This is a genomic window from Bacillus sp. FSL K6-4563 (assembly GCF_038630405.1).
Taxonomy (GTDB): domain Bacteria; phylum Bacillota; class Bacilli; order Bacillales; family Bacillaceae; genus Bacillus; species Bacillus pumilus.
In genome coordinates, this window is sequence record NZ_CP152030.1 from 1153009 (window position 1) to 1267271 (window position 114263).

The 114263-nt window shown below is 40.1% G+C and carries 126 protein-coding genes, 1 tRNA gene, 2 pseudogenes, 2 riboswitches and 1 other annotated feature (2 of these 132 only partly in view); of the genes and pseudogenes, 89 read left to right on the forward strand and 40 right to left on the reverse strand.

Annotation, left to right across the window (positions count from 1 at the left end):
* The 3 genes from argF to MHH54_RS05590 form a co-directional block, all read left to right on the forward strand.
* A protein-coding gene (argF, locus tag MHH54_RS05580; RefSeq protein WP_003211887.1) for an ornithine carbamoyltransferase crosses the window boundary here: on the forward strand, positions 1 to 638 show its 3' portion. The gene continues 313 nt to the left of window position 1, outside the view; 638 of the gene's 951 nt are visible here — the last part of the coding sequence; the start codon falls outside the window, past its left edge; the stop codon is at positions 636 to 638.
* Positions 639 to 740: 102 nt separating this feature from the next.
* On the forward strand, positions 741 to 920 hold the full coding sequence (locus MHH54_RS05585; RefSeq protein ID WP_003211282.1) for a YjzC family protein: 180 nt from the start codon (positions 741 to 743) through the stop codon (positions 918 to 920).
* A 170-nt stretch (positions 921 to 1090) separates the two neighbouring features.
* Positions 1091 to 2356 carry an MFS transporter gene (locus MHH54_RS05590; protein ID WP_003212461.1) on the forward strand — a complete coding sequence of 422 codons (1266 nt, stop codon included), beginning with the start codon at positions 1091 to 1093 and terminating at the stop codon, positions 2354 to 2356.
* A gap of 116 nt (positions 2357 to 2472) precedes the next feature.
* Here the strand turns inward: MHH54_RS05590 and MHH54_RS05595 are convergent, their stop codons facing one another.
* Positions 2473 to 2667: a YjzD family protein gene (locus MHH54_RS05595; protein WP_044139919.1), complete on the reverse strand. Its 195-nt coding sequence runs from the start codon at positions 2665 to 2667 to the stop codon at positions 2473 to 2475.
* A gap of 211 nt (positions 2668 to 2878) precedes the next feature.
* Here MHH54_RS05595 and MHH54_RS05600 point away from each other — a divergent pair, with 211 nt between their 5' ends.
* From MHH54_RS05600 to MHH54_RS05615, 4 genes are all read left to right on the forward strand, one after another.
* A complete protein-coding gene (locus MHH54_RS05600) occupies positions 2879 to 3619 on the forward strand; it encodes a hypothetical protein (protein ID WP_003211061.1) in 741 nt (246 codons plus the stop codon).
* A 75-nt stretch (positions 3620 to 3694) separates the two neighbouring features.
* Complete coding sequence (locus MHH54_RS05605) at positions 3695 to 4270, forward strand: nad binding enzyme (RefSeq protein WP_137054791.1); 576 nt, start codon at positions 3695 to 3697, stop codon at positions 4268 to 4270.
* 90 nt (positions 4271 to 4360) lie between these two features.
* Complete coding sequence (locus tag MHH54_RS05610) at positions 4361 to 5323, forward strand: BMP family ABC transporter substrate-binding protein (protein WP_268493153.1); 963 nt, start codon at positions 4361 to 4363, stop codon at positions 5321 to 5323.
* A 10-nt stretch (positions 5324 to 5333) separates the two neighbouring features.
* Entirely contained in the window at positions 5334 to 5531 is a 198-nt protein-coding gene (locus tag MHH54_RS05615) for a ComZ family protein (protein WP_106029967.1), read from the forward strand.
* Between the two features lie 10 nt (positions 5532 to 5541).
* Here MHH54_RS05615 and MHH54_RS05620 read toward each other — a convergent pair whose 3' ends face one another.
* Positions 5542 to 5775: a hypothetical protein gene (locus MHH54_RS05620; RefSeq protein ID WP_342500777.1), complete on the reverse strand. Its 234-nt coding sequence runs from the start codon at positions 5773 to 5775 to the stop codon at positions 5542 to 5544.
* A 169-nt stretch (positions 5776 to 5944) separates the two neighbouring features.
* Here MHH54_RS05620 and MHH54_RS05625 point away from each other — a divergent pair, with 169 nt between their 5' ends.
* The 9 genes from MHH54_RS05625 (at position 5945) to MHH54_RS05665 (ending at position 15850) form a co-directional block, all read left to right on the forward strand.
* Positions 5945 to 6883, forward strand: coding sequence for a beta-ketoacyl-ACP synthase III (locus MHH54_RS05625; RefSeq protein ID WP_003212296.1), 939 nt, complete (start codon positions 5945 to 5947; stop codon positions 6881 to 6883).
* Positions 6884 to 6904: 21 nt separating this feature from the next.
* A complete protein-coding gene (gene fabF, locus MHH54_RS05630; protein ID WP_003211631.1) occupies positions 6905 to 8146 on the forward strand; it encodes a beta-ketoacyl-ACP synthase II in 1242 nt (413 codons plus the stop codon).
* Between the two features lie 77 nt (positions 8147 to 8223).
* Positions 8224 to 9018: a DUF2268 domain-containing protein gene (locus MHH54_RS05635; RefSeq protein WP_268493149.1), complete on the forward strand. Its 795-nt coding sequence runs from the start codon at positions 8224 to 8226 to the stop codon at positions 9016 to 9018.
* Positions 9019 to 9188: 170 nt separating this feature from the next.
* The gene (locus MHH54_RS05640) at positions 9189 to 10169 is read left to right on the forward strand and encodes an ABC transporter ATP-binding protein (protein WP_044139925.1); all 981 of its coding nucleotides are present in this window, start codon (positions 9189 to 9191) and stop codon (positions 10167 to 10169) included.
* Complete coding sequence (locus MHH54_RS05645) at positions 10166 to 11188, forward strand: dipeptide ABC transporter ATP-binding protein (RefSeq protein WP_342500778.1); 1023 nt, start codon at positions 10166 to 10168, stop codon at positions 11186 to 11188. The genes MHH54_RS05640 and MHH54_RS05645 overlap by 4 nt, the downstream gene beginning before the upstream one ends.
* A gap of 83 nt (positions 11189 to 11271) precedes the next feature.
* Positions 11272 to 12906 (forward strand): peptide-binding protein, encoded by a 1635-nt coding sequence (locus MHH54_RS05650; RefSeq protein ID WP_342500779.1) that lies wholly within the window; start codon positions 11272 to 11274, stop codon positions 12904 to 12906.
* A 133-nt stretch (positions 12907 to 13039) separates the two neighbouring features.
* Positions 13040 to 13990 (forward strand): ABC transporter permease, encoded by a 951-nt coding sequence (locus MHH54_RS05655; protein ID WP_050945293.1) that lies wholly within the window; start codon positions 13040 to 13042, stop codon positions 13988 to 13990.
* A 33-nt stretch (positions 13991 to 14023) separates the two neighbouring features.
* Positions 14024 to 14923 (forward strand): oligopeptide ABC transporter permease, encoded by a 900-nt coding sequence (gene opp4C / locus MHH54_RS05660; RefSeq protein ID WP_003212337.1) that lies wholly within the window; start codon positions 14024 to 14026, stop codon positions 14921 to 14923.
* Positions 14924 to 15097: 174 nt separating this feature from the next.
* Positions 15098 to 15850, forward strand: a complete 753-nt coding sequence (locus MHH54_RS05665; RefSeq protein ID WP_050945290.1) for a YjbA family protein — start codon at positions 15098 to 15100, stop codon at positions 15848 to 15850.
* Between the two features lie 35 nt (positions 15851 to 15885).
* On the opposite strand, the gene trpS is transcribed toward MHH54_RS05665, so the two are convergent.
* Positions 15886 to 16881, reverse strand: coding sequence for a tryptophan--tRNA ligase (gene trpS, locus MHH54_RS05670; protein ID WP_106029962.1), 996 nt, complete (start codon positions 16879 to 16881; stop codon positions 15886 to 15888).
* Between the two features lie 53 nt (positions 16882 to 16934).
* Positions 16935 to 17153: a binding site (T-box leader), on the reverse strand.
* Positions 17154 to 17634: 481 nt separating this feature from the next.
* Between trpS and MHH54_RS05675 the strand changes: the two genes are divergently transcribed.
* The 8 genes from MHH54_RS05675 to spxA all read left to right on the forward strand — a co-directional run bounded on the left by MHH54_RS05675 (position 17635) and on the right by spxA (position 24966).
* Positions 17635 to 19272 carry a peptide ABC transporter substrate-binding protein gene (locus MHH54_RS05675; protein WP_050945285.1) on the forward strand — a complete coding sequence of 546 codons (1638 nt, stop codon included), beginning with the start codon at positions 17635 to 17637 and terminating at the stop codon, positions 19270 to 19272.
* A gap of 115 nt (positions 19273 to 19387) precedes the next feature.
* Positions 19388 to 20332 carry an ABC transporter permease gene (locus MHH54_RS05680; RefSeq protein WP_050945284.1) on the forward strand — a complete coding sequence of 315 codons (945 nt, stop codon included), beginning with the start codon at positions 19388 to 19390 and terminating at the stop codon, positions 20330 to 20332.
* Positions 20333 to 20335: 3 nt separating this feature from the next.
* A complete protein-coding gene (locus MHH54_RS05685) occupies positions 20336 to 21253 on the forward strand; it encodes an ABC transporter permease (protein ID WP_050945283.1) in 918 nt (305 codons plus the stop codon).
* 3 nt (positions 21254 to 21256) lie between these two features.
* Positions 21257 to 22345 carry an ABC transporter ATP-binding protein gene (locus MHH54_RS05690; protein ID WP_095117782.1) on the forward strand — a complete coding sequence of 363 codons (1089 nt, stop codon included), beginning with the start codon at positions 21257 to 21259 and terminating at the stop codon, positions 22343 to 22345.
* Position 22346: 1 nt separating this feature from the next.
* Positions 22347 to 23267, forward strand: coding sequence for an ATP-binding cassette domain-containing protein (locus MHH54_RS05695; RefSeq protein WP_106029964.1), 921 nt, complete (start codon positions 22347 to 22349; stop codon positions 23265 to 23267).
* Between the two features lie 106 nt (positions 23268 to 23373).
* Positions 23374 to 23661 (forward strand): hypothetical protein, encoded by a 288-nt coding sequence (locus tag MHH54_RS05700; protein WP_050945281.1) that lies wholly within the window; start codon positions 23374 to 23376, stop codon positions 23659 to 23661.
* A 137-nt stretch (positions 23662 to 23798) separates the two neighbouring features.
* A complete protein-coding gene (locus MHH54_RS05705; RefSeq protein WP_058014295.1) occupies positions 23799 to 24377 on the forward strand; it encodes a GNAT family N-acetyltransferase in 579 nt (192 codons plus the stop codon).
* Between the two features lie 193 nt (positions 24378 to 24570).
* Positions 24571 to 24966: a transcriptional regulator SpxA gene (spxA, locus tag MHH54_RS05710; protein WP_003211421.1), complete on the forward strand. Its 396-nt coding sequence runs from the start codon at positions 24571 to 24573 to the stop codon at positions 24964 to 24966.
* Between the two features lie 39 nt (positions 24967 to 25005).
* On the opposite strand, the gene MHH54_RS05715 is transcribed toward spxA, so the two are convergent.
* Positions 25006 to 25671, reverse strand: coding sequence for a TerC family protein (locus tag MHH54_RS05715; protein ID WP_106032344.1), 666 nt, complete (start codon positions 25669 to 25671; stop codon positions 25006 to 25008).
* A gap of 262 nt (positions 25672 to 25933) precedes the next feature.
* Between MHH54_RS05715 and mecA the strand changes: the two genes are divergently transcribed.
* From mecA to pepF, 4 genes are all read left to right on the forward strand, one after another.
* Positions 25934 to 26599 (forward strand): adaptor protein MecA, encoded by a 666-nt coding sequence (mecA, locus tag MHH54_RS05720; protein ID WP_050945278.1) that lies wholly within the window; start codon positions 25934 to 25936, stop codon positions 26597 to 26599.
* Between the two features lie 85 nt (positions 26600 to 26684).
* Entirely contained in the window at positions 26685 to 28205 is a 1521-nt protein-coding gene (gene cls, locus MHH54_RS05725) for a cardiolipin synthase (protein WP_106032345.1), read from the forward strand.
* 161 nt (positions 28206 to 28366) lie between these two features.
* Complete coding sequence (locus MHH54_RS05730) at positions 28367 to 29527, forward strand: competence protein CoiA family protein (protein WP_106032346.1); 1161 nt, start codon at positions 28367 to 28369, stop codon at positions 29525 to 29527.
* Positions 29528 to 29741: 214 nt separating this feature from the next.
* Positions 29742 to 31568, forward strand: coding sequence for an oligoendopeptidase F (gene pepF, locus MHH54_RS05735; protein ID WP_284906233.1), 1827 nt, complete (start codon positions 29742 to 29744; stop codon positions 31566 to 31568).
* Between the two features lie 100 nt (positions 31569 to 31668).
* Here pepF and MHH54_RS05740 read toward each other — a convergent pair whose 3' ends face one another.
* From MHH54_RS05740 to MHH54_RS05760, 5 genes are all read right to left on the reverse strand, one after another.
* Positions 31669 to 31842 carry a hypothetical protein gene (locus tag MHH54_RS05740; RefSeq protein WP_003211988.1) on the reverse strand — a complete coding sequence of 58 codons (174 nt, stop codon included), beginning with the start codon at positions 31840 to 31842 and terminating at the stop codon, positions 31669 to 31671.
* Positions 31843 to 32137: 295 nt separating this feature from the next.
* Entirely contained in the window at positions 32138 to 33049 is a 912-nt protein-coding gene (locus MHH54_RS05745; RefSeq protein ID WP_268493137.1) for a ClpXP adapter SpxH family protein, read from the reverse strand.
* Complete coding sequence (locus MHH54_RS05750) at positions 33046 to 33444, reverse strand: thiol management oxidoreductase (RefSeq protein ID WP_008355333.1); 399 nt, start codon at positions 33442 to 33444, stop codon at positions 33046 to 33048. Before MHH54_RS05750 ends, MHH54_RS05745 begins: the two co-directional genes overlap by 4 nt.
* Positions 33445 to 33718: 274 nt before the next feature.
* Positions 33719 to 34486 carry a lytic transglycosylase domain-containing protein gene (locus MHH54_RS05755; protein WP_003212377.1) on the reverse strand — a complete coding sequence of 256 codons (768 nt, stop codon included), beginning with the start codon at positions 34484 to 34486 and terminating at the stop codon, positions 33719 to 33721.
* A 21-nt stretch (positions 34487 to 34507) separates the two neighbouring features.
* Positions 34508 to 35086: a CYTH domain-containing protein gene (locus tag MHH54_RS05760; RefSeq protein ID WP_003212158.1), complete on the reverse strand. Its 579-nt coding sequence runs from the start codon at positions 35084 to 35086 to the stop codon at positions 34508 to 34510.
* A gap of 236 nt (positions 35087 to 35322) precedes the next feature.
* On the opposite strand from MHH54_RS05760, the gene MHH54_RS05765 reads away from it, so the two are divergent.
* The 4 genes from MHH54_RS05765 (at position 35323) to MHH54_RS05780 (ending at position 38128) form a co-directional block, all read left to right on the forward strand.
* Positions 35323 to 35688 (forward strand): hypothetical protein, encoded by a 366-nt coding sequence (locus tag MHH54_RS05765; RefSeq protein ID WP_003210805.1) that lies wholly within the window; start codon positions 35323 to 35325, stop codon positions 35686 to 35688.
* Between the two features lie 33 nt (positions 35689 to 35721).
* On the forward strand, positions 35722 to 36351 hold the full coding sequence (locus MHH54_RS05770) for a GTP pyrophosphokinase family protein (RefSeq protein WP_003211990.1): 630 nt from the start codon (positions 35722 to 35724) through the stop codon (positions 36349 to 36351).
* 65 nt (positions 36352 to 36416) lie between these two features.
* Entirely contained in the window at positions 36417 to 37217 is an 801-nt protein-coding gene (locus MHH54_RS05775; protein WP_003211364.1) for an NAD kinase, read from the forward strand.
* Positions 37218 to 37261: 44 nt separating this feature from the next.
* Positions 37262 to 38128 carry an RluA family pseudouridine synthase gene (locus MHH54_RS05780; RefSeq protein WP_342500780.1) on the forward strand — a complete coding sequence of 289 codons (867 nt, stop codon included), beginning with the start codon at positions 37262 to 37264 and terminating at the stop codon, positions 38126 to 38128.
* A gap of 42 nt (positions 38129 to 38170) precedes the next feature.
* Here the strand turns inward: MHH54_RS05780 and prpE are convergent, their stop codons facing one another.
* A complete protein-coding gene (gene prpE / locus MHH54_RS05785) occupies positions 38171 to 38914 on the reverse strand; it encodes a bis(5'-nucleosyl)-tetraphosphatase PrpE (RefSeq protein ID WP_003211819.1) in 744 nt (247 codons plus the stop codon).
* A gap of 162 nt (positions 38915 to 39076) precedes the next feature.
* On the opposite strand from prpE, the gene MHH54_RS05790 reads away from it, so the two are divergent.
* From MHH54_RS05790 to MHH54_RS05835, 10 genes are all read left to right on the forward strand, one after another.
* Complete coding sequence (locus MHH54_RS05790) at positions 39077 to 40918, forward strand: monovalent cation:proton antiporter family protein (protein ID WP_106030383.1); 1842 nt, start codon at positions 39077 to 39079, stop codon at positions 40916 to 40918.
* Positions 40919 to 40977: 59 nt separating this feature from the next.
* Positions 40978 to 41087, forward strand: a riboswitch (TPP riboswitch).
* Positions 41088 to 41165: 78 nt separating this feature from the next.
* Positions 41166 to 41876, forward strand: coding sequence for a thiaminase II (tenA, locus tag MHH54_RS05795; RefSeq protein ID WP_003211004.1), 711 nt, complete (start codon positions 41166 to 41168; stop codon positions 41874 to 41876).
* Positions 41851 to 42468: a thiazole tautomerase TenI gene (gene tenI / locus MHH54_RS05800; RefSeq protein ID WP_003211366.1), complete on the forward strand. Its 618-nt coding sequence runs from the start codon at positions 41851 to 41853 to the stop codon at positions 42466 to 42468. Before tenA ends, tenI begins: the two co-directional genes overlap by 26 nt.
* Positions 42452 to 43564 carry a glycine oxidase ThiO gene (thiO, locus tag MHH54_RS05805; RefSeq protein ID WP_106030382.1) on the forward strand — a complete coding sequence of 371 codons (1113 nt, stop codon included), beginning with the start codon at positions 42452 to 42454 and terminating at the stop codon, positions 43562 to 43564. The genes tenI and thiO overlap by 17 nt, the downstream gene beginning before the upstream one ends.
* Positions 43561 to 43764, forward strand: a complete 204-nt coding sequence (thiS, locus tag MHH54_RS05810; protein ID WP_106030381.1) for a sulfur carrier protein ThiS — start codon at positions 43561 to 43563, stop codon at positions 43762 to 43764. The genes thiO and thiS overlap by 4 nt, the downstream gene beginning before the upstream one ends.
* A gap of 4 nt (positions 43765 to 43768) precedes the next feature.
* Positions 43769 to 44536 carry a thiazole synthase gene (locus tag MHH54_RS05815; RefSeq protein ID WP_106035863.1) on the forward strand — a complete coding sequence of 256 codons (768 nt, stop codon included), beginning with the start codon at positions 43769 to 43771 and terminating at the stop codon, positions 44534 to 44536.
* Positions 44533 to 45546, forward strand: coding sequence for a thiazole biosynthesis adenylyltransferase ThiF (locus MHH54_RS05820; RefSeq protein ID WP_106030379.1), 1014 nt, complete (start codon positions 44533 to 44535; stop codon positions 45544 to 45546). Before MHH54_RS05815 ends, MHH54_RS05820 begins: the two co-directional genes overlap by 4 nt.
* 16 nt (positions 45547 to 45562) lie before the next feature.
* Positions 45563 to 46369: a bifunctional hydroxymethylpyrimidine kinase/phosphomethylpyrimidine kinase gene (gene thiD, locus MHH54_RS05825; RefSeq protein ID WP_342500781.1), complete on the forward strand. Its 807-nt coding sequence runs from the start codon at positions 45563 to 45565 to the stop codon at positions 46367 to 46369.
* Between the two features lie 150 nt (positions 46370 to 46519).
* The gene (fabI, locus tag MHH54_RS05830) at positions 46520 to 47296 is read left to right on the forward strand and encodes an enoyl-ACP reductase FabI (RefSeq protein ID WP_003211867.1); all 777 of its coding nucleotides are present in this window, start codon (positions 46520 to 46522) and stop codon (positions 47294 to 47296) included.
* A gap of 114 nt (positions 47297 to 47410) precedes the next feature.
* The gene (locus MHH54_RS05835; protein ID WP_003211290.1) at positions 47411 to 48061 is read left to right on the forward strand and encodes a CotO family spore coat protein; all 651 of its coding nucleotides are present in this window, start codon (positions 47411 to 47413) and stop codon (positions 48059 to 48061) included.
* Between the two features lie 35 nt (positions 48062 to 48096).
* Here MHH54_RS05835 and MHH54_RS05840 read toward each other — a convergent pair whose 3' ends face one another.
* The 5 genes from MHH54_RS05840 to MHH54_RS05860 form a co-directional block, all read right to left on the reverse strand.
* Positions 48097 to 48540, reverse strand: a complete 444-nt coding sequence (locus MHH54_RS05840; RefSeq protein ID WP_003212499.1) for a CotY/CotZ family spore coat protein — start codon at positions 48538 to 48540, stop codon at positions 48097 to 48099.
* Positions 48541 to 48742: 202 nt separating this feature from the next.
* Complete coding sequence (locus tag MHH54_RS05845; protein WP_003211658.1) at positions 48743 to 49234, reverse strand: CotY/CotZ family spore coat protein; 492 nt, start codon at positions 49232 to 49234, stop codon at positions 48743 to 48745.
* A 146-nt stretch (positions 49235 to 49380) separates the two neighbouring features.
* Positions 49381 to 49863 carry a spore coat protein gene (locus tag MHH54_RS05850; RefSeq protein WP_003212213.1) on the reverse strand — a complete coding sequence of 161 codons (483 nt, stop codon included), beginning with the start codon at positions 49861 to 49863 and terminating at the stop codon, positions 49381 to 49383.
* A gap of 100 nt (positions 49864 to 49963) precedes the next feature.
* Positions 49964 to 50293 (reverse strand): hypothetical protein, encoded by a 330-nt coding sequence (locus MHH54_RS05855; protein ID WP_034619991.1) that lies wholly within the window; start codon positions 50291 to 50293, stop codon positions 49964 to 49966.
* A gap of 43 nt (positions 50294 to 50336) precedes the next feature.
* Complete coding sequence (locus tag MHH54_RS05860) at positions 50337 to 50732, reverse strand: spore coat protein (protein WP_226805033.1); 396 nt, start codon at positions 50730 to 50732, stop codon at positions 50337 to 50339.
* A 168-nt stretch (positions 50733 to 50900) separates the two neighbouring features.
* On the opposite strand from MHH54_RS05860, the gene MHH54_RS05865 reads away from it, so the two are divergent.
* The 5 genes from MHH54_RS05865 (at position 50901) to MHH54_RS05885 (ending at position 52376) form a co-directional block, all read left to right on the forward strand.
* Positions 50901 to 51251, forward strand: coding sequence for a DUF1360 domain-containing protein (locus MHH54_RS05865; RefSeq protein ID WP_034620057.1), 351 nt, complete (start codon positions 50901 to 50903; stop codon positions 51249 to 51251).
* A gap of 71 nt (positions 51252 to 51322) precedes the next feature.
* Positions 51323 to 51451 (forward strand): hypothetical protein, encoded by a 129-nt coding sequence (locus MHH54_RS05870; RefSeq protein ID WP_003211271.1) that lies wholly within the window; start codon positions 51323 to 51325, stop codon positions 51449 to 51451.
* Between the two features lie 85 nt (positions 51452 to 51536).
* Positions 51537 to 51758 carry a hypothetical protein gene (locus MHH54_RS05875; protein WP_003211789.1) on the forward strand — a complete coding sequence of 74 codons (222 nt, stop codon included), beginning with the start codon at positions 51537 to 51539 and terminating at the stop codon, positions 51756 to 51758.
* A gap of 84 nt (positions 51759 to 51842) precedes the next feature.
* Positions 51843 to 51980 carry a YjcZ family sporulation protein gene (locus MHH54_RS05880; protein WP_003212017.1) on the forward strand — a complete coding sequence of 46 codons (138 nt, stop codon included), beginning with the start codon at positions 51843 to 51845 and terminating at the stop codon, positions 51978 to 51980.
* 138 nt (positions 51981 to 52118) lie between these two features.
* Positions 52119 to 52376, forward strand: coding sequence for a stage VI sporulation protein F (locus MHH54_RS05885; RefSeq protein WP_003212292.1), 258 nt, complete (start codon positions 52119 to 52121; stop codon positions 52374 to 52376).
* A 16-nt stretch (positions 52377 to 52392) separates the two neighbouring features.
* Here the strand turns inward: MHH54_RS05885 and MHH54_RS05890 are convergent, their stop codons facing one another.
* Positions 52393 to 54705 carry an ATP-dependent helicase gene (locus tag MHH54_RS05890; RefSeq protein WP_226805035.1) on the reverse strand — a complete coding sequence of 771 codons (2313 nt, stop codon included), beginning with the start codon at positions 54703 to 54705 and terminating at the stop codon, positions 52393 to 52395.
* 126 nt (positions 54706 to 54831) lie between these two features.
* Between MHH54_RS05890 and MHH54_RS05895 the strand changes: the two genes are divergently transcribed.
* The gene (locus MHH54_RS05895; RefSeq protein ID WP_003210759.1) at positions 54832 to 55089 is read left to right on the forward strand and encodes a hypothetical protein; all 258 of its coding nucleotides are present in this window, start codon (positions 54832 to 54834) and stop codon (positions 55087 to 55089) included.
* A gap of 83 nt (positions 55090 to 55172) precedes the next feature.
* On the opposite strand, the gene MHH54_RS05900 is transcribed toward MHH54_RS05895, so the two are convergent.
* Genes MHH54_RS05900 through MHH54_RS05910 form a run of 3 tightly spaced genes read right to left on the reverse strand, consistent with a single transcriptional unit; the run spans position 55173 to position 56922 of the window.
* The gene (locus MHH54_RS05900; protein WP_003211517.1) at positions 55173 to 55607 is read right to left on the reverse strand and encodes a GNAT family N-acetyltransferase; all 435 of its coding nucleotides are present in this window, start codon (positions 55605 to 55607) and stop codon (positions 55173 to 55175) included.
* Positions 55608 to 55613: 6 nt separating this feature from the next.
* A complete protein-coding gene (locus tag MHH54_RS05905) occupies positions 55614 to 56129 on the reverse strand; it encodes a YjcG family protein (protein ID WP_003210845.1) in 516 nt (171 codons plus the stop codon).
* A 52-nt stretch (positions 56130 to 56181) separates the two neighbouring features.
* Positions 56182 to 56922 (reverse strand): esterase family protein, encoded by a 741-nt coding sequence (locus tag MHH54_RS05910; RefSeq protein ID WP_003211044.1) that lies wholly within the window; start codon positions 56920 to 56922, stop codon positions 56182 to 56184.
* Positions 56923 to 57143: 221 nt separating this feature from the next.
* Positions 57144 to 57265: riboswitch (SAM riboswitch) on the forward strand.
* Between the two features lie 79 nt (positions 57266 to 57344).
* On the opposite strand from MHH54_RS05910, the gene MHH54_RS05915 reads away from it, so the two are divergent.
* The 3 genes from MHH54_RS05915 (at position 57345) to MHH54_RS05925 (ending at position 59840) form a co-directional block, all read left to right on the forward strand.
* Positions 57345 to 58463 (forward strand): methionine biosynthesis PLP-dependent protein, encoded by a 1119-nt coding sequence (locus MHH54_RS05915; protein ID WP_034619989.1) that lies wholly within the window; start codon positions 57345 to 57347, stop codon positions 58461 to 58463.
* The gene (gene metC / locus MHH54_RS05920; protein ID WP_003212455.1) at positions 58460 to 59638 is read left to right on the forward strand and encodes a cystathionine beta-lyase; all 1179 of its coding nucleotides are present in this window, start codon (positions 58460 to 58462) and stop codon (positions 59636 to 59638) included. The genes MHH54_RS05915 and metC overlap by 4 nt, the downstream gene beginning before the upstream one ends.
* 129 nt (positions 59639 to 59767) lie before the next feature.
* Positions 59768 to 59840 (forward strand) — tRNA-Val (locus MHH54_RS05925).
* Positions 59841 to 60412: 572 nt separating this feature from the next.
* Here the strand turns inward: MHH54_RS05925 and MHH54_RS05930 are convergent.
* From MHH54_RS05930 to MHH54_RS05945, 4 genes are all read right to left on the reverse strand, one after another.
* Positions 60413 to 60757, reverse strand: coding sequence for a hypothetical protein (locus tag MHH54_RS05930; RefSeq protein ID WP_155114457.1), 345 nt, complete (start codon positions 60755 to 60757; stop codon positions 60413 to 60415).
* A gap of 33 nt (positions 60758 to 60790) precedes the next feature.
* Positions 60791 to 61783 carry a collagen-like protein gene (locus MHH54_RS05935; RefSeq protein ID WP_342500782.1) on the reverse strand — a complete coding sequence of 331 codons (993 nt, stop codon included), beginning with the start codon at positions 61781 to 61783 and terminating at the stop codon, positions 60791 to 60793.
* A 633-nt stretch (positions 61784 to 62416) separates the two neighbouring features.
* On the reverse strand, positions 62417 to 62566 hold the full coding sequence (locus tag MHH54_RS05940; protein ID WP_155114456.1) for a hypothetical protein: 150 nt from the start codon (positions 62564 to 62566) through the stop codon (positions 62417 to 62419).
* A gap of 325 nt (positions 62567 to 62891) precedes the next feature.
* Positions 62892 to 63878, reverse strand: a complete 987-nt coding sequence (locus MHH54_RS05945; RefSeq protein ID WP_003211609.1) for a YhdH/YhfP family quinone oxidoreductase — start codon at positions 63876 to 63878, stop codon at positions 62892 to 62894.
* 112 nt (positions 63879 to 63990) lie between these two features.
* Between MHH54_RS05945 and MHH54_RS05950 the strand changes: the two genes are divergently transcribed.
* The gene (locus tag MHH54_RS05950) at positions 63991 to 64410 is read left to right on the forward strand and encodes a MarR family transcriptional regulator (protein WP_003212015.1); all 420 of its coding nucleotides are present in this window, start codon (positions 63991 to 63993) and stop codon (positions 64408 to 64410) included.
* Positions 64411 to 64855: 445 nt separating this feature from the next.
* On the forward strand, positions 64856 to 65851 hold the full coding sequence (hemB, locus tag MHH54_RS05955; protein WP_003212301.1) for a porphobilinogen synthase: 996 nt from the start codon (positions 64856 to 64858) through the stop codon (positions 65849 to 65851).
* 205 nt (positions 65852 to 66056) lie between these two features.
* On the opposite strand, the gene MHH54_RS05960 is transcribed toward hemB, so the two are convergent.
* A complete protein-coding gene (locus MHH54_RS05960) occupies positions 66057 to 67001 on the reverse strand; it encodes an acetyl-CoA carboxylase carboxyltransferase subunit alpha (protein WP_003211522.1) in 945 nt (314 codons plus the stop codon).
* A 32-nt stretch (positions 67002 to 67033) separates the two neighbouring features.
* The gene (locus MHH54_RS05965) at positions 67034 to 67480 is read right to left on the reverse strand and encodes a MarR family transcriptional regulator (protein WP_226805037.1); all 447 of its coding nucleotides are present in this window, start codon (positions 67478 to 67480) and stop codon (positions 67034 to 67036) included.
* Positions 67481 to 67827: 347 nt separating this feature from the next.
* Here MHH54_RS05965 and MHH54_RS05970 point away from each other — a divergent pair, with 347 nt between their 5' ends.
* Complete coding sequence (locus MHH54_RS05970) at positions 67828 to 68001, forward strand: hypothetical protein (protein ID WP_226805038.1); 174 nt, start codon at positions 67828 to 67830, stop codon at positions 67999 to 68001.
* Between the two features lie 361 nt (positions 68002 to 68362).
* Here MHH54_RS05970 and MHH54_RS05975 read toward each other — a convergent pair whose 3' ends face one another.
* Positions 68363 to 68983, reverse strand: a complete 621-nt coding sequence (locus MHH54_RS05975; protein ID WP_106032362.1) for a LysE family translocator — start codon at positions 68981 to 68983, stop codon at positions 68363 to 68365.
* A 212-nt stretch (positions 68984 to 69195) separates the two neighbouring features.
* Between MHH54_RS05975 and MHH54_RS05980 the strand changes: the two genes are divergently transcribed.
* The gene (locus MHH54_RS05980; RefSeq protein ID WP_165840223.1) at positions 69196 to 69357 is read left to right on the forward strand and encodes a hypothetical protein; all 162 of its coding nucleotides are present in this window, start codon (positions 69196 to 69198) and stop codon (positions 69355 to 69357) included.
* Between the two features lie 184 nt (positions 69358 to 69541).
* Here the strand turns inward: MHH54_RS05980 and MHH54_RS05985 are convergent, their stop codons facing one another.
* Positions 69542 to 69961, reverse strand: a complete 420-nt coding sequence (locus tag MHH54_RS05985; protein ID WP_342500783.1) for a stress protein — start codon at positions 69959 to 69961, stop codon at positions 69542 to 69544.
* 205 nt (positions 69962 to 70166) lie between these two features.
* Between MHH54_RS05985 and MHH54_RS05990 the strand changes: the two are divergent.
* From MHH54_RS05990 to MHH54_RS06005, 4 genes and pseudogenes are all read left to right on the forward strand, one after another.
* Positions 70167 to 70980 (forward strand): annotated as a pseudogene (locus MHH54_RS05990) (sialate O-acetylesterase).
* A 126-nt stretch (positions 70981 to 71106) separates the two neighbouring features.
* Positions 71107 to 71769 (forward strand): type A chloramphenicol O-acetyltransferase, encoded by a 663-nt coding sequence (catA, locus tag MHH54_RS05995; protein ID WP_111912340.1) that lies wholly within the window; start codon positions 71107 to 71109, stop codon positions 71767 to 71769.
* Between the two features lie 206 nt (positions 71770 to 71975).
* Entirely contained in the window at positions 71976 to 73094 is a 1119-nt protein-coding gene (locus MHH54_RS06000) for a tetratricopeptide repeat protein (protein WP_342500784.1), read from the forward strand.
* Entirely contained in the window at positions 73084 to 73257 is a 174-nt protein-coding gene (locus tag MHH54_RS06005; RefSeq protein WP_003212043.1) for a hypothetical protein, read from the forward strand. Before MHH54_RS06000 ends, MHH54_RS06005 begins: the two co-directional genes overlap by 11 nt.
* Before the next feature lie 440 nt (positions 73258 to 73697).
* Here the strand turns inward: MHH54_RS06005 and MHH54_RS06010 are convergent, their stop codons facing one another.
* The 4 genes from MHH54_RS06010 to MHH54_RS06025 all read right to left on the reverse strand — a co-directional run bounded on the left by MHH54_RS06010 (position 73698) and on the right by MHH54_RS06025 (position 76869).
* The gene (locus MHH54_RS06010; RefSeq protein ID WP_342498146.1) at positions 73698 to 74573 is read right to left on the reverse strand and encodes a LysR family transcriptional regulator; all 876 of its coding nucleotides are present in this window, start codon (positions 74571 to 74573) and stop codon (positions 73698 to 73700) included.
* A gap of 14 nt (positions 74574 to 74587) precedes the next feature.
* Positions 74588 to 75295, reverse strand: coding sequence for an amino acid racemase (locus MHH54_RS06015; protein WP_342500785.1), 708 nt, complete (start codon positions 75293 to 75295; stop codon positions 74588 to 74590).
* 103 nt (positions 75296 to 75398) lie between these two features.
* Positions 75399 to 75962, reverse strand: coding sequence for a GNAT family protein (locus MHH54_RS06020; protein ID WP_003211367.1), 564 nt, complete (start codon positions 75960 to 75962; stop codon positions 75399 to 75401).
* Between the two features lie 16 nt (positions 75963 to 75978).
* Positions 75979 to 76869, reverse strand: a complete 891-nt coding sequence (locus MHH54_RS06025) for a LysR family transcriptional regulator (protein WP_003212527.1) — start codon at positions 76867 to 76869, stop codon at positions 75979 to 75981.
* Between the two features lie 127 nt (positions 76870 to 76996).
* Between MHH54_RS06025 and MHH54_RS06030 the strand changes: the two genes are divergently transcribed.
* The gene (locus tag MHH54_RS06030) at positions 76997 to 78151 is read left to right on the forward strand and encodes an MFS transporter (protein ID WP_003212229.1); all 1155 of its coding nucleotides are present in this window, start codon (positions 76997 to 76999) and stop codon (positions 78149 to 78151) included.
* Between the two features lie 120 nt (positions 78152 to 78271).
* Here the strand turns inward: MHH54_RS06030 and lpdA (MHH54_RS06035) are convergent, their stop codons facing one another.
* Positions 78272 to 79666 (reverse strand): dihydrolipoyl dehydrogenase, encoded by a 1395-nt coding sequence (gene lpdA / locus MHH54_RS06035; protein WP_342500786.1) that lies wholly within the window; start codon positions 79664 to 79666, stop codon positions 78272 to 78274.
* A gap of 186 nt (positions 79667 to 79852) precedes the next feature.
* Here lpdA (MHH54_RS06035) and MHH54_RS06040 point away from each other — a divergent pair, with 186 nt between their 5' ends.
* From MHH54_RS06040 to hag (MHH54_RS06105), 14 genes and pseudogenes are all read left to right on the forward strand, one after another.
* The gene (locus tag MHH54_RS06040; RefSeq protein WP_342500787.1) at positions 79853 to 80419 is read left to right on the forward strand and encodes a TetR/AcrR family transcriptional regulator; all 567 of its coding nucleotides are present in this window, start codon (positions 79853 to 79855) and stop codon (positions 80417 to 80419) included.
* An 11-nt stretch (positions 80420 to 80430) separates the two neighbouring features.
* Complete coding sequence (locus tag MHH54_RS06045) at positions 80431 to 80856, forward strand: GNAT family N-acetyltransferase (RefSeq protein ID WP_003212002.1); 426 nt, start codon at positions 80431 to 80433, stop codon at positions 80854 to 80856.
* Positions 80857 to 81063: 207 nt separating this feature from the next.
* Positions 81064 to 81585 carry a ClbS/DfsB family four-helix bundle protein gene (locus MHH54_RS06050; protein WP_003211335.1) on the forward strand — a complete coding sequence of 174 codons (522 nt, stop codon included), beginning with the start codon at positions 81064 to 81066 and terminating at the stop codon, positions 81583 to 81585.
* A gap of 244 nt (positions 81586 to 81829) precedes the next feature.
* Positions 81830 to 82964 (forward strand): annotated as a pseudogene (locus tag MHH54_RS06055) (Rap family tetratricopeptide repeat protein).
* Positions 82965 to 83233: 269 nt separating this feature from the next.
* Positions 83234 to 83617, forward strand: coding sequence for a hypothetical protein (locus tag MHH54_RS06060; RefSeq protein WP_034619986.1), 384 nt, complete (start codon positions 83234 to 83236; stop codon positions 83615 to 83617).
* A 60-nt stretch (positions 83618 to 83677) separates the two neighbouring features.
* Positions 83678 to 84547, forward strand: a complete 870-nt coding sequence (locus MHH54_RS06065; protein ID WP_003212047.1) for an ABC transporter permease — start codon at positions 83678 to 83680, stop codon at positions 84545 to 84547.
* Between the two features lie 712 nt (positions 84548 to 85259).
* Complete coding sequence (locus MHH54_RS06070; protein ID WP_003212437.1) at positions 85260 to 85952, forward strand: hypothetical protein; 693 nt, start codon at positions 85260 to 85262, stop codon at positions 85950 to 85952.
* A 13-nt stretch (positions 85953 to 85965) separates the two neighbouring features.
* Positions 85966 to 86604 carry an ABC transporter ATP-binding protein gene (locus MHH54_RS06075; protein WP_003212193.1) on the forward strand — a complete coding sequence of 213 codons (639 nt, stop codon included), beginning with the start codon at positions 85966 to 85968 and terminating at the stop codon, positions 86602 to 86604.
* Between the two features lie 580 nt (positions 86605 to 87184).
* Positions 87185 to 87634: a GyrI-like domain-containing protein gene (locus MHH54_RS06080; protein ID WP_003211184.1), complete on the forward strand. Its 450-nt coding sequence runs from the start codon at positions 87185 to 87187 to the stop codon at positions 87632 to 87634.
* Positions 87635 to 87777: 143 nt separating this feature from the next.
* Positions 87778 to 88410, forward strand: coding sequence for a hypothetical protein (locus MHH54_RS06085; protein ID WP_003210965.1), 633 nt, complete (start codon positions 87778 to 87780; stop codon positions 88408 to 88410).
* Between the two features lie 165 nt (positions 88411 to 88575).
* Positions 88576 to 89757: an alanine racemase gene (gene alr, locus MHH54_RS06090; RefSeq protein WP_003211809.1), complete on the forward strand. Its 1182-nt coding sequence runs from the start codon at positions 88576 to 88578 to the stop codon at positions 89755 to 89757.
* A 101-nt stretch (positions 89758 to 89858) separates the two neighbouring features.
* Positions 89859 to 91286, forward strand: coding sequence for a kelch repeat-containing protein (locus MHH54_RS06095; protein WP_342500788.1), 1428 nt, complete (start codon positions 89859 to 89861; stop codon positions 91284 to 91286).
* Between the two features lie 232 nt (positions 91287 to 91518).
* Positions 91519 to 92433: a flagellin Hag gene (gene hag, locus MHH54_RS06100; RefSeq protein ID WP_003211799.1), complete on the forward strand. Its 915-nt coding sequence runs from the start codon at positions 91519 to 91521 to the stop codon at positions 92431 to 92433.
* A gap of 286 nt (positions 92434 to 92719) precedes the next feature.
* Positions 92720 to 93619 carry a flagellin Hag gene (gene hag, locus MHH54_RS06105; protein ID WP_003211802.1) on the forward strand — a complete coding sequence of 300 codons (900 nt, stop codon included), beginning with the start codon at positions 92720 to 92722 and terminating at the stop codon, positions 93617 to 93619.
* Positions 93620 to 93651: 32 nt separating this feature from the next.
* On the opposite strand, the gene MHH54_RS06110 is transcribed toward hag (MHH54_RS06105), so the two are convergent.
* Positions 93652 to 95124, reverse strand: coding sequence for an FAD-dependent monooxygenase (locus MHH54_RS06110; protein WP_342500789.1), 1473 nt, complete (start codon positions 95122 to 95124; stop codon positions 93652 to 93654).
* A 217-nt stretch (positions 95125 to 95341) separates the two neighbouring features.
* Here MHH54_RS06110 and MHH54_RS06115 point away from each other — a divergent pair, with 217 nt between their 5' ends.
* Entirely contained in the window at positions 95342 to 96166 is an 825-nt protein-coding gene (locus MHH54_RS06115) for a methyl-accepting chemotaxis protein (protein ID WP_342500790.1), read from the forward strand.
* Positions 96167 to 96202: 36 nt separating this feature from the next.
* Here MHH54_RS06115 and MHH54_RS06120 read toward each other — a convergent pair whose 3' ends face one another.
* The gene (locus MHH54_RS06120; RefSeq protein ID WP_044138938.1) at positions 96203 to 96574 is read right to left on the reverse strand and encodes a DUF5412 domain-containing protein; all 372 of its coding nucleotides are present in this window, start codon (positions 96572 to 96574) and stop codon (positions 96203 to 96205) included.
* 244 nt (positions 96575 to 96818) lie between these two features.
* On the opposite strand from MHH54_RS06120, the gene MHH54_RS06125 reads away from it, so the two are divergent.
* On the forward strand, positions 96819 to 97442 hold the full coding sequence (locus tag MHH54_RS06125; protein ID WP_106029854.1) for a poly-gamma-glutamate hydrolase family protein: 624 nt from the start codon (positions 96819 to 96821) through the stop codon (positions 97440 to 97442).
* A 16-nt stretch (positions 97443 to 97458) separates the two neighbouring features.
* Here MHH54_RS06125 and MHH54_RS06130 read toward each other — a convergent pair whose 3' ends face one another.
* Positions 97459 to 98007 (reverse strand): ImmA/IrrE family metallo-endopeptidase, encoded by a 549-nt coding sequence (locus MHH54_RS06130; protein WP_050945223.1) that lies wholly within the window; start codon positions 98005 to 98007, stop codon positions 97459 to 97461.
* A gap of 310 nt (positions 98008 to 98317) precedes the next feature.
* Here MHH54_RS06130 and MHH54_RS06135 point away from each other — a divergent pair, with 310 nt between their 5' ends.
* On the forward strand, positions 98318 to 99217 hold the full coding sequence (locus MHH54_RS06135; protein ID WP_050945222.1) for an N-acetylmuramoyl-L-alanine amidase: 900 nt from the start codon (positions 98318 to 98320) through the stop codon (positions 99215 to 99217).
* Between the two features lie 220 nt (positions 99218 to 99437).
* Here the strand turns inward: MHH54_RS06135 and MHH54_RS06140 are convergent, their stop codons facing one another.
* The 5 genes from MHH54_RS06140 to MHH54_RS06160 form a co-directional block, all read right to left on the reverse strand.
* On the reverse strand, positions 99438 to 99614 hold the full coding sequence (locus MHH54_RS06140; RefSeq protein WP_080984789.1) for a type II toxin-antitoxin system SpoIISB family antitoxin: 177 nt from the start codon (positions 99612 to 99614) through the stop codon (positions 99438 to 99440).
* Positions 99583 to 100353: a type II toxin-antitoxin system SpoIISA family toxin gene (locus MHH54_RS06145; protein ID WP_003211137.1), complete on the reverse strand. Its 771-nt coding sequence runs from the start codon at positions 100351 to 100353 to the stop codon at positions 99583 to 99585. The genes MHH54_RS06140 and MHH54_RS06145 overlap by 32 nt, the downstream gene beginning before the upstream one ends.
* Positions 100354 to 100489: 136 nt before the next feature.
* Entirely contained in the window at positions 100490 to 101488 is a 999-nt protein-coding gene (locus MHH54_RS06150; RefSeq protein WP_003210927.1) for an inorganic phosphate transporter, read from the reverse strand.
* Between the two features lie 15 nt (positions 101489 to 101503).
* Positions 101504 to 102121 (reverse strand): DUF47 domain-containing protein, encoded by a 618-nt coding sequence (locus MHH54_RS06155; RefSeq protein WP_003212390.1) that lies wholly within the window; start codon positions 102119 to 102121, stop codon positions 101504 to 101506.
* Between the two features lie 206 nt (positions 102122 to 102327).
* Entirely contained in the window at positions 102328 to 102786 is a 459-nt protein-coding gene (locus MHH54_RS06160) for an ASCH domain-containing protein (RefSeq protein WP_034619982.1), read from the reverse strand.
* A gap of 227 nt (positions 102787 to 103013) precedes the next feature.
* Here MHH54_RS06160 and ggt point away from each other — a divergent pair, with 227 nt between their 5' ends.
* The 12 genes from ggt to MHH54_RS06220 form a co-directional block, all read left to right on the forward strand.
* Positions 103014 to 104765 carry a gamma-glutamyltransferase gene (gene ggt / locus MHH54_RS06165; protein ID WP_106032373.1) on the forward strand — a complete coding sequence of 584 codons (1752 nt, stop codon included), beginning with the start codon at positions 103014 to 103016 and terminating at the stop codon, positions 104763 to 104765.
* Between the two features lie 249 nt (positions 104766 to 105014).
* Positions 105015 to 105182, forward strand: coding sequence for a hypothetical protein (locus MHH54_RS06170; RefSeq protein ID WP_342500791.1), 168 nt, complete (start codon positions 105015 to 105017; stop codon positions 105180 to 105182).
* A 247-nt stretch (positions 105183 to 105429) separates the two neighbouring features.
* A complete protein-coding gene (locus MHH54_RS06175) occupies positions 105430 to 105897 on the forward strand; it encodes a PTS sugar transporter subunit IIA (RefSeq protein ID WP_342500792.1) in 468 nt (155 codons plus the stop codon).
* A 53-nt stretch (positions 105898 to 105950) separates the two neighbouring features.
* Positions 105951 to 107324 (forward strand): PTS transporter subunit IIC, encoded by a 1374-nt coding sequence (locus MHH54_RS06180; protein ID WP_003210771.1) that lies wholly within the window; start codon positions 105951 to 105953, stop codon positions 107322 to 107324.
* Between the two features lie 19 nt (positions 107325 to 107343).
* On the forward strand, positions 107344 to 107622 hold the full coding sequence (locus MHH54_RS06185; protein ID WP_003212259.1) for a PTS sugar transporter subunit IIB: 279 nt from the start codon (positions 107344 to 107346) through the stop codon (positions 107620 to 107622).
* A gap of 66 nt (positions 107623 to 107688) precedes the next feature.
* Complete coding sequence (locus MHH54_RS06190; protein ID WP_003211419.1) at positions 107689 to 108135, forward strand: hypothetical protein; 447 nt, start codon at positions 107689 to 107691, stop codon at positions 108133 to 108135.
* Complete coding sequence (locus tag MHH54_RS06195) at positions 108132 to 109163, forward strand: alcohol dehydrogenase catalytic domain-containing protein (RefSeq protein ID WP_342500793.1); 1032 nt, start codon at positions 108132 to 108134, stop codon at positions 109161 to 109163. The genes MHH54_RS06190 and MHH54_RS06195 overlap by 4 nt, the downstream gene beginning before the upstream one ends.
* A gap of 182 nt (positions 109164 to 109345) precedes the next feature.
* Positions 109346 to 110329, forward strand: coding sequence for a pyruvate dehydrogenase (acetyl-transferring) E1 component subunit alpha (gene pdhA / locus MHH54_RS06200; RefSeq protein WP_106032376.1), 984 nt, complete (start codon positions 109346 to 109348; stop codon positions 110327 to 110329).
* A gap of 31 nt (positions 110330 to 110360) precedes the next feature.
* Complete coding sequence (locus MHH54_RS06205; RefSeq protein WP_342500909.1) at positions 110361 to 111341, forward strand: alpha-ketoacid dehydrogenase subunit beta; 981 nt, start codon at positions 110361 to 110363, stop codon at positions 111339 to 111341.
* Positions 111342 to 111358: 17 nt separating this feature from the next.
* Positions 111359 to 112681, forward strand: coding sequence for a dihydrolipoamide acetyltransferase family protein (locus MHH54_RS06210; protein ID WP_106032377.1), 1323 nt, complete (start codon positions 111359 to 111361; stop codon positions 112679 to 112681).
* Between the two features lie 12 nt (positions 112682 to 112693).
* Positions 112694 to 114076 carry a dihydrolipoyl dehydrogenase gene (gene lpdA / locus MHH54_RS06215; protein ID WP_226805073.1) on the forward strand — a complete coding sequence of 461 codons (1383 nt, stop codon included), beginning with the start codon at positions 112694 to 112696 and terminating at the stop codon, positions 114074 to 114076.
* A 25-nt stretch (positions 114077 to 114101) separates the two neighbouring features.
* Positions 114102 to 114263, forward strand: the beginning of a protein-coding gene (locus tag MHH54_RS06220; protein WP_213019662.1) for an SDR family NAD(P)-dependent oxidoreductase. It continues 540 nt past the right edge of the window; 162 of the gene's 702 nt are visible here — the first part of the coding sequence; the start codon lies at positions 114102 to 114104; its stop codon lies off the right edge, out of view.

Below are 114263 nucleotides of genomic sequence, written 5' to 3' on the forward strand. Positions count from 1 at the left end.
GCATTATGATTCGAACCTTTGAACATGAGAAGGTCGAGGAGCTGGCACAATACGCGTCCATTCCTGTCATCAATGGACTGACTGACTACTCCCATCCATGCCAGGCACTTGCTGATTTATTGACGATAAAAGAAGCAAAAGGAACATTAAAAGGAATCAAAGTCGCCTACATCGGTGACGGAAATAACGTAGCTCACTCCTTGATGGTTGGCTGTGCGCAGCTAGGCTGTGATATTGCAGTTGCATCACCAAAAGGCTATGAACCACTTCAAGAAGTAACAGACACAGCACGTGAGTTTGCAAAACAATCAGGCGCAGAAGTCATCGTTACGACAGACCCTGTCGCTGCTGTCCAAAATGCAGATGTCATTTATTCCGATGTGTTTACAAGCATGGGGCAGGAAGCAGAAACAGAGAAACGCCTTGCTGAATTTAAAGAATATCAAGTCAATGACGCACTAATGCGTCATGCAGCAAAGGATTATATTTTCCTTCATTGTCTCCCGGCACACCGCGGAGAAGAAGTGACAGCAGACATTATTGACGGACCGCACTCAAAAGTATTTCAGCAGGCAGAAAACCGCCTGCATGTTCAAAAAGCATTAATCAAAGAGCTCATGTATCAACAAACCAAATAAATGAAAAGCATCCCTGACTCGTAGGAGCAGGGACTTTTTGCATAAAGGATTGGAGAAGCAAGTCACGGGACATAATAACATCATCGAGAAAGGAGGATGGAAATGGGTCAGCAGCATCAGTTTAAATCAGGGAATAAAGCACCAAATAATGGTGTGTATGTCGAGATCGGTGAAACCGGCAGTATGGTGAAAGATCCTTTAAAGATTAAGCTTCAAGCAGGCGACGTCTTTCCGGATAACTCGAACCATAACCGTGTTTGGACCTATCAGAGAAAGCCATAAGCAATTGACTAAGAGTCGGCTGGAATAAGTCTTTAGAGGCATGTGTCATGCCTCTTTTTTCTTTATAATAAAAAACAATTAAGTTCAAATTTTCAAATAAATAGTATGAATAAAAGAGAATTTAAGGTAAAATATGTAAGTGAGATTAACTAGTTGAAAGGATTTGTGTGATGGAAAAGATGAATCTCAGTGAAAGTGTTTGGAATAAACGCTTCACCTCATTATTCATATCAAGACTCATTAAAAACACAGGAGAAAGTTTTGCTTTTACATCCGTCCTTTGGCTATTGATTTTGAGAGGGGATGGAGCGCTCGGTACAGGACTTCTCCTAGCAGTAACCGTACTTCCTTCATCTTTGCTAGCCCCAATACTAGGACCTCTTATGAAAAAGCACCATTTGTCTAAATGGATGTTCGCTTCAGACGTCGTTCGAGCAACCATTGTACTCATTATTCCGCTACTGCATTTTTCGCATCTATTGCCATTATGGTTATTGATCTCATTAATGGTTATTCAATCGGCAACAGGTGCAGCGTATAACCCAGCCTCGGTGGCGATTTTACCGCAGATTGTACCGAAGCATCTGATTCAAAAAGCAAATGCCATCCTGCAATCTTCTTTTGAAATTGTCGCACTTGCAGCAGTCATGGTCGCTGGTCTCTTAGTCAAATTAATCGGACCTGCAGATACCCTGCTCATCACCACTGCCTTATTCATCATATCCGGCCTGTTTATTATCGGTGTTAAATTAAAGAAAACCGCTGAAGACAAAGCAGCAGGTATAAAACAAGCAAAGAATACATATTTTTATAACTTAAAAAGAGGGTTTCTCGTCGTCAAAAATCATCACATTTTATTTGCACTGACGCTGTATTGTATTTTAATGAATGTCGCTGCAGCTCCGTGGCAGGCACTATCTGCTGTATACGTAGCAGAAGCATTGCAAAGCGATTCTATGGTGTATTCCATTTTAAGAGGTGTTGCTGCAGTCGGCGCGTTTATGATGGGCTTTGCTCTGGCGAAGATAAAAATTAAGAGATTTGGTTTGTTCTTTATTGTCGCTGGTATGATTGAAGGAGCTGCGTTCTTTATCACAGGGATGAGTACATGGCTGCCAGTCGTTCTACTAGCTTCCTTTATATTCGGTGCCGCCGTTAGTGCGATCAATGTACCGGAAATGGTCATTATTCAAACGTCTGTCGACCAAGATGATCAGCCGCAAGTATACGCGGTGATCAATGCTTCATCAAATGTTTTCCTCCCGTTTGCAGCTGTCGTATCAGGCGTTCTGGCAGAAAGATTTGGAGCGGGACCTGTCATTGCTGGCGGCGGGGTCCTTGAAATTTTATCAGGTATCGCGATCTTCCTGTTTACAGGGCTTGCGAAAAGCCATTTGACAGCAGACAAACAGAAGTCCGAAACCGTCGAGGTGTAATCAATAAAAAACCCCCTGTAGCTGCAGGGGGTTTTAGCGTACCGCTTTTCAAGCAAAAAGAAAAAGAGCTAAAATCAAGATCATTTTAGCTCTTTCTCGCATTCATCTCTTACGTATTAAGAGTGTTTTGTTGAACTTTCCGTTTCTTTCATTGGACTTACTTCAGCAAAGATGAATAAAATAACCGTAAACACCACTGCAAGAATAGAAGTCAAAGTAAAGTCATAAGCAGCGCCATTCATCGAAGCAACGATGTAACCAGCCATATGTGTCAGCAGAAAAGTCCAAATGAGGGTGATAATATAACGCATAATCCCACCGTCCTTTATGTAACAATCTATTGATTATCATACCATAGATACGAGTGAGGGGAAAAGACTGTTTTAGCCTTTATGTGACCATTTTTAGACCTTCTTCTATAAAAATAAAAAGAATTCTTCTGTCATTAGGGGATTTCCTTATTCCTACAAGAGTTGTTGTTCATATCATAGAAAGCAGAATCACTGAAAGGAGGCTGGCCATATGGGTGTAAGCGAACGGTTTTTCCAGCTTGGTTCCCAGTGGAACGTCATTCATCTTCCTCAAAAACCAAATGGCTTTGGCATTCTTATCCTCGGTGACCGAAATCACTTTGTGCAGGAAAATACATCATTCTGGCTTCAGCACTATGGAAGAAACCAGCTTTTAACTGCCTTAAAGGATGAAGGATATACATTGTTTAATAGTCATCTTCATGGGAATCACTGGGGATGCGAAGATGCTGTTTTTAGTACAAAGCAGCTCGTTCATCACACATTAAAACAAGAAATATTAAACCGGGAAATTCATGTGCTGGCAGAGGGGATGGGTGCACTCGTTGCTATGAGCCTTGCTGAAGAGATGCCAGAAGTGCTAAGATCCATTGCGATGGTGAATCCATGTCTGCATCTCTATGCACAACGGGAAAGAGAAAAGGAACACAAATTCTTTTATAAACAGCTAATCAAAGAATTAGCGAAGAGCTACGGCTGCTCTGAAAAGGAAGCGGAAACGTATCCGCTCCCAGCTTGCCCTGTTCATTCTGCTCATGTACCGATTCACATATGGCAAAGACTAAACGGCGCACCCTATGCATATGAACTGCATGCAAAGCCTTTTATTGATCAGCACATGAAGAATCCAGAGCATTGTCAGATCGATCTCACCTTGCATATGTTTGATCATCCGAGAAGAATCTTTCAATCCATTCACAAGTTTTATAAATCGCATGAAAGAGAATTGTGATGAATAGGATGATAACAGCCCTTCATGGAAAGGGCTCTTCTTTTTATTCGATAAGTTAAAAAAGGGGACATGGACATGGAGACAGGACTGATCATAGGGGCAGATGAATTTTTTGGCCTAGCGCTGTGTGAATATATGATGAAAGAGGGCATTCAAATGGATATCACATGCCCTCATGAGCAAACAGAAGAGCAAAAGAGGTTATTAGAAGAACGAATGATGTGGCTTGGCAGAAATGATCTTTTCCGTGTCATTGACCTTCAGGATGGGAAAGACACGTATGATCTGATCTTTATTCAATCAGAAGAACCAGACAAAAGATACGAAGACTTGAAAGCGGCGCAAGGTATGTACCGGGTTCTTTACGAAAAAAACGAAGACGAATCATCCAATCAGAATGTGCCGGCTGTTATTCTTCCTCGTATGTTTGGACCATGGACACTTGATAAAGAAAGAACGAAGCGTGATGAGGCATTTTTTGTAGAAGATGTAGCAAGGGATTTGTTCAAGTGGGCATCAGGCTCTGAACAAAGACAGGAAATAACACATGAATTGAAGGTAGAAAGACAAACAGATGACAAACAAGCAGAAGAAATGATGGCAGAATGGAAAAGACAAAACTCAACATTTTTCGACAAAAAGCAAGAATGATCTTCCATCTTATCTTTTTTCAGTATAAAATAAACCTATATTTAACATACAGGTTCATGCCTGCATGTGGCAAAGGGAGTTGAACATGGCATGAAGTATCAGCGGCTTGTCATGATCTTTTCGTTCCTTCTCCTATTATCTGCCTGCTCACAGGCACCTTTAAAAGGACAGATTGAGAAGGTGGGTTTACTCGTCCCCGATACAATTAATGATCAAGTTTGGGGAACGAAAGGTTATAAAGGCTTATTAAATATTCAATCAACATTTGGTGTAGATGTTTATTATAAGGAAGGAATGGTCGACAAAGAGAAAATCGTTGATGCCATTGAAGAATTTCACAAAAAAGGAGTCAATTTGATTATTGGCCATGGCAGTGAATACAGCGAAATTTTCAACATCATTAGTGAAGATTATCCGAAAACACAATTTATCACGGTAAATGGAAACAAGCCTCAGGCGGATAATGTTGCGAATGTGACGTTTAAAGGTGAAGCGATGGGCTTTTTTGGAGGCATGACAGCAGCCCATATGTCAAAAACAAAAAAGATTGGTATTCTTGCTACATATGATTGGCAAAGCGAAGTAGACGGCTTTATCAAAGGTGCAAAGTATCAAGATGAACATGTACAAGTGCTTGCCGAGTTTGTCGAAAACTGGGATGATGCGGACAAAGCCGTGGAGCTCTATCGAAAATTGGAAAAACAGGGCGTAGATGTTGTATATCCAGCAGGTGATGGTTATAATATCCCTGTCATTGAACAAATAAAAGCCGATAATTTATCAGCGATCGGATATGTCACCGATCAATCCAACCTCGGCAGCCATACCGTCTTAACAAGCACAGTCCAGCATGTGGATAAAGCGTATAGTATTATTGCGAAGAAATTTAATGAAGGCAAGCTAAATGCACAAGGTGAGTACTCCTTTGACTTTAAAGAAGGAGTGATCGAAATGGGGAAATTTAGTTCCACCATTGACCGTGCTTTTTTGAAAGACATTGAAAGTGATATTGCGTCTTACAAAAAAACTGGCAAACTGCCAAATGAAAAGTGAGGATCAGGCGATGCAACACGAAAAATCGATGGCGTTTTTACAAATTGCCATGAAGTATTTTCCGCAGGCAAAAGAAGAATTAGATAAAGCAGGTATTCAGCTTGAGCCTGAAGCTCTTCAGCCGCTTTTATCATTGTTTACATCTGTCATGCAAGAGGCTTATGAGCTTGGAAAAGCAGATGCAGAATCAGAAAAAGCCACAGAATAGTGGCTTTTTTCTATGATAATTTTTTCTTGAAGGCACTAATCATAGGGCCAACATCTTTAAACACAGGCTTCAGCTCATCGATCGAGTTCATAATGTTCCCAATTTGGTTCATGACATGCATGTAGTCAATGGACTCTTCACTTGAAGTTGTTTCTGCTCGTTCCTCCTTTGCTTCTGTCTTGCCTTTCTCCTTTTCAAGCGGCTGTCCAAACATCATCGCCGAAAAAATATCTTTTTGCGCCATATCAAATGCTCCTTTCTACGATTGGTATATCAATAATCTATGAAAAAAGTGAGAGGAAAGGTTAGACGTTTGTATTGCCAAGGAGAAAAAAATAAGTTAAAATTAGTACCAGATACTAATATAAGATCACAATATCACATGCTCGTATGAGTAAAAGGAGTCTTATTCAATGAATGCTGGAATTATTGGCCTTGGCCGCTATATACCTGAAAAAGTGTTAACAAATCTTGATTTAGAAAAAATGGTTGAAACTTCTGACGAATGGATTCGTACTAGAACAGGTATAGAAGAAAGAAGAATTGCTTCTGATGATGTCAATACATCACATATGGCGCTTGCTGCTGCAAAAAAAGCATTAGCTGACGCAAATGTAGCTGCAGAAGATATCGATATGATTCTTGTGGCGACAGTCACGCCAGATCAATCATTTCCGACAGTCGCTTGTATGATTCAAGAGCAGCTCGGTGCACATAAAGCATGTGCAATGGATATTAGCGCTGCGTGTGCTGGCTTTATGTATGGGCTTGTTACTGGAAAACAATTTATCGAATCAGGTACGTTCAAGCACGTGCTCGTCGTTGGCGTTGAAAAACTTTCTCGCATTACCGACTGGGATGACCGCAATACTGCTGTTCTGTTTGGAGATGGAGCAGGTGCTGCTGTGTTAGGAGAGGTCAGCGAAGGGAAAGGAATTCTCTCATTTGAGCTTGGAGCCGATGGAAGAGGCGGTAAGCACTTGTACTTAGATGAAAAAGATCATACAATCATGAATGGACGAGAAGTATTTAAATTTGCTGTAAGACAAATGGGCGAGTCAAGCGTAAACGTCATCGAAAAAGCTGGACTATCAAAAGAAGACGTTGACTTCTTGATCCCGCATCAAGCAAATATTCGCATTATGGAAGCAGCCCGCGAACGCCTAGAGCTGCCAGTTGAAAAAATGTCGAAGACAGTCCATAAATATGGAAACACATCAGCAGCATCCATTCCGATTTCACTATGTGAAGAAATCGAAGCCGGAAAAATTCATGACGGCGATGTGATTGTAATGGTAGGTTTTGGTGGCGGATTAACGTGGGGCGCAATCGCTATGCGATGGGGCCGATAAAAGAGTGAGGTGCACAAATTAATGGATAAAAAACGAGTAGTTGTTACAGGATTGGGTGCTTTGACACCTCTTGGCAACGATGTAGAATCAACATGGAAAAATGCTTTAGCAGGTGTATCAGGAGTTGGACCAATCACACGTGTCGACTCAAGTGAATATACAGCAAAAGTGGCTGCAGAATTAAAAGATTTTAACATTGAAGATTACATGGAGAAAAAAGAAGCACGAAAAATGGCACGCTTCACACAATATGCAGTCGTTGCTGCTCAAAAGGCGCTAGAAGATTCACGTCTTGAAATCACAGATGAAATCGCACCGCGTGTTGGTGTATGGGTTGGATCTGGTATTGGCGGACTTGAAACATTTGAAGAGCAGTTTGAAGTGTATTCAAATAAAGGGGCAAGACGCGTAAGCCCGTTCTTCGTTCCAATGATGATTCCAGATATGGCAACAGGCCAAATTTCAATTGCACTTGGCGCAAAAGGGGTTAACTCTTGTACTGTAACAGCATGTGCAACAGGAACAAACTCAATTGGTGATGCATTTAAAGTCATTCAGCGCGGAGATGCAGATGCGATGATCACAGGCGGAACAGAAGCGCCGTTAACAAAAATGTCGTTTGCTGGCTTCTGTGCGAACAAAGCTCTTTCGACAAATCCTGATCCAGAGACAGCAAGCCGTCCATTTGACAAAAACCGTGACGGATTTGTGATGGGTGAGGGTGCAGGGATTGTCGTTCTTGAAGAACTTGAGCATGCATTAAAACGTGGCGCGACGATTTATGCAGAAATTGTTGGATATGGATCAACTGGAGATGCGTATCATATTACAGCACCGGCTCCAAACGGAGAAGGCGGCGTACGCGCAATGAAAGAAGCGATTCGAGATGCTGGTTTGTCTGTGGAAGAAATTGATTATATCAATGCCCACGGAACAAGCACACCGTACAATGATAAATTTGAAACAATGGCGATTAAAGAAGTGTTCGGAGAGCATGCGAATCAGCTTGCGATCAGTTCGACAAAATCGATGACAGGTCACTTACTTGGCGCAGCAGGTGGAGTAGAAGCTATTTTCTCTGTGCTTGCGATTAAAGACAGCGTTATTCCTCCAACCATTAACCTTGTAACACCGGATGAAGAATGTGATCTTGATTATGTGGCAAATGAAGCACGTTCAAAAGAAGTACAAGTGGCTCTAAGTAACTCACTTGGCTTTGGCGGACATAATGCGACAATTATCTTTAAAAAATACGAAGCGTAATATTTCCTAAGAAGGCGGCGATCTATAATCAGATCGCCGCTTTTTTGCATATGATGAAAATGGAGGTGTTTAGCGGTATGGGTCTAGTCAATACACAATATCTCATTCATCAATCTTCATCATTTCAGGAGCTTGCGTCGCGTTTTGTTCCTTATTTTAAAGGGGCGGAGGAAAAAGAATGGTCCTCTATTCTCTCCCACCTGCAGCATCACGGCATGATTCGGTCTTTTCGATCATGCAAAGACATGATCGACAAGCTCAAAGAAAAAGGGTACTTCCAGCTCGTCATGAAAGAATACCGGGCGCTGCAAAAGCAGTGGAAAGGCCCTGACATTCCAGTCTTTATTTTGCCAGTCAATGAGAGCAGTAAAGAAATTAGAGAGCAATTTTATTATCAATCCGGCATGGCATTTGACGACAAGGTCTTTCTCTTTTTGTCGCCAAATACCCCGAAAGAACGTATCGGCACATTGCTGACTCATGAATATCACCATGTATGTAGGTTGCATTTTCTCACGAAAGAAGAAAAAGATTTTACATTCCTTGATACAATCATGATGGAGGGACTCGCTGAATATGCTGTGTATCATAGATACGGAGAAAGCTATACAGCCAAATGGACCACTCTCTATGACGAATCGCAGCTTCAGCGTATGTATACGAAATGGGTATCCAGTCATCTTGATCAAAAAGTGCAGGATGACGAAAGACTGATACAGAACCTCCTTTATGGAAAAGGGAACTACCCCAAAATGCTTGGTTACGCCACTGGGTATTATATTGTGAAAAAGTATTTCAATGAGCACAGAATCAGCGAGGAGTCTATGATTGCAGAGCCGTCCGAAACTTTTTTAAAGGCGATAGACTCATAAAGTGAATGATTCACATAAAAAGAGACATATTACAAATTTACTAAATTCTTCTTGATTTCGTCATAACAATGTAATAATATACAAATATAAATTTTGATAATTCTTTTTATTCGAAAAAGATGAAATTTTTAGATTTTGTTCTATTGATTGATGGTGAAAGGGGCGAATACATGACCACGCTGCTTGAAGTGCAGAACTTAAAAACCTATTTTTTTAGAAAAAAAGAAGCGATACCTGCTGTAGATGGCGTTGATTTCAGTATCAACAGAGGAGAAACTGTCGCATTAGTCGGTGAGTCTGGATCTGGCAAAAGCATTACGTCCTTATCCATTATGGGCTTGATTAACGGCACTGGTGGAAAAATTATGGACGGTTCCATCAAGCTAGATGGTAAGGATCTCGTTACATATGGTGAAAAGGAATTATGCAGCATTCGTGGTAATGACGTGTCGATGATCTTTCAGGAGCCCATGACCTCACTCAATCCCGTCTTAACCATCGGGGAACAAATAACAGAAATCCTCATCTATCACAAAAAACTTTCAAAAAAAGAAGCGACGAAAAAAGCGATTGACCTGCTGAAGCTTGTTGGTTTTTCCAGACCGGAACAAATCATCAAAGATTATCCGCACCGTTTATCAGGCGGCATGCGGCAAAGAGTGATGATTGCCATTGCGCTAAGCTGTGATCCAAAGCTTCTCATTGCAGATGAACCGACAACGGCACTAGATGTGACCATTCAATCCCAGGTGCTCACATTGATGAAAGATTTATGCACGACATTTGGTACATCGATTCTCCTCATTACTCATGATCTAGGTGTCGTGTCTGAAGTGGCAGATCGAGTCATTGTCATGTACTGCGGACAGGTTGTTGAAAATGGGACCGTCGAAGAATTATTTGATCAGCCGCTGCATCCTTACACAGAAGGGCTGCTTGAATCGATTCCTGTCATTGACGGAGACATACAGCCGCTAACAGCGATAAAAGGGAATGTCCCTGCGCCAGATCAGCTTCCAGCCGGCTGCCGCTTTGCTCCTAGATGCCCGCAAGTGAAGGAGCGCTGCCTAGGTGAACTGCCTAAGCTGAGGACTTTTGAAAATGGCAGAAGCGTCAGATGCTTCTTATATGAGGAGGCAGACCAAACATGACCCTTGCTCAAAATCAACCACATGCAACAGATCTAATAGAGAAAGAAACCATTCTTGAACTGAAACAAATCAAAAAACATTTTCCGATTAAAGCAGGTGTCTTTCAGAAGAAAGTCGGTGCAGTCAAAGCTGTTGACGGCATAGATTTGAAGATTTATAAAGGTGAAACGTTAGGGATAGTGGGGGAATCAGGATGCGGTAAATCGACATTAGGCCGGACCATGATTCGTTTATATGAACCAACTGACGGTCAAATCCTTTTTAAAGGGCAAGATATCTCCCGTGTATCAGAATCAAAGCTAAGACAATCAACACGAAAAAACATCCAAATGGTTTTTCAAGATCCCTTTGCATCACTCAACCCTAGAAAAACACTTCGAAGCATCATCAAAGAACCCTACAAAACACACCACTTATATTCCTTAAAAGAAAGAAATGAAAAAGTAGAACAGCTTTTATCAAAGGTGGGTCTTCATCCAAGCTTTGCAAATCGCTATCCCCACGAATTTTCTGGCGGGCAGAGGCAGAGAATCGGCATCGCTCGTGCGCTTGCCATGAATCCCGAAATGATCATCGCAGATGAGCCGGTCTCAGCACTCGATGTATCCATTCAGGCGCAGGTGATTAACCTGATGGAGGAGCTTCAGGAGGAATTTGATCTGACCTATCTATTTATCTCTCATGACTTAAGTGTGGTCAGGCACATTAGTGATCGAGTCGGCGTGATGTATCTCGGCAAAATGATGGAGCTTGCTGATAAGCACAGCCTGTACGATGAACCGCTCCATCCATATACACAGGCATTGCTTTCTTCTGTCCCTGTTACCCGTAAAAAAGGTCAGATCAAAAGAGAACGGATCATGCTTCAAGGCGATCTGCCAAGTCCTGCAAATCCGCCAAAAGGATGCGTATTTCACACAAGATGCCCGCATGCGAAACAAATCTGTAAAGAAACAATACCAGCATTTCAAGAATTAAAACCAAACCACTTCGTTGCCTGTCACCTCTACGACACTTAATCGGCTTGGATGATTTCATCTTTGAGAGGGGGGATGAAGCGGCATCTGTCGTCATTTCTAAAAAAGGATAGGGGGAATTGTATATGAAAGGTAGAAATAGAAAATCCATATTGATCAGTTTACTGCTTATTTTCACGCTCATGCTTGCGGCTTGCTCTAGTGGAAATAAAACCTCTGGAGAAAGTGAAAAGAAATCCACCGGTAAACCTGTACAGGGCGGAGATCTTGTTATCGGTTCTATTGCAGAACCAACATTATTTAATTCGTTGTATTCAACAGATGTGGCTAGCTCTGATATTGAAGAAAGAATCTACAGCTTTTTACTTCAAACTGATGGAAAGCTGAACCCTCAGCTATCACTCGCAGAAGATATTAAAGAATCTGATGACGGGAAGCAGTTTGATGTGACCATTAAAAAAGGCGTAAAGTTTCATGATGGAGAAGAATTGACAGCTGATGATGTTGTGTTTACATACAGCATTCCGATCAATAAGGACTACAACGGGGAGCGCGGATCAGGATTTGAAGTATTAGATTCAGTTAAAAAGACAGGGGATTACTCAATCGAATTCAAGCTCAATAAAAAAGATCCCTATTTTTATAATGTCACACTAGGAAGCTACGGCATTTTGCCTAAGCATATTTTAGGTGATGTGCCTATAAAAGATCTCGGTGAAAATGAATTTAACCGAAAAAAACCAATTGGTTCTGGTCCATTTAAATTTGCCGAGTGGAAAGAAGGCGACTACGTGAAACTAGAAGCCTTTGACGATTATTGGGATGGACGTCCATATCTTGATACCGTCACGATTAAAACGATTCCTGATCAGAACGCAGCAATTGCCCAGCTTTCAGCAGGTGATATTGATTTCTTTGCTGTACCGGGAGCAGAGCTGCAAACGGCTGAAAAAGTCAACAACATTAAAATTGAATCTGATCTAGGGCTCAATTATTCATACATTGGCTGGAACCAGAAAAATGATCTGTTTAAAAGTAAAAAGGTCCGTCAAGCGCTGACACATGCCATTGATCGTCAAACGATTGTTGATCAAGTGTTAGATGGAGACGGCAAAGTAGCCAACATTCCAGAAAGTCCGCTGTCATGGAACTATCCGAAGAATGAAAGTGTTCCAGTATTTGAGTTTGATCAAGAAAAAGCGAAAAAGATGCTGAAAGAAGAGGGTTGGGAGGATACAGATGGAGATGGCTATCTTGATAAGGACGGTAAAAAATTCTCCTTTGTCATAAAGACCAACCAAGGAAACAAAGTCCGTGAAGATATTGCTGTCGTTGTCCAGCAGCAGCTCAAAGAAATTGGTGTGGAAGCGAAGCCGCAAATTGTGGAATTCAGTGCACTCATTGAGCAGACGACACCGCCTAAGTGGGATTATGATGCGCTGCTGCTCGGCTGGAGCCTTGCCACATTCCCTGATCAATTCAGCATCTTCCACTCAAGCCAGTCAGAAAAAGGCTTGAATAACATCTGGTATAAAAATAAAGAGGTCGATAAGCTGTTAGTAGATGCCAAGAATTTAAGCGATCGAAAAGAATATTCAAAGGCATATGAAAAAATTTATGAATTGATCGCAGAAGATCAGCCATATACGTTCCTTTATTATGCCAACTCACATCGCGCGATGCCATCTAATCTCCAAGGCTACTCTTACCACCCGAAAGATGAGTATTACAAAATCGAGAAATGGTGGATTGAACAGTAGGCTGCTAGTGAAAAAGGGGAGGGTTCTCCCCTTTCAGCGTGAAGACACCAAAAAAGACAGAGGGCTAAAATAAAGACCATTTTAGCCCTTTTTCATCACAGTATGGCGATCCGATGAAAAAGGAGTTGTGCATATGGTTACATATATCATTAGAAGGACACTGCTTTCCATTCCCATCTTATTCGGGATTACCATTTTGTCCTTCGCCATTATGAAAGCAGCACCAGGCGATCCGATGTCACTTATGATGGACCCAACCATTAGTGCGGCAGACCGGGAAGCTTTTATTGATAAGTACGGCTTGAACGACCCTGAATATGTGCAGTATATGAAATGGCTTGGCAATATGCTTCAAGGTGACTTTGGCACCTCTATTGTTAAAAAGGGAACGCCTGTGGCTGATTTGATTTTTGCCCGGCTGCCAAATACCCTCATCCTCATGATCTTTTCTACATTAGTTGCCCTGATCATCGCCATCCCATTCGGTGTTCTTTCAGCAAAACGTCCATATACAAAGCTAGACTATGGCATTACATTTACATCTTTTATCGGACTGGCTATTCCGAACTTTTGGTTTGGACTCATTCTAATAATGGTTTTATCTGTGAATTTAGGATGGTTCCCGACAGGCGGCGTCTCTACCTTAAACGCCGATTTTAATGTATTTGACCGGCTTCATCACATCATTTTACCAGCCTTTGTTTTAGCAACCGCTGATATGGCAGGGCTCACCCGGTACACAAGGTCGAGTATGCTTGATGTCATGAGGCAGGATTACATTCGAACCGCAAGAGCGAAAGGCTTTCGAGAAAACAAAGTCATTTTCAAGCACGGGTTAAGAAACGGTCTTATGCCTGTCATTACAATTTTTGGATTGATGATACCATCCTTTATTGGTGGTGCAGTCGTGGTGGAACAAATTTTCACTTGGCCAGGGCTTGGAAAGCTGTTCATTGATTCTGCCTTTTCGAGAGATTATCCGGTCATTATGGCGATGACTGTTATTTCCGCAGTGCTCGTGGTGGTTGGAAATTTAATTGCGGATATTCTCTATGCGATCGTTGATCCGCGTATTGAATATTAGAAGGGAGCTGAAGCACAATTGGCACAGCCTAATATGGGAACACCTCCTGTTGATCTCAAATTAAAGGAGGGTCTTCCGCCAAAGCCAGAGACGATGCTGCGTTTATTTTGCGAGAAATTTTTCAAAAATAAATTGGCGGTTGCCGGCTCCGTGATCTTATTGGTCATTATCTTTTCAGCCATTTTCGCTCCTGTGATTGCCCCTTACGCACCAGAGCAGCAAGATTTATTAAAACGGCTCCAGCCGCCAAGTGTTGAGCATTTGATGGGAACTGACAAGTTTGGCAGAGATATTTTCTCAAGGGTGCTTTATGGCGCGAGGGTGTCTTTGTTAGTCGGTTTCGTTTCGGTGGTCGGTGCGATTACCATTGGCACTGTGGTCGGAGCGGTAGCGGGGTATTTCAAAGGATTTGTTGATTCCTTGTTAATGAGATTTGTGGATGTCGTGTTGTCGATTCCCGACATTTTTCTCTTGATCACGCTCGTTACTATTTTCAAACCGGGCATTGATAAATTGATTTTAATCTTTGCTTTGACCGGATGGACCACAACCGCGAGACTGATCCGTAGTGAATTTTTATCACTGCGAACAAGAGAATTCGTACTCGCAGCAAGAACCATTGGAACGAAAAACCATGTCATCATCTTTTCGCATATTTTACCGAACTGTATCGGTCCTATTATTGTGTCAGCTACATTAAAAGTCGGTTCCGTCATTTTAGCCGAATCAACGCTGAGCTATCTAGGGTTTGGCATACAGCCGCCAACAGCGAGCTGGGGCAACATGCTGCAAGATGCACAAAACTTCTCGATTATGGTGCAAGCGTGGTGGTATCCGCTCTTCCCAGGTTTACTGATATTGCTGACCGTTTTATGCTTTAATTTCTTAGGAGATGGGCTGAGAGATGCGCTTGATCCTAAAAAGTTAAAGTAATGCCTCATTTTTATGACAAGATGAAAGGGACTCTGCGGCACCCTTTCTTTTCTTTATGTCATAAAGAAAAGCATGCCATCATTCACTCCGCTTGAAGTTTAATAAAGTTGGAATAATTTCTCTATCCCTTGCCCATACTGTGGACAACAGTTTTTATAAAGTGAGGGATTGGTTATGTTATTTCTTCATGACGTATGGGTGAATTGGTTTGAAGGGGAAGAAAATGGCTACAATGTGTGTCATTTTCATGAGTGGCGCAAGGAGGACAGTGTGGAGCTGTTAGATCAAGTACCTTTACTCAAGGTGCAGAGTCCTTTGTATGATTACATAGAGAATGATCTTTCAGAGCTGCCGAAGACGCTGCTAGAATCTGTTTTTGAGAAATCATATATTCGAAAAAATCATGAACGGCGTAAATTAGAATATTGCTTTGTGGTGACAGACGGCATACGAATTATTGCTGTGGATACGATTGGGTATTCCATTCCTGTGAGGAAAAGCCGCTTAATCCCAAGGCAGGAGCAATTGGTGTATGAAATGGTGAAGGATGTGAAGGCTGAGGAATATGAATTCTCTCAGGACCGTCTTGAGTCGGCGAAGGAGTATCATATTTTGTCTTTGCCTCCGCAGCACATCAGCGGATTAACGAGAAAAGAAAGACAGCTGAAGCAGCTAATGTTTATGGCGCTCGATCAATTAAAAGGTCTTCAAAACAGGGCGGAGATTGCGTATTGGTATACGGAATGGAATCCGCGCATGTACAATCAAATCAAACGAATGTCATTCGAAGAGATTTGGAACATGCTTTACAATGAAACCATTGATGGATGGTCAGAGAATCATTTAGCATTTTGTGAAAAAATGATTAAGGGACAGCCGTTTTTTGAAAAACTTTGGGAAATGGAAAACGAATCAAAGGTGAATTAGAAAAAGCTTGCAGCGTGATGTGCTGCAAGCTTTTTTTATTTGCGCTTTCTGCCAAGACCCATTGCATTTTCCATTTTTTTCAGCATTTTGTTTGCTGCGCGGTTTGCTTTTTCAGCACCTTCGTCAAGAATGCGATCAAGCTCGTCTGACTCAATGAGTTCATAGTATCGATCTTGAATTGGTTTTAAAGCATCAACAACGACGTTCGCAAGATCTCCCTTAAACTCACCATACCCTTTGCCCTCATACTTTTGCTCAAGCTCTGCAATCGATATGTTACCTAACACAGAGTAAATCGTCAGCAAGTTGGCAATCCCAGGCTTGTTCTCTTTGTCGAACTTAACGATGCCTTCTGAATCCGTCACAGCACTTTTGATTTTCTTTTCAAGCTGCTTTGGTTCATCTAATAAAGTAATGAACGATTTTTGGTTCGGATCGGATTTGCTCATCTTTTTCACCGGATCTGCTAAAGACATAATCCGAGCGCCTTCTTTTGGAATCTTCACTTCAGGTACAGTGAAGATGTCATTGTATTTGCGGTTAAAACGTTCAGCAAGCGTTCTAGTCAATTCAAGATGCTGCTTTTGATCTTCTCCGACAGGGACTAAATCAGTACCATATAATAAGATATCGCCAGCCATTAATGGGGGATACGTTAATAGTCCTGAAACAACCGCTTCCTTACCAGCGGATTTGTCCTTAAATTGGGTCATTCTTTCTAATTCCCCAATATAAGCAACACATTGCAGCATCCATCCTGCCTGGGCGTGAGCAGGTACCTCTGATTGGATAAACAATGTCGCCTTCTCCGGATCAAGTCCAACCGCTAAATAAAGAGCTGCTAAGCTTCTAATATTTTGGCGAAGGGCTAGCCTGTCCTGACTCACCGTAATCGCATGCTGGTCGACTACACAAAAATAGCCGTGATAATCATGCTGCAAATCGACAAATTGCTTCATCGCTCCAATATAGTTCCCCAATGTGACCGAACCACTCGGCTGAATGCCTGAAAAAATTGTCTTCTTTGTCATACTAAAACCTCTTTTCTTCAATATAAAAAGGCCCACCCATCACTTTTCAACAGAAAAGGGACGAATGAACCGTGGTACCACCCTTGTTATTTCACATGGAAATCACTCAAGACGTTGATATCGGAGACTGCTCCGTCTAAGCCTACTTACTTCTAAAAGTGTTCGGTTAGCTGCTCCAAAGCCCATTCCATACATGCCATTATCTGCTCGCACCAGCCGCAGACTCTCTGTTAATGGTGAATATATGTACTCTTCTTTTTCATCGCAACATTATGTCTATCTATTATAAAGGATGACCATGAAAAAGTCACGAAGCCCTCATGTGACATTCTCATCATGTCGTTTGACACTTAAAATTTTAGGTAAAATACCAACTATCTGTCAGAATTTTTTAAAAAAGGATGATTAATTATATGTATAAAACATTATTCCTGCTGAATTTGTTAAATTATTTTAATCAATTTCCGCTTTAATTTGTTGAAGTGATTGAGACTTTAGTTTATAAAAATCCCTCTTTATCCCCATTTACGTTTTTTAAAAATATATGAAATTGATATTGCAATAAATTATTCTATTCATTATAATTAATTTGTTCACACGTTTGTGCTAGGCTCTTTACATAGTGAAAATTCAGAAAAAACAAAAGAAATAGAAAGTAAGCTATTTAGGGACTTTTTTACGCTATTTCTTAAATCTGAATCTCATCTTCTATCGAGACCTTTGAACTAAAACATATTATAAGGGGGAATACAGTTGAAAAAGCGTTGGTCTGTTGTTACTTTAATGCTTATTTTCACACTTGTATTAAGCGCTTGTGGTTTCAGCGGAAACAAATCAGGCGACAGCACGAGCAGTTCTGGAGAGGCTAAAACAACACTAAATGTGAATATCTCCACTGAGCCTTTTTCTCTACATCCGGGATTGGCAAATGATTCAACTTCAGGAAGTGTCATCCGTCAGACTTTTGAGGGATTAACAAGAATTAACGCTGAAGGTAAGCCAGAAAATGCAATGGCTTCTGATATCAAAACAAGTGCTGATGGTAAAACATACACATTCACACTTCGTGATGCAAAATGGTCTAATGGTGACCCTGTCACAGCTAAAGATTTCGAATATGCTTGGAAATGGGCATTAGATCCTAAAAATGAATCTCAATATGCTTACCAGCTTTACTATATTAAAGGTGCTGAAGCAGCGAACAAAGGGAAAGCGAAAGTTGCTGATGTTGGTATTAAAGCAAAAGATGACAAAACGCTTGTAGTTGAGCTAGAGAACCCAACACCGTTCTTTACTGAACTAACTGCATTCTATACGTATATGCCAGTCAACAAAAAAGTGGCTGAAAAGAATAAAAACTGGTACACAAATGCTGGTGAAAACTACGTATCTAACGGACCATTCGTTCTTTCTAAATGGAAACATGGCGGTTCTATCACGCTTGAAAAGAACAATGAATACTGGGATAAAGACACTGTGAAATTGAAAAAGATTAACATGTCTATGATCAAAGACACAAACACTGAGCTTAGCATGTTCAAAAAAGGTGAGCTTGACTGGGCTGGTTCTCCAACTGGAAACCTTCCAACAGAATCTTTACAAACATTGAAAAAAGATGGCGGTCTTAAAATTCAAACGATCGCTGGTATTTATAACTACAAATTCAACACAGAATCAAAACCTTTAAATAATGCAAACATCCGTAAGGCCCTTGCATACTCAATCAACCGTCAAGCAATTGTTGACAAAATTACGCAAGGTGAACAAGTTCCAGCAATGGCAATCGTTCCTCCAACAATGGAAGGATTTACTGATAACAAAACTGGCTACTTCAAAGATCACGATGTAGCAACTGCTAAAGAATTTCTTGAAAAAGGTGTGAAAGAATTAGGTTATAAGTCAGTTTCTGATCTTCCAGCATTGAAACTTTCTTACAACACAGATGAAGCTCACCAAAAGATTGCACAAGCAATTCAAGAAATGTGGAAAAAAGATTTAGGTGTGAAAGTTGAACTTGATAACTCTGAGTGGAACGTATACATCGACAAAATCCACAGTGGAGATTACCAAATTGGGCGTATGGGCTGGTTAGGTGACTTCAACGATCCAGTGAACTTCCTTGAGCTTTACAAAGATAAAGACGGTGGAAACAACGACACTGGATGGGAAAACAAAGAGTATCAACAATTGTTGAATGATTCTGCGAAAGAAACAGATAAAACGAAGCGTGAAGAAATGCTGAAAAAAGCAGAGAAAATCATCATCGACGATATGCCTATAGCACCAATCTACTTCTACACTCAGCTTTGGGTACAAGATCCAAAACTTAAAGGTGTCGTCGTATCTGGACTTGGTGATGTTCAATACAAATGGGCTCATTTCGAAAAGTAAGAGTATAGTGTAAGAGATCTACGGCAAGGATCTTAAGGTATATGGAGGATGTCTCTCCATATACCTTTCTTGCTGATTAGAGAAAATGTTGTAAAATCATGGAGGTGCAATTCCGTTGCTTAAATATATCGGTAAGCGATTAATATATATTTTAATCACACTGTTTGTTATTGTAACTGCAACTTTCTTTCTCATGCAGGCAGCACCTGGTGGTCCATTCTCTGGGGAGAAGAAACTTCCTGCTGAAATTGAAGCAAACCTAAACGAGCACTACGGGTTGGACAAGCCCTTATTTGTTCAATATGTAAGCTACTTAGGTTCAGTTGCAAAATTAGATTTTGGTCCCTCATTTAAATATAAAGGACAAACCGTAAATGACTTAATCGGTTCTGGGTTCCCCGTTTCCTTTACCCTCGGAATTGAGGCAATTCTCCTCGCATTAGCATTTGGTGTATTGTTTGGGGTCCTTGCAGCGCTCTATCATAACAAGTGGCAAGACTATACGATTGCCATTTTAACGATCTTTGGAATCTCAGTTCCAAGTTTCATTTTAGCGGCGCTACTACAATATGTATTTGCATCTGAGGCAAGCATTTTAGCGATTTTCCCAGTTGCAGGATGGGAGTCTTGGGCCAGCACCGTACTACCTTCTATTGCACTTTCCTTCATGCCAATGGCATTTATCGCTAGACTTTCACGGTCAAGTATGCTTGAAGTGCTAAACAGTGACTACATTAGAACGGCTAGAGCGAAAGGATTAACAAAATCAGCTGTGACGATCAAACACGCGATTCGAAACGCATTGTTACCTGTCATTACTTACATGGGACCAATGGCTGCTTCAGTTTTAACAGGTAGTTTTGTCGTGGAGAAGATTTTCGGTATTCCTGGATTAGGCTCTCACTTTGTCACAAGTATTACAAACCGTGATTACACCGTCATCATGGGTGTCACAGTCTTCTACAGTATTATTCTATTAATCAGTATTCTAGTCGTTGACATCCTCTACGGTATTATCGATCCTAGAATTAAACTGACGAAGGCGAAGAAAGGGGTCTAACACATGGAAGAGATGAGAAAAGACTTATTTGTGCCGGCGACGGCTGATGCAGCAGAATCTGAAAAAATTTCTAAACCTAGTCTATCTTTATGGAAGGATGCTATGCTTCGCTTCCGTGCAAATAAACTTGCAATGGTTGGGCTTACAATTATTTTCATTGTTGTGATGCTGGCGATCTTCGTTCCGGTGTTTTCTAAATATGATTACTCTACGACAGATTTGCTTAATGCAGATCAGCCGCCTTCAAAAGAGCACTGGTTCGGTACGGATGATTTAGGCCGAGACATGTTTGTTCGTACATGGGTTGGGGCAAGAATTTCGATCTTTATCGGTCTTGCAGCAGCTGTTCTTGACGTGATCATCGGTATTATCTGGGGAAGTATTGCTGCATTCAAAGGCGGACGTACGGACGAAGTGATGATGCGTATCGCAGACGTTTTATGGGCAATCCCAACACTATTAATGGTTATTTTAATGATGGTTGTTCTGCCAAAAGGATTATTAACGATTATCCTCGCCATGACAGTTGTAGGCTGGATTAACATGGCACGTATTGTTCGGGGACAGGTTTTACAATTGAAGAGCCAAGAGTACGTTCTTGCCGCACAAACATTAGGTGCGAAAACATCTAGACTTTTATTTAAACACTTGATTCCAAACTCAATGGGACCAATTCTTGTCACGATGACACTAACAATTCCTTCGGCTATTTTCACGGAGGCATTCTTAAGCTATCTAGGGCTTGGTGTACCAGCTCCATTAGCTAGTTGGGGAACAATGGCGTCTGACGGAATTCCAGCCATGACTTACTACCCGTGGAGATTATGGTTCCCAGCCGCATTTATCTGTATTACAATGTTTGGTTTTAACGTGGTTGGAGACGGACTAAGAGACGCTTTAGATCCGAAGTTGCGTAAATAAGGAGTGATTAGGATGGAACGTGAACGTATTCTAGAGGTGAAAGACCTTGCAATCTCATTTAAAACATATGGTGGAGAGGTTCAAGCCATTCGTGGTGTGAACTTCCACTTAAATAAAGGCGAGACACTTGCTATTGTAGGTGAATCTGGCTCTGGTAAAAGTGTGACATCACAGGCCATCATGAGATTAATTCCGATGCCGCCGGGTTATTTCAAGCGCGGACAGATCCTGTTTGATGGGCAAGATATTGTCAAGAAAACTGAAAAACAAATGCAAAACATTCGAGGAAAAGACATCTCAATGATCTTCCAAGATCCGATGACTTCCTTGAACCCAACGATGAAGGTCGGGAAACAAATTACAGAAGTGCTGTTCAAGCACGAACAAATTTCAAAAGAAGCGGCTGAAAAAAGAGCCATTGAATTACTGGAGCTTGTTGGAATTGCAATGCCTGAAAAAAGAATCAAACAATACCCACACGAATTTAGTGGCGGGATGAGACAACGGGTTGTCATTGCGATGGCACTTGCAGCAGATCCAAAGCTATTGATTGCCGATGAGCCGACAACAGCTCTAGATGTAACAATTCAGGCGCAAATTTTAGAATTAATGAAAGAAATTCAGCAAAAGGTTGAAACGTCAATTATCTTTATTACACATGATCTAGGTGTTGTCGCCAACGTCGCTGATCGTGTAGCTGTTATGTATGCAGGTCAGATTGTTGAGACAGGAACTGTTGATGAAATTTTCTACAATCCACAACATCCGTATACATGGGGACTATTGGCATCAATGCCAAGCCTAGACACAGATGGCGGAGCTGAAGGAAAGCTGACTGCGATCCCAGGAACACCGCCAGATCTGACAAACCCGCCGAAAGGAGATGCATTTGCACTCCGAAGCGATTATGCAATGAAAATTGACTTTGAACAAGAACCGCCAATGTTCAAAGTATCAGATACGCATTATGTGAAATCATGGCTACTTCATCCAAATGCACCTAAAGTTGAACCGCCTGCTGCTGTAAAGGCGAGAATGCGTGAACTAGAAGGTAGCTACGAAAAACCTGTATTAGTAAAAGAGGGTGAATAGCATGGCAGAAAAATTGTTAGAAATCAAAAATTTAAAGCAGCATTTCCATACAGCAAGAGGAACGGTGAAAGCAGTTGACGGCGTTTCATTTGATATTTACAAAGGTGAAACACTAGGTCTTGTAGGTGAGTCTGGATGTGGTAAGTCGACTACGGGCCGATCTATCATTAGACTTTATGATGCGACAGATGGCGAGGTTCTTTATAAAGGAGAAAATGTACACGGGAAGAAATCAAGACAAAAAATGCTTGAGTTCAACCGTCAAATGCAGATGATCTTCCAAGATCCATATGCCTCACTGAACCCTAGAATGACAGTCCTTGATATCATTGCAGAAGGCATCGACATTCATGGTCTTGCGAAATCAAAGCAAGCGCGTAAAGAGCGTGTGTACCAGTTGCTTGAAACCGTTGGATTGAACAAAGGGCATGCAAACAGATATCCGCATGAATTCTCTGGTGGTCAAAGGCAGCGTATCGGAATTGCCCGTGCATTAGCAGTTGAGCCAGATTTTATCATTGCCGATGAACCAATCTCTGCATTAGATGTGTCGATTCAAGCGCAGGTCGTTAACTTAATGAAAGAACTGCAAGAAGAAAAAGGCTTAACGTATTTATTCATTGCCCATGACCTGTCCATGGTAAAATACATCAGCGATCGTATTGGCGTGATGTATTTCGGGAAATTGGTAGAGCTGGCACCAGCGAATGAATTATACGAAAACCCGCTTCATCCATATACAAAATCATTACTATCTGCGATTCCGCTTCCAGATCCAGATTATGAGCGTAACCGCAAGCGAATCAAGTATGATCCGTCCGTTCACAAAGGAACAAACACTGATTTCCGTGAAGTGAAGCCAGGTCACTTTGTGAGCTGCACAGAGGAAGAATTCAAAGAGCTTCAGGCAAAACAATTATAAGAAGGAAGGAGCACTGCTATGTCAGTGCTTCTTTTTTTTATTTTACAAAAAAACGAGATGATGGTAATTTCTAGTTAACAACAAGCGGGTTCTAGGAGGAAATCAGATGTCGATATGGAAGACGTTTCGTTATTCATTCTTTCACTTTCTCATTGTATTCATGCTTTTTTCAACGTCTTTTTTGAGAAAGCCAAATGGAGGACAGTGGATGCTCATATTTATGGTGCTCATTGGCATCGTGTCTTTTTCCGTGGAATATATGCTTCACCGGAAAACAAGCAATCAGAAAGAGGAAGCACGGCGCAGCAAGTATCTTTATTTCATCATGTTCCAAACTGGGATGACACTTATCCTGTTTGTCTGTTTTCAATTACTCATGAATCGTTCGATATAAAACTTTTTTTCTGTTGTTTGAAAAAAAGTGAAACTAGAGGAGACTTTGCTGCGTCTTACTAGTACAGGCGTTTAAATAGCAGGAAATCGGGAATATCTAAGGAAGTGGTTCTTAACGATATCATAAGGAGCGGATCCATGAATTGGTATGAAAAGCTCAGTGAATACTTCCCGATAGAAGAAATGAAGTCAAAAGAGCATATGGAAGCTTTATTAAAGGAAAGAAGTGATGTTTATCATAAGGAGGAAGGACCTCATCATGTGATGATGTACGCCGAATTTGATAATTTTATCTTTATTGATTATTTATTTGTTTCCAGAGATGCAAGAGGTGAAGGCCTCGGATCAAAGCTCATTCATAAGCTGAAGGAAAAAAAGAAACCGATCTTGCTTGAGGTTGAGCCTGTAGATGAAGATGATGCAGATACTGCAAAACGCCTAAAGTTTTACCAAAGAGAGCACTTCAAGCATGCAGAATCAATCGGTTATAAACGCAGGTCACTTGCAACAAATGAAGTGAACCGCATGGAAATCCTTTATTGGTCGCCTCTTACAGATAATGAAGAAGAAATGATGGAGGCTATGAGGAAAACCTATGAACGAATCCATACGTATAAAGATGAAGAATGGTATGGGCAGTCGTATGAAGATGTTGATGATGTATTGAAGGTCATTGAAAATAGAAAACAAAAAAATATTTTCGATCATCTCGACTAAATGAGAATGTTCAGACATCAAGCAACACGAGAAAATGAATGAAATTGTCTAGTTTTTGTCACAAAAATTGCAAGAAAATCTGTTCACACTTACTTTTTTATAGTATAATCACTATAAAGATTACTTATTTAGAACAATTTTAATTTAAGAATACAGATCAATATTCATTCTACAAATTGAGGAGTGAAGATTTATGGTAACATTATACACATCACCAAGCTGTACATCATGTAGAAAAGCAAGAGCGTGGTTAGAAGAGCACAATATTCCGTATCAAGAGAGAAACATCTTTTCAGAGCCTCTTTCAATCGATGAAATTAAAGAAATTCTTCGAATGACTGAAGACGGTACAGATGAAATTATCTCAACACGTTCAAAAGTATTCCAAAAGCTAAATGTGAATGTTGAGACAATGCCTCTTCAACAATTGTATAAACTGATCAATGAGCATCCAGGTCTTTTAAGACGTCCAATCATCTTGGATGAAAAAAGACTACAAGTTGGCTACAATGAAGATGAAATTAGACGTTTTCTTCCAAGAACGGTTCGTACATTCCAACTAAGAGAAGCTCAGCGACTTGCTAACTAATAGAAAAACGAAAAGCTGCCGATCATTTGGCAGCTTTTTTTATTTATTTTCAGCCGTTTGTTCGTAAAACAGGCTGGCTAAAATGACCATGACGACCGTTAAAAACGGAAGCATCAATTCAAGAGTTGCATGCTGAGCCATAAATTCATTCAATTTCACATCACGAACAATCATTTCACCGCCAGTAAAAGCCAAAAGAGCACTTCCTCCGTATAAAAGAAACGGGAATTTGGTGAAAGCGGCATGAATCACCTTACTTCCCCAAATAATAATCGGTACTGAAATCATCAGGCCAAAAGCGGTCAGCAGCATGTTCCCTTTTGCCGCTCCTGCAACTGCAATCACATTATCAAGTGACATAAAGAGGTCGGCAATCACAATGGTCTGAACCGCACGCCAAAGGGAGCCGCTGCTTTTAATGCGAATTGATTCTTTCTTTTGCTCAATTAACAAATTGTATCCTATATAAAGGAGAAAAAGTCCACCGATAAATTGCAAATAAGGGATGGTCAATAAATAAACTGCGGCACCTGTCATTGTAATTCTCATCAGCACTGCCAAAAGTGTGCCGATCCATATGGCTTTATTGCGTTTGTCATTTGACAAGCTGCGGCTAGCCATCGCAATGATTAACGCGTTATCTCCGCCTAAAATCAGATCGATGCCAATAATCATCAGTAAGGATATGATCCATTCTGTTTCCATCCATTTCACCTCATGTCTAATAGAGCTCGTACAACCAATATATGAAGACAATTCAAATATATGTTTCTGTAAGTTTTCTCTGCAAAAAATGCGTTTTTATTTCTTTTATTCATGTTTTATCATAAAATAGACAGTACGAAGCAATACCTCAATTCTTTAAAAGGTTAACATGTAGACGGAACGGGTAAAGTGTAGTAAAGTACTATTAATTGGGAGCTTGTATGTCCCTTCAACATCTTATATAGAAGGGAAGGTTGGCAAAATGGAAATCGAAAGAATTAATGAACATACAGTGAAATTTTATATTTCCTACGGTGATATTGAAGACCGCGGATTTGACCGTGAAGAGATTTGGTATAATCGTGAACGCAGTGAAGAGCTGTTTTGGGAAGTAATGGACGAAGTGCACGAAGAAGAAGAATTTGCAGTTGAGGGACCGCTTTGGATTCAAGTGCAGGCACTTGACAAAGGTCTTGAAATTGTCGTGACGAAAGCCCAACTTTCTAAAGATGGACAAAAGCTCGAATTGCCGATTCCAGAAGATAAAAAAGATCAAACAGATGAAGAAAGTCTAGACGCACTGCTTGATGATTTTCAAAAAGAAGAGCAGGATCAAGAAGACCATAATGAGAAGGACAAAAAACTTCAACTTCAATTTGTGTTGAAAATGGATGACTTTGAAGATTTGATTGCACTTTCTCAATTAAATATGCAGGATTTTACCTCAAGTTTATATTCGTTTGAAAACCGTTATTATCTATATGTTGACTTCCACGAGGATTTGTCAGATGAGCAAGTGGAGAATAAGCTCAGCATTTTGCTTGAATATGCTCATGAATCAGTGGTCAGCATTTACAGACTGAAAGAATATGGTCAGCTGATTATCGAAGGAAATGCCCTTGAAACGATTCAACAGCACTTCTCGTAACCAACAAAAGTCGATTTCTATAGAGGAATCGGCTTTTTTATCGGAATGAATAGGTAAATAAAGAGATCGGCAAGGAGAAAATGAAATGAGAAATTTAGTCAAAGTTCTATTTTTTCTTATCATTACGATAGGTGCTTATTTAGTCATTCAATTAATTGCCGGTGATTTAGCGGTAAGTGTATTAAGTTCAGTCAGCGTTCTGTTCACTTTATCGATTATCTTCATCGGGTTTGTCATATTCTTGGAGAACCGGAATCCATCTCAAACGATAACGTGGCTTGTCCTGCTTGGCAGCTTTCCGTTATTCGGCTTTTTGTTCTATATTTTCTTTGGACGCAATATCAAAAAGCGCCGGTTGTTTGAAAAGAAAGCCATCCTGGACGAACAGTTAATCCAGGAAGATGAACATATTCATAGAGAAGCGATTGAGAAAATGACGCATATGGGTGATCATCAGCAGCTCTTATTTAAGCTGGCCCACAGACTTGGACATACCCCTATTACGTATCGCACGTCCTCTAAAGTCCTGACGAATGGAGAAGAAACATTCTCTCATATTTTTGAAGAAATCAAAAAGGCAACGCATCACATTCATTTAGAATATTATATTCTCCGCCACGATGACCTTGGACAAGAATTAAAGAATATTCTCATTGATAAAGCGAAAAATGGCGTGATTGTCCGCTTTTTATATGACGATGTAGGGAGTTTAAAGCTCTCTCGTCAATATATTGCTGACCTCGAAAAGGCTGGCGTTCAGATCGTTCCATTTTTACCCGTGAGGCTGCCTCTGTTAAATAATAAAATCAATTTCCGAAATCACCGAAAAATTGTCGTGATTGATGGAGAAGTTGGATTTGTTGGCGGGCTAAACATTGGAGACGAATATATGGGCAGAAGCAGACAATATGGATTTTGGCGTGACACCCATTTGATGATTAAGGGTGAAGCTGTTCGTGATCTGCAGCAGATTTTCATGCAGGATTGGTACTATATGACGAATGAGAGATGTGCAGGTGTGGAATACTTCAAAGATTTCACCCACATTGAGATTACAACAGAAGGCGTACAAATGATTGCTGGTGGTCCTGATAAACAGTGGGAGGTCATTAAAAATCTCTTTTTCTCCATGATTATCTCTGCCAAAAAGTCTATTTGGATTGCTTCACCATATTTTGTGCCGGATGATGATATTTTGTCTGCATTGAAAATTGCTGCATTAAGCGGAGTAGACGTACGGATTATTGCACCGAAGAATCCAGATAAACGGATCGTCTTCCATGCGTCCCGTTCATACTTCCCGGAGCTTTTAGAAGCAGGGGCAAAGGTGTATGAATATGATCAAGGCTTTATGCATAGTAAATTTATCATTGTAGATAGCGAGCTGGCTTCGATAGGAACGGCCAACATGGATATGAGAAGCTTTCATTTGAATTTTGAAGTGAATGCCTTCCTCTATAAAACGAAAAGCACTGAGAAGCTCGTGAACGACTTTTTAGGTGATTTAGAGCAGTCGCACGAGATTGTCCCAGAAGAATTTGCAAAGAGACCGTTAAGGGTAAGACTCTTTGAATCAACAGCAAGATTATTATCGCCATTACTATAAAGATTGTATTTTCCCCCTTTTTATCAGGGGGTTTTTTCATTTTCCTCAAGAAAACTTCAGTAAAATCATATTTTCACACAATAAAAGCTCATTTTGCCTATTCGCTCTCTTATAGACGAACAAGCTATAATACGGTCATCAAAGACTAAGGGGCGAGCTGAATGAATACAGCGATCATGGATAATGGAAAGCTTATTCGAATTACACATCACTTATCTAAAAACAGGTTGGACCATGTCAGGACGACGTGCAAATTTTACTGCCCTGAATGCAGGGAAGAGGTGCAATTAAAGCTTGGTGAACAACGTGTTTATCATTTTGCACATAAACAGCTGACAGCATGTCCACTAGCCTCAGGCGAAACGGCTTATCATCAGGCGGGGAAAGAAGCCATGATGAATTGGCTTCAGCAGCTGGGACATAAACCGGTGCTTGAAAAGTATGTGTCAAAGGTTCATCAGCGTCCTGACGTGACAGTCTCTATTGGAGGAACAAGCTATGCAATCGAATATCAATGCTCAAATATTTCACGGCAAGAGCTCCGTAAAAGAACAGCAGGACTCCGCGAAGCAGGGCTCTTCCCTATATGGGTCCTAGGAGCAAATCGTTTAAAGCGAAAATCTGCCCAGCTCTTTTCCTTCTCCTCCATTCATTGGGGAATGCTAAGGGAATCACAGAAAGGAAGTCTGATTTTTTATTGTCCGCTCCAGAATCGATTCATCCATCTTGCTCAACTCCTTGTATTTCAACCAACGAAAATATGTGCTGCCATGACTGTCAGACCGCCAACAGCATACCGCAAACTTTCGGATATCCTATCGCCGCCCTCAAGCAAGCGTCAAGTTTCTAAGCAATGGCTAAGATGCATACAGCAATTTAGGCAGCGGCCTCCTCGCATTTTATCAAATGAAAGCAAACGGTTGAGAGACGTTTTTTATGAGTATCATCAAACAGCTTTCCCTTTTCTACCGGCTGAATTATTTATCCCGCTGCCAGAAGCGTACATCTTTACAAGTCCCGTTTATGTCTGGCAAGGGTGTCTATATGATTGGATAATAAGGAAAAAAGGAAGCAGTCCAGTGACGATTCAACTGCTGATGAAAGAAATCAAGCGGTGTATCCAGATGAAAGAAGTAAAGCTTCGATATGGGGATGTTTCAATAGAAGAATTAAAAGAGGTTATCACATCATATGTTCATGCGCTTGTCAGACAAGGGTTTTTACACATGACGAAAGAGGGTAATTATGAAGTAGCGTCAAATCAAATGCCGATACAAACAGTAGATGAAGCGTTCAAACGAGATGCTTTCTTATTTCATTAGCATGTTTCATGCCCACTTTGATCATGATAAGAAAAAGGTGGTGCTGCGATTGAATAGAAAGAAACGCTTTTTTCTCATTTTTTTAGTCTGTTTGGTATTTATTTCTGCATATGATTTGACAAATATAGTTCAAAACAAAGAAGATAAATACAACACCAATTTCTTTCACTTTCCGAAAGGTTGGTTCAACACAACTTATGCAAGGGGGATTCATATGACTTCACAAAGCAAAAACAACCATTTACCAGACAGAAGCGAAGTAAAAGAAGAAAACAAATGGCGACTTGAAGATATTTTTGAAAGCGTCGATGCATGGAATAAGGAATTCGAAGCGGTCAAAAAAGAAATTCCTAAGCTCGCCCAATTTAAAGGCAAGCTCGCCCATTCTGCTGATGTACTGTATGAAGCCCTAACCTTTCAGGATCAGCTTTCTGAAAAGCTTGGTAAGCTTTATACATATGCGCACATGAAATACGATGAGGATACAACTAACTCATCATTTCAAGCGCTGAATGATAAAGCATCGAATTTATTTACACAACTCTCTAGTACTTCTGCTTATATTGTTCCAGAGATTTTATCGATTCAAGAAGATAAATTGCAGCAGTTTATTCTGGAAAAAGAAGAATTAAAACTGTATTCTCATGCTCTTGAAGAAATTAATAAAGAACGTCCACATATTTTAAGTGAGGAGCAAGAGGCCTTATTAGCTGAGGCATCTGAACCTCTCTCAACTTCATCTACTACTTTTAGTATGTTTAACAATGCTGATATTTCGTTCCCTTCTGTAAAGGATGAAAATGGGGAAGAAAAGAAAATTACCCACGGCAACTTTATCACATTTTTAAACAGTGATGACCGTGAAGTGAGAAAGAATGCCTTTAAAGCTGTGTATAAAACGTATGATCAGTATAAAAACACGCTTGCTTCGACACTGAGTGGTTCGATTAAAAAGGATAATTTTTATGCAAAAGTACGAAATTATAAATCGGCAAGAGAATCAGCACTATCTCGAAACAGTATCCCAGAAGAAGTATATGACAATCTAATTGATACAGTTCATCAATATTTACCGTTATTACACCGTTATATTGAATTGCGTAAAAAGGTGTTAAAGCTTGATGAAGTGCACAATTATGACTTGTATACGCCACTTGTAAAAGATGCTGGCATGAAGCTAACCTACGATGAAGCAAAGGATTATATGCTAAAAGGGTTAGCGCCATTAGGAGAAGAATATGTGTCCGTGTTAAAAGAGGGACTCAATAATCGCTGGGTAGACGTTTATGAGAATAAAGGGAAACGTAGCGGTGCGTATTCATCTGGAAGCTATGGCACAAATCCATATATCCTCATGAACTGGCAAAATAATATTGATAATTTATTTACACTGGCTCATGAATTTGGGCACTCCGTCCACAGCTACTATACAAGAAAGCACCAGCCATATCCGTATGGAAACTACAGCATCTTTGTAGCTGAAGTAGCTTCTACGACAAATGAAGCGTTACTTGGCGAATACCTGCTGAATCATCTAGATGATAAAAAGCAGCGTTTGTATGTGTTAAATCACTTGCTAGAAGGATTTAGAGGAACGGTATTCAGACAGACGATGTTTGCTGAGTTTGAGCATTTGATTCATGTGAAAGCACAAGAAGGAGAGGCTTTAACGCCAGAATTCATGACGAACCTTTATTACGACCTGAATAAGAAGTATTTTGGAGACGGCATGGTTGTGGATAAAGAAATTGGATTAGAATGGACGAGAATCCCTCACTTCTATTACAACTATTATGTCTATCAATATGCTACAGGCTATAGTGCTGCACAGGCATTAAGCAAGCAAATCTTAGAAGAAGGAAAACCTGCGGTGGAGCGCTACACAGACTTCCTTAAAGCAGGAAGCTCTGATTATCCAATCAATGTGCTGAAAAAAGCGGGTGTTGATATGGCTTCCAAAGAACCAATCGAAGCAGCATGTCAATTGTTCGAAGAAAAATTGAAAGAAATGGAAGAGCTCATCTCTAAAACGGGTGAGTAATGAAAAGACTTCTGTCAGGCGTGTGAGTGAAAACTCATCTTTTGACAGGAGTTTTTTTCACAAAAAAGACCTCTTCACATGTAGAGGCCGTTCATTATCATCAACCTTTAAATCCTTTAAAGGTCTTCCGGTGGTTCATTCGATAAAGTGTAAAAAGTATTGTAGCAAATAAGAGTGGCGATGTGAGATAAAGAGGAAGCATTTTCATTAAGCCTAATATGTTTAAAAAGAAACATAAGCCAATGGAAACAAGTCCAATGGTTGTGCTGCGCATGCAGATCCCTCCATTTTTTCGTTACTTTCACTATATGAAAGTGACAACCCTCTTATGTTTTGTGACAAAAATATGAACATATAGTATATCTGTTGTCATAAGTCGACAAAATTTGATATACTAAAGATGTGAAATTAATCACATACAAACATTACCCCTTTGTTTGACCGTGAAAAATTTCTCCCATCCCCTTTGTTGTCGTTAAGACATAGTGAAACCGCGCTTATCCCGGCGCGGTTTCTTCGTGGTTTAAAAAAGAACAAACGTTCCTTTTGAGGTAAAGAAAAAACATGGGTCAGCACCCATGTTCATTCTCACAGCGATAGACATCAATATCTGAATGATGATCATCTTCTTTATAGCGCCAAAACATTTCTTGATGCACTTGTACACGTTCGACTTTTTTAGCGAAAGCCAGCTTTTTCATTTCTCGTTCAACTTCATCAAGTGTCAGGTCATAAACGACCGCAATCTCTTTGGCAGATGCAAATTGAAAGTAAGCAATAAACCATTCAATTGGAGGCCGTTCTGAAGGGGTTGGTTTTTCACCAATCATTTCAAAAAGGATTTCCTCGTATACATCATAAGAGTACGCACCTGAAATTTTTAATCCTTCATCTCCGTTTACTGTATTAAAAAAGGCAAAGGTCGGAAGCTCAGACACGTCCATTTCAGCGGCAATTTTCATATCACATTTTAGTGCTTTGACAGCACTTTGAGAATGAATATCGCGCTGGAATTCCTCGATGTCTAGTCCAGCGCTTTTTGCATTTTCTAGCAGTACATGTTCACTTGTGACATCTTGCTGATGGCAAAAAAGTGATTCTTGAATGAGACGCAGAAATTTCATTCCGCATTTTCTGCCTTGAAGTTCAGCCGCTTTTAATGCAAGCGAGGCGAGATACGGTGAAGTCACAATTTGTTCAGACAGCATTTGTTCTTTTTTGGTCTGAGTTTTGGTCGCAAATTTCCCCCATGCTTCGGTCAGTAAATGCTTTTTTCGTTTTCGATTCAATGCATTAATACTAGAACTTGTCACCGTTCGTAAAGTGAAAAAACGGCCGTACTTCATTTTTAATTTTTTAATGGATGGTTCTAATAACCAGCAGTCTGGACTTAGAGGGTCAATGAATACATAGATTTCAATCGGCTTTTGAGGATGTCCGTGACAGTGTGAGAAATATTGATCGTGCGTATTGCAGCTCAAGATCGTCCATCCTTTTCAGGTGTTTGATTGACCATATGACGAGCCGTTAAAGAAAGTCGCTCAAATAAAAAGTCACGAATATCGCCGGTTAATCCTACTTGATCCATCGCATCCTCCATGCATTCAAGCCATGCGTCAGCCCGCTCCTCAGTAATTGGAAAAGGGAGATGTCTCGCCCTTAGCATAGGGTGGCCATGCTCCTCTGTATAAAGCGGGGGTCCGCCTAAATATTGGGTTAAAAACTGTTTTTGTTTTCTTGCTGTTTCTTTTAAGTCATCCGGGAAAATAGGATGAAGCAAAGGATGACACTTTACATTTTCATAAAAAGTATCAACAAGTTGCGATAGAAGTTCCTCTCCAACCGCTTCGTAAGGTGCGTTAAACGATTGTACCATGTTGACTACTCCTTTTACTCGTAGTTAATAGGATGAAGCGCCCTATTGTGAATTCATTTATTTCAAAAGTGATATTCAGTTTGTTCTATTTTAATGTTTCTATTCTTGTACTTATTTTAACAACCTCATCTCAATTCCACAAACAAACCGCTTTGGTCTATTGGAAATAAGGGGAGAGGTGGGTTCCGTGATCAATTGACCATATCATAACACATTCAGTCAAAAAAGGGTGAAAAGCGACATACAAAAAACCGAAGAGGTTATTCTCTTCGGTTTAAGCGAAATATTGTGCTGTAATTTTCTTTACATAATTTTGTGTTTCTTTAAATGGTGGAATGCCGCCGTATTTATCAACATTTCCTGAGCCTGCATTATAAGCAGCTAAGGCGAGTGAGACATTTCCATTATATTTCTGAAGCATTTGTTTGATATACTTCGTGCCGCCTTCGATGTTCTGGGCCGCATCAAAGGCATTATTCACGCCAAGTGACTTAGCTGTAGATGGCATAAGCTGCATAAGGCCAAGCGCGCCTGCATGGCTGACCGCATTCGTACGATAGCCAGATTCTTGCTTGATGACCGCATGAATTAGCTTTTCTGGAACACCATGTTTTTGAGCCATTTGTGACACAATTTGATTAATTTCCTTTGATGATGAGCCGCTTGAAACAGCCTTTTGAAGCGGCGGCGTGTAGCTGTTGTTTAAGACATTTCCAATACCATTTGCTGTATTCAATTGAGCGTCATTCGCATATGAAGGTTGAGCTTGAAGCTGCTCACCGCCAGCGATAGCAGATAAGTATGGGTTTGTACGCGCGTATTGCGTGTTCGGAGCCGTTGATGGGTCCGTTCCCATAAATGCAGAAATTGAAAGCGGCAGACGTGATAATTCTGATCCGCCTAAAAAATCTTGCAGCAGCGACTGAAATGAAGCTTGAGCATTCGATTCTTGGCCGCCCGGCATTTGCGTTTGTCCAGGGTCTGATTGTAACGTTTTAAGCGCTTGGAGCTGCATAAAGGATTGAAGTTGATTGACGTTCATCATATTCCTCCTTCAAGGAATTCATCTATTCTGTGTTTTCATTTTCTCTTCATAAAAACGTACGACTTTGTTTTTCGTGTTTCGTACAGGGATTTGGAATTGTTGGAGCAATGCGGAGAATGCGGCTTGTCCGATTTCCAGGTCGCTCACTTCAAATTCAAGTTCATAGTCCTCTACTGTTAAATATCGGCTGTGATCCAAAACAATTAAGCCTTCTTTGATCATTTTTTCAGCTCTTGACGTTTCAAGTGAACCAAAATACACAATTTGATCCTTTTGAATGTTCAAATGATCTAGCCTGTCAGCCACTTCACCTTTTGGCAGCTGAAAATCGTCAAGGCTTGAAGGAGGAGCGATCGTTTGGTGGGTTTCGAGCAAGCCTATTTCGTGTGGTTCCTTTAACGTGAGAACCCACTGACCGTTTCTTTCTCTCATTCTTAATGCAGCGAATTGAGATTTTATATCAAATTGAGGTGTATCAAAGTAATGGTTGGTTTGCGTGTGAAAATCCGAATCCTTCAATTGAAAATGTTGTTTCAACTGTTCAAATTCTTCTTTCATTAACAATTGCTTTAGTTCTATTTCAATTTCCTGTGCCATTTTGACATCAACCTTTCATTTAGAGGAAATATGATTATTGTACATGAAGTATGTTCATCATGTAAAAGACTGTTTTTATCTATTATTTCTCTTTCCGCATGTGCCAAAATCAATGAATAATTACGTGAAAGGATCATTTATAAGAAGAAAATAGGTTTTTCTCAATAAGTTCGGTTTATCAATATTGAACTTGATATGATAAAATAAAGCTGTACTTTGTTGTAAAGGAGATCATGATGCAAAACCGAATTGAAATCGCAGAAGCAACTTTAAAAGAAGACAGGCTGATTTTGACGACCAAGTCAGAAGAGCAAATCCAAAAAGCAAAAGCATCAGGACAAATGCTTGTTGATTCTGATCACTTTGCGTTCGTTTACATACTTGAAAACGAGGAGTCCTTTTCATATCTTATCTTAGGGAAACATACATGGACTCCATTAAAAGAAGCAATGAATCTTGACATCCCTGTCTATTTGACAGCGGGAGGACATTCGTTAGAACTCATTCAGCTTCATCAAGAATTACATTATTTAATCGACAATATTAAAGACAATGCCAATTACGGAGATATGGAAGAGAAAGTGAAGAGCACATTCCTCTGAAATAATTAGGTATATGGAATTGGGGGAAGTTTCATGGACAAAAAACAATGGGATCAATTCCTCGCACCGTATAAACAAGCAGTCGAAGAATTAAAAGTGAAACTAAAAGGCATTCGAAAGCTGTATGAATTCGAGGATGACCATTCACCAGTAGAATTTGTTACAGGCCGAGTGAAACCTGTTGCCAGCATATTAGAAAAGGCAAAGCGTAAAAACATCCCAATGCATGAAATCGAAACGATGCAGGATATTGCTGGGCTTCGCATTATGTGCCAGTTTGTAGAAGACATACAAGTCGTGAAAAAAATGCTCCAGTCACGAAAAGACTTCGTGGTTGTTGATAAACGCGACTATATTGCAGAGCATAAAGAAAGCGGATACCGTTCGTACCACCTTGTTGTGTTATATCCGCTGCAAACGATTAATGGAGAGAAGCAGCTCCTCGTCGAAATCCAAATTCGTACACTTGCGATGAATTTTTGGGCGACCATTGAGCATTCTCTGAATTATAAATATAGCGGGAATATCCCGGAGAAAGTCAAGCTGCGCCTTCAAAGAGCTTCCGAGGCAGCATCTCTTCTTGATGATGAGATGTCTGAAATTAGAGGGGAAATTCAAGAAGCACAAGTGGCATTTTCCCGGAAAAAGAAAAACGATAGCTGAGCCTGTGCTTGATCAAATATGATGCTGCCCTCTCATAGCAGCAAGGTGGAAAAGGAGAAGAATTCATGAAATTTGCAGTTTCTTCGAAAGGGAATTCTGTATCTGACACACTCAAAAGTAAAATTCAGACCTACTTATTGGATTTCGGGATGGAACTCAATGAAGAGGAACCCGATCTTGTCATTACGGTTGGTGGAGACGGCACCCTTCTTTATGCGTTTCACCGTTATAGCGACCGTCTGAATGAAACAGCTTTTGTCGGTGTTCATACAGGTCATCTTGGTTTTTATGCTGACTGGGTGCCAAGTGAAATTGAAAAACTCGTTTTAGCTATTGCGAAAACCCCTTATCACATTGTGGAATATCCGATCTTAGAAGTCATTGTCAGATACAACGATGGCGGCAGAGAAGAGAAATATTTAGCCATGAATGAATGTACGATTAAAAGTATGGAAGGGACACTTGTGGCAGATGTTGAAATTAGGGGTCAGCTGTTTGAAACATTCAGAGGTGACGGTCTTTGTCTGTCTACGCCGTCTGGCAGTACAGCCTATAATAAAGCACTTGGGGGCGCCATTATTCATCCTTCCATTAGAGCCATTCAGCTGGCAGAAATGGCTTCAATCAACAACAGAGTGTTTCGAACGGTCGGTTCGCCGCTTATTTTACCAGACCACCATACTTGTGTCATTAAACCGAGGAATGATGTCGATTTTCAGGTAACCATTGATCATTTGACGCTGCTTCATAAGGACGTCAAATCCATTCAATGCCGGGTAGCAGACGAGAATGTCCGCTTTGCCCGATTTAGACCATTTCCGTTTTGGAAAAGGGTGCAAGATTCCTTTATCGGAAAAGGTGAATAAGAAAGAGGTCGTTCTCGCTGGAATACTTTACACTAAACAAAACCATGACAGCCAAAGAAGAAGGGCTGCTTTTAAAGGATTATTTAATAGATATTGGCATTTCGAAAAGAATGCTGACGGATATTAAATTTGATGGCGGTGATCTCCTCATTAATGGAGAGCATGTGACTGTGAGATACAAGCTGCATAACGGAGACAGGCTCACCATTTTATTCCCAGAGGAAAAAGTGAGTGAAGGGCTAAAGCCTGCTCCGATTCCGCTTGATATTTTATTTGAGGATGATCACGTCCTTGTGCTGAATAAAAAGCCATATATCCCGTCCATTCCTTCTCGGGAGCACCCAGAGCACAGTATTGCGAATGGATTGCTGCATCATTATGCAGAGCAGTCTGTTCGGCTGACGGTTCATTTAGTGAACCGCCTTGATCGTGATACATCAGGCGTCATGCTTGTCGCCAAGCATCGCTTTGCCCACAGTCTTTTATCAAAAGCGCAGAAAAGTGGAGCGGTCAAACGAACATACAGGGCGTTTACACATGGCATGATCAGAGAAAAGCATGGAACCATTCGTGCAAAAATTGCCCGAAAAGGAGATAGTATCATCGAGCGAATGGTCGATGATACTGGGCAGGAAGCTGTGACGCATTTTACAGTGCGAGCGGTGGATGCTGAGTTGAACATGTCAGATGTGACGCTGGCACTTGAAACGGGGAGAACCCATCAAATTCGTGTTCATATGCAGTATCTTGGTCATCCGCTCATCGGAGATACGTTATATGGCGGGACGAGTGAGCAGATGAACCGGCAGGCACTGCATAGTGAGACTCTTGTCTTTCCTCATCCGATGACCGGGGAGGAAATGACATTCTCGGCTCCGCTTCCTGAAGACATGAAATCATTGCTGCTTTAAATAGAGAAACCCGGCTACCTGCAAGCGCAGGACCGGGTTTTTTTATGATGTGAAATGCTGAAACCTTGAATCGTCATAAGGCATAGAGGAAGGAACAGAAACCGTTTCAAGCTCAGGATATTTAAGGGCAGACAGCCGGTGGCCAAATACACAGCCTGTATCAATGTTGACAGTTCTGCCAACGAATCGCGGTTCTTTCACTGGTGTATGTCCGTAGACAATCCATGGTTTTCCGCGATATTCCTTTGCCCAATCCTTCCGCACAGGTCGCCCATCCGGCCACGTTTCTCCTGTGACTGCGCCAAATAATAGATAGGATCGCATCTGTTTGTTCGGCTTTCTTCCAATGTCCTTTTCCTTCATCGCTGCGTGAGCAATCATCAGTTCATCAGGAATAAGTACATCGTAAAGCGGAGCCTTCTCAAATAGCTGCTTAAATTCATGTGACAATTTGGTTTGTTCATGTAGGGGCAGCTTTTTTATTTCGTTCACTGTGGTTTCAATGCCATGAAGTAATTTCACCGGATTTCCTTTTAAATAGCGATAAAGCTTAAAGCAATGGTTGCCAGGTACGTAGCGGATCGCGCCGTGTGCGTAGGCATGAATGACAAATCGCATGACATCTACTGACTGAGGTCCTCGATCTGTTAAATCACCGACAAGTGCTAGCGTTCTCTTATCAGGATGGACGGGTAATCCATGTTTGAATTCGTATCCTAGTTTGTGTATGAGGGCAAGCAGCTCTTCGTAGCAGCCGTGGATATCACCAATGATATCAAATTTCATAAGATTTCCTCCTGATTTTTCTCATCCATTCATCGGGGTTAAAGAAGTTTGAATTTTAGAACATATAACGAATGGCTTTCTTTTCATTTAGGCAATTGTTAGAATCAATGCTTTAACGTAAACCTTAAAAGATTAAACATCAATGTTAGGAGGCTTTAGCCAATGGAGCATACATCTGTTTCATCACTCGTTGTCGTTATTATTGTCGCCTTTTTCACCCCACTTTTATTGCACCGATTTAAGCTGACCATTCCGGTCGTTGTTGCTGAAATCATCATGGGGCTCATCATTGGAAAAAGCGGTCTTCAACTGGTAGTTGAACATGATGCATGGTTAGATACGTTATCCATGCTCGGTTTTATTTTTCTGATGTTTTTAAGTGGACTTGAAATAGATTTTTCTTCTTTCGAGTCAAAGAAGAAAGCACGAGAACTACCAAATGGTCTAAAAGAACCGAATACGTTTAAAGCAGCCACTATTGTTTTTCTTGGCGTATTTAGTATTTCTTTTATTCTGTCCTATGCGTTTGTCCTTGCAGGGTTTATCCAAAATGCCTTTTTAATGACGCTCATTATATCGACGATCTCATTAGGGGTAGTGGTTCCCACCTTAAAAGAGGAAAAATTGATGCAGACGAATATCGGTCAAATCATCTTGCTTGTCGCTGTCATTGCGGATTTGGTGACGATGATTTTACTTGCTGTATTTTCCTCCATTTATGGCGATGGTACAGGGAATATGTGGCTTCTGCTCTTATTATTTGCTGCGGGCATCCTTCTTTATTTATTTGGCCGCGTATTTAAGACAAAGTCAATTTTTCAGTCCATGTCAAAAGGGACCGTGCAAATTGGGACAAGGGCGATCTTTACTCTCATTATAGTCTTAGTTGCTTTATCTGAATCACTCGGTGCTGAAAATATTCTTGGGGCGTTTTTAGCGGGCGTACTTGTGTCCCTTCTTTCGCCGAATAAAGAGCTTGTCCAGCAGCTGGATTCATTTGGCTACGGATTTTTGATCCCCATCTTCTTTGTGATGGTCGGAGTGGATTTGAATATATGGGCACTGTTCAAGGACCCAAACATTATGATCATGATCCCGCTGCTATTTATTGCATTACTGATTAGTAAACTCATCCCGATTCTTTATTTGAAAAAATGGTATGACATGAAAAAAGTGATCGGCTCTGGCTTTTTATTAACATCGACATTATCACTCGTCATTGCAGCTGCGACGATCGGGGAGCGGCTCGGAGTCATTGATCATAAAATGTCCGGCGCGCTAATTTTAGTCGCGATACTCACGAGTATTTTAACGCCAGTTTGGTTTAAAGCACTGTTTAAAAAAGAACAAGCTGTGAGCCATAAAAAACGTGTGACCTTTATTGGTGCAAATCAGCTGACCTTACCTGTCACACTCGATTTACATCAGGATGAATATGATATTCGAATTTTGCATGTCTTTCAAGAAAATAAAGAAGCGATGCTCGCCGACTCCATCTTTGAAGTCGAATCAATTGAAGAGTACGACGATGAGACGCTGCGAAAGGCAGGCGTTGGCCAGGAGGATGTCCTCGTCGTCGCAACAGGCAGTGAGACGAAAAATAAGGAAATTGCTTTATTTGCAAAGGAAGAAGGAGCAAAACAAGTCATTGCGAGTGTGAGCAAAGCTGAGGCAGAGCTAACATTGAAGGAAGCGGGCATTGATACGTTTTCTAATTTCCTATCATCTAAAACGGTGCTAAGAGCCTTGATTGAAGCACCGGATGCGATTCGATTATTAACAAATGAGGATACTTCCTTGTATCAAATTCAAATGAACAATCATCGCTACCACAATGTCATGCTGAGGGAATTTCCGTTTACCGGCGATTTGGTCTTTGTCCGTATTTTCAGAGGGATAGACAGCTTAGTACCACATGGAGATACGACGCTTAGAAGTGGTGACCGTGTGCTTGTGTCGGGCTCTCGTGAGTATGTAGCAGGACTTAGAGCCCAATTAGAGTGAGAATGAACCCTTGACCAATGAACAATTCCTGATTAAGATAGAAGTACAACATCATATATTTGATCCACTAGGGGAGTCCTTTAAAAGGGCTGAGATAAAAGTATCGACTTTTAGACCCTCATTACCTGAACAGGTTCATACCTGCGTAGGGAAGTGGTGCGGTTTTTGATTATGCTTTTTACAAATTCCAAGCCACTTTCCATACGGAAAGTGGCTTTTTTATATGGAAAAACAGGAGGAGAGAAACATGACATTTTCAACTGAATGTAAAGAAGCAGCAGCACCATGGTGGAATGGAAGCTTTACACACCCCTTTGTGAAAGGGATTGGCGATGGCACGCTGTCACTCGATCGTTTCACGTATTATGTGATGCAAGATTCATATTATTTAACTCATTTTGCAAAGGTGCAAGCATATGGAGCGGCAATTAGTGAGGACTTACATACGACGGGCAGAATGGCGTATCATGCGCAGGGAACGTATGAAGCAGAGCTGTCGCTGCATAGAAAGTTTACAGAGCTTTTAGAGATTTCAGATGAAGCCATCGAGAACTTTAAGCCTTCTCCCACTGCATATGCGTATACGTCTCATATGTACCGATCTGTGAAAAGCGGACGATTCGAAGAGATATTAGCTGCGTTATTGCCGTGCTACTGGCTTTATTATGAGGTGGGTGAAAAGCTGAAACAAACCACACCTGACCATCCGATTTATCAGGAATGGATTTTGACATATGGAGGGGATTGGTTTAAGGAACTTGTCTTTGAACAAGTCAACCGCTTTGATGAACTAGCCGAAAAAGCACCAGAACATGTACGGGCCAATATGAAAGAAAATTTTGTGATTTCAAGCTATTACGAATACCATTTCTGGGAGATGGCGTATCAAAAAGAAATGTGGCAAACAGCATGCTTAGATGGGGTTGGTGCAAATGGAACTCCACGCAGTGACAAATGATTCGCTTCCTGCGGGTGAGCTGATCAAACAAATAAAAAACATTGCACCTGAAGTGGATTTTATTCATATCCGGGAACGGTCTAAAACAGCAAGTGAGCTTGTTGATCTCGTGAAAGGTCTCCTTTTAGAAGGTGTACCGAAAGAGAAGCTCATCATCAACGACAGAGTAGACGTTGCACTGCTCACCAATATTCACCGGGTACATCTCCCGGGCCATAGCTTTTCGCCAAAAGAGCTGCGGCAAAAATTCCCTCATCTTCATGCGGGCGTCTCTGTTCATTCGATTGAAGAAGGGAAAGCAGCTGAGAAAAATGGAGCAGAGTATGTCATATTTGGGCACGTATATGACACCACTTGTAAACCAGGACTTCAGGCAAGAGGCGTACAGCTTGTGAAAGAACTGACATCTCTACTATCTATTCCAGTCGTGGCAATCGGTGGTGTGACACCTGACCGCATTCCAGAATTGAGACACGCGAATGTGAAAGGGATTGCTGTCATGTCTGGAATTTTTACTCATCATCAGCCGCGCAAGATGGCACAAGCATTTTCTAAACAAGTAAAGGAGCATCCTTATGAAGAAGCATTATGATGTGGCAATCATTGGTGGTGGAATCATAGGGATGTCCATTGCCTATCACCTTGCAAAAGCAGGAAAGCAGGTCGTCTTATTTGAGGCGAATGAGGTAGGGAAGCAAACGACAAGTGCGGCTGCTGGGATGCTTGGTGCACATGCTGAAGGAGAGGGTCATGAGGATATTTTTTTTCAAGTAGGCAGAGCAAGCCAGGCATTGTACGAAAAGTTAAAAGTCGATCTACAGCATGAATCTGGCATTGATATTCGAACATCAGCGGGCGGTATCATGAAGGTAGCCTTTACCGAAGAGGAGAAACAAGCACTTTGCCGGATGCAGCATTTGTCTACATTTGAGTGGATGGACGCAGGCAGCGTAAAAAAATGCATGCCTCAAATAGCAGAGAACATCTTAGGAGCAGGTTTGATTAAAGAGGATGTTCATGTCGAACCTTATGCGGTATGCCGGGCATTTTGGCAGGCGGCGGTCAGGTACGGGGCAGAAGTGAAAGAGTGTACACCCGTGATCGAAGTGAAGCGGGAGAAAGAAGCGTTAGCAATTAGAACAACGATGGGAACATTCACATGTGATGAACTAACTGTAGCAAGTGGTGTGTGGTCTGGCCGTTTTTTTGAAGAGCTTGGATTATCTCATTCTCTTTATCCAGTAAAAGGGGAATGTGTGTCTGTATGGAATCATGGTCCAGCACTCCAACACACCATTTATCATGATCATAGTTACATCGTTCAACGAGATAGCGGCAAACTGGTCGTTGGCGCAACGATGAAGCCAAACGAGTGGCAAACTGTTCCGACGCTTGGCGGCATCGAAGCTGTCATTCAAAAGGCGTCTCAGCTGATGCCTTCAATCAAGGAGATGTCGATTGATCAGTGCTGGGCTGGCCTTCGTCCGGCGACAAGCGACCAGCATCCCTACATCGGAAGACATCCAGAAGATCGGCGTATTCTTTTTGCTGCTGGTCATTACAGAAATGGTATTTTACTTGCTCCGATTACTGGAAAGATCATTCGCGACCTGATATTAGGTGAACCGGTCAAAAAAGAATGGCTTCACGCATTTCGTATTGACCGAAAGGAGGCACTGTTTGTATGAAAATTCAATTGAATGGCAGAATCGTTGATTTCAATCAAGAGAATGGAACGATCTATAACCTGCTATCAGACTATCAGCTTGAAAATCGAGTAGTGATTGTGGAAAAGAACCAAGAAATTATTGATAAAGAAGCGTTTCAACAAGTGAAAATTCAACCTAATGACACGATCGAAATCGTTCACTTTGTAGGAGGAGGATGACAACATGCTGCATATTGGCGGAAAAACATTCACATCTAGATTATTACTTGGTACAGGGAAGTATCCATCATTTGAAGTTCAAAAAGAAGCCGTGAACGTATCAGAAGCAGAAATATTAACCTTTGCTGTGAGAAGAATGAACATTTTCGAAGCATCTCAGCCAAACTTTTTGGAGCAGCTTGATTTATCAAAATATACGCTGCTTCCGAATACAGCTGGTGCTAGTACAGCGGAAGAGGCAGTTCGTATTGCTCGATTAGCGAAGGCTTCTGGACTGTGTGACATGATCAAGGTAGAAGTCATTGGCTGCTCAAGGTCTCTTCTGCCAGATCCAGTCGAAACGTTAAAAGCATCCGAAATGCTACTCGAAGAAGGATTTATCGTGCTGCCATATACATCTGATGATGTGGTACTGGCAAGAAAATTAGAAGAGCTTGGTGTCCATGCCATCATGCCAGGTGCTTCGCCGATTGGTTCAGGGCAAGGCTTACTAAACCCTTTGAATCTCTCATTTATTATCGAGCAGGCAAAGGTACCGGTGATTATTGATGCTGGTGTAGGCTCTCCAAAGGATGCGGTTTATGCGATGGAGCTAGGGGCTGACGCTGTATTACTGAACACCGCTGTGTCAGGTGCAAAGGACCCTGTGAAAATGGCTAAAGCCATGAAGCTGGCGATTGAATCAGGAAGGCTAGGCTTCGAGGCGGGACGTATTCCTTTGAAAAACTACGGGACAGCAAGCAGTCCGCAGGAAGGAATGCCGGCATTTTGAGCACACGTTATTCACGACAAGAGCTCTTTCAGCCAATCGGCATAGAGGGGCAAAAGCGGTTAAATGACTCAAAGGCTGTCATTATTGGTGCAGGAGCGCTTGGAACAGCTAGTGCGGAAATGCTCGTTCGTGCTGGCGTTGGATCTGTCACCATTTTGGATCGAGATTATATTGAATGGAGCAACCTTCAGCGTCAGCAGCTTTACACGGAGCAAGATGTACAGGATCGACTGCCAAAGGCCGTGGCGGCTGAAAATAGACTCAAGCAGGTGAACAGTGACGTGCATGTCAAAGGAATTGTCATTGATGTGACCGCTGAACATATTGATGAACTTGTCAGCGGGGCTTCGATTATCGTGGATGCAGCGGATAATTTTGAGGTAAGGATGATCGCAAATGATGCTGCCGTCAAACATCAAATTCCATTCCTTTATGGAGCTTGTGTCGCCAGCTATGGTATTCAATTTACTGTCATGCCAGGTGAAACGCCGTGTTTACACTGCCTGCTTGAACATTTACCCGCACAAGGCATGACATGTGATACAGCCGGTATCATTAGTCCAGTTGTGCAGCAGGTCGCATCATATCAAGTGGCAGATGCCCTGAAGTGTTTAACAGGTCATCAAGTGACGCCAATTTTAAGATCCTTTGATTTATGGACCAATGAGCGGTCTGACATCCGATCAACCAGCTCTTTAAAGAAGAAGCAATGTCCAAGCTGCGGACTGAAGACATATCCTTTTCTCTCCTATGACAAGAGAGCGAAAGCAGATGTACTATGCGGCCGCAATACGGTCCAAATCCGCAGTGCAGCCGAAACCCCGCCGCCATTAAACGAAGTGGCTCTTCGGTTAAAGAAAGCAGGGATGGATGTCCTTGAAAATCCGTATTTGCTTTCCTGTCAAAAGGATGAATATAAGCTTGTCTTATTTAAAGACGGCAGAGCTCTTGTCCATGGCACAAATGATATGGCAAAAGCAAGAACCATTTATCATCAATGGATTGGCTAATGAGAGGTGTGATGAAATGACGATCAAAAAAGCATTCACAATTGCAGGTTCTGATTCTGGCGGCGGAGCAGGCATTCAAGCTGATTTAAAAACCTTTCAGGAGCTCGGTGTGTTCGGAATGTCTGCGATCACAGCGATTACAGCACAAAACACACTAGGTGTTCACGGAGTATATCCGCTTTCAAACGAGGCGTTAGAAAGTCAAATTGATGCAGTGGCAGAGGATTTACTGCCAGATGCCGTCAAAACAGGAATGCTGTGGAGCGCAGACATGATCAAGATAGTTGCTGAAAAAACGGTTCAATATGACATGAAGCTCATTGTCGATCCAGTGATGATCGCAAAAGGAGGCGCTTCTTTATTAAATGAAGATGCGGTCACAGCGTTGAAAACACACTTGCTGCCTGTCAGCTATGCCGTAACGCCGAATCTTCCTGAGGCAGAAGTGCTGACAGGCGTGTGGATTCAGACAAAAGAGGATCGCTATCTAGCAGCGGAGCGCCTATATGAGCTTGGAACGAAACATGTCGTGATCAAAGGCGGTCACGGTCCATCTGGCGGGATGATTACAGACCTGTTGTATGATGGAAAAGGCTTTATAGAAGTCACAAATGAACATATTGATACACCGCATACACATGGCACAGGCTGCACGTTTGCAGCGGCATTAACAGCCGAAATTGCGAAAGGATCCTCCATGAGGGAGGCTTTTGACACAGCAGAAATCTTTGTCCATGAAGCCATCAAGTTCCCTTTGAATATTGGGGCTGGACACGGACCTACCAACCATTTTGCTTATCAGCAAAACCGGCTCAAACGATGAGAGAATCGAACCGTCTTCATTTGCGAGGACGGTTTTTTGATGAAAAAGAAACTTTCTTTCTGCGGAAATTGTCATTCTCTCATGATCTGTGATAATATTATGATCAGGTACTAATACTATGTCTTGAAAAAATAGGAGGCTTTATTACATATGAACTTTTCTTTAGAAGGCCGTAATATCGTGGTAATGGGTGTTGCCAATAAACGAAGCATCGCTTGGGGAATTGCCCGCTCACTTCACGAAGCTGGAGCTCGTTTGATTTTTACTTATGTTGGAGATCGTCTTGCTGAATCTGTAAAAGAACTTGCAAGCACACTTGAGCGCGATGATTCAATCATTCTTCCATGTGACGTGACAAGTGACGAAGAAATCGAAAAATGTTTCGCTACAATTAAAGAAAAAGTACAAGTCATTCATGGCGTTGCGCATGCGATTGCATTTGCAAACAAGGAAGAGCTTGTCGGTGAATACTTAAACACGAACCGTGAAGGTTTCCTTTTGGCGCACAACATTAGTGCATACTCTTTAACAGCTGTAGCAAAAGCAGCACGTCCATTGATGACAGAAGGTGGAAGCATTGTCACGCTTACATACCTAGGCGGAGAGCGTGTGGTTTCTAACTACAACGTAATGGGTGTAGCAAAAGCAGCACTTGAAGCAAGTGTGAAATACTTAGCAGCTGATTTAGGCGCAGAAGGTATCCGTGTGAATAGTATTTCTGCTGGTCCAATTCGTACGCTGTCTGCAAAAGGCATCAGTGGTTTTAATACCATTCTGAAGGATATTGAAGAGCGTGCACCGCTTCGCCGTACAACGACTCCTGAAGAAGTTGGCGATACAGCTCTATTCTTATTCAGTGATCTATCACGCGGCATGACAGGTGAGAATCTGCATGTTGATTCTGGCTTCCATATCATTGCTCGCTAACCAATTAAATGATTTGCAGCATACCGAATAAGGGTATGCTGTTTTTTTATTTTTCTTCTGATTTGAGGCGTCCGCTCATATATATAAGGAATGAATCATTCGGGAGGGATTAGTATGTCAAATAAAGGTGATGAGAACCAGAAGCCACTTATGTATATTGTTCAGCCGAGCTATGATGAATCAATGCCGGCCATGCAAAATATTGTGAGAAAGCGAAAGAAATCAGAAAAACCACAAGAAAGTCCTAAGAGTGAAAAAGATGTGATCGAAGAAAGTATACACGAGGAACCTGTGGCTCAAGAAATCGAGAAGAAAAAAGAAGCCGAGCCGCCTGCGCGTCAGCAAGAGCAAAACATGATGAGAGAAGCAGAGCTTACCCAAGAAGAAGACATCACAAAAGAACCAGAGCTTACTCAAAAAAAAGACATCACAAAAGAACCAGAGCTTATACAAGAACGAAAACCTCAGCGAGAAGAGGAGAAGCCGCCAGAAGGCGTTTTTCATGAAACAAAAGAAGAACCTAGAAGAAAACGAGTGAAAAAGCCTTTAAGTCAGATGAGCATTGACGAAAAAGTCGATTTTCTCACAAGCCTGCCTCATAATATGCCAAGAGCCCTTTGCCTAATTGAAGCTGATGGTAAAACATATAGAGGGATTATCATGGATCGAAAAGAAGATACAGTGGTCATTCGAACAGCGGGCGGGGGAAATCCAGTTGAATTAGCAATAGATGAAATTTCCTCGATTCATCCGCTTGGCTTTTAACGAATAAAAAAAGTCCCATAGAGGGACTTTTTTTGTTAGCAGTTACGGTTGATGAGTCGTGGATTTAAGCACTCGATTGCGCAGAAGCAGTCAAGATCTACTTCAATGCAATACTTCGATTTTTCTAATCGGAACACATCACATACGGAATCTTTATCTGTAAAATCTAAAATATGACGGTCTTTGTCAAATGCGATAAGCAAGCTGAGTGTTGCGCAGTGATCACAGATATGTTCGACTCTGAAAAATGCAGTGCTGAAGCAAGGGCCTGCATCTACTTCTCCGACGTTTCCGAATGCGACGAATGGTTTTGATTTGGATGTAAAGAGAACAAACGGGACAGTGTCACCTAATGAATGAGATGAAGAAAGGAGATTACTGTAACAGCTAGTCGGGCATTCTTCTTCGACGGCATTTTGTAAGTCGTTAATGTTTTCAACAGCCTCTGCTACACAGCTCCATGAATGTTTGCGGCTCATATTCAACCCTCCTATACTAGGAATTTTGTTTGAGTGTTTGAGCACTGTCATCATCTACAAGCTATCTTTGCCGGCTGATACTTCTACTTTCAATCAATGCGGCAGCGGCAGCTCTTATGCTGACTGCTCCGCATGATTGACTGTCATTCGTAAGGAAGGGGATGCTTTGACTCATGACAAGTTAGATCAACGGCCGGTTGATTTAGCCGTGGTGATGATGCTTTTTATCTTTCGATGGCATGACTCTGTCGACAAGCTCTGGGTTTAAGCATTGGATTGCGCAGAAGCAGTTTAGATCAACCTCAATACAAAAGTCCGTTTTCTCTAAACCAAAGAAGTCAGGGTCACAAGGGTGACACACGCTTAGCGTATGTCCGTGTACATCAACAGGTCTTAATACAGATAACGTAGCACAGCAGTCGTGTAATTTTTCAACCCGGAAGAAAATGGATTCGAAGCATTGGCAATCGTCAACAAATCCTCCAATGTTTCCGAAAGTAGAGAACAATCCGCCCTTTTTATCGAAAAGTAAAAACGGAATCGTATCTTTTCCAGAAACGGTTGGGCTTAATAAATTACTGTAGCAGCTCGTAGGACATTTATCTTCTACGGCTTCCTGCTCTGCTAAAATCTTATCAACCGCATCGCATACACAGTTTTCATCATGTCGGCCATGGTGTTTTCCGCAGCTCATGGATTTCAGCTCCTTTAACAAGGTATTTGACTTTAGTCCTTAACAACATATGTATGCGCCCTCTAGTTGGTGTGGGTAAATGACCATTTATATTTGTTGTATTTTTATAAAAGGAAAAGCAGAGCTTTTCGCTCTGCTTTTGGACATTAGAGGATACCGATTGCAACGATTAGCGCAGCTAAAATTTGTACAAGCGCTTGAACTGAAACTGCTACATCTGCATCGACTGTTGTAACACTTACATCTCGAGAATTTTCAATGACAAGTTTTTGACGGTTTGCTTGTTTAGATGACGTTAACTGTACTAGATCTTGTGCGATTTCATCAGCTAAGTCATTGTCAGCAATCGAAATGTTAATAATTGCAACTAAGGCCAGCTGTATCGCTACTTGAATAGAAACTGCGATTTGAGCATCAACTGTAGAAACATTGATATCGCAAGAATCCCTAATAATGATGACTTCTTCTGAAATTTGCTTATTTTGCGAAAATTGCTCCGCTATTTGTAAAACGTTTTCGTCATCATCACAATGGTCATGACATACAGGCTTTCTATCGAAGTGATGGTGGTGTTCTTGATGTGTACAGTTGCGATCAAGTGCTACCCATGAATAAGGTTTTGATTCCATATTCTCTTCCTCCTCTCGTTTACTTTATTAAATGCGAAATATTGATTTTGGATTGAGGCAAATACCTTGATATAAGCACCCATTTTTATTCATTGTTGTTTTATTCAGTCTCCTTTCGCTGATGAATACGATGTCTCAATGTGTTTGTTCTTTTTCCACGCCTAGTTTTTGAATCAGTTGCTTCTGGTTGTTGAGCAACTTGAGTTTCTTCTTGACGTTTTTTTTCTTTCTGTGATTCAACAAAATCATTTGCCTTCTTTTGAAGGTCTTCAACTAATTTTAAAATATTTCTTTTTTGTTCATCATCTAAAGGGCGTCTATTTTCTGCTGTAATGTTGTACTTATTTAAAACATCACTGACAAGCAGGCTGGTTAAAGGGTCTACATTTGTATCAATATTGTAATCTTGTTTTTTATTATTTTCAGACAAGCTATTTCACCTCTTTCATACATGATGTTAGAAAAAGAAAGGGTCAAAGAATGCCGGCTTCAACTAAGAGTACATTCAATGTTTGAGTGAGAATTTGGACGGAGTTCATAATGGATGCATCAGTTAATGTAATCGTGATGTTATGGCAATTGATGATTTGAATCACAGTTTTCTTTTGGACTGTCACTTGTTGTGTGGCTAAAATCTGATCTGTGATATCTGCAGCCAATTCATCGTCTGGTACAAGAAGCTGGATTAAAAGAGTAATGATTGTCGTTACGGTCGCTTGAAGGGAGAGTGCGGCTGTTACATCTGTTTTATGAATTGTGACATTTTCGGAATCTTTGATCTCAATGAAATCATCATAATTGCTGATTAATTCGTTTAACAGTTGTGTGTATAATAAATCAGCACTTTCTTCAATAGACAATACTTTCACTCCTTTCTTATCTATACATTATTTAATGCAGCAGAGGCTCAAGGTGGAATCGGAAAGTGTGAAAAAGTACAACCCAATTTTATTTCTGCTCGATTCATCATGGCGGTCTTTCTTTTTGCATATATAAAGAAAGGACGCAAAAAAGAAGAAAGAAGGAGGTGGAGGCTCCTGAGCGGTGCTTTGTCATTTGTCGTGTTTGCCCTCGCATCCTTTAGACTGACGAGGCTCATTGTGTTTGATACCATTACTGCTCCTTTCCGCCGTTTATTTCATGAAGAACAAGAAGAGGTCAATGAACAAGGTGAAGTAGAGACATATATCATCATTAAAGGTAAAGGGCTGCGGTCTTGGGTAGGAGAGCTGTTAAGCTGTTATTGGTGTACTGGCATGTGGTGCACTGCTGCTTTACTTCTGATATACATATTATTTCCTGTCATTAGCATGTGGCTTAATTTACTATTAGCGATTGCCGCAGCAGCAGGCATTATTGAAGCGATCGTCTCAAAGCTGGTGAAATAAACAGGCATTCTGATCAGACACGCTTTTAAAAAATGCATATACTATCATGGAATAGGAAAGGAAGGGTTGCGATGAAACCAACTGAAACGCCGTCACATACGCTTCAAGGTTATCCAGCGCAGTCAAATCAACAATCTGTTTATACGAAGAAAATTAAAAAAGCAGGCTGCGGCTGTGGAAACAAAAAGAAACCTCAATAAAGGAAAAACAAAAGCCGGATTTATCCGGTTTTTTTGTTGCCCTTTTTTTGAGTGATGCATATGTAAGAGAGAAGGGGTGACCAGAATGGATGCATTCGAACAATTAATCGGTTCCTTGTTCACTAACCCCCATGATGGGAAAGAGCAAGCGCATGAAAAGGTTGAAATGGATCTAACGGATAAAGCGAAGGATCTTGAGGAGCATTTAAAAGCATTTGGCGTGAAAATGGATGCTTTTGCGAAAGAAACAGAAGCATTCATGATACGTCATGGAGAGGCAGATTACGTCTTTAAACAGCAGAAATAAAAATTCCGCACTTTTTTATGTGATCGTCCAAACCATTTGTTGTATTTTTCATATTTTGTAAGGGAGAAGAGGAGGTGCTTATATATGAGTTGTTACGGTTACGGTGGCGGTTCTTGCGGCGGCTACGGCGGAGGTTATGGCGGCGGATATGGATCAACATTTGTTCTTGTCGTTGTGCTTTTCATCCTTCTAATCATCGTTGGTGCTTCTTTCTTTAACTAAACAGTAAGAAGGTGAGGGAAGCAATAGGGGAGCCTTTTGCTTTCCTTTCTCTTTGGGCAAACAAGGCTTTAGGATAGGCACATATCTCGCCTATTATCATATAGTAAGGTGATTACTCCACAAAGAGGAGGCAAATGAATGGATAATAAATTCTTTAAAAGCGTTGAAAATAAAACGGGTGTGAATATGAACGATGTTTTTAAGCTTGCAGGTTCTTTGCAAAATGCCAACTTTAAAGATGAAGCAACGGTTCGAGGCGTCATTAAAAAAGTAGCGCAGCTTGCGAATAAACGTGTACCGAAAGAAATGGAAGACAAAATCGTTCAATCGATTACAAGTGGAAAAGAAAAGCTTGATTTCAATACCATCGCTAAAATGATGAACAACAAAAAATAAACAACAGGCTCTCCGCTTAGAGGGGGGCCTGTTGTTTTTCTGCGAATAATTCTCGGTTTTTCTTTAGAAGGGGATACAAAAAGCGCGAGCGATGAGCGGTTTTTCCTCGTCTAAATGATGGAACCGATAGATAAAGAGATTGTTCAGCTCTTGTCATAGCCACGTATAATAAACGGCGCTCTTCTTCCAAGGCTTCTTCTTCACCGTTTCTGAGTTCATCGAGTGAGAAATCATGAGGCAGTGCTCCGTCGACAACGCAAGTGATGTACACCGTTTGGAATTCCAGTCCCTTTGCACGGTGAATCGTCATGAGCTGAACACCTGGTTCGTCTGTTTTTTCCTTTTCGGCAGACTTCATATGTTCGGCGTGTGCGAGAAAGGCTTCAATCGTTTCAAAGCGTTTGGCGGCGGTTTTTACATCTCGTACATCATCAGCCCCTTTTTCAAGCACATTCGTATCATTCACTCGTTTTTTTAAGTAATCACCAAATCCCATCTTTTGTTCAATAAACGCCACAGCATCAGACGGCTTTAAATTTCGTAACGTGCGGAACAGAGGAACAATGGATTGCAGTTTTTTCTGTTGAAACGGCTGAATATCTGTTAGTTTTCCGAGTGCGTCGACCATTGAACAATCTTCGGTGATGGTTAGTGCCTTCATTGTGTTTAAGGTCTGCTGCTTTAAAAAGAAAACCGGAAGCAGCTGTTTCATAGCTGCCACATCATCGGCATCCTGACTTAAAGAGAGAAAGGCGAGAAGAACCCGAACAATTCGTCTGCTGTAGAAGGCTTTGACACCAGATTCCGTCTCATACGGAATCGCAGATTGATGCAGACGCTCATAAATCGCGCGGCCTCCCGTATTGGTGCGAAAGAGTACGCAGATATCATTCGGCTTTGCGCCGTTTTTAATTTTCTCCTGAATATCTGCCACGATCATGGTCGCTTCCTCTTCCTCGTCATATGGATAAAAGAGCGTAGGAGGGATTGTCTCCGATCGGACGGCTTTTAACGTTTTCTCATAACGATGCTGATTTTTCTTAATAATGGCATCCGCACTTGCGACAATTGTATGATGCGACCGATAATTGGCATGTAAATGGACAATCTGTGCCGAAGGATAATCTCGTTTGAATTCAAGAATGAAAGCAGGATTACTGCCCCTAAAGGCATAAATGGCTTGATCATCATCACCGACACAAAATAGCTGCTCAGATTCTCCAGCTAACAGCTGAATCAATTGATATTGAACTGGATTTATATCCTGAAATTCATCCACCAATATATATTTGAACCGTTCTTGATACCGTTTCAGCAGTTCAGGCTGTTCAGTCAGCATGTGCAAGCAGGCAATGGCCATGTCATCAAAGTCAAATTGCTGATTGTCTTGTTTTTGCTGTTCATAAGATTGATAGATCGTCCACATGTGTTTTTCTTTTTCATCCTTCAAATCAGGAAGCTCGCCTGGTAAAAAAGCATTTTTCCAAAAGCCGATCGATTGCAGGACTTGATCGGTAGGGTAGTTTTTTTCATCTAGTCCTTCATTCATGATGGCTTTCCGAATGTACTGTTCCTTCTGCCAATCAAACTTGATCAGGTGCTGGCCGTTCCATTTGTTTGCGTCATCGTGAAGCAGCATTTTATAAAAAAGACTGTGGAAAGTGCCTGTCACCACTTGGCTTGCTTGTGATGGGTGAAGCTGATATTGCTTGCGCAGTCTTTCTTTCATTTCACTGCTGGCTTTTGTGGTGAAAGTCACGAGTAAGATATGGTGAGCAGGAATATGATGATGTGACATGAGATAAGCCGCTCTTGCTGTCAGGACTCTTGTTTTCCCGCTGCCAGCGCCAGCCAGCACTAGCATCGGACCGTCTTTATGTGTGACAGCTTGAAGCTGTGGTGTACTAAAGGTGATATGCGGAAAGAGATCGATGGTATGTGCTTGTTCATTCTCTTCTAAATGTATCGCATCACTAAATTGAATCGACTTTGGTTCCTGCCAGTCATATGATTCATTCGTTTGCGAGATGATTTGTTTACCTGTTGGAAAACGGAAGCCCCCAAGTTCTTTATAAGAAGCACTTTCCTTTTGTTCTGCGTGTTTTTTCTGATCTTCTTGTTCTTCTGCTTGTTCACACAGCTCTTGCTGAGACATATGTTTATGAATAAAGGCAGGTTCTTCATGTATATTTAATCTGAAAAAGACTGGTTGTCCGCAATATGGGCAGAATAAGTGCCCTTTTTTTCCCTCGTCATGGAGGAATTGATAATGTTCTCTCGAATACGTATGTAATGAGATTGTTCGATCATGTCGTCGTGCGCATTTCAAAGCTAGTCCTCCAATAGTTAATCAATCTTAAAAAGAAACACATCTAATCATATCAAATGAGACGTGTTTCAAACAGTCATAATTAGGGAATAGTAGAGTAGAAGAGAAGCAAAGGAGGCGTTCTTGATGGGATATATAGCCCCGATTCAGCCGGATCTGTATTTTCAATATATCAATCGTCCTGCTCCTCAGGATAAAGAAGACTACGCGAAAGTAACTAAGGTTACTCGCACCTTTCATGACAAGATATACAGAGAGCTGGAGAAAAAAGAGGACTTAGTGACAGAAGCGGAAACGAAAGTACAACAAAAAAAGCGGGAACGCTTTGTACGAGATATGTTTATGGAGGAAGGTAAAGGCGTTCATATTAATACGTATATATAAATGATTGCGCTTTCTTCCATTGACGAACGATGATAAAGAAAGAAAAGCCAGGGCATCATGAATGCTCTGGCTTTTTCTTTTGGTCAAACAGACAGTGTTTTTGTCATTTTGACATGTGCGATTCCTGCTTCTTCAAACGGTTCAGATACGGCTTTGTAGCCTTTCTTTTCGTAGAAAGGAAGAGCTTGGACTTGTGCGTGCATAACCGCTTCCTTCGCTCCATTCGCAATGGCTTCTGTTTCCAGCGCTTCTAATAGTTTGTGGCCAAGGCCGAAAGCGCGCGCCTCTTTTAACACACAAATTCGTTCTAGCTTTGCCTTTGGCCCTTCAATGATCCGCAATCTAGCGGCTGCCTGAGGCTTCATTTCATCGTTATAAATGACAAAATGAATGGCCTCGTCTTCTAGTTCATCTATTTCAATCTCTATTGGGACTTCTTGTTCTTTGACGAATACTTCTTTTCGAACGTAATATGCATCTTCTCGTTGTGTTTGTGCTGTTGCGATGACTGTTTTCAAGTGTACTTAACCCTCTTCTCCTAAAATAAATGTTTCATAGACGGTCCAAGATCCGTTCTCTAATTGATATAAAAGGTGGAAGCGATCCACTGTTTCTTCATGGTCAATCTTTCTCAGCTTTAATGTGCCAAGTACGTCTGAATGCTCATCATCTGATAGTTTTTGAGCCACTGTTACATGCGGAACAAAGGCATATTCAGGTGTACCTTCAAGTGGATCTGCGTACAATCTTTCATTGAGCGCCATGATTTCCTCGTTCGGTTCTACTTTCATATAAATGACGTTGTTTACAGGAGCGAATGAACTGAATTTTTTAATACGTAACGTAATAGGAGAAACATTTTTTGCATACTCTCTTAACGTTGAGACGACCTCAGCCGCTTCTAGATCCGTTAATTCAAAAGGTGTTCTAAGTGTTAAATGAGGCGGTATGAGTGCATAGTTCGGATCATAACGCTTCCGGTAAGAGTTCGCAATATCTTGCAATTTTTTTGATGGAAATATAACAACTCCGTATTTCATCTTGTTCCCTCCTGATTAAGAAAGTATTTATTATTGTTTATTATAACAAAATTCAGTTGATTAACGAATATGGGAGCATTCTTTTTAACGAAGGCGCAATGAGCGGCTGCCAAAACGTCCATTTATGATCCCCTTCGAATGTCTCAAATAAATAATCCGCACCTGACTGTTCAAGAAGTGCCTTTAAATCGTCGTTTGGCTGAATAAAATCAAGCACTTGGCCATCTGTCGTTTTCACAGCCGTTTCTTCCAGTCCAATTTGATGGATAATTGCATAATGAGAAAGGGCTGTCGACTGTTTAACAGCTTCTAAGACTGACTCATCAACGTAAGGTGACTGCAAAATGAGTCCGCCAAATAAAGAAGGATAATCAATCGCTGTCATAAGAGAAATTGTAGCACCTAGTGAATCACCAATAAACGTGCGACCTGAGCCAATTTGATAGGTTGGATAATGCGTATCAATATAAGGGACAAGTTCATTTGCTAAAAAGCGTTTATACGCTTCAAATTTTGTGCCGTCTGGATGATACGTATTCCGTCTTTCCGTGACATTTTCATAAGGAACACCAATGATAATGGAGCGTTCCATTTCTTTGTTTTGCATCAATTCTTCTGCCTGTCTGCCTATTTTGCCTAAGCGGAAATAATCATGACCATCCTGGGCAATGATGACATGATATGTATAAAGGGGGGAATAATTGACTGGCAAATAGATCAAAAGGGTCACATCCGCCCCAAGTTCTTTTGAATGTAATGTTTCTTCTTGAATAATGCCTGTTTTCTTCACCATAATCCATTCCTCCAGCTAACCGATTTCATCACAAAGTGAAACGTTTCCATTCATTGTAACATGAAAAATAGCGTTGTTCCTATATGCTAACATGCAATCAATTCAGTTAACACCGAATCTGTTATAAAATACAGAAAATTTCAATTAATTGTTCAGATTCCTCTTGAAAAATGAGATTTAATGCGTTACAGTATTAGGAATTAGAACAGACAGACAACACATTCTTATCGTGAGAGGTGGAGGGACTGGCCCTTTGAAACCTCAGCAACCGGTATGCATCACTTCATGTGATGTACCAAGGTGCTAAATCCAGCAAGCAGCTTTTTTGCTTGGAAGATAAGAGGAAGCGATTAAAACCCCTTCTTCTTATGAAGAAGGGGTTTTCTGTTTTGAAATCAGATTTTTACTTAGGATGGTGTCAAATGACAGAACATGTGGAAACGACATTAGCGCAAATTGGAAACCGCAGCGAAGAGGCGACTGGTACGGTCAGTCCCCCCGTTTATCTTTCAACAGCCTACAGACATAGAGGCATAGGGGAATCAACCGGATTTGATTACATTCGTACGAAAAACCCAACAAGACAGCTTGTAGAGGATGCGATTGCTTCACTCGAAAAAGGGACGGCCGGATTTGCCTTCAGTTCGGGAATGGCTGCGATCCAAACGATCATGGCGCTATTTGAAAGCGGTGATGAACTCATCGTCTCATCAGACCTATATGGCGGTACATACCGTTTGTTTGAAAACGAATGGAAAAAGTACGGCTTACGTTTTCTTTACGATGATTTTTCAGATGAAGACTGTTTACGCTCTAAAATCACGCCAAACACAAAAGCAGTCTTTATTGAAACGCCGACAAATCCACTTATGCAGGAAGCGGATATTCAAAAAATAGCGAAGATTGCAAAAGAACATGGCGCTTTGGTCATTGTCGATAACACCTTTTACACACCCGTTTTGCAAAAGCCGATTACGCTTGGAGCGGACATTGTCATCCATAGTGCAACCAAATATTTAGGTGGACACAATGACGTTCTTGCCGGGCTTGTGGTGACAAAAGGAGAGAAGCTCTCTGAAGACATGTTCCAGCATCAAAACGCAATTGGCGCCGTTTTATCTCCATTTGACTCATGGCTGTTAATGAGAGGGATGAAAACACTGGCTCTTAGAATGCGCCAGCACGAGGCAAATGCGAAGGAGCTAGCTGAGTTTCTAAAGAAACAGCCAGAAATTCAAGATGTCCTTTACCCAGGCAAGGGAGGAATGCTGTCATTCCGTGTAGCCGAAGAGGACTGGGTCAATCCATTTTTAAAGCAGCTGAAAACGATATGTTTTGCTGAAAGTCTTGGCGGAATCGAAAGCTTCATTACGTATCCTGCGACGCAAACGCACATGGATATTCCTGAGGAAATTCGCATTGCAAACGGTGTGTGTAACAAACTGCTCCGTTTCTCCGTTGGTATTGAGCACGTAGATGACCTGAAGGCAGACCTAAAGCAGGCACTATCACAAGTAAAAGAGGAGGTACATGCCAAATGACCACACATGATTGGACATTCGAAACCCAACTCGTTCATAATGCATTCAAAACAGACCGTTCAACAGGTGCAGTCAGTGTGCCGATTCAGCATGCGTCCACCTTTCATCAAAGCAGCTTTGATGATTTTGGTCAATATGATTACTCAAGGTCGGGGACTCCTACACGTCAAGCATTAGAGGATACGATTGCGGCGCTAGAAGGAGGAACTCGAGGGCTTGCTTTTGCATCAGGCATGGCAGCCATCTCAACCGCTTTTCTTCTATTATCAAAAGGAGATCACGTCCTTGTCACAAGAGATGTGTACGGTGGTACATTTCGGATGATCACCCAAGTTCTTTCGCGATTTGGCATTGAGCATACCTTTGTGGACATGACGGATTTGACTGAAATCAAAAGAGGCATTCAATCGAATACAAAAGTCATTTACATGGAAACGCCGTCAAACCCGACTCTAGGGATTACGGATATTGGGGGAGTCGTCCAGCTTGCCAAAGAACATGACTGTCTGACATTTTTAGATAATACATTTTTAACACCCGCTCTTCAGCGTCCGCTCGATCTTGGTGTTGACGTTGTCCTGCACAGCGCAACGAAATTTTTGAGCGGTCATAGTGATGTACTGTCAGGGTTAGCTGTAGTGAAAGACGAGAAACTGGGTGAGGAGCTTTATTCGCTGCAAAACTCCTTCGGTGCGGTCCTTGGCGTGCAGGATTGCTGGCTCGTATTAAGAGGGTTAAAAACCCTTCAGGTCAGATTAGAAAAAGCAAGCCAAACGGCATTTGAACTCTCTTCATTCCTCAAAGAGCATCCTGCGGTGAAAAAAGTATATTATCCAGGCTTAGATGACCATCCTGGTGCAGACATTCAGCGAAAGCAAGCAAGCGGAGCTGGAGCAGTTCTTTCATTTGAATTAGAAAACGAAGCAGCGGTCAAAGAATTAGTGGATGCTGTCACATTACCAGTATTCGCCGTCAGCCTAGGCGCCGTCGAATCCATTCTGTCATACCCGGCCAAAATGTCACATGCCGCTATGCCAAAAGAAGAAAGAGAAAAAAGAGGGATTACGGACGGTTTACTTCGATTAAGTGTAGGAGTAGAAAACGGAGAAGACCTCAAACGCGACTTCAAACAAGCACTCGATCAACTAAAGCCCGTTCTTGTCAACCAATCATAAAGGAGAGAAAAAAGCCGGCACAGCCGCCGGCTTTTTGACCTTTTTTCAATAAAACCATTGACGATGTATCATGATAGTTATATAATAGAGACTGTCAGTAACAGAAAGCCCAGAACTGATACATAACTTGATTCCGTAGCTCAGCTGGGAGAGCGCTACCTTGACAGGGTAGAGGTCGCTGGTTCGAGCCCAGTCGGAATCATCGTTGAAACCCTTGCCTAGCAAGGGTTTTTTGTTTTTTTTGACAACGAATATTCGTTCTGTTTCTTTTGATTGGGGACGAATGAGGGCCGAACTTTATCCACCAGATTGTTTCTCAGTATTTTTAGGATCAGAACGATTTAAGTGTTCTGCGTTGTTAAATTCTAATTTATATGTAGCATGACCATAAATATCTCATGTTGTTTTAGCACTAGCATATCCCGCTCTTTTCTGAATAGCATTAATGCTCTCACCAGCCTCAAGAAGCAATAAATGGGCTTTAAATTACGTCAGATTGAACGAGCATTGAAGAACAGTCTTGATGAACTTGATTACAATATAATCGAGAAAAAGTATCTCACGTCATGCCTGGTTAAAGATTTAGAGGTATGCCAAGAATTGGGGTTAAAGAAGGATTGATACTATAAATTAAAAAAGCAAGCTACATTTAATCTTTCCACAGCCCTTGGAATCATTTAGTTACTTGAAGAATAAAGGATCTAAGAAAGTAGGGGTCAATGTAAAATTAACCCCTCTTTTTGTAAGAATTTAGCGTTCTTTTTATGAGTCTCTTTAAGGGTTGATGGTGATGGACTTAGTTACAGGTGATTTATTAGAAATTACAGTTGCTGTGATTTTAACTTCTTTTGTTGATTTCTTTAATAAATTTAATTCTGATGAAAAACCTCCATCTTTATCAGTAGTAGATATTTGAGGTTCTAAAATACTTTCAGATGAACTTGATAAATTTACATTAACATGTTGTAAAGGAAGTGTATTGCATGATACTTTTCCTTTAACTTGAAAACACAAATCTTCCTTTTGGATAATTTCTAAAGTGATTTCAGGGCAGCTTGTTTTAACAATGAAATCTCCTTCTTTATAAACTCTTCTTCCGCATCCGCAGTTCCTAGCCATATTTACTCACATGCCTTTGCCAACTCTTTAATATTAGAAGTTTTGAACACACGTATCGCATGGGCCACCTGCATTTTTAAAGACAACATTGTCGACTAGGGCCTGACTACCTTCAGACGGATCACCAATATTTTGAAAAGTAATACATGCGGTAGTCGCTCCTGGTGGTGCACAAACTGTTAATGAATAATTTTGAAAGACACTTTGAGGTTGGTTAGATACCGCTATAATATGCGGAATACCCTCTGTAAATATTGGGTTAGTTGTCACTGTTCCTTCAGCAGTACCCGTATTAGTGATTAATGGTGGGCATGTTTGTGGTGGGAAGGAAACCGATGCAACTAATACACCTTGTGCTCGCACATCACCTGCAAACGTAAGAGTAAAGCAGCAGCCTTCTGAAACAGGAACAATTTGGTTGATAAAGCCAGGAGTTGCTACTGTCCCAACTGGTGGGTTAGGGTCTAAACCTAGAATACTAACCGATTGTATGGTCGGTGTTGTGGGACTTCCGACAAAACGACCACTATGAGCATCTGGGAAATCAACTACAGTAGCAGTAGCAGATGTCCATGATGCTGGTGGTTCCCCAGTATCTGATAAATCAAACCCAGGGTTAGTTAAAAGATTTGTACATGGACAGCAGGCTTCTCCGGTAGGACCAGTAGCTCCAGTAGCCCCCGTAGCGCCGGTAGGACCAGTAGCGCCAGTAGCACCAGAAGGACCGGTGGCGCCAGTAGCACCAGAAGGACCGGTAGGACCTGTGGCGCCAGTAGCACCAGAAGGGCCAGTAGGACCGGTAGCGCCAGTAGCACCAGAAGGGCCAGTAGGACCTGTGGCGCCAGTAGCACCAGAAGGGCCAGTAGGACCTGTGGCGCCAGTAGCACCAGGGGGGCCAGAAGGACCAGTAGCACCTCGTCTACCTGGTTTTCCTGCTGGTCCACGCCTTCCAGGAACACCAACTGTCTTTATACAACAACAAACATCTAACCATTCTCCACAACGACAACATCGCCTATTGCTCATTTGAACTCACTCCTAAAAAAAATGTAATCAACACATCATATTAAATGAGGAGAATTATGTAAGGGCCGTTGCGGAAATGAAAAAAATTTAAATTTATACAAGGGAAAAACGATAAAATGGGGGATAAAAAGGGGACCTTTTTTCCTAAGTGGATCATCGTATGATAGAGACAAGCAAAACGAACGTGAATATTTTGTCCAGAAGGAAGAACCTGCCGGCGCTGATCATTGAGCATTTTAAGTGCCTTGATTGGTGTTCGCTTTTTTTATTGGGAGACGCGCTTTTCCCTTATCAATGGCGTATCTGGATACGGAACAAAGGTGATGAGGAATTTGGCCATAAGAGAGGGACATTCTGAGCTGGATAGCAGTTGGTCTGCGGCAGACGTATCAAGGACAGTTTTTCATTTTATGATGATGAACTGTACTTGGCATCCTCTCGGAGAGTAATCATCATTGCAAAATCTATTTAAGCGAATAGCGTAAGGTGGTGCTTATTCGGCAAGGAGAGTATGAACATGAAGATCAGAGATTCTTTATCCGTAGAATCATCGTTGAAACCCTTGCGTAACAAGGGTTTTTTGTTTTTAGGATAACGAATATTTGTTCTATTTCTTTTGATTGGGGACGAACTTTATCCGCCAGATTGTTCCTCAGTATTTTTAGGATCAAAACGATTAAAGTGTTCTGCAGTGTTAAATTCTAATTTGTTTGTAACATGACTATAAATATTTGAGGTTGTTTTAGCACTAGCATGTCCCGCTCTTTTTTGAATAGTATTCATGCTCTCATCACGAGTCGATATAAGGAGCGTGACCATTTTTGTATGGTTTAAATCATGGAATAGAATGTTTTTTAATGTTTGTTTTTTAGACCATTGAGCTACAATGGACAAAAAATTGTAAATGCGATCAAACGATTTCAGTTGATACATGGGCTAGTTGTAGATAGCATTTACGGGTCGGAAAATCGCTTTCGAAAAGCATTAAATAGGAACTTTTATGGTGAATACACATACATATGTACCCCCACCTGTTTGGGATGGGGTATCTGCATCAATACATTCAATATTTGTCTGGTGTAATTTAAATAAATAAAGTTCGTTTATCTTAATATTTAATAATGGTTCTTCCTAAATGTTGACCATTTTTAATGGCTTCAATTTTTTCAGGTAATGTATCGAGAGTAATCTCATTGACTAGGGTCGTTTGGGAGATATTCCATTCGTTTGCTATCTCGTTCCAAATGACTTTGCGTTTATTGATTGGTACATTTACAGAATCGATTCCTAGAAGGTTGATCCCTCTTAAAATAAAAGGTAACACAGTTGTTGTTAATTTAATTCCGCCTGCATTCCCGCACATGCTCATGCTTCCACCATAAGAAATTTGAGGAATGATCACAGAAGCCACATCTCCTCCTACGGTATCTAAGACGAAGTCAAATTTTTGCTTGTTTAATGGTTTTTTTAGCTCTCCTAACTCGTTTGCAAAAATGACATCAGTTGCTCCTAAAGATTTTGCTATATCAACTTGATTATCTTTACGCACTAAAGCAAAAATATGTTTGTACCCAATTTTAGATAATAATTGTATAGCAATGCTACCAACTCCACCAGTTGACCCCGTAACGAGTATATTAGGTTGATTTTTCGTACTCATACCATTTTCCTGTAAAGCCATAATAGAAAGAGCTGCGGTAAAGCCTGCTGTTCCAAAAATCATTGCTTCTTTTAAAGTCAAGTTATTTGGCAAAGGAACAATCCAATCTGCAGGTACTCTAGCATATTCAGAAAAACCTCCAGTGTGGCTCATGCCCATAGCGAAACCTGTTACAATAACTTGCTGACCCTCTACGAAACGATTGTCTGTTGTATGAACGATCGTTCCACTTAAATCGATTCCAGGAATCATTGGATAGTGACGAATAACACCTCCATTTTTTTGAACAGCCAGCATATCTTTATAATTGATTGAAGAATATGCTACTTTAATTAATACTTCTCCTTCAGATAAATCATTAACACTTACATTTTGAAGATCATAACTAACTTGATCATTTTTTTCTGTCACTAGTATCGCTTTAAATGAATCCATTGTTTATCTTCCTCTCTAAAAATATATTACAACAAAATATTTCTGGTGCAAAAGTATTTCAATTAAAAAACTACCATGATATTATAGGTAAAGTCAATGTGGGGGAGATAAAATGGAATTATCAGAGTGCATAAATTTTTTACTAAGTGTTAGTCAAAATAAAGTGTTTAAGTACTTTAGTAAGCTTTTAGAGGAATGTGATTTGACACCCGCTCAATATGGTGTGTTGAACTGTTTGTGGAGAGAGGGCCAGCTATCTCCTAAACAAATTGGAGAACTTGTATATTTAGAAGCCTCAACAATTTCTGGAATTTTAGATAAAATGCAAAAAGCTGACTTAATTGAACGCACAATAGATCCAAACAATCGAAGAAATATTTTAGTAGAGGCTACTCAAAAATCTTTAGTCATTAGAGATCAAGTTGAAGCAGCAACAATTGAGCTGAACAAGACAGCGCTTCAAAACTTGTCAAATGATGATAAGGTTGTACTAAAGAAAGCATTAAGTACAATTATAAATAATTTTCAATGATGTATTTTTATAAATAAGTTTCATATTAAACCGATAACTATCACAAGCTCCTTTACAGGAGCTTTTTTTTTGGCGCTTTGTAAATTCCTGGATGTGATAGTAAATATAAGATATAGGTGTTTTATGTGAATTAGGTAAGGGATGGACAAAATTCTTTCTTCACGTGTTGGTTTGAAAATACCGGAACCAATTTAACCGGCTTTGAAGGGTCATGAAGAATCCTGGATTTCGACATGGCTCACTTTGAAAACATCTAACGACCAAGTGTTCATTAATATACCTTTAAAGTGAATAGTTACGTCTGTTAAGGTTCAAGTCAGCAATTAAAGGTACTATACCGACAGGAGAAAGTTAATTCCAGCTGGAAATCGAGCTTTTTGTTCAAAGTCGGTATAATTGAGCAATAATAAAACCACTAGGTAAAAAACAGTAGGAGATGATATTGATGGAGAGTTTTCCGTCCATTCGGATGAGAAGAAATCGAAACAATGACTGGAGCCGCAGATTGGTCGCTGAAAATCGATTGTCTGCTGATGATTTCATTTGGCCAGTTTTTGTTCGGGAACAACCGGGAGAGGAAGAAATTGTTTCGCTGCCAGGGCAGTTGCGAGTCGGACTGGATCGACTTATTGAACACGTGGGACAGGCAGTAGAATTGGGAATTCCAGCAGTTGCGCTATTTCCTGTTATCGATCCAGAAAAAAAAGATGCAGATGGGAGTGAGGCGACAAATCCGGATAATTTGATTTGTCGGGCAGCCCGCGAGCTTAAGAGAGCATTCCCGGAACTCGGATTAATCGGTGATGTTGCATTAGATCCTTACACCACTCATGGGCAAGATGGAATTTTACGTAATGGATATGTCGTAAACGATGAAAGTGTAAGTAGATTATCCGAACAAGCCACCTTACTTGCGGAAGCTGGTTTTGATGTTGTAGCTCCATCCGACATGATGGATGGGCGTATAGGTGCTATACGGAGTGCTTTAGAGGAAAAGGAACTGGTCAATACAAGAATTCTATCGTATGCGGTGAAATATGCATCCGGCTTCTATGGTCCTTTCCGTCAAGCTCTGGGGAATGTATTGTCTGGGGATAAAAAAAGCTATCAAATGGATTCTGCCAATAGCGATGAAGCCCTTCGAGAGGTAGCGCTTGATTTGAATGAGGGCGCGGACATGGTCATGGTAAAACCAGGGCTGCCGTATTTAGATGTCATACATCGGGTGAAATCGGAATTTAAAGTTCCTACTTTTGCTTACCAGGTTAGTGGAGAATATTCAATGTTGATGGCAGCTATTCAGAATGGTTGGCTTGATGCAAATGTTGTAATTGAAGAATCATTAATGTCGTTCAAACGCGCTGGATGCGATGGTATTTTGACTTATTTTGCTTTAGATATGGCTCGGCGACTGAGAGATGGAGAATCTCAAAACATATAGGCAAAATGAAAACAGACCCTGCATGGTCTGTTTTTTTATGAGGACGATTTGAAGACCTTCAGAAAAAGTATAGATGAAAAAAATCCCTTTTCGTACCGATCACACATCTTTTAATAGTATCAGCAAATCCAGCTTAAGTTACTTACAAAATATTTAGAATTTTTTGCGAGAATCCTCCTAAATGTAATACGGACTTTAAATATTTTCATTTATAATTCTCTATTTGTCTATACTTTTCATATCGCTGTTGTATAAGCTCTTCCGAGGATAATGGTCTCAATTTTTTTAGAGATGATTCGATCACAGATTCAATCATTTTTGCCTGTGATTTTATATCATTTTGTGCTCCACCTTTAATTTCAGCAATGATTTCATCAATAATTCCTAAATGTTTTAAATCTTTTGCTGAAATTTTCATATGTTCAGCAGCTTCTGGAGCATACTTAGCATCCTTCCATAGGATAGATGCTGCTCCTTCTGGCGAAATTACCGAGTACCATGAATACTCTAACATATGGATATGGTTACCGACACTAATGCCAAGAGCTCCACCACTTGATGCCTCTCCAATTACAATACAAACAATTGGGACCTTAAGCGTAGCCATTTCCAAAAGATTTCGAGCTATCGCTTCAGAAATTCCACGTTCTTCAGATCCTTTCCCTGGATAGGCGCCTATTGTATCAATAAATGTAATAATAGGGCGATTAAATTTATCAGCTTGTTTCATAAGTCTTAACGCTTTTCTATATCCTTCTGGATGTGACATTCCAAAATTTCTTTCTATATTTTCCTTTGTACTTCTACCTCTTTGATGACCAATAACCGTAACGGGCATCTCTTTAAATTTTGCAATACCACCTATCATTGCTTTATCATCACCATATAATCGATCACCATGAAGTTCGAAAAAGTTTGTAAACAATAAAGGTATATAATCCAATGTCGTGGGCCGGTTACGTAGCCTTGCAATTTGAACTCGTTGAAAAGGTGTAAGATTAGAATAAATTTCATCTTGCATTTTATTTAAACGTTTTTCTAATAAATGAATTTCTGACGATAAATCTACATTATTTTCTTTCATCATTTTCTTTAATTCATCAAATTTCTCTTTTAGTTCAATGATAGGACGTTCAAAATCCAAACTCATTTTATCCTCCAAAGGTTATGATTTACCTCACTCTAATCAAAAGACTTAGAAATAGAATCAATAAATAATTCAAAACCATCCACAACTATTTTTTGTTCTGATTCTGATAAATTATTGAGGATACGTTGATAAAATGTAAGGGATTGTTCTCTTAAGCGATTAACAGTAATGTGACCTTTTTCTGTGAGGTGCAGAAAAAGTTCTCTTCTATTTTTTTCATTTACTTCACGATAAACAAGCCCCGTTTTTACTAACTTATCTACCAATCTACTTACAGTTGAAGTATCTAATCTAAGTTTATTGGATAGTTGCCAAACAGTTAATCTTTCCACCTCTAGTTCCTCTAACGCCATCATTTGAGAAGTTGGTAGAGGTTTTTCAAATGGTCCATTTGGCAAATTTTGAGATTCAAAAACTCCAGTTATAATAATCATTTTCTTAATATCTGTTCTTAGTTTTAAGGCATCATCTCTTTTCAAAAAGGTCACCCTCCTACAATTCGTGCATCATACATCAATTGTATTATACATCAATATGATTATTTCACAAGCTTAACATAAGCCAATATGACAACATGGACGAGATATTTCTTCTTGTTAAAATGGTTTAAGTGGGTTGTTTTCTACAAATGGCAGAACATCAATTATGTATCAGGGGCCTTTATGGGGTAACGCTCATCGCAATCAAGCTAAGAAAATAAAACTACCCCAAAAACGAAAATCTAAATTCTTAAGTTGATGGGCATGTGAGGAAGCCCCTAACAAGCTTTATTAAAATCTTAGAAGCGATTTAGGTTAATAATATAAATGAGGAGTAGCTTGCCGAGGTGTTTCAGTATTTAGCGCAGAAACAGCTATTCGCTTATGCTGAAGCATGCTATATAGTATTTGCAGGTGAGTATGGGAAACGAGGTCGATTTGAAGAAGCTACGGCTGCTTATCAAAAGGTATTAGAAACACAACTCAAAATTCAGAGAGGGGATTGTTTGTATGACTCTTAAGAAGGGTTTACGATGATTGTTCTTACGGTGATTGCAGCTGATCGAAACACAACTTCTCAAAACGTATAGGCAAAATTAAAACAGACCCTCCATGGTCTGGTTTTTTATGGGGACGGATTGGGGACCAACCCTTTCAGTTTTGTTCAGGAACACACATTTTCTATCAGAAAGGCCCATCATAGAGCCTTGTTAAATCAGTCTTTTTCAGAGAACATCTGTTTGTTTTGGATGAGATCATTCACCTTGACAGGGGAGAGGTCGCTGGTTCGAGCCCAGTCGGAATCATCGTTGAAACCCTTGCCTAGCAAGGGTTTTTTGTTTTTTATGTTTTAAATGGTGTAACTCTACTAGTAGTCAAAATTTAATGCTTTGGATTTGTAAATAATAGTTTTACACCAAAACCTACTAAAACTAGACCTGTTAATTTGTCAATGGTCATTTGCACTTTTGTTGATAATAGGAATTTTCTGATGTAGCCAAGCAGAAATACGATCGTCGTAAACCACAATATAGATAATAGAGCATAAATAGAGCCCATAATGACAAATTGAAGACTAGTATTGAACTTTGGTGTAACAAATTGTGGTAAAAACGTTAAAAAGAATATAGCAACCTTTGGGTTTAGAGTATTTGAAATTAAACCTTGTTTAAAAGCAGATTGTTTTGGTACTTCAACTTCATGAAAGAGTGTATCGTCTTTCTTTTTCTTATGGATGAAAGAAGACACCCCTAGATATATAAGATAAATGGCCCCTAAATACTTGATAATTTCAAACGCTAAGGCAGATTTCATTAAAATTAAAGAAAGTCCAAATGCTGCCGCAAGTGTATGAATGAGAGCTCCAGATGTAAGACCTAATGCCATCTTCATTCCATCAGATTTTCCTGTTCCGATGGTTCTTTTAGTAATTAACGCAAAATCAACCCCAGGAGAAGCAACGACAAATAAGGTAAGAAGAAGGAAAGTCACAAAATCATTCATCTCCTCACATCCTTTCAAAAGTGATAATACATATTAACGCAGAAACATTTTCATTGCAACATGAAAGTGACTTCATAAGCAAAAGTATTGAAAAAATAAATGAAGTAAAACCCCTGGCATTTGTAGGATGAGGTTTTTTTGTGTTTTGATAGGAAAAAGTTGGTTATGGAGATAGGTAAAACGTGATATGATTGTAAAAAGGAGGTAATATGATGACATTTAAAAAAGCATTCAATATAGGTTATTTTGTTTTGCTTTTATCTTTTATTGTCGTATATTTCTTGCTTCCAGTCGATCAAATATTTACTGCAATCATCATTCTAACCGTATTATTTGGAGTATATCAATTTGTGATTTTCAAAAAACTAAAATAGAAAAACAGCAATAGTAAAATCCCTACATTAGTTTCTTTAATAGTCAGATATACAATCATCACCTGAGAATATACACTGACGAATCTTTGATCCATAATTTTCAAAAGAGCAACTCCTATTCAGAAGTTGTCAGCAGCCAGTATGATGACATTGGTTTACCCCCTTTTAAAAAAGAAATAAGAAATTATTTTATTTCCTCATCCATCACTTTCTTATATTTTTCAAACTCAGAATCCTTCATTTCTCCGTTCATTTGTAACAGGAAGTTCCCTTTTGAATAGGTGTGAGAGAAGAACATAGATCCAGCATTACCCAACTCATCGTAATAAGACTTAGCCTGATCTAAATCAGTTTCATTTCCAAATTTAAAAATCCTCCCACCAGCATTTTCGCCTAAAGAAGGAATGGGAATCCTTTTTCCTTCTTCTCTTATATTTCCAAACTCTTTTTGTTTAAGATCAGTTGGTTTTTCTGCTTCAAGCCCAGCACTTTTGAAAGCTTCAATGATGTTGTCTGTGGTGAGCTGTTTTTTAGTAGATGCTGCACTGCTACAAGCTGTTAACAATAATAAACAAGTAAAAAATAAGACGAAATATTTCTTCATAGTAGATCCTCCTGATTTATAGATGCATAAGGATCTTACAATAAGTAATTCCTTTTTACTATCCTTTCGACAAAAATAGACAAATATTAAAATGAAAAGGAAATTGCAAGAGGCTGTTGAAATTTGAGAAAAAAGAGGAAGGATAAAATGATAACGTTCAAGTGAATACACATTGGATAAAATATTTAGTCGAGAGGAGAAAGATATGAAGTCACTTTTACTAATTGGACAATCAAATATGGCGGGGCGCGGCTTCAAACATGAAGTGCCTCCGATTTATCATGAAAGAATCATGATGCTGCGAAATGGTAGATGGCAAATGATGACTGAACCCATTCATTATGATAGGCCGGTAGCTGGCGTAGGACTAGCTGCTTCCTTTGCGGAGGCTTGGTGTAAGGATCATGAAGGAGAGAAGATTGACCTTATTCCATGTGCAGAGGGTTGTAGTTCTATTGATGAGTGGTCGCTGGATGGATCATTATTTCGTCATGCAATAAGTGAAGCTAAATTTGCGAAGGAAAGTAGCGAATTGGTAGGGATATTATGGCATCAAGGAGAAAGTGACAGCCAAGATGGGAAATACAATGAATACTATGAAAAAATACTAAGATTATTTAATGGACTAAGAACTGAATTATCTGTACCTAACATTCCGCTTGTGATAGTAGGTTTGGGCGATTTCTTGGGAAAGAGAGCATTTGGCGCAGGATGTGTGGAATATCAACTGATGAATGAGGAACTACAAAAATATGCACATCATCATGAAAATTGTTATTATGTTACTGCGAAAGGCCTTGCATCTAACCCAGACGGAATTCACATCAATGCGATGTCTCAGAGAATATTTGGTATAAGATATTATGAAGCATTTCGAAAAAAAGAACATATACATGAACCATTGCCAAATGAACATGAGTTAGTGAATGAATACCTCAACGGAGAATACATATATAGCACTAGAAAAATTCACGTTGGGCAAGATAACTTACGAAGAGTTGCTGCAGGCTTTAACGTAGGCAAAGCTCATGGTAGACTTTGAATGGACAGAAACATGACATATCTCTTGAAAGGATGATTGTGGTGGTGAAAACAGATAAAGTCTCCTCCTGAATACAGTAAATCACATTCAGGAGGAGATAAAAATGTTTAAACAAATAGACGAAAATTATCCGCGAAAAGAGCACTTTCACCATTATATGACGTTAACCCGATGCTCATATAGCTTGGTGATCAATCTAGACATCACGAAATTGCATGCAATATTAAAAGAAAAAAAGCTAAAAGTATATCCTGTGCAAATTTATTTGTTAGCAAGAGCTGTGCAAAAAATTCCTGAGTTTCGGATGGATCAAGTAAACGATGAACTTGGTTACTGGAAGATTCTCCATCCTAGTTATACGATTCTAAATAAAGAAACAAAGACATTTTCAAGTATTTGGACGCCTTATGACGAAAACTTTGCTCAGTTTTATAAAAGCTGTGTAGCCGACATTGAAACATTTAGCAAAAGCAGCAAGCTGTTTCCGAAATCTCCTATGCCAGAAAACATGTTCAATATTTCAAGTCTACCGTGGATTGATTTTACTTCTTTTAACCTTAATGTATCTACAGACGAAACTTATTTACTGCCAATATTTACGTTAGGTCAATTTAAGACGAAAGAAGAAAAAATCATCCTGCCCGTCGCCATACAAGTACATCATGCTGTTTGTGATGGCTATCACGTCGGTCAATATGTGGAATATTTGAGGTGGCTTATTGAACATTGTGACGAGTGGTTAAATGATTCAATGCAAATTACCTGAAGACAAAAGGTATGCTCATGGGAATCTAGAAGATGAAGGCAGACTGAAATGAGTCTGCCTTTTTGTTTTGTGATGAGAATGAAAATGTGCCAAATGTTTATTGATGTAACAATTGTTCTTTTTGCGGTTTCTTTTCGGTGCTTTGTAAATTCTTGTATGTGATAATAAATGTCATATAAGGGAGTTCAGTGGAAGGGGAATAAGGGATGGAGAAAGTTCTTTCTTCACATGTAGGTGTGAAAATCAATGAATGGTATAAAATGATTCGGCAATTCAGTGTACCGGATGCAGAGATTTTGAAAGCTGAGGTAGAACAAGAAATTGAACGGATGGAAGAAGATCAGGATTTACTCATTTATTATCAATTGATGTGCTTTCGTCACCAGCTTATGCTTGATTATATCAAACCATCAGAAAAACGATCGCCTTCTGTTTCTGATTTGGTTGATAAAATTGAGAATTCTAATCATCAACTTTCGGGTATGTTGCAATATTACAATGCTTTTTTTAGAGGAATGCATGAATTTAGTAAGAAAGAATATGTACAGGCTATTCAATATTACAAAATCGCTGAGAGGCAGCTTGCACTGGTTGTCGATGATATTGAGCAAGCAGAGTTTCACTTCAAGGTGGCTGAGGCCTACTATATTATGAAGCAAACACATGTTTCTATGCATCACATCATAAAGGCACTAGATATTTATAAAGAACATGAACAGTATAGAGTTCGTCAAATTCAAAGTCTAATTGTCATAGCAGGAAATTATGATGATTTCATGAGATATGAAAAGTCGTTGCAACATTTAAAGACTGCTTATTCAATTGCTGTGGGCGCAAACGATCAACGTTTAGTAGCAAAAACATTATTAAATATTGGTAATACATATGATAGGCAATCAAAGTATACAGAGGCAATAAAGCATTATAAAGAAGTGTTAGATGTCATTTCTTCGGAAAAAAGTGACATAAAGCCAATCACCCTATTTAGTTTGTGTTGGTCGCTATACAAGTCTAATCAAACTGATGAAGCGGATCTGCTCGTTGAAGATGGACTTATATATTCCTCAAAGGTAAATGATTCGCTAAGTGTCTTGTTATTTAAAGCATTAAAAGCTATTTATATGGATACTGATGAACAAGCTTTGAAAGAAGTGTTTGATATTTTTGAAGAAAAGAAACTACATGTCTATGTGGAAGCATTTGCTCAAAGTGTCGGGTTATTTTATGAAAAAAAAGGGGACTTTGAAAAAGCTGCCGAATATTACAGAAAGGCTCTTAAGGCTCAAAATGATATTCAAAAAGGAGAGTGTCTGTATGATTATTAAAAAATTACTAATCATTTTATCCATTGTATTGTTAAGTGTTTCAACAGCAGAAACTTTAAAAATCATTGAAACAAAATCAATTCGGAATACAACAATGGAGGAACAAAAATCAAATCGAAACACGACTATGATTGATCGAAATACAACCACTGAAAACGTATAGACAAGATTAAAACAGACTTTAAGAGTCTGTTTTTTTATGAAGTAGAATGAGCAAATGAACAGTTGGTCAATGTTATACTTATCTCAATAGATACGAGGAGGCACCCACTTTGAAATCATTCTGTTGTCATTTAGAAATGAAGGTTTGAACTCATTTTCTGAAACGTGTGTAGCATGTTCTTTTAAGAATAAATTTTTTAGTAGATAATAGGAAGAAAACAAAACAAAACCAATGATGATGCTAATAACTAATTTTTTCTTGGGTCTCATTTTCAAAAGAACCTTCCTCATTAGGGCTTGTATAATAAAAAGAACATTCTTAGAAAAATTCACTTCACTTAGAGAGTATTAAACCTCTCTAAAGGGAGCTTACTTTATTTAACTTTGGAAAGCTAATCAGAACGTATCCAAAAAAGCCCTAAAAAGGGCTTTTTAAGCTGCTCAATCTAATTCATGAAAAAACTGTTTGAGTTGATCAATGAAAACTGATTTGGATTTTCCTTTTTTATAAATGAACTCGATATTGATGTTGAAATGGATGGATGGATCGATTGAAATTTGTTTTAATGTTCCTTGTTCTAACTCATTTCTCACACAATGATGAGGAAGAAACGATAGTCCCATTCCTTGCAGCACTAAGTTCTTTGCGGTTTCCATATGATCAACCTCAATGGAAATGTTCGGTGTGATGCTGTTTTTTTGAAATAATCGGTGAAGCATCAGCCAATCAAATGACCCATAGTCAAAGAAAATAAAAGGCTGTTCTTCTAGTTCCTTCATATTAATGTTGTCAAGGCTAGCGAGCGGGTGATGAGTTGGGATGAACAGCCCGATTGGATCACTGAAAATAGGGATTGATTCAATTTGAGGATGTGTTTCAGTCCTGACAATCCCAAAGTCCACTTGGTTGTTAATCACTTTTTGGACAACATCCTTTGAATGTCCTGTTACAATTTTCACTTTCAGGTTTTCGTATTTTTCTTTTAGTGCGGGCAGTATGTTAGGCAATAGATTATTGGAAATAGAGGATGCGCATCCAATCGTCAATTCATAAGGAATCATCGTTTGTTTGAGACTATGCTTTGCTTCTTGATAAGAATGGAGGATCTTTTTGGCATGCGGGTAAAACTGTTCACCTTTTTCCGTCAGAGATAGTTTATTTCTCTGTCTATCAAATAATTTCAGGTCTAATTCTTTTTCTAACGATTGAATACGTGCCGAAACAGAAGGCTGGGTTAAATACAGTGCTTCCGCAGCTTTATTGATACTGCCTAGCTGGCATACGTAAATAAACGCTTCTATATTCTCAATATTCATTTTATCCCCTTAAATTACGTACTTTTAATGTTTAGCTTTTCAAGCTCATATACTAATTTTACAGCTTTTTTCGCCAAAATGACAGTAGGGTCAATCACTTTCACCTCTTTAGTTGACCTTAAGACTAAGGGGATTTCTGTACAACCGGCAATGATGGCTTCTGCGCCTTGATTGATTAAAATCTCTGCAGCTAACGCCAATTCGCTTTCGCCTTCACTTAATTTTCCTGCTTTCACCGCATATATCCCATTCATCACGTTTTTCTGAAGATTTTCACTAGGAGTCATGACGTCAATCTTGTGATGAGCACAAGCCCTTTGATAGAGCTGGGTTTTTAATGTGCCATCAGTACATAGTAAGCCCACAGATGTATAGTGATGTTTGTTTAGATAATTTGCGGTTTCTAATGGCATATTCATGATAGGGATATGAGTGGAATGTCGTACGTTTTCTAAAAAGAAGTGAGCGGTATTGCATGCAATGAGAATAAAGTCCGCTCCTGCACGTTCTAATCTCTTAGCTGATGCAATCATATCATCTGTAGGATCTTCGCCTCTCCCAAATATGGCATTGGTTCTATCAGGGATTTGCGGATAATTATCAGCAATCACATGGATATGATCCTGATCTTTTATCGCTGGAGTATGAGAAATGATTTTTTTCATCAGATCAATCGTTGCTAAAGGACCCATCCCGCCCATAATTCCGATCGTTGTAGACATATACGCCACCACATTTCTTTTTTTTCTATTATAAAAAAAGAAAGCATGGTTAGCGTTATAGAAAAGTTCTATATGTATATAGAAGGTTGATCAAAAGCGTCTTTTAATGGCGCTTAGCGGCCCACTCCGATTGGACAATCGCATATTGATATTCATCGACCCAATGTCCCTTCGACATATAATTTTGCAGCAAATGTCCTTCGCGTCTCATTTCTAAACGTTCCAGCACGCGAATAGATTTTTCATTTCGCACATCTGTAAAGGCAATGATTTTATGTTTGTTTAGTGTCATAAAAATATATTCGAAAATTGCACTTAGAGCTTCGTGAATATAGCCTATTCCTTGGTATTCAGGCGCGAGTGTAAAACCTATTTCAACGATTCTAGGCTCACTGTCAAGTGTATGAATGGCACAATCCCCTATCAGCTGATTGGATTCAGATAAGGCAATCGCATATTGAAACCAAGACCCCGGTTGATTAGGTTTTTGTGTCATTTGATGTTGAACAAATGATTCAGCTTCTTCGTACGTATAGTTTTCCCAAGATTGAAATTTTGCAATAGAGGGATTTGCTCGGTACTGATAAAACGGTTCGATATCTTGCCTATCAAATTGGCGGATAACCACTCGGTTTGTCTTTGTGAATATGTTGTTTGCATTCTTCATGTCTTAACCTCACTTTTTAGTTAGTTCTTGATTTGAAAAAGTCGATCAGCCATTCAGATAGCTGCTGCTGTGCTTTGCTGACAAATCGATCTGCATAATAAATTAGTTCCAGGTGACGAACAGGTGCTGGCTCAGCAATAGGTATCGAAACAATATTTGGCCATGTGGCATGTTGTTGTAGCAATCCTCGCGGCTGAATGGTTGCACCGATGCCAGCTTCAACCAGCTGCAATAATGAAGATGCGGACCCAACGTCCATGACAGTGTCTAGTTCAACACCCTGTTCTTTACATACGTCATCTACTAAATCCCTACCTAGATATCCCTTCGGATACATGACCAAAGCATGCTGCGTCAGCTCTTCCAATGTCACTTCATTCTTTTGGGCTAGTTCACTTTCTGAATGAACAAATAATTCGTAGGGCTCACTTCCAAGCGGCATTTGAACGAGACGCTTATCCGCAGGCCCTCGCAGCCCGATGCCGAGATCCACTTTATGCGACAGAACTTCTTCACGAACGAAGATGGTTGAATATGCTTTCAAATTGGTTTTAGGATAAAGTGTTTTAAATTCTACAAAAAGCGGAACAAGCTGAAAGTCAAGATCGGAAGGGAGGACTGCAAGCCGAACGTTTCCCCGTTTTTCAGATAATAGTTCTTTCATCGCATTTTTTGCATCTCTTTCAGCTTGGAGCATTTTCATCCCATATTGATATAGCAGAGAACCCGCTTCGGTTGCGACGACTTTTTTGCCGATTCGATCAAAGAGCGGCATCCCAACTTCTGCTTCAAGCAGCCGAATCTGCTGGCTTAATGTAGGCTGTGATATCCCTAATTGCTCAGCAGCTTTTGTGAAATGTAAATGATCGAATACAGCCATGAAATATGTAATATGCCGAGTATCCATTTGTCATCCTTTCATTAATAATAGTTTTTTACTATCATCATAATACGAATTATTGTATTGATCAATGAATGCGGCGGATTTATACTCAAAGTAGCTTCAACAAGTAGAGAGAGGAAGAAGTGCATTGATGAAAAAAATATTTTATTTAGCCGCTTTATTTTTAGCTGCATTAAACTTGCGCCCAATCATTACGTCCGTGGCTTCTATGATGAGTATGATCCAATCAGAGCTTGGTGTGAACGCACTGACAGCCAGTCTTTTGACCACTTTGCCTGTCCTTTGTATGGGGGTGTTTGCACCCGTTGCGACGACACTCAGTCGGCGTTTTGGTTTAGAGAGAACGCTTTTTTTCTCGATTCTTCTCATCACAATCGCCACAGCGCTGCGGGGTACAAGCCAATCGGTCGCTATTCTGCTCATGACTGCATTTGCAGGAGGGGTAGGGATTAGCTTCGCGGGTCCTTTGTTGTCTAGTTTTATCAAAAAGTATTTCCCGAAAAATCCGGGGATTGTGAGTGTTTATTCTATTTCGATGACGATTGGGGCAGCACTTGCTTCCGGCTTCACCATTCCGATTTATCTAATGAGTCACCACCTTCCGTTTGCATTGTCTTGCTGGGCTATTCTAGGGGTGATCGCGCTTATTCTATGGGTAGGTATTGCTCGCAAAAATGAGCAGAGTGATCATGTAACCTTGCCGCTAAAATTGCCGCTGCGAAACAAAAAAGCCATTCAATTCACCTTGTTTTTTGGCTTTATGTCCAGTATGTTTTATTCTTTGACGGCATGGATTTCACCGATTGCTCTTAGCTTCGGAAACAGTCCGCAATATGCTGCCATGCTGCTGACCATATTTACACTCATTCAGATTCCGGTGGCACTACTCGTTCCAGCGGTCGTTACTCGATTAGGAAAACCGAAATTATTTCTCATCTTATGCAGTCTGTCTGAGTTGATTGGTCTCATCTTTCTTCTCCTGCCAATGCCGATCTTGCCAGCTGTCATTTTCCTAGGTATGGGTGCAGGTGGATTATTTCCTTTAGCACTTATGCTGCCCATTATTGAGACGCGTACACCGGAGGAAGCTGGTACATGGTCCGCCATGTCGCAGATGGGCGGGTATATCATGGGAGGATTCGGTCCGTTTTTCATTGGCCTTGTTTTCGATCTAAGCGGACATTTTTATGCTTCTATTGTGGCAATGCTTGTCATCGTCATGCTGATGATTGGCGTTCAGTTATCCATGAATCTCGGTAAAAAGCGTGAAGTAGGATCCAATTAACGATAAATTGACCGACGTTTTAATATGAGTGCTCAATTGAAATTGCCATAGCCTATTATTCTTAAATAAATAAGCTATGGCGATTATTTTGCTCAATTTTAGAAGCTACACCTGAACCAATTATCGTGCAAGATGTTTTTCAACTTTACGGGTGGCCATTTCTGCGGCCTCCATGATCATTTCACCTAATGTTGGGTGAGGATGAATCGTCATTGCTAAATCTTCGACTGTTGCACCAATTTCAATAGAGAGAGAAAGTTCTGATATAAGAGTAGAAGCTTCTGCACCTACGATTTGTGCTCCTAAAATAAGGCCAGATTCGGCATGGGCTACAATCTTCACAAATCCTTCTGATTCTTTTAATGCCAGTGCTCGACCATTAATAGAGAACATTGTTTTTCCAATGACAGTCGGAATGGATTGTTGCTTGCAATCTGTTTCGCTCAATCCGACACTCGCCAATTCTGGGCTGGAAAACACAACAAGTGGAATCGCTTTATAATCGATCATCGAAGGTTTCCCAGCGATTGCCTCTGCTGCCACCTTCGCTTCATAGGAAGCTTTATGAGCTAGAGCAGGACCTTTGGTGATATCACCAATCGCATATATGTGCGGGATGGATGTTCTGCATTGTTCATCAACTTCAATCAGTCCGTGAGGGGTAATGGACAACCCAATAGAATCAAGACCTAATGAACCATCAGTATTCGGTTTTCTTCCGACAGTAATCAGTGCATATTCCGCTTTCACCGTGTAGCTTTCTTTCTGTCGCTCGTAATGAAGATCAATTCCGCTCATATGCTGCTCAGCATTTTTGACATTTGCTCCTGTAATCACGGTGATGTGATCTTCTTTCAGTTGCCGAATAACAGGCGAGACAAGTTCACTTTCAAAGCCAGGCAATATTTGATTGCCTCCTTCTAAAATGGTGACTTCTGCTCCAAATCTTGCAAACATCTGTCCTAGTTCAATCCCAATATAACCACCTCCAACTACGACAAGGCTTTTTGGAATGTTAGGAAGAGATAGTGCTTCAGTGGAAGACAATATACGACCTCCGAAAGGGAGTGATCTCATTTCAATTGGACGGGAACCAGTTGCTAGTATTAGGTGTTTGAAATTGATTCGCTTTTCACCTTTTTCGGCATGTTGAATCACCGCTGTATGCTGATCGATCAAGCTTGCCTCTCCTTCCAGAATGGTAACTCCTGCTGACTTTAGCAAAAATTGAACGCCTCCAGCTTGTTTTTTCACAACAGCTTTTTTGAACGCTTGAGCTTCCTTGAAAGAGCCGCCTTCTTGAAAAACCCCCCATTGTGTGCGGAGTTTGAACCGCTCTGCTTCTGCTATTAGCGCTTTAGAAGGGATACAGCCTACATGGGTGCATACTCCACCTAATTGATCACGCTCTACAATCGCTGTTTTCATGCCGAGATGAGCTGAACGTAATGCCGCCACGTAGCCTCCCGGACCTGATCCGATTACTAAAGTATCTACTGTTTCTAAATGAATCATTTCTTGCACCTCCGTCTTAAAATATGATGACCATAATATATTATATCCATCATATTTTGATGAAGTCAATCCCATCTAAGTGAGGAAAAATGAATTTCAGTCAATTTGACACACGAAAATATGATGATTATAATATTTTGATAAATACACTTAGAAAGAGTTAAAGTGAAGGAGGGGAGTAAGAAAATGCCTTATCCGAAAGGTCATAAGTCAAAAGTGAGAGAGCAAATCATTGCAAGTGCTGCACGAGCATTTCGAACAAATGGCGTTCGTAATATCAGTTTGCCATTCATTATGAAAGGGGCAGGTCTAACTCATGGAGGGTTTTACGCTCATTTTAAGAACAAGGATCAGTTGGTAATAGAGGCTTTTCATTTTGCTATTACTGATACGATAAAGTTGCTGCAAAGTGTTGCAGATAAGAAAGCAGACCAGTCTCGAATTCAGACGATCATTGAATTCTATTTAAGTTCCGTTCACCGTGATCAGACGGAGGTAGGCTGTATACTGCCTGCACTAGCAGGGGAGATTTCTCAATTATCGCAAGAGGTACGGAAAGCCTATACGGATGAATTGAAACGGTTTATGATGTTTATAGCTGATGCAGGAAACATAGATCTCTCTAAGAGTTACGCACTAGTAAGCAGCATGATTGGTACAATTGCTCTTGCACGAGCGGTCAATGATTCGCAGTTCAGCGATCAATTGTTATTGGCAGGCAGAACACAGGCAAAGTATATTCTAAAAACATAGGAGATGTTGCGATGTTGATTAGAGAAGCAAGCATAGAAGATTATCCACAATTAAGAAAAATCTATTTAGAATCCCGCCGTCAGAGCTTTCACTGGCTTCATACTGAAGAAATCAATCTGCAAGACTTTGATCAGGATACACAGGAAGAGCAAATTTTCATAGCTGAGGAAAACAACAAAATCCTCGGATTCATCTCACTCTATGTACCAGATCGTTTTATTCACCTCTTGTTTGTACATCCCGAAGCTGCTGGTCAAGGAGCTGGCGACTTGCTTCTCAAACATGCTATAAAAGTGCTCGGAACACCGGTCACCCTCAAATGTGTCTCTGACAATCACAAGGCTTTGGCTTTTTATCAAAAAAGAGGCTGGAAGGCTGTTGTAGAAGAAGGTGAGCCAGGGGAGAGATACTGGGTGCTTGTTTATGATGGAACGTAAAGAGAGTCTTCATTTTTCGTATCCATTTTTATAGCTTTACTTTATTGAGCTATTGCTTTTTCGGTTGATAAGTGTTTGATTTTCATAGAGACTGTAAAACACAAAGCAATAGAATCATTCAATATCATGAGCTCCACTTCCTTTTTTGTACTTTTGCAAGATATGTTCCGAGAAAAATTTGCACAAAAAGAACTAGAGGTGAATCATATGACAAGTTATGAGTCAAAAGATGTTTTAAAGCAAGCAATCATGAAGACGTACAATCAATACGATGAAGAATTTGATATGATTCCAGAAGAAATGAAAGATGATCGAATAGAGGATGTGAGCCGAACTCCTGCAGAAAATTTGGCTTATCAAGTTGGTTGGACAACCCTGCTGCTTCAATGGGAGCAAGACGAAACTGAAGGAAAGGTTGTCCATACGCCAGCAGAAGGTTATAAATGGAACCAGCTTGGCGCGTTATATTCTCTTTTTAATGAGAAGTATGCTTGTCAATCACTAGTCGCATTAAGAGCTCAGCTCAAACAGAATGTGTTAACTATTTGTAATATGTTAGATCGTATGAGTGAGGAAGAAGTGTTTGAACCTCATCAACGAAAATGGGCGGATGGCGCTACAGCAAAGGCAGTTTGGCCAGTTTATAAATTTATTCATGTGAATACCGTAGCCCCTTTTAAAAATTTCCGTACTCAAATTCGTAAATGGAAACGATTAAAACAAGGATGACGTGGAGGATATACTAGATACATATATTTCGTAAGACCTGATATTTTCATCATATTTCAGAGAGTACAGAGGGATTGATTCGAGTTCAGTTATCCTCCTTCTCAAAATCTCAAAATTATGATCACTCACATGGCTTCTTTCAAGAAGCTTTTTTTATTCATTTGCGGTTTCTTTTCGATGCCGGATGATTTACAAAATGATAATATATGTCGTTATAGGGAAAAAGAGGAAGTGGTAAGGTCTGATGGAGAAAGTTCTTTCTTCTCACGTCGGCTTGAAAATCAATGAATGGTATTATCATATTCAACGATTTAACGTACCGGACGCCGAAGCATATAAAGAGGAAATCAAATCAATGCTTGATCATATGGAAGAAAATCAAGATTTATTATTGTATTTCTCACTCATGGAATTCAGACATAAATTAATGCTTGATTACTTGAATCCTTTAGAAAATGGGGAAGAGCGGGCGAACTTTAGGGAACTCGCAATGAAGATCAAAAGGGATCAAGAAAAATTAACAGGATTGCTCGAGTATTACTTTAATTTTTTCTACGGCATGTACGAATTTGAAAACTATGAATACCTAAATGCGATTACCTTCTATAAGCGGGCAGAAAAAAAGCTGTCTCTTGTCAGCGACGATATTGAACGTGCCGAGTTCAATTACAAGATGGCAGAAATCTATTACCACATGAAACAAACCCACATGTCGATGCACCATATCGCACAGGCGATAGAATGTTACCGAGAAAAAGATACATACACAGTCAGAGAAATTCAATGTTCTTTTGTCATTGGATTAAACTATATCGATATGGGCTGCCCCGAAAAAGCCATACCCCATTTTCAGCACGCACTACAAAAAGCCGCCGACAACTCAACAAAACGATTAAAAGGATCAGCACTTTATAATTTAGGATTGAGTTATTTTCATAACAATGATCTTTCAACCGCAATTAAATATTTTAATGAATCTATTCATTCGTTTAAAGAACAGGGATATGAGCACTTAAATAAAATTCTTGATCCGCTGGTCATGTTGACAAAATCATATTTTAAAAATGAGCAGAGTGATTTAGGTTTATATGCACTAAACTATGGAATAGAATTAGCTGAAAAATTAAAAGATGATATTTTTATCAATACTTTCGTTATGTTGAGATCACTTTATATTGATAACAATGTAAATCGCATAGCAGAGTCAATGGCTTATTTGGAATCAAAGTCTCTTTTTGCAAATCTTGAAGATTTAGCGAAAGATGCAGTGAAGCATTATAATAAAGCAGGAGATATAGCACGCTCAAACGAATTTTATTGAGAAGATTCTATATTTCCAACACCAAATTAAAAGGGGAGACTGTCTTTATGAAATTTAAGTCAGTAGCAACCGTATTAATAATTGTCAGTTTGTTATGTGCTTTTAGTTATGCTTCATCAAACGATATCCATAATGAAGCCCAGAGAGGACATACATCAAGTATTGGTTATTTTGCTTAAACTGATTGTAATAATTTCAATAGCAAAGCGGGGTTATAATTGTAATACAAAAATATCCTTAAATAAGAAAAAGATGTTGACTAAGAATAATTTCCCACTTATAATCTATTTGAACCATAATTTGAGATAATAGGAGATGAAGAAAAAAATGAAAAAAATTCTTGCAGGAGTCTTAGCACTTAGCTTAATAGTTGGTATCGGTGGAATAGCACAAGCAAAGAACTATAATTTTTCAAGAGTTTTACCTAAGCTTCAAAACTGGGGAGATGTAGCGAAAGGTGTAAAAAGCACCAGTAAAAAAGCTAGCATTAACTTCTCTGTAATCGCAAAGGATTATAAGATAAATGTAGGTCATTGGAAAGGTGATACACAAGTTTCAGCAAAAGCATACGATCTTAAAAAAAATGACAGACGTTATTTTACTGTTGATTCTAGTGCGGAAAAAAAGACGATTAAAGCAGGAGCACAAACGTCTAATTGGACGATACATGGTGTGGAAGTTTCAGGAAAGTGGAATCCGGATTATAAATAATTTTAAAAACAATACGACGATATCGTCGTATTGTTTTTAATAATTAAGAGGGAGAAATCTATGTGTGAATTAAGGAAGCTTATAAAAAATAAGTTATTATATATTGTATTGTTTATATCAATTTGTATTGTTTTGGTAAATGCAATTATTGGCTCCATACAATATAATACGGAATACGATCTGTATAATCGATTATATAGTAAATTTCCAGATGCTCTTGCAATGATATCACCGCATCAATATTGGATGGGCCTATCAGATTCATTTTTTTCTTCATTTTTTTATTTCATATTTCCTTTACTTATAGGTTTACCAATTGTTGATTCCATCTTTAGAGAAAAGAGTTCTGGGAATGTAGAATATATCCTAACAAAAGAAAGTAGACTAAGATATTATAGTAGGAAATTTATATTTACATATTTTTCAGGGGTTATTTTGTTTGCATTCCCGTTACTTATAGGAATATTAATTTCTAATCTGGTTAATGGACAATGGGATTTTTCAGCATATACGGATGTGTATAAGAAAGTAATGAATGGAACGGCTTCCTTTGCTGATAATGTATTTGACGGACAGAAAAAAGAAATGTTCTCTGATTTACTAGCTAAATCTCCTTATCTATATATTTGCATATATTACTTAATAGCTGCATTATATGCAGGAATGTATGCTTGTTTTGGATTAGCGATTTCTTTGTTTTTAAAAAACAGATATATTGTGCTTCTTTCTCCTTTAATGCTCTATCTAGGATTCTGGCTTTTATGTAGTTTAATAGGAAAAGTATCTATCGATCCATTTAATTTCTTAGATCCAAGACAACCAGTACACAATCTATCATATTCTTCTTTTTATATTAATTTTATTATTGGAATGTTGACAATAGTGATCATTTATATATTAGGAGTGAAAAAAAATTCTGACACAATTTAAGTATGTTTTTATAGATTTAAAAAGGGATTTATTGAAGTTATTAATTTTTATGAGTGTGCTTCTTTTCATATTAAGTATATCTGTAACTCCAATATCCTCATACGGACTTGCGAAATTTTCTAATTTTATAGAAATACTTACTTTTTTTAGATATGATTTTATGTTTGGACCAATTTTTCTTTTCTTACTGGTAATGTCTAAATCATATCAATTGAACGCTTGGATAATTTTGAGAAGGTTTTCTTCTAGGAAAGAAATTATTTCTTTTAAAATTACAACAGTTATCGTCTATTCGTTTTTATATACTCTTTTAATAAGTACATGGGCAATTATTGTTACTAAGATGGCTAGTTATCTACACTTCAAAGGAATAAGTTACACAGCTTTGTTAAATTATATTCCTTCAGTAGAAAGCGACAATATCTTTAGTGGGGTTTTCTTTTTTATCATATTTTTTCTTATGACGCAATTAATTGGAGTGGTGTATGTTTTTTTTCAAGAGCTAATTAATAATAAGTCACTAGTTACTCTTTTTTGTATTTTTTTAATGATAATAGATAGAACACTAACGGGCTTTGTCTCATTTTATTTTGTGTATGGTTATAAACAAGCTCCTTTTCAATCTGTCTTAGAGCTTTCAGCCCTCATCTTTATATTTTTCTTATTAACAAGATGGGTGTCTACTTCATCGGACTTTGGGAGTCTCAATTAAATGAAAATACTAAAGCTTGAATATTTCAGACTGAAAAATACCATACTTAGAAGTTTAGTCATTGTACTAGTATTACATGCTATAAATACAATGATTTTCATCAAAAATATTAAGGGTTTGGAAAGCTCTAAAGACTTCTTCACTTTACTTTTTAGTTCTTCAAATGGAACTTTTATTAGTTGGATGTATTGGTTGTCATTTTCTGTAGGATATATTATTTTTCTTCAAATGCTTTGGAAAAATCCTTTATATATGTTTGAAATGCAAATGATTCTAAGGTTACGTCAGTGGAGAACTCTGTGGATAGCTAGATTTATTATTGGTTTATTATTTACCTTTTATTATGTGATAACTGCACTCAGCATTGCTATAATTTTATTTAGTTTTCTTCATGTAAGCATTCAATTTAATATGGGCTGGATTTTTATTTTTATCTATATCACTATAAATTTATTCTTGCATGGAACCATATGGTTAGTGTTGAAAAATCACTTAAATGTTGAAGTGGCTAACATTTGTGTGCTGGGTATGTTTTTTGCTGGTATTAAAATAGAAAATAAATATATTCCCTTATACTATGGTATGTATGAACATGTCCAAGGACAATCGCTTTTTATTCTTCTTGAACTTACAATCATTGCATGTCTCATGACATATGTTGTATATCATTCTAACAAAACCGATTATTTATAAAAGGAGCTTTATCATGTCTATAATTGAATTGAATGCAGTTACGAAAGTAATTAGAAAGCAAACTGTATTGGAAGATATTAATTTGTCATTAGCAAAAGGAAAAATCATTGGCTTTGTTGGTCATAATGGATCTGGAAAAACGATGCTTTTTCGAGTGATAGCTGGTTTGGTGAAACCAAGTGCTGGTGAGGTTATAGTATCTGATCAAATTTTGCATAAACAAATTTCGTTTCCTAAAAGTATTAGCGTGCTTTTAGAGAAACCCGCTTTTTTAGAACAATACAGTGGTTTTGATAATCTCAAGTTTCTTGCTGATATACAAAAGAGAATAGATGATCAACAAATTAGGCAGGTAATTGAAAGTGTTGGACTGAATCCTGATGATAAAAGAAGTGTTAAAACATATTCGTTAGGTATGAAACAAAAATTAGCAATTGCTCAAGCTATTATGGAAAAGCCAGACATTATCTTATTAGATGAACCGATGAATGGACTGGACGAAGATTCAGTGAAAAATGTATATCATTTGATTAAAGCAGAAAATGAAAGAGGTGCAACTGTTTTATTAACTTCTCACCATAAAAAAGATATAGAGGAACTATGTCATATTGTTTATAAAATGAATTCTGGAAAAATACAAACTACAGATTAATGTCTTTTATATAATAACCAATTTTAGAAAGAAAATCATAATTTATTCTCTCAGACTCTAGAGAAACCCCGCCTTTACTTTAAGTAAAAGTGGGGTTTTCCTTATTTTATAAAATAGATCAGTTCGCATATGATTAATAGAATCCTGTTAATCTGAGTTTTCTAGATTCATGGCAGCTAAGGTTAAGCCTCATCTTTTGAAAGTCTTTTCAATGCATGAAAGATTGTCAAACGTATACCCGTCTCTCTTTATGCATAGATATTTTTAGTCTTGCTAAATATGACGGTGATACTGTTTAGTGTTATTTTCACTGAGAATACAGCTGTTCAGTGTCTTATTATATGTTCCGATGAGTAAGATGTTGTTCTATTAGATTGTCGCCTATCTCAATGATAAATCTTCATAAAAAACAAGTGTGGAATTGAAAAAAAGATTGGAATCTTGCTAACGAGAAAATATGTATTTTCCAACATACATTGAAAATTCTTTTTAATATCCTGCTGTATTATATTTTAAAGGATGTTACCGTTGGATGTAAGGAATGATTGGCCAATCTTCCAATAAGAGTTGGAGGGGAATCATGAATTACAAAATTGAAATAGTAAGCAATATGAAGATGGTGTATATGAGGAATATAGGACCATATGCCAACAAAGAAAATGTAGAGATGATGAAGAGATTTAAACAATGGATCAATCAACATCAATTAAATGATGAATTAAAGGAATTTGGTATATATGGTGTTCCTCAAGATGATCCTGGTAAAATTCCACCAGAAAAATGCAGATACGACCTCATGTTGATGACAAATAGAGATTTCTCAAAAGATCAAATGGTTCAGACTGGACATGTTGAAGGGGGAAAGTATGCTGTGTTTACAGTGACACATACAATCGAAAAAGTGAATTTGTTTTGGAGCCAATTGCCTCAAATGATCCAAAACAATCAATTGAACATGCGTCAGGCATCTATTATGGAGAGATATAGAGAAGAAGAAGGCGTGTGTGAGTTCTTACTACCTATCTTTTAAACACTTGAACGAAATTCAATGAGAAAGCAGACCTTTATGGTCTGTTTTTCTTCCTATCAGATTTATATTCTTAAATCATCTTGCTTCAAATGCTATACTATGGCTAAACCATTCATGAAGGGTCATGATAGGAGGAGCATTGTGTGATATTCAACATAGGTATTGTCATTGCTTTTATGATTGCTATTTTAGGCTTTACTGTTTTCATAGATGTAGGAAATGGATTGGGACCGGCTCTCAGCATCATCGGAGGACTGGTCATTTTATTCATAGCCGGTAGATGTCAAAGACGAAAAGAACAGAATGATCCAAACATTTTATTTGACAAAATGATGATGCTTTTTCACGAAGATGGGTTTCAAGCACCTACCTATATCTTTTCAGAGCAAGTTGATAAGGGCTTTGCGATTGATGATGAGTTAAAGAAAATGCGTTTTATTGAACATCAGCCTGGCGGGTCAACTAGAAAAAATAGATTTGCAGTCACAGATATTTCCTTGAAAGATTTGAAACAAGTTGAGATGTTAGAAGATGGTGTGCCGATTGATGATGTAGCGGAGAGTGATGATAAAGAAGAGGTCTCGACGCTTGAATTAAGGTTCACAATGAATGACCAAGAATTACACGCGATGACAATCAACTTCCTGCAATTTGATGTGCCTGTTCGTAAGAGCAATGCTCAATATTTAACTGAACGGGAAAATTTGCAGGAGATTTATCATGATATTGATGCAATGATGAAATCTGCGGATGAAATTGAATATCATCGCTCATAGAGAAGAAATCACAGTTGATGTGGTTTCTTTTTTTATGTGCAACAAGACAAAGCAGGTCCAGTCATTGTAGTTGAATGTTTTTCTCAAAAATGAATAAAGATAGACTAGACGCAAAAGCGAACATGGAGATAGAAAGAACGCTCATGTGATGAGGAGGAAAAATAAATGAAAAAGCTATGCAGGGAAGTCTGGATCGAAGTTAATCTTGATGCGATTAAAAGAAATATCGAAGCCATTCAAGCGCATATTCCGAGGAAAAGTAAGATCATGGCTGTCGTGAAGGCGAATGCTTATGGCCACGGTTCAGTGGAGGTAGCCCGGCAGGCACTGGAAAGCGGTGCGACGGAGCTCGCAGTTGCTAGCTTGGAGGAAGGCATTGTGCTGCGAAGAGCAAAAATTGAAGCACCGATTTTGGTTCTTGGATTTACCCCGCTCGACTGTGTGAAAAGGGCTGCGGCCTGGAGAATTGATCTATCTGGCCTTCGTGAAGACTGGATTGTTGAAGCAAATGAGATCTTAGCGGAAGAAGAAAGTCAGCGCCGGCTTGGGATACATGTCAATGTCGACACAGGGATGGGGCGATTAGGTGTACGGACAAAGGAAGAGCTGTTAGGAGTGGTGGAGGCACTTGAAAAGAGTGAAAACCTTAGATGGGACGGGATTTTTACGCATTTTTCCACTGCAGATGAGCCTGACCCTGATTTTACGCAGCTGCAGCACAGCATTTTTATTGATTTTCTTCGGTTTTTGAAAAAACGAGGAATTAAGCTGCCGACCGTACATATGAACAATACAGCGGCTGCCATCGTGTTTCCTGAATTTAGCGCTGATATGATTCGTCTGGGTATCGGGCTATATGGACTGTATCCCTCGCAATACATTGAAAGCTTAGACGCTGTTCAGCTAGAGCCCGCTCTCAGTTTAAAAGCAAGGATTGCGTTCGTAAAGGAAATGGTGACAAAGCCAAGGACCGTCAGCTATGGGGCAACCTATGTGGCAAAGCCTGATGAAGTGATTGCGACCATACCGATCGGTTATGCAGATGGGTACTCACGTGCTTTATCAAATCGGGGATTTATGCTTTTCCGCGGAAAACGAATGCCGATTGCTGGCCGAGTCACGATGGATATGACGATGATCAGTTTAGGAGAAATGAAAGCAAAGCAAGGCGAGGAAGTCGTCATATACGGTCGTCAAAAAGGCGGAGAAATTTCTGTCGATGAAATTGCTGAAATGCTCAATACAATCAACTACGAAGTCATCGCTACTTTAAGCCGACGTGTGCCGAGGTTTTATCGTCGAGGCGGGAAGATTATTAAAATATCAACGCCGGTGATGTATGTGTGAGGATTTTATTATAAAAAGTTTATTTAAAAACCATTAAATTGTAAACTTTACAAATATTAGATCGATAAAAGGAGGGAATATAATGATGTGGAGGAAGAAAAATGAAAAAGAAATTTTTACTATTTATCATGGTACTTCTTTTAACAAGTACTCTTAGTCCATTTAAAGCAGATGCAGAAACAAAATCAACTGGATGGACAAAACGAGCTGATTTACCAGAAGAACGTATTAATGCCGGTGTAGGAGTGGTAGATGGAAAGATTTATTTATTTGGTGGCGCAAGTGAAAAAAATAAGTTAAATAATCAAACATTTATGTATGACCCTAAGAAAGATGTTTGGGAAGAAAAAACGAGCATGCTGACAAATAGAACAGGCGGTACATATGCTACAGTAGGTAAGAAAATATATCTAATAGGTGGAATAAACGAAGAAACAAAAACAGCTTATAACACGATTGATATATATGATACAGAACTTGATCAGTGGGCTGAAGAACCGATTCAAATTCCAAGAGACCCTGTATTTTCAACTTATGACAAAGGAACTTTGTACGCAGTTGCAGTGAAAGAGAATATATATATTGTATCTTCAAAAAACTCTTATAAGAATAATGTCTATCAATATAATACAGCCTCTGGTGAATGGAAGAGCTTGAACTCATCGGCTTTACCATCTCGAAATGGGAGAGCCATTTCTGCAATTGACGGCAAAATATATGTTGCAGGCGGCGAAAATTTGATTGGACATAGTAGAGAAAAATCTTTGTTCCAGTATGATATTTCAACAGATAAATGGAGTAAATTAAAAGATAGTGACTTAACTTCAACTGTATTTGAACCGGCCTACGAAGCAAATAATGGGGAATTCTTCGTTATTGGTGGACAACGGACTGGTGATCGTTCAAGTGAAATGTTGAATATCGTTCAAATTTTCAATCCGAAAGATGGTCAATTTAAAAATTCAGCGTATGATTTGCCAGAAGGTAGAGTATCAGCTGTGGCAGCAATTGTTGATGACCAATTGTATGTCATTGGCGGACGTGACTACTCGAATAGCATGAGAAACCTCTCTGTAAAAAGTGATTACAAATCAGTGATTTCTATTCCATTAAGCGAGTTGCAAATAACTGAAGATGAAGCAAAGCCAGATGATGGCACAACCGAAGAACCAAAAGATCAGGACGGAACAAAGCCAGGTGATGGCACAAACGAAGAACCGAAAGATCAGGACGGAACAAAGCCAGGTGATGGCACAAACGAAGAACCAAAAGATCAGGACGGAACAAAGCCAGGTGAAGAAGTAACAAAAGGTATACTTTCAATTACCATGATAAACGGGTTGGAAAAGGATTATTTGCTTTCAATGAAAGAAATCAACGATTTTCTAAACTGGTATAAAGAGAGAAGTTTTGGAATTGGGATGAACTTCTATGAAATCAATGATGAACACAATAAAGGGCCTTTCACAAGTAAGAAAGATTACCTCGTCTACCAAAATATCTTAATGTTTGATATCAAACAATACTGATATTCATAGAATTTGTAGAGCTGCTGATGATAGATCAGCAGCTCTTGTTTTTATAGAATTGTCAAAGTTAGGATCAACGTCATGAAAAAATGCGATATTTTTTTAAAAATCTGCTAAACATCCTATAACCACGTCCGATAATAGAATTGTCAGGGTTGATAAGCCCTAGAATAAAGGACTTTTTTCAGACAAGGACGTCTGTCAGGTCCCACATACATGGAGGTAATAGGAAATGAGAATTAACCACAATATCGCAGCACTTAACACATTGAACCGTTTGTCTGCAAACAACGCTTCAAGCCAAAAGAACATGGAGAAACTTTCTTCTGGTCTTAAAATCAACCGTGCAGGAGATGACGCAGCAGGTCTTGCAATCTCTGAAAAAATGCGTGGACAAATCCGCGGATTAGAAATGGCAACTAAAAACGCACAAGACGGTATCTCACTTATCCAAATCGCTGAAGGTGCATTGACTGAAACTCACTCAATCCTTCAACGTGTACGTGAATTAGTGGTTCAAGCTGGAAACACTGGTACACAAGACGATACAGACCTTGGTGCAATTCAAGAAGAGATCAAGGCGCTTGTTGAAGAAATTGGCAATGGAGCAGACAAAAATGGTATTTCTGATCGTACAGAATTCAACGGTAAAAAATTACTTGATGGTTCTTTCAGTTCAACTGGAACAGATTCTTTAACTTTCCAAATTGGAGCTAACGGAGCTCAACAATTATCAGTTAACATTGAAGCAATGTCTGCTGACAAACTTGGTGCAACTCTACCCGATGGTACTTTAGTAGCGAACCAAGCTGTAAAAGATATTGATGTTACAAAATTTGCAGCAAACGCAGCTGATGTAGCTGATGTTGGTTTTGATGCACAATTAGGAATTGTTGATGGAGCAATCAAACAAGTATCTACTCAACGTTCTAAACTAGGTGCGGTCCAAAACCGTCTAGAGCACACAATCAACAACCTTGGTGCTTCTGGTGAAAACTTAACAGCTGCTGAGTCTCGTATCCGTGACGTTGACATGGCGAAAGAAATGAGTGAGTTCACAAAGAACAACATTCTTTCTCAAGCGTCTCAAGCAATGCTTGCACAAGCGAACCAACAGCCACAAAACGTACTTCAATTGCTACGTTAATGACAGGCCCCTTTATGGGGCTTTTTTTTATGCTTTTTTCTTCGCATTTTCTACAGTCTTATGATTCTTAAATCCCTCTGTTAAATCATGATAAATGACCTTTAATTTTGGCATACTCTAGCGAAACGATCATAGTGAATGAGACTTAATCCTTATTTATCCCTTTTTTGTTAAACATATTCCATTAAAGTTCGATAAATGGATTGTAAGGCTTACAAAAAAATTCTAATTGAGAACTTTTGGACATGGATGTCTAATTGGTTCAAACACATGGAGGTCATTTAATATGAGAATTAACCACAATATCGCAGCACTTAACACACTGAACCGTTTGTCTGCAAACAATGGAGCAGGACAAAAGAACATGGAGAAGCTTTCTTCTGGTCTTAAAATTAACCGTGCAGGAGATGATGCAGCAGGTCTAGCAATCTCTGAAAAAATGCGTGGTCAGATCCGCGGATTAGAAATGGCGACGAAAAATGCTCAAGACGGTATCTCTCTTATTCAAACAGCTGAGGGTGCATTGACTGAAACTCACTCAATCCTTCAACGTGTACGTGAACTAGTCGTTCAAGCTGGAAACACTGGTACACAAGATGAAACAGACCTTGGTGCAATTCAAGAGGAAATTGATGCACTAGTTCAGGAAATTGGGAACGGTACAGATAAGAACGGTATTTCTGACCGTACTGAATTCAACGGAAAGAAACTTCTTGATGGAACTTTTGCTGCTGAACCAGAAGACGGAGAACCGAAAAAACTTACTTTCCAAATTGGAGCTAACGGTGCGCAGCAATTGTCAGTTCATATTGAAGCAATGTCTGCTGATAAACTTGGAGTTGAGGATAAAACCGTTTCTACTATTAAAGTAACTGATTTCGCCGAAATTGCAGCAGATGAAGAAGGTGGATTTAACGATCAATTAGCAATCATTGATGGAGCGATCAAACAAGTTTCAGACCAGCGTTCTAAACTTGGTGCGGTCCAAAACCGCCTAGAGCACACAATCAACAACCTTGGTGCTTCTGCTGAAAACTTAACAGCTGCTGAGTCACGTATTCGTGACGTTGACATGGCGAAAGAAATGAGTGAGTTCACAAAGAACAACATTCTTTCTCAAGCATCTCAAGCAATGTTAGCTCAAGCAAACCAACAGCCGCAAAACGTACTTCAATTATTACGTTAATGAAAAAGCCCCTCTAAGGGGCTTTTTTTGTTTCAATCGAATGACAGCAAGTGCTGTAAACGAAAGTCAGGAACCGCTTCATGGAAAAAAGCTCGATTGTCTTCATCATTCTCTTGATCCCACTGACTCCACCATTCAGCAATTTCTCCAGAAGCGTCGGCTTGAATCATGTCATGCAGTTGTTCTAAGTTGATGATCTCTCTCGGTTCGGTTAAGAAAGAATGCATCCGGTGATACGCCTCAAGACGTTCAGGCTGTTTTGTTACTATGGCGTATTGTACGTAGCGATTTAAAAATCCTTGTACGAACGTCAAATGGGGAATGGTTGTTTCTCCTTTTAATTTGACGCCTTCCCACGCCATATCAGCAATTGCACAAAGCCACCAGCCAAGTTCACTCGCATGCTGCATTTGTTGTAACGTGTCCTTTTCAAAAGATAGCCGCTCATTTTCTTGTGCTTGTTTGAGCATGCGCTCAAGAGTTTGTGCTTCGAGTGCGGCCTTTGTCATTCCTTGACCATGAATGGGATCTAATTTACACAAGGCATCGCCCATCACCAATAATCCACTTGGCCAGTCGTGCATTTGTTCATAGTGATATCTCACGCAAGAAGGGACTCTAAATCCTTTTGGATTTGTATAGGGCGTTAAATGGGTGATGGCTTCTGCTATCGCTGGATGGGTAAGGGCAGCGGTTTCTGCATCAAATTGATCAGCATCTGTTGTTGGATAATGTGAACCGCCAGCTGCAGAGAGAAGAACAGCCACTAAATCATGATCTACCCGTTCAAACAGCCCTGTTGGGATTTTTTGATGAGGCTGTCCAACTACGACCATTGATTGCAGGTTTGGCGCCTCTGGTAGTATCTGGTAGTATCTTGTGCTGTAGCCAAGAGAGACGCTTAACTCATCTGTCTGTGGCAAGCACAGCCCTGCGTCTTTCAGCCATTTTGGTAATTTAGACATTCTTCCAGACGTATCGATCACTAAGTCTGCTTTTATTTGATAAATATTTCCTGGCTTTACATGCCGATCTTTCACGATGAGTCCTATGACTCGATTCGTTCTTTCCTCAAACTGAAGCGAGATCGCTTCATGTTTTTCTAGAAAATGAACACGTTCCTCACTTAACATTCTTTGCATCAGCACCCACTCTAGCATGGCACGTCTTGTGACAGCTGTTTCTTCTGTATCGGTGAGCACTAATTCACCATCTTTTGTGATAAATCGAGATGTTTGATGCAATGTATTAAACCCGCCCATTGCCAGTAACTCTTTTGTATAACCAGGAAATAGACGTTCGAATATTTGCTTGCCAAGTGGAAGCATTCTATGTGGGTGAAAGGCTTGAGGAGTGCCGAGACGATTCTCGGGAGAATCTGGCAATTCGTCCTTTTCAATGATAAATACCTGATGATAAAACGTTGATAAAACCTTTGCAGTGAGCATTCCGGTGATACCGCCGCCAATGACGATCGCCTGCTCATATTTCATGGGTTGTGTCACAACATGCGCCTCCAATGAATAAGTAAAATGGTTACATGACCATTTCATCATATGTTGATTCGTTAATTATAGCAAATTTACGTTTGAATATAGAAAGGAAATGTCCTACTTTTTACTCGTAAATATGAAGAATTTCTTCAAACATCATCATTATTTTTAAGAAACAACTACTAATTTAAGAAGAACGACCGATAAACTTTATAAGGGGGTAGAGAAATTGGATATACTACAGAGCATTGTAACTGCAGCACCTTATATCATGCAGATTTTAAAAAATGAAGTGACGCTGGGTGTCACTGATCGAGAGAAATTTTTGCTTTATTTGCCATCTAAAGATCTTGATTTTCAAATTCGGGCTGGTGAATTCATTAAACCAGATGATCTGAATTTGAAAAAAGCGCTGAGAGGTGAGACATCAAATATATCTTTGCCTGAATCGGTGTATGGAACGCCATTAAATTCAATGTGTATGCCTATTTTAGATGAAAACCAACAAGCAATTGGTGCACTCGCTTTAGGTTTTCCGCTTAAAAATCAATTAGAGCTTGAAGCGTATATGGAGTCATTAAGTGACATCATTCAAAGTATTCAAGAAAAGGTGCATGTGGTAGCGGCGCATTCAGAGGAGCTTTCAGCGACGAGTGAGGAAATGACCTTACAAACGCAGCAAACTCTTGAAAGCTCGAAACAAACAGCCGATATTACAAAAATGATTAAAGGCATCTCGAAACAAACGAGTTTGCTAGGATTGAATGCGTCAATTGAAGCTGCCAGGGCAGGAAAAGAGGGAGCAGGTTTTAGTGTTGTAGCAAGTGAGGTTCAAAAGCTTTCAAGTGAAACTTCACGTGCAACAGAAAACATCGAAAGCTCACTGCAAGGAATCTCCTCCAATATACATACATTACTTGAAAGTATGGACCATATGAAAGGTTCTTCATCGGAACAGGCTTTACTTGTGACAGAGTTTAGTGAAATTGTCGATCGATTGACGACGGTTAGTAAGAATATGAAGAAATTCATGCAAACCGTCATGTCAACGTAAAAAACGAATCCAAGAGGGATTCGTTTTTTTGATGCATTATTTTCTCTTGTTCTGATCAAAGCGATAATCGTACGTATCGCCTTTCACCACATTTAAAAACTCATGTCCAATTTGAACAAGCTGTCCGTTTTTCCATTGGATGAGAGGGTCCTTATCAGGGTATTTCCAGTAAATCGTTTTCTTGCGATGGGTCAGTTTGTTTTCAATTTCTGCTCTGACTGCGTTTTCCTTTAGCTTTCCTCCGCTATGCTGATAGGTGTTGATGATATACATTCCGTCAGGTGATGACATCGAGCGGATGAATGTTCCGTGAGACACGCCTTGAAGAGAGAAGCATTTCCAATAAATAATGCCAGCAAAGCTAAGGAGTAAGATGATAAGAGTGAGGGTGGTTTTCTTTTTTAACATGAATTCCTCCAGATGTAGATCACAATATTTCTAATTTATGAGAGAGAATACAAAAAGATTCATATAGTCCAAAAGTTCTATTCGTTTCAATTATCGGTCATTTTTTCTCAAAATTCAACAGAATGCCGTAAATGTAAGGAAAATTTAAGGAAGAATTCAAGTGGTATATTTGATTCGAAACCTCTTTACAAAAGAATGAGGGATCAGTAGACTTATGCTCATATAAAGAAATGGAGCAGATGACATGAGGCAAATTATCGATACGTATGAAAATTATGAAGAGCTCTCCGCTCATGAAAGAAAAGGGATTGATTATCAAATTCTTCACAAGCGGAAAGGTGACCAGCTGCTAGTTTTGTCTCCTCATGCTGGAGGAATTGAATCAGGCGTGAGTGAGCTTGTTCATGAAATTTCTAGTGACTATTCTATGTATTTATTTGAAGGCCTTAAAGTAAAAGGCAATCATGTTCTTCATATTACAAGTACACGCTTTGATGAGCCGCTTTGCCTTTCAGAAGTGCATACCCATCATTATACGTTTGCACTTCATGGCTACGGAGAAACAGAGGTGCTTCAAACGTTAGTGGGAGGTACAGACAGAGAAAGAGCGGCAGAAACTGTGAAGCGTTTAACGCTAAATGGCTTTCAAGCATTGCTGCTAGCCGAATCTGATCGTTTTTCTGGAACGCATCCTGATAATATCAATAACAAATGTCTGACAGGAAAAAGTGTACAACTTGAAATTAGTCAGGCGCAAAGAAGAGCATTCTTTCAAGACTTTAGGCGTCAATACCGGCGAGATACACAAACTGAACAATTTTATCGGTACACAAATGTACTCAAACAAGTATTAGCCCTTTATGAATAAACTTTTATGCGATGATTTACGTTTGATAAACTGCTTCTTTTTCAGCGACTCTTTCTGCTTTCATTAAATAAGACGTAAACTCCTGTTGAAAGCGAATACCTGCTTTTCGCTGTTCGAATAAGGCAAGCCGTTTTTCAGCAAAAGCCCAAGTGACGTGAAACGTTTGAGCAATATGCAAAATGGCTTGCTGCCGAAGGGGTGGAAGCTTCATTTTCATCAGTATAAAGGTTGGAACACAAAAGTGATACATGAATTGTTTTGCCTGAAACTCCTGCAGTTCTCGAAAGAGTTTGTTCATTTTGAAATGGTTGCCTGTATGCTTTAGCACATGACAAAGCTCGTGGGCGAAATCCTGCCACTGTTCTTCAGGTGATAGGGATCTGTTTAAGATAATACTGTAAAGACCTTGATGCTGGATCATCATGCTGCCAGTCTCCTCGTAATGGACCCACACGCGAAATTCAGAAGCGATCCTTTGCATCTCTCTATAAGCAGGACCGCTTATTTGTAATTGAGCATATAAACGCTTAATATCTTCTTCTAAATGGGTTAAAAAACCAGTCATTTGAAAACCTCCATACAAACGTATGTTCTATTTTTAGCGTAAAAGAAAAGTCCATATAGGACTAAATAGCTAAATGAGCTATTACTTACTTTTATTATCGGCTTATTTTTAACAATTTTAACATAAAATCAAGGAAAAATGGAATTAATTCCTGTTTTTTTCTGTATTTTTGCACGTTTCACGACTAAAAAGAGTGAATTGAATTCAAATTTTACCATAGTCTTCTCATGAAAACAAACAAGTATTGTCTTACGAATGCCACCGATTGATGAGAAAGATCAATTCAATTTAGCAAAAGGGAGTGCAGTACATGGTACAAATTTATCAAGATTTTATTCCAGTTGGAAACGGAAACCGCCCAGGATATGCGATGACACCGGAGTATGTAACGGTGCATAACACAGCAAACACGTCAAAGGGAGCGGATGCGAAAAGTCATGCGGCCTATGTAAAAAGCCCAACGACAGAGGTGAGCTGGCACTTTACAGTGGATGATCATGAAATCTTTCAGCATCTGCCGTTAAATGAAAATGGCTGGCATGCAGGGGATGGTCATGGGAATGGTAACCGGAAGTCGATCGGAATTGAAATTTGTGAGAATGTAGATGGGAATTTTCAGCAAGCGGTCAAACATGCACAATGGCTCATTCAAAAGCTGTTAAAAGAACATCACATTCCGCTAGCAAACGTGGTCACACATCAGTACTGGTCTGGAAAAGCATGTCCACGCCAGCTTCTATCTACTTGGGATGAATTTAAAAAAGGGATTGGAACGGCAGAAGATCCGGAGACGGTCATCACGTATGTCGTGAAAAGCGGTGATACGTTAACGAGTATTGCGAAAGCTCACGGGGTCACAGTTCAGGATTTACAGAAGTGGAATGACATTAGCGATCCGAACAAGATTCAAATTGGACAAGTTCTCAAAATTTATCGTAACGATGCAAAGAGCTTGTATGAGCTGCCAGATGGGGTTTTAAAGGTGACTTCTCCATTGACAAAGGGAGAGCATGTACGCCTCGTCCAGCAGGCGCTTGCTGCTGTTTATTTTTATCCTGATAAAGCAGCTGCAAATAAAGGAATAGACGGAGTTTACGGAGAAAAAACGGCGAACGCCGTAGCGCGTTTTCAGCTGGTAAATGGTCTGACAAGTGATGGGGTATACGGACCTAAAACGAAGGAAAAACTCCTGAAGCTGTTAAGTAAGTGAGTGTTTCTGTTTGTATGATTGGATGACTGCTTCACTTTGCTCATTTAATCGACGCATATAAGGCGACGACTTATATTCAGCAAACTGAACATATCTCAATTGTTTGATTTTCTTTTTCATTTATTGGCACCTCAATCGTTGCAGCGTATAGATTATTGTATGCAAGTCTATGTGAAAATGGAAGCAGGACGCGGATTTTGTTCCGCGTCCTTTAGTGTAATCAAGCCCTTTTATTTTTATACTCATCCAAGAGCTGTTCGTTCTTTTTAAAAATACGCTCAGTATGGGGGCTTACCTTGTAATCCGCCATACTAATATGTTGCTTTTTCTTTAAAATCTTAAAAGGGTTTTTCTTGCGATTGTTGTTATCCCCTTGAAGTGCGTGGTCCATCTTCATCACCTTCCTCTTCGTCAGGCAAGATTAGATCATAAATTGTTGTAAGTGACGTCATTAATAAATAGTCGAACTCAGTGACAATGTCATCAGAGGTGAGCTTAATGACGAAGTGATCATCTGCTACAGAAAACGGGATGAGCACCAATTTGCCGAAATCATCGTAATAGACTTCCTGCCTGTCAAGCTTCGCCTGAATAAGAGCGCGCTGGTCAAGTGTCCGCAGCAGGTCATCTTTTTGTTCCTGCGTATCGTATGGACAAAGAACCGCTTGAATATTCATTTTGTCGGCAAAAGAATAAATGAGCCGTTCAATTCCCTCTATATATGCCTCTACACTTCCATAATATACATGAATCGGTTCATTTTTCAATAGGTATTGGTACGTTTTTAGCTTATTGAGGTAAGAATGAAGTAGATCGTTATTTTGTTCTAGGAGTTGATGGGTGTCGGTTTCCAGTTCGTGATTTCCGAGTTTTTTAATATAGGAGCTGAGAAAGATGAATGCATCGGTTAATGCAAAAAAAACGGCAATAATCAAGTAGTGCATCCAATCGGTGAAGATTGAAGAAGGGTCATTTGTCCAGTACACAACAGCACCAGCTACATAAATCCAATACCACGTTTTACGAATGGCAAACATCTTTTCTTTTACTTTTTGTTCAAAGCGCCATACGGCAAATACATATACAGCAAGAGCACCTAGCAATAACCACACGGTCAATTGAAAAAATAATAGCATGTTCTTCTCTCCCATAGACAGATGGATACTTATTCATTTCTATGGATATGATTGGAAACCCTGCTTCATGAAAAAATGGCTTGCAGGAAAAGGGTGCAGACAAATAAAAAAAGACCTGTCTGACAGGTCTTTGATATTAGATAATCGCATTTAACACAAAGTATATAAGAGCCCCTAGAGTTCCCGAAATCGGTAATGTGATCACCCAAGTGACGAGCATGCGTTTTGCCGTACCCCAGTTTACTCCTTTTACTCTGTGTGCAGAACCTACACCTAGAATAGAAGATGAGATCACGTGAGTGGTACTAACAGGTAAGTGAATAAATGTCGCTCCGAAGATAATAGCTGCACCCGTTAAGTCAGCTGATACTCCGTTTACTGGACGAATTTTCATAATTTTACCGCCGACTGTTTTAATAATCTTCCAGCCGCCAATAGAAGTACCTAGTCCCATTGCAAGCGCACAAGAGAATTGTACCCAGAAAGGAATGTCGTCAGTTGTATGCAAATTACCTGCAATTAAAGCCATCGTAATAATTCCCATCGCTTTTTGCGCATCGTTTGTTCCGTGGGTATACGATTGCAGTGCAGCAGTTAAAATTTGAACACGTCGGAATTGTTTATTTGTTTTTGCGAGATTGTTGTTTCTGAATATAATTTTGATAATGGTATACACGATATATCCCAATACGAAAGCTAGGATAGGTGAAAGCAACAGTGCTTGAATGATTTTAATGAACCCCGAATAGTTTAAAGCGCCAAAACCAGCAGAGGCAATAACAGCTCCTGCAATTGATCCGATCAGTGCGTGCGAAGAACTACTCGGAATTCCGTAATACCAAGTAAGCAAGTTCCAAGTAATGGCCGCAATTAAAGCAGCCAAAATGACGACAGAACCGTTTTGAAGTGTGAAAGGATCTGCGATGTCTTTTGTAATGGACTTTGCCACACCTGTAAATGTCATTGCTCCTAAGAAGTTCATGAACGCTGCCATAATAATAGCATGTCTAGGCTTTAACGCCTTTGTTGAAACCGAAGTGGCAATGGCATTTGCTGTATCGTGGAATCCGTTGATGAAATCAAAAGCAAGTGCACAAATGACAATAAATATGGTAAGGATGAGTAATGTGTCCATGTTTAACTAACCCCGTTACGCATTCTTCATAATGATTGTTTCTAGATTGTTGGCAACACTTTGACAGGAATCAGCAATTTCTTCAAGTGTTTCGTAAATTTCTTTGTATTGAATGACCTTGATTGGATCCGTTTCTTTTCCAAACAAGTTCTTTAGTGATTTACGATAAAGATTGTCACAATTATGCTCGATCTCTTTGATTTTGATTGCGTGTGGTTGAATATCTTTTAAGCGATTTTCAGCCAGTAAATCGATTGTAATTAAAATTTCCTTTGCACATTCTCTGATGTAGTGGCTGAATTTGTCGATATGTTCGTCAGAGCTTGTCATTGAATAAATTTCCATTGTCGCTGAAAAATGCTCAATTCCATCTAAAACATCGTCGAGGCTATTCGTCAATTGAAGAATGTCTTCACGTTCAATCGGCGTAATAAAGGCTTTGTTCAGCTCTTTAATCATCGTATGAACATGATTATCACCTTTTGTCTCATATTCCTTCAATGTGTCAGAAAATTCTTTCAGAGTGGTTTGATTTGTTACTTTATAGCTAACAAAATACTCAGCAGTTTCATCTAAATTTTTAGCAATTTCCGTTAACAAGACGGAAAACTTGTCTTTTTTCCTTTTTAACATGTAAAAACCCTCCATTGTATAAATGAGACAATGCACACATCAAATAATTATATATTCTTTTGTCGAAAAAAAACAGGTGTAGTCGAAAATTTCTTCACTTTTTCTATTTGATCTTATTCTGACCTAAAGATGTGTTCTCAACACACCTTTTTCAGAAAGGAGAAAAGAAATGAAAAAAGCGGTCCATTCTTGGCGCCGCTTAAAGCTTAAGAAGCTGAATAAACTAGTTTAAATCGCTCGCAAACTAGGAGCATGTCTTCTTTAAATTCTAATCCGTACGGTTTGAGTGCTTCTGTGAAAAATGCTTGATGGGCTTTGTACCAATAGTTATAAGAAAGATCGCCTTCGCCTTCTGCTTGGGCAAATGATTCTGGAACCTCATTCATTGGCATGACATCTACATGTGTGATCTCTATGATGGCTTTTGGTTCGTCATGGCTGTCTAAAATGACCGCATATTGTCCTGCCTTTGGAAGCGGCTCCTGTTCCTTTTCGTAAAAAAGATGTCCAGAACATGTCGCTGTTTTTTTCCCTTGCAGAACAAGGTCAAGTAAATGATCTGGGTCTGCTCCAAATGCCCAAGCGGAAACAGATGCGTCAATTGGTGCGCTTTCTGATTTTTCTTTCCAATAAGTTTCCCAAAATAAGGTGCTCTGCTGATTCATCATTCTTCCCCCTTTGTGATGCGTTTATTATACCGCGAAATCAAAGACATGAAAGGATAGTGTCTTTATCCCTACTTAGTACATGTGTCATATGTTTTGAAAATCCGCTCTATATTTGGTGAATATAGGAAGATGTAATGAAAAATTTAGAAATTTTAGAATAATCTATTGTATTCTGGTCAAGAAGTCGGTATGGTCAAAGTAAGAATATGGAAGGGGTGTTGTGTATGAAACGCATTTCTCTAACTATTTTGTCCATATGTCTGTTGGTTTTCTCGTTTTTCCTGCCTGTCAGTCAGGTCACTGCAAACGAAACTCATGGGAATAAAGTAGCTGTTGGGAAGGATGGCATGGTGGCTACTGCCCATCCACTCGCATCAGAAGTGGGTGCAGATGTATTAAAGAAAGGTGGAAACGCTGTTGACGCTGCTGTTGCCATCCAGTACGCACTGAATGTGACAGAGCCAATGATGTCTGGAATTGGTGGCGGAGGATTTATGATGGTTTATGATGGGAAGACAAAAGAAACATCCATCATCAATAGTCGAGAAAGAGCACCACAAGGCGCAACACCAGACATGTTTTTAACAGATGAGGGGAAAGTCATCCCGTTCGATGAGCGATCTACACACGGTAATGCTGTTGGTGTTCCAGGGACTGTAAAAGGTCTTGAGGCGGCATTAGATAAGTGGGGAACCCGCTCGATGAAGGAATTGATTAAGCCTTCCATTGAGCTTGCAGAGGATGGATTTGAAATCGATTCTGTTCTGGCAAAAGCCATTGATGATCATCAAGGAAAATTGAAAAAAACGGCCGCAGCGCCAATCTTTCTTCCAGATGATCAGCCGCTCAAAGAAGGAGACCTCCTAGTTCAGCCAGGTCTTGCAAAAACATTTAAGCTCATTGCGAAAAAAGGAAGCAAAGCATTTTATGAAGGAAAAGTAGCAAAGGCACTTGCAAATACAGTCCAAGATTTTGGCGGTACGATGACAACTGATGACATTGGTCGTTATGAGGTCGAGACTGACAAGCCTATCTGGGGAGACTATAAAGGATACCAGCTTGCAAGTATGCCTCCACCAAGCTCAGGCGGGGTGTTTATGCTGCAAATTCTCAAAATACTTGACCACTTTAACCTATCTCAATATGACCCCAAATCATTTGAAAAATATCAGCTACTTGCTGAAACGATGCATCTCTCCTATGCTGACCGTGCTGCATATGCCGGCGACCCCGAGTTCGTAGATGTTCCACTAAAAGGACTATTAGACGATGATTACATTTCAGAAAGAGCCTCTCTTATTCAATTAGATCAAAAGAATCGTAACCCGAAAGAAGGAGATCCGTGGGCGTATGAGGATGAAAAAAATCCATCCCCTATTGTTCCGCAGCCTGAAGATAAAACCATTGGTGAGACCACACATTTTACTGTTGCCGATCAGTGGGGAAATGTTGTGTCATTCACGACAACCATTGAACAGTTATTTGGTACAGGGATTCTCGTCCCGGAATATGGCTTTTTCTTGAACAATGAACTAACAGATTTTGATGCAAGGCCAGGCGGAGCAAATGAAGTTCAGCCGAATAAACGACCATTGTCCAGTATGACACCGACCATCATTTTTAAAGATAATGAGCCTGTCATGACAGTAGGTTCACCGGGGGGAACGACCATCATTGCTTCTGTTTCACAAACCATTTTGAATTTGCTTGAATATGAGATGGAGCTTCAGGATGCAGTTGAAGAACCAAGAATTTATACAAACAGCCCAACTTCTTATCGTTATGAAGTAGGTGTCCCTCTCGATGTGAGAACAAAGCTTAATGACATGGGACATCGTTTCGGCAATTCGCCTATTGATATAGGAAATGTCCAAGCGCTACTCATTGATCGAAAAGCAGGAACCTTTACTGGGGTGGCTGACTCCTCGAGAAACGGAACTGCCGTTGGCGTCAATTTAAAGCTATCTGCCCAATAAGAACATTTCCCGGGAAAAGAAGCGCCTCTTAAGGATGGCGTTTCTTTTTTTATTTAAAATAAAAGAAACACAGCTGATCAGAGAGCGGAAGACGCTTCGCCATTTATGAAGTACAGGACTGTAATGTATTTCTCAATGATTAAGGGTCTTTTTTGCGTATGAATGACAAATTTGTTGCTGACATCAAAGAGCAAGTACAGAGTAATTAGAGAGAGGAAGTCACATTTAATAAGAAGTAGAGCAGAGTTGATGAAAGATGCAGAAAAGACCGCATCTCAGCGTGTAGACAAACCTTCGCATTCTTTGTCAGTCCTGCGTGCTGGTGCTCACGAATTGAAAATTCGCTCAGCAAAAGTAGCCGGCCTTCCTAGACTTCAAAGGTTTTCAGGTCAGGCTGAAAAGAAGACAAAGGGCTAAAATAAAGATCATTTTAGCCCTTTGTCAACAATCTGAGATGCAGAAAAGCCTGCATCTTTTTTTATAAAATTTTCCCTAGGAACATTGACTTATAATTTAGAATATTATAATATCTTTACAAAGGTAACAACATTGAACATTTTTCAGGATGAATATTTGTAAGCGCTTTATAAAAGGTTCTATTCCAAAATTTTCTTTCTTTTTGTTACATGTGTTCATATTTATACCAAATGAAAGGAGTGGTTGTTTGAACAACTTGTTTGAGTTAGATGAACAGCTGATCAAGCTGCAGTACGATGCATCTTCAAGAGAGGAGGTGACCACATATTTAGCAGAGCAATTAGAAGCGGGAGGATATATTAAGTCGAGCTTTTTACCAGCGGTGCTTGAAAGAGAAAAAACATATCCTACGGGCCTTCCACTTGCGACCTTTGGTGTAGCAATTCCACATACAGATCCAGAGCATGTGAATAAACCAGCGATTAGTGTAGCCACTTTAAAGGAACCTGTTATCTTTCACAAGATGGGAAGCCCTGATGAAACTGTGCTAGCCAAAATTGTGTTCGTCCTAGCAATCTCTGAACCTAGTAAGCAACTTGTGATGTTAGAGAAGCTCATGACACTTTTTAGAAAAGAAGAGGTGATGACGAAGCTGTCTGATATGACGTCGTATGACGAAGCGGTTGATGTGCTTCAGAAAGAATTAAATCAATAGACTTTCACAAAACAATGTAAGCGCTTTATCTGAAAAATCCAGGAGGTGGATGTATGATCAAGCAAGCTGTCGATTTTATATTAGACCTTGGACCAACTATTATGCTCCCGATTATTATGACGCTTTTCGGTATGATTTTAAGGCAAGGCTTTAAGAAATCCTTCCGAGCCGGTATTACGATCGGAATTGGTTTTGTCGGTGTCAACCTTGTTATTAATTTGCTTGTGAGTGGCCTTGGGCCAGCAGCAAAAGCCATGGTTAATTCCCTCGGGCTAAAGCTCGATATTTTGGATGTTGGTTGGCCGATTGGAGCTGCTATATCCTTTGGTACACCTGTTGCCCCTTTGATGATTCCTCTTGTGCTTTTGTTAAATGTCATCTTATTGTCCGTTAACTTTACGAAAACACTGAATGTGGATATTTGGAACTTCTGGCATTTGATTTTCGCAGCCTCTGTGACTTACTACGCTTATCATAATATGTTCTTGGCACTTGCTGTTGGGTTGATCGTCTCTGCTATTACGCTTAAATTAGCCGATTGGACGGCACCAACAATCGAACACCATTTTGGATTGAAAGGCGTATCGATGGCTCATGCTGAAACGGTCAACTTCGCGCCTCTTATGTATGCGTCCAACCGTATCATTGACAAGATCCCTGGCTTAAACAAAATTCATGCTGATCCAGAAACATTGAAGAAACGTTTTGGTATTTTTGGCGAACCGCTTGTGATGGGTCTCATACTTGGTATCATTATTGGTCTTTTAGGTGGCTATGATGCGAAAGGAGTCATGACGCTTGGTATCCAAATGGCAGCAGTTCTTGTGCTCATGCCAAGAATGGTTGCGTTATTAATGGAAGGTCTTATTCCAATCTCTGAGGGCGCTCGTTCTTATATTCAAAAGCGCTTCCCTGGGAAAAATGTCTATATTGGGTTAGATACAGCAATTGTAATTGGTCATCCGGCGAATATGGCGGTAGCCCTTCTTATGGTGCCGATTACGATTCTACTTGCAGTCGTTCTCCCTTACAATGGCATGCTGCCGTTTGCTGACTTATCAGTTCTACCATTTACAGTTGTATGGGCAGTAGCAGCCGCTCGTGGAAACATTATTCGTGGTCTTATTAACAGTATTTTTACATTAATGATTGTCTTCTTTATCGCAACGAATCTTGCACCACTTGCGACAACAATGGGAAAAGCAGTCGGGTTTGACTTCCCAGAAGGAGCCAATATGATTTCAGGTATTGACCTTGGTTCCCACGTCATTCCTTGGATCATGGTGAGACTTCTTGATCCGAGCAACCCGTACTTTATTGCAGCCATCATCTGTGCTCTGGCTTATGCGCTTCTATGGTACTGGGTGCGAAATGATATTAGAAAGCAGTATGCGAAAGAAATGGGCTTAGATCAGAAAGATCAATAAAAGAGCTGGAGGGATTCTTATGGCAAAGAAAATATTGGTTTCATGCGGAACAGCGGTTGCAACATCAACGGTTGTTGCCAAAAAGGTTGAAGAGACGTTAAAGGAAAAAGGATACGATGTTGTGGTGGAGCAGTGCAAGGCATCAGAAGTCCCGCAAAAAGCGGAGGGCGCCGATTTAATCGTGACGACCACACCAGTGAGTGATACGAAAGGAACGCCTGTCATTCAAACATTATCTTTTTTAACCGGATTTGGCATAGAAGATGATATTGAAAAAATCATCGATCATATTAAGTAAACAATCATCCCATGGAGGAGCTTTGCTTTCCCGGCTCCTTCTATGTATCTGAAAGGAGGACGTCTCATGCAGCATCATGCTTATAGCCGAACGTCTGCAGTGTTGTCTATTTTTCTTCCAGCCGTACTCATCTGTCTGTTTTTCCTTTGGTCTCTTTATACGTTAATGTCAGCAGGACCTGAACCGTTAGCTGTGTTAGGCGTTTATACGCTGCCTATTCTCATGCTTTCTAGCATCACTGGGCTAAACCAGCCGACAAACGTCATCATTAGTGAAGATAAACTCAAAATCGGAGCGTTTGGCAGATGGCACACATATGCGGTCTCTGATATTAAAGGAAAGCTTTTTATCAAGCCATACCCTCATATCGGAAAAGTCTATGTCAGGGTGGGCCCATCTCGCATATTCGGAGGACGTTACTGGATATCCAGTGAGATGAGTGAGTACAAGCAGCTTGTGCAAACGTTGCAGGATTTTGCGAAAGGTGATGAAAAGGAGGATGCAGCTACATGAAATCAGCTGTCTTTTATTCTTCAGAGGACATTCGGTGTGAGGAGCGGAACCGGCCTGCGATTGGTGATGATGAAGTGCTATTAAGAATGCGTGCCTGCGGCTTATGCGGCACAGATATTTACAAAGCAACACATGAGACGGTACCTCCTGGAACGGTACTAGGGCACGAAATCGCAGGAGATGTTGTTGAAACCGGAAAAAATGTGACAAATATAAAAACGGGAGACAGGGTTTATGTTGCGCACCATGTACCTTGCTTCACCTGTGACTTTTGTCAAAAGGGATTTTATACAATGTGTCCGCAGTTTGCAGCCACTAATGTAGAGCCAGGCGGGTTTTCAGAGTATATCCGCGTCCCTGCATTACATGTCAAGCACACAATGGGCAAGCTCCCGAATGATGTCTCATATGAGCAAGGGGCGATGGTGGAGCCAGTCGCCTGCTGCCTGCACGGGTTTGAACGAGCACCTGTTCATCCAGGAGATTCTGTACTGATTCTTGGAGCGGGGCAAATTGGCTGCATTCAACTACAGCTTGCCAAACATTACTTAGCTGGGAAAGTGATGATAACGGATGTGAATGAGAACCGGCTGCTGCAAGCGAGAAATTTAGGTGCAGACGTCGCTTTTCATCCAGCCTCTGAGCCGGTGGAAGACCGGGTCATGAGAGAAACAAATGGAAAGGGAGCAGACCTCGTCATTATTTCTGTTGGGAGTAGTGCGCTTTTAAAAGAAGCATTTCAATCGGTAGCGAGAGGCGGAACGATTTTAGTGTTTGCTCATTTTCCAAAGGGAGACGTCTCCATTCCGGCTGATCGATTTTTCCATGATGAAGTGAAAGTAGTAGGAGCCTATTCCTCACATCCTTATCACTACCTCGAAGCCCTTGAACTTTTAAGAGCAAAAGTGGTCAACACAGAAAAGATGGTGACGCATCGTTATCCGTTAAGTCAGCTCCTTCAGGCGATAGAATGCGCAAGGCACCCTGAAGGTGAGAGTGTCAAAATCATGATGTACCCAGATGAATGAGAACCTAGGAGATTGGAAGAGAAAGAGAAGTTCTTTAGAAAAGGGCTTTGCCTTTCTCTTTTTTTCTGATAAAAGATGAAAACGCTTAAAAATGAAAGAGAAATGCTTGACTTCAAAGATACTTAAACGTATGATTATTACAAATGTAACATATAAGAACAAATGTAAAGGGGAGAGAAGAAATGCAAAAACAAATCACTTTGCCTGAACAGATTAGTCATGAGAGATTAGCAGATTTATATAAACAAATGTGGTTAGTGAGATATTTTGATGAAAAGGTCGATCAATTCTTTGCCAAAGGACTTATCCATGGAACCACTCATTTATGTGTCGGACAGGAAGCGTCAGCTGTTGGATCAATTGCCGTATTAAAGGACGAAGATAAGATCGTCAGCACGCACCGTGGACATGGTCACTGTATTGCAAAAGGTGCAGAGGTCAATAAGATGATGGCAGAACTATTCGGACGTGAGACTGGCTATTGCAAAGGAAAAGGCGGCTCGATGCATATCGCTGATTTAGAAAAAGGGAACCTTGGCGCAAATGGAATCGTTGGCGGCGGTATCCCGCTGGCAACAGGTGCAGCGCTCACATCTAAAATGAAACAGGAAGGCTATGTCGTTCTTTGTTTCTTCGGAGATGGAGCGACAAATGAAGGCAGCTTTCACGAAGCGCTAAATCTTGCATCCATTTGGGATCTGCCTGTTGTATTCATTTGTGAAAACAATCAGTACGGCATGTCTGGCCCTGTAAAAGAAATGATCAACATTGAAGACATTTCAACAAGAGCAGAAAGCTACGGAATACCTGGGAAATCGATTGATGGAAATGACATGGTCGAGATTATGAACTCAGTAGATGAAGCAGTCAGCCGCGCAAGAGCTGGAGAAGGTCCATCACTTATTGAAATGAAAACGTATCGCTGGAAGGGTCATTCTAAGAGTGATGCGAAAAAATACCGTACACGTGAAGAAGAAACAGAGTGGAGACAAAAAGACGGAATCAAGCGCTTTAAGTCTCTCTTGATTGAACTGAATGTTTTGACAGAAGAGCAGGCAGAGGCCTTGCAGGAAGAAGCGAAGCAGGAAATTGAAGCGTCTGTAGAATTCGCTAAAAACAGTAAAGAACCGTCAATCGATACACTATTAGAGGATGTATACGCCTAATTAGGAGGGGAATCACGTGACAAAAACAACAGTGAGAGAGATTTCATATTTAGAAGCCGTTCGAGAGGCTATGAGTCAGGAAATGAGAGAGAACCAAGATGTATTCATTTTAGGTGAGGATATCGGCGAATATGGCGGTGCTTTTGGGGTCACGCGCGGCATGATTGAAGAGTTCGGTCCGGAGCGCGTACGCAATACACCAATCTCTGAGGCTGCCATCGCAGGAGGTGCAGTCGGAGCGGCTTTGACAGGTATGCGTCCGATTTTAGAGCTTCAATTCTCTGACTTTATTACAATCGCAATGGATCAGCTTGTAAACCAAGCAGCCAAAACACGATACATGTTTGGCGGAAAAGGAAAAGTACCACTCGTTGTGAGAACACCAGCAGGATCAGGAACGGGTGCCGCAGCGCAGCATTCACAAAGCTTAGAAGCGTGGATGGCTCATATTCCGGGATTAAAGGTAGTTCAGCCTTCAACAGCTTATGATGCCAAAGGACTTTTAAAAGCAGCAATGGATGATGACAACCCTGTCATTTTCTACGAGCACAAGCTTTTATATAAAACAATCGGCGAAGTGCCTGAAGAGCCTTATTCGATTCCTTTAGGGAAAGCTGATGTGAAAAGAAGCGGGAAAGACGTCACAATTGTAGCAACAGCGATTATGGTACACAAAGCATTAGAAGCGGCGAAGGAACTAGAAGCAGAGGGAATCGATGTTGAAATCATTGACCCAAGAACACTTGTCCCATTAGATGAAGAAACCATTATCGAATCTGTGAAGAAAACAGGTAAATGTATCGTGGTTCATGAGGCTGTCAAACGAGGCGGCTACGGTGGAGAGATTGCAAGTATGATAGCGGAAAGTGAAGCGTTTGACTATTTAGATGCGCCGATTAAACGACTTGGCGGCCTTGCAGTCCCAATACCATACAACCCGACGCTGGAAAAAGCGGTCATTCCACAAGTGCCAGATATTATTGAAGCAGCAAAAGAGCTTGTACGCTCTTAAATAAAGGGGAGAAGATCATGCCAAAAGAGATATTTATGCCGAAGCTAAGCAGTACGATGGAGATCGGAACCTTGCTTCAATGGTTGAAAGAAGAAGGAGATTCGGTTGAAATCGGTGAGCCTCTTTTTGAAATTATGACAGACAAGATTAACATCGAGGTGGAAGCCTATGATGACGGCATTTTTCTAAAGAAATACTACGAAGCTGATGATCAAATTCCAGTCAATGCTGTTATTGGATATATCGGAGAGGCAAATGAACAGGTGCCGAGCGAGCCGCCAGCACAGGCAGATGAGGATTCCTCAGAAAGCAGCGAATCGTCTTCACCAGACTCGTCTTCATCCAGTTCTACTGAAGCCCCAAAAACATCTGGTGAAAAAGTACGTGCCACGCCCGCAGCGAGAAAAACGGCAAAGGATCATCATGTGGCGATTCAAGAGGTATCTGGTACAGGGCCAAAAGGCAGAGTCCAAAAGCGGGACGTCGAGGCAGTCGTTCATTCTAGTGAGAAAGACCAGCGCGTCTCACCGCTTGCAGAAAAAGTCGCTGCTCGTGAAGGAATTGATTTAGCAGCAGTTTCTGGATCTGGCGCTCACGGTAAGATCATGAAGAGTGACGTACAAGCAGCAACGCAAACAAAAGAGGCTTCGCCTGTGAAAACACAAAAATTAGCTGGCATGAGAAAAGTGATTGCTGATCGCATGTCACAAAGTGCCTTTACAGCACCGCACGTCACATTAACAAGTGAAATTGATATGACGAAAGCGAAAGAAGTGCGTCAGCAGTTACTTCCGGCGATTGAAAAAGAGACAGGCTACCGGCTGTCGTTCACAGAAATCATCATTCATGCGGTCAGCCATGTACTCACGCGCCACCCGCAGATCAATATGACATTTGAACAAAATGAGCTCCATTTCCATGAAGATGTACACATTGGTCTCGCTGTTGCAGTGAAAGACGGCTTGATGGTACCAGTCATTTCTCATGCGAATCAAAAAGGATTAAAACAACTAACAAAAGAAGCGAAAGAAATTGGCCGAAACGCACGTGATCAAAAACTACTTCCTGACCAGCTGAAAGGATCCACTTTTACGATTAGTAACTTAGGCATGTATGCCATTGATACCTTTACCCCGATCATTAATCAGCCAGAAGTGGCGATTTTAGGTGTAGGACGGATTCAAGATAAACCTGTTGCAGTAGATGGAGAAATTCAGGTGCGGCCAATGATGGGTGTCAGTTTATCGTTTGATCACCGAGTAGTAGATGGCGCACCAGCGGCTGCCTTTTTAACAGACCTTAAAAAAGTGCTTGAACAACCATTTGAATTGCTAATGTAGGAGATGAATCGGATGACGAAAACGTATGATCTGACAGTCATTGGAGGAGGGCCTGGCGGGTATACTGCCGCCCTTCAAGCGGCTGAGCGCGGACGGAAGGTTGCTTTGATTGAGGAGGATTTTCTAGGCGGTACTTGTTTAAATCGAGGCTGTATCCCTTCAAAGACCTTGCTGAAACATGCAGAAGTCATTGAATCAATCGAGAAGGCGAAAAGCTGGGGAATCGAAACAGGTGACATGATTCTTTCTTTCGATAAAATGAGAAAGCGCAAAGATGACGTCATTGAAAAGCTCAGAGGTGGAATCGCTTTTTTATTAAAGCAAGGAAAGATTGATGTATATAACGGCAGAGGCACAGCGGTGACAAAGCATCGGATTGAGATTGAAAAACAAGATGGATCAGAATCGATTGAAACGAAAGAGTTAATCATTGCTACTGGATCTACACCAGCTATTCCGCCAATACCGGTGCTTAAAGATATTTCATTTGATACAAGTGATACAATCTTTGACATCCCAGATATTCCTGCTTCTGTCGTCATTATTGGCGGAGGTGTCATTGGTCTTGAGCTTGCTTGTATTTTCCAAAGTCTTCAATCAAAAGTCACCATTATTGAAGCGGCACCGTCCATAATTCCACAAGAGGATGAAGAAGCATCTAAGCTGCTAGAAAGAGAACTCAAGAAAAAGGGCATCCATATCGCGAAGAAAACCACTGTGACAGAGGTGACGGAAAGCGAAGGAGTCAAAGCGGTTCATGCAACAGATGATAAAGGGGAGACGCACATCTTTACAGCGGAAAGACTGCTTGTCTGCGTTGGAAGAAGACCGAATGTATCAGCTGTAAACCAGCTTGATCTTCAGCATGATGGTCCGTTTATCAAGGTGAATGATCGGATGCAGACAAGTGCTGAAGGTGTATACGCAGTTGGGGATGTCGCCGGCGGTTATCAGCTGGCTCATGCGGCGATGGCAGAGGCTGCTGTTGCGGTCAGCAATATTTGCGGCGTGCCTGAAAAAATGAATGCTGATATTATGCCTAGATGTATTTATACATTACCAGAGGTGGCAAGTGTTGGTCTTACGGAGAAAGAGGCAAAAGCTAAAGGGCTCAGCGTACAAACTGAACGATTTGATTTAGCGGCAAGCGGTAAAGCGTTAGCGGCAGGTGTTCAAACAGGCTTTATTAAATTGGTGTACGATACAGCATATGGTGAAGTGATCGGTGCAACGATGGTTGGTCCGCATGTCACAGAAATGATTTCAGAAGCTTCTTCCTTTATGTATTTAGAAGGAACAGCAGAAGAGATGGCGAAAATGATTCATCCGCATCCGACCATCTCAGAAGGTTTTTATGAAGCAGCTCTTGATATCGTGAGTAAGCTGAGAAAATAAATGCTAAACAAGGGATAGGGAGGAGATGCATGTGCACGTCCAGCTTCATCAGAAAGCGGCACTTGTGACAGGTAGCACAGATGGATTTGGAGAAGCCATCTGCCTGGCTTTAGCCCAGGCAGGTGCACATGTTTTTTTACACACATTTCATGATGAATCAAAGGCTAGAACCATTTGTGAAGACATT

Excerpts from the sequence above, each read along its gene's own strand:
- MHH54_RS05585 (WP_003211282.1), top strand. The coding sequence starts at position 741 with ATGGGTCAGCAGCATCAGTTTAAATCAGGGAATAAAGCACCAAATAAT.
- MHH54_RS05590 (WP_003212461.1), top strand. The coding sequence starts at position 1,091 with ATGGAAAAGATGAATCTCAGTGAAAGTGTTTGGAATAAACGCTTCACC.
- MHH54_RS05595 (WP_044139919.1), bottom strand. The coding sequence starts at position 2,667 with ATGCGTTATATTATCACCCTCATTTGGACTTTTCTGCTGACACATATG.
- MHH54_RS05600 (WP_003211061.1), top strand. The coding sequence starts at position 2,879 with ATGGGTGTAAGCGAACGGTTTTTCCAGCTTGGTTCCCAGTGGAACGTC.
- MHH54_RS05605 (WP_137054791.1), top strand. The coding sequence starts at position 3,695 with ATGGAGACAGGACTGATCATAGGGGCAGATGAATTTTTTGGCCTAGCG.
- MHH54_RS05610 (WP_268493153.1), top strand. The coding sequence starts at position 4,361 with ATGAAGTATCAGCGGCTTGTCATGATCTTTTCGTTCCTTCTCCTATTA.
- MHH54_RS05615 (WP_106029967.1), top strand. The coding sequence starts at position 5,334 with ATGCAACACGAAAAATCGATGGCGTTTTTACAAATTGCCATGAAGTAT.
- MHH54_RS05620 (WP_342500777.1), bottom strand. The coding sequence starts at position 5,775 with ATGGCGCAAAAAGATATTTTTTCGGCGATGATGTTTGGACAGCCGCTT.
- MHH54_RS05625 (WP_003212296.1), top strand. The coding sequence starts at position 5,945 with ATGAATGCTGGAATTATTGGCCTTGGCCGCTATATACCTGAAAAAGTG.
- fabF (WP_003211631.1), top strand. The coding sequence starts at position 6,905 with ATGGATAAAAAACGAGTAGTTGTTACAGGATTGGGTGCTTTGACACCT.
- MHH54_RS05635 (WP_268493149.1), top strand. The coding sequence starts at position 8,224 with ATGGGTCTAGTCAATACACAATATCTCATTCATCAATCTTCATCATTT.
- MHH54_RS05640 (WP_044139925.1), top strand. The coding sequence starts at position 9,189 with ATGACCACGCTGCTTGAAGTGCAGAACTTAAAAACCTATTTTTTTAGA.
- MHH54_RS05645 (WP_342500778.1), top strand. The coding sequence starts at position 10,166 with ATGACCCTTGCTCAAAATCAACCACATGCAACAGATCTAATAGAGAAA.
- MHH54_RS05650 (WP_342500779.1), top strand. The coding sequence starts at position 11,272 with ATGAAAGGTAGAAATAGAAAATCCATATTGATCAGTTTACTGCTTATT.
- MHH54_RS05655 (WP_050945293.1), top strand. The coding sequence starts at position 13,040 with ATGGTTACATATATCATTAGAAGGACACTGCTTTCCATTCCCATCTTA.
- opp4C (WP_003212337.1), top strand. The coding sequence starts at position 14,024 with ATGGGAACACCTCCTGTTGATCTCAAATTAAAGGAGGGTCTTCCGCCA.
- MHH54_RS05665 (WP_050945290.1), top strand. The coding sequence starts at position 15,098 with ATGTTATTTCTTCATGACGTATGGGTGAATTGGTTTGAAGGGGAAGAA.
- trpS (WP_106029962.1), bottom strand. The coding sequence starts at position 16,881 with ATGACAAAGAAGACAATTTTTTCAGGCATTCAGCCGAGTGGTTCGGTC.
- MHH54_RS05685 (WP_050945283.1), top strand. The coding sequence starts at position 20,336 with ATGGAAGAGATGAGAAAAGACTTATTTGTGCCGGCGACGGCTGATGCA.
- MHH54_RS05695 (WP_106029964.1), top strand. The coding sequence starts at position 22,347 with ATGGCAGAAAAATTGTTAGAAATCAAAAATTTAAAGCAGCATTTCCAT.
- MHH54_RS05700 (WP_050945281.1), top strand. The coding sequence starts at position 23,374 with ATGTCGATATGGAAGACGTTTCGTTATTCATTCTTTCACTTTCTCATT.
- MHH54_RS05705 (WP_058014295.1), top strand. The coding sequence starts at position 23,799 with ATGAATTGGTATGAAAAGCTCAGTGAATACTTCCCGATAGAAGAAATG.
- spxA (WP_003211421.1), top strand. The coding sequence starts at position 24,571 with ATGGTAACATTATACACATCACCAAGCTGTACATCATGTAGAAAAGCA.
- MHH54_RS05715 (WP_106032344.1), bottom strand. The coding sequence starts at position 25,671 with ATGGAAACAGAATGGATCATATCCTTACTGATGATTATTGGCATCGAT.
- mecA (WP_050945278.1), top strand. The coding sequence starts at position 25,934 with ATGGAAATCGAAAGAATTAATGAACATACAGTGAAATTTTATATTTCC.
- cls (WP_106032345.1), top strand. The coding sequence starts at position 26,685 with ATGAGAAATTTAGTCAAAGTTCTATTTTTTCTTATCATTACGATAGGT.
- MHH54_RS05730 (WP_106032346.1), top strand. The coding sequence starts at position 28,367 with ATGAATACAGCGATCATGGATAATGGAAAGCTTATTCGAATTACACAT.
- pepF (WP_284906233.1), top strand. The coding sequence starts at position 29,742 with ATGACTTCACAAAGCAAAAACAACCATTTACCAGACAGAAGCGAAGTA.
- MHH54_RS05740 (WP_003211988.1), bottom strand. The coding sequence starts at position 31,842 with ATGCGCAGCACAACCATTGGACTTGTTTCCATTGGCTTATGTTTCTTT.
- MHH54_RS05750 (WP_008355333.1), bottom strand. The coding sequence starts at position 33,444 with ATGGTACAATCGTTTAACGCACCTTACGAAGCGGTTGGAGAGGAACTT.
- MHH54_RS05755 (WP_003212377.1), bottom strand. The coding sequence starts at position 34,486 with ATGAACGTCAATCAACTTCAATCCTTTATGCAGCTCCAAGCGCTTAAA.
- MHH54_RS05760 (WP_003212158.1), bottom strand. The coding sequence starts at position 35,086 with ATGGCACAGGAAATTGAAATAGAACTAAAGCAATTGTTAATGAAAGAA.
- MHH54_RS05765 (WP_003210805.1), top strand. The coding sequence starts at position 35,323 with ATGCAAAACCGAATTGAAATCGCAGAAGCAACTTTAAAAGAAGACAGG.
- MHH54_RS05770 (WP_003211990.1), top strand. The coding sequence starts at position 35,722 with ATGGACAAAAAACAATGGGATCAATTCCTCGCACCGTATAAACAAGCA.
- MHH54_RS05775 (WP_003211364.1), top strand. The coding sequence starts at position 36,417 with ATGAAATTTGCAGTTTCTTCGAAAGGGAATTCTGTATCTGACACACTC.
- MHH54_RS05780 (WP_342500780.1), top strand. The coding sequence starts at position 37,262 with ATGACAGCCAAAGAAGAAGGGCTGCTTTTAAAGGATTATTTAATAGAT.
- prpE (WP_003211819.1), bottom strand. The coding sequence starts at position 38,914 with ATGAAATTTGATATCATTGGTGATATCCACGGCTGCTACGAAGAGCTG.
- MHH54_RS05790 (WP_106030383.1), top strand. The coding sequence starts at position 39,077 with ATGGAGCATACATCTGTTTCATCACTCGTTGTCGTTATTATTGTCGCC.
- tenA (WP_003211004.1), top strand. The coding sequence starts at position 41,166 with ATGACATTTTCAACTGAATGTAAAGAAGCAGCAGCACCATGGTGGAAT.
- tenI (WP_003211366.1), top strand. The coding sequence starts at position 41,851 with ATGGAACTCCACGCAGTGACAAATGATTCGCTTCCTGCGGGTGAGCTG.
- thiO (WP_106030382.1), top strand. The coding sequence starts at position 42,452 with ATGAAGAAGCATTATGATGTGGCAATCATTGGTGGTGGAATCATAGGG.
- thiS (WP_106030381.1), top strand. The coding sequence starts at position 43,561 with ATGAAAATTCAATTGAATGGCAGAATCGTTGATTTCAATCAAGAGAAT.
- MHH54_RS05815 (WP_106035863.1), top strand. The coding sequence starts at position 43,769 with ATGCTGCATATTGGCGGAAAAACATTCACATCTAGATTATTACTTGGT.
- thiD (WP_342500781.1), top strand. The coding sequence starts at position 45,563 with ATGACGATCAAAAAAGCATTCACAATTGCAGGTTCTGATTCTGGCGGC.
- fabI (WP_003211867.1), top strand. The coding sequence starts at position 46,520 with ATGAACTTTTCTTTAGAAGGCCGTAATATCGTGGTAATGGGTGTTGCC.
- MHH54_RS05835 (WP_003211290.1), top strand. The coding sequence starts at position 47,411 with ATGTCAAATAAAGGTGATGAGAACCAGAAGCCACTTATGTATATTGTT.
- MHH54_RS05840 (WP_003212499.1), bottom strand. The coding sequence starts at position 48,540 with ATGAGCCGCAAACATTCATGGAGCTGTGTAGCAGAGGCTGTTGAAAAC.
- MHH54_RS05845 (WP_003211658.1), bottom strand. The coding sequence starts at position 49,234 with ATGAGCTGCGGAAAACACCATGGCCGACATGATGAAAACTGTGTATGC.
- MHH54_RS05850 (WP_003212213.1), bottom strand. The coding sequence starts at position 49,863 with ATGGAATCAAAACCTTATTCATGGGTAGCACTTGATCGCAACTGTACA.
- MHH54_RS05870 (WP_003211271.1), top strand. The coding sequence starts at position 51,323 with ATGAAACCAACTGAAACGCCGTCACATACGCTTCAAGGTTATCCAGCG.
- MHH54_RS05875 (WP_003211789.1), top strand. The coding sequence starts at position 51,537 with ATGGATGCATTCGAACAATTAATCGGTTCCTTGTTCACTAACCCCCAT.
- MHH54_RS05880 (WP_003212017.1), top strand. The coding sequence starts at position 51,843 with ATGAGTTGTTACGGTTACGGTGGCGGTTCTTGCGGCGGCTACGGCGGA.
- MHH54_RS05885 (WP_003212292.1), top strand. The coding sequence starts at position 52,119 with ATGGATAATAAATTCTTTAAAAGCGTTGAAAATAAAACGGGTGTGAAT.
- MHH54_RS05895 (WP_003210759.1), top strand. The coding sequence starts at position 54,832 with ATGGGATATATAGCCCCGATTCAGCCGGATCTGTATTTTCAATATATC.
- MHH54_RS05905 (WP_003210845.1), bottom strand. The coding sequence starts at position 56,129 with ATGAAATACGGAGTTGTTATATTTCCATCAAAAAAATTGCAAGATATT.
- MHH54_RS05910 (WP_003211044.1), bottom strand. The coding sequence starts at position 56,922 with ATGGTGAAGAAAACAGGCATTATTCAAGAAGAAACATTACATTCAAAA.
- MHH54_RS05915 (WP_034619989.1), top strand. The coding sequence starts at position 57,345 with ATGACAGAACATGTGGAAACGACATTAGCGCAAATTGGAAACCGCAGC.
- metC (WP_003212455.1), top strand. The coding sequence starts at position 58,460 with ATGACCACACATGATTGGACATTCGAAACCCAACTCGTTCATAATGCA.
- MHH54_RS05930 (WP_155114457.1), bottom strand. The coding sequence starts at position 60,757 with ATGGCTAGGAACTGCGGATGCGGAAGAAGAGTTTATAAAGAAGGAGAT.
- MHH54_RS05935 (WP_342500782.1), bottom strand. The coding sequence starts at position 61,783 with ATGAGCAATAGGCGATGTTGTCGTTGTGGAGAATGGTTAGATGTTTGT.
- MHH54_RS05940 (WP_155114456.1), bottom strand. The coding sequence starts at position 62,566 with ATGAATACTATTCAAAAAAGAGCGGGACATGCTAGTGCTAAAACAACC.
- MHH54_RS05945 (WP_003211609.1), bottom strand. The coding sequence starts at position 63,878 with ATGGATTCATTTAAAGCGATACTAGTGACAGAAAAAAATGATCAAGTT.
- MHH54_RS05950 (WP_003212015.1), top strand. The coding sequence starts at position 63,991 with ATGGAATTATCAGAGTGCATAAATTTTTTACTAAGTGTTAGTCAAAAT.
- hemB (WP_003212301.1), top strand. The coding sequence starts at position 64,856 with ATGGAGAGTTTTCCGTCCATTCGGATGAGAAGAAATCGAAACAATGAC.
- MHH54_RS05960 (WP_003211522.1), bottom strand. The coding sequence starts at position 67,001 with ATGAGTTTGGATTTTGAACGTCCTATCATTGAACTAAAAGAGAAATTT.
- MHH54_RS05975 (WP_106032362.1), bottom strand. The coding sequence starts at position 68,983 with ATGAATGATTTTGTGACTTTCCTTCTTCTTACCTTATTTGTCGTTGCT.
- MHH54_RS05980 (WP_165840223.1), top strand. The coding sequence starts at position 69,196 with ATGACATTTAAAAAAGCATTCAATATAGGTTATTTTGTTTTGCTTTTA.
- MHH54_RS05985 (WP_342500783.1), bottom strand. The coding sequence starts at position 69,961 with ATGAAGAAATATTTCGTCTTATTTTTTACTTGTTTATTATTGTTAACA.
- catA (WP_111912340.1), top strand. The coding sequence starts at position 71,107 with ATGTTTAAACAAATAGACGAAAATTATCCGCGAAAAGAGCACTTTCAC.
- MHH54_RS06000 (WP_342500784.1), top strand. The coding sequence starts at position 71,976 with ATGGAGAAAGTTCTTTCTTCACATGTAGGTGTGAAAATCAATGAATGG.
- MHH54_RS06005 (WP_003212043.1), top strand. The coding sequence starts at position 73,084 with ATGATTATTAAAAAATTACTAATCATTTTATCCATTGTATTGTTAAGT.
- MHH54_RS06010 (WP_342498146.1), bottom strand. The coding sequence starts at position 74,573 with ATGAATATTGAGAATATAGAAGCGTTTATTTACGTATGCCAGCTAGGC.
- MHH54_RS06015 (WP_342500785.1), bottom strand. The coding sequence starts at position 75,295 with ATGTCTACAACGATCGGAATTATGGGCGGGATGGGTCCTTTAGCAACG.
- MHH54_RS06020 (WP_003211367.1), bottom strand. The coding sequence starts at position 75,962 with ATGAAGAATGCAAACAACATATTCACAAAGACAAACCGAGTGGTTATC.
- MHH54_RS06025 (WP_003212527.1), bottom strand. The coding sequence starts at position 76,869 with ATGGATACTCGGCATATTACATATTTCATGGCTGTATTCGATCATTTA.
- MHH54_RS06030 (WP_003212229.1), top strand. The coding sequence starts at position 76,997 with ATGAAAAAAATATTTTATTTAGCCGCTTTATTTTTAGCTGCATTAAAC.
- lpdA (WP_342500786.1), bottom strand. The coding sequence starts at position 79,666 with ATGATTCATTTAGAAACAGTAGATACTTTAGTAATCGGATCAGGTCCG.
- MHH54_RS06040 (WP_342500787.1), top strand. The coding sequence starts at position 79,853 with ATGCCTTATCCGAAAGGTCATAAGTCAAAAGTGAGAGAGCAAATCATT.
- MHH54_RS06045 (WP_003212002.1), top strand. The coding sequence starts at position 80,431 with ATGTTGATTAGAGAAGCAAGCATAGAAGATTATCCACAATTAAGAAAA.
- MHH54_RS06050 (WP_003211335.1), top strand. The coding sequence starts at position 81,064 with ATGACAAGTTATGAGTCAAAAGATGTTTTAAAGCAAGCAATCATGAAG.
- MHH54_RS06060 (WP_034619986.1), top strand. The coding sequence starts at position 83,234 with ATGAAAAAAATTCTTGCAGGAGTCTTAGCACTTAGCTTAATAGTTGGT.
- MHH54_RS06065 (WP_003212047.1), top strand. The coding sequence starts at position 83,678 with ATGTGTGAATTAAGGAAGCTTATAAAAAATAAGTTATTATATATTGTA.
- MHH54_RS06070 (WP_003212437.1), top strand. The coding sequence starts at position 85,260 with ATGAAAATACTAAAGCTTGAATATTTCAGACTGAAAAATACCATACTT.
- MHH54_RS06075 (WP_003212193.1), top strand. The coding sequence starts at position 85,966 with ATGTCTATAATTGAATTGAATGCAGTTACGAAAGTAATTAGAAAGCAA.
- MHH54_RS06080 (WP_003211184.1), top strand. The coding sequence starts at position 87,185 with ATGAATTACAAAATTGAAATAGTAAGCAATATGAAGATGGTGTATATG.
- alr (WP_003211809.1), top strand. The coding sequence starts at position 88,576 with ATGAAAAAGCTATGCAGGGAAGTCTGGATCGAAGTTAATCTTGATGCG.
- MHH54_RS06095 (WP_342500788.1), top strand. The coding sequence starts at position 89,859 with ATGAAAAAGAAATTTTTACTATTTATCATGGTACTTCTTTTAACAAGT.
- hag (WP_003211799.1), top strand. The coding sequence starts at position 91,519 with ATGAGAATTAACCACAATATCGCAGCACTTAACACATTGAACCGTTTG.
- hag (WP_003211802.1), top strand. The coding sequence starts at position 92,720 with ATGAGAATTAACCACAATATCGCAGCACTTAACACACTGAACCGTTTG.
- MHH54_RS06120 (WP_044138938.1), bottom strand. The coding sequence starts at position 96,574 with ATGTTAAAAAAGAAAACCACCCTCACTCTTATCATCTTACTCCTTAGC.
- MHH54_RS06125 (WP_106029854.1), top strand. The coding sequence starts at position 96,819 with ATGAGGCAAATTATCGATACGTATGAAAATTATGAAGAGCTCTCCGCT.
- MHH54_RS06130 (WP_050945223.1), bottom strand. The coding sequence starts at position 98,007 with ATGACTGGTTTTTTAACCCATTTAGAAGAAGATATTAAGCGTTTATAT.
- MHH54_RS06135 (WP_050945222.1), top strand. The coding sequence starts at position 98,318 with ATGGTACAAATTTATCAAGATTTTATTCCAGTTGGAAACGGAAACCGC.
- MHH54_RS06140 (WP_080984789.1), bottom strand. The coding sequence starts at position 99,614 with ATGAAGATGGACCACGCACTTCAAGGGGATAACAACAATCGCAAGAAA.
- MHH54_RS06145 (WP_003211137.1), bottom strand. The coding sequence starts at position 100,353 with ATGCTATTATTTTTTCAATTGACCGTGTGGTTATTGCTAGGTGCTCTT.
- MHH54_RS06150 (WP_003210927.1), bottom strand. The coding sequence starts at position 101,488 with ATGGACACATTACTCATCCTTACCATATTTATTGTCATTTGTGCACTT.
- MHH54_RS06155 (WP_003212390.1), bottom strand. The coding sequence starts at position 102,121 with ATGTTAAAAAGGAAAAAAGACAAGTTTTCCGTCTTGTTAACGGAAATT.
- MHH54_RS06160 (WP_034619982.1), bottom strand. The coding sequence starts at position 102,786 with ATGAATCAGCAGAGCACCTTATTTTGGGAAACTTATTGGAAAGAAAAA.
- ggt (WP_106032373.1), top strand. The coding sequence starts at position 103,014 with ATGAAACGCATTTCTCTAACTATTTTGTCCATATGTCTGTTGGTTTTC.
- MHH54_RS06170 (WP_342500791.1), top strand. The coding sequence starts at position 105,015 with ATGAAAGATGCAGAAAAGACCGCATCTCAGCGTGTAGACAAACCTTCG.
- MHH54_RS06180 (WP_003210771.1), top strand. The coding sequence starts at position 105,951 with ATGATCAAGCAAGCTGTCGATTTTATATTAGACCTTGGACCAACTATT.
- MHH54_RS06185 (WP_003212259.1), top strand. The coding sequence starts at position 107,344 with ATGGCAAAGAAAATATTGGTTTCATGCGGAACAGCGGTTGCAACATCA.
- MHH54_RS06190 (WP_003211419.1), top strand. The coding sequence starts at position 107,689 with ATGCAGCATCATGCTTATAGCCGAACGTCTGCAGTGTTGTCTATTTTT.
- MHH54_RS06195 (WP_342500793.1), top strand. The coding sequence starts at position 108,132 with ATGAAATCAGCTGTCTTTTATTCTTCAGAGGACATTCGGTGTGAGGAG.
- pdhA (WP_106032376.1), top strand. The coding sequence starts at position 109,346 with ATGCAAAAACAAATCACTTTGCCTGAACAGATTAGTCATGAGAGATTA.
- MHH54_RS06210 (WP_106032377.1), top strand. The coding sequence starts at position 111,359 with ATGCCAAAAGAGATATTTATGCCGAAGCTAAGCAGTACGATGGAGATC.
- lpdA (WP_226805073.1), top strand. The coding sequence starts at position 112,694 with ATGACGAAAACGTATGATCTGACAGTCATTGGAGGAGGGCCTGGCGGG.